Below are 106,141 nucleotides of genomic sequence, written 5' to 3'. Positions count from 1 at the left end.
CCGATGCCCCCCGTCAGCACATCGTCGCCGGCCCCGCCCGACAGGGTGTTGGCAGTCTCGTCGCCGGTCAGCACGTCGTTATGGGCCGACCCGGCGAGGCTCTCGATCCCGGCCAGGGTGTCGCCCTGGGCGTCGCCGCCCACGCCGACGCCGCCGGCCAGGCTGATCGTCACCCCGGCCGCCGAGCTGGCGTAGCTGGCGGTGTCAATCCCCGCGCCGCCGGTCAGGGCATCCGCGCCGGCCGCGCCTTCGAGCACGTCGTTGCCGTCGCCGCCATCGATCTGGTCATTGCCGGTGCCGCCATAGAGGCCGTCATTGCCGGCATCGCCGAAGATGATGTCGTTCTCGCTGCCGCCATCGACCGAGTCCGCGCCGGTGCCGCCATGGATGGTGTCGATCCCGGCGCCGCCGACGAGACGGTCGTTGCCGTCGCCGCCGTCGAGGCTGTCGCCGCCCGCCTCGCCGTTCATGGCGTCGTCGCCGCCATTCCCGACCAGGACATCGTTGCCGTTCTCGCCGCCGATCACGTTGCGGCCGTTGTCGCCGGTCAGATGGTCGTCGTTGCTGGAGCCGTAGAGGTTCTCGATGCTGGTCAGCGTGTCGCCCTGGGCGTCGCCGCCGCTGACGGTGTGGGCCTGCAGGTCGACGGTCACCGCGGTCGCGGAGCCCTGGTAATTGGCGAAATCCGACCCGTCGCCGCCATCCAGGGCGTCCGCCCCGGCCCCGCCACGCAGGGTGTCGTTCCCCGCCCCGCCGGACAGCCCATTGGCGTTGGCGTCGCCGGTGAGATGATCGGCGAAGGCCGAGCCGACCAGGTTGTCGATCTGGAACAGCGTGTCGCCCTCGGCATCGCCGCCATGGCCGGTGCCGGAAATGAGATCGACCGTGACCCCGGCGGCCGAGGCGGAGTAATCCGCCGTGTCGATGCCGGTGTCACCGGAGCCTCCGGGAAAATCGCCGTAGAGGCGGTCGGCGCCGGCGCCGCCGGCCAGCACGTCATTGCCGTTGTCCGCCGAAAGATCGCTGTCGCCGATGAGGGTGTCGTCGCCGGCGCCGCCGACCAGCCCGTCATCGCCCATTTCGCCTGCAAGCAGGTTCGCGCCGCCGTCGCCGATCAGGCTGTCGTCGAAGGCGGAGCCGTCCAACCCTTCGATGCCGGAGAGCGTGTCGCCCTCGGCATCGCCGCCATGGCCGGTGCCAAGCGACAGGTCGACCGTCACCGCGGCTGTGGAGTCGCTGTAGGAGGCGACATCGAGAAGGCCGTCGCCGCCGACCAGATGATCGGCGCCGCCACCCCCGAACAGGCCGTCATTGCCCGCGCCGCCGATGAGGGTGTTGTCGACGGCGTTGCCGGTCAGCTTGTCGTCGAAGGCGGAGCCGACGATGCCCTCGATGCTGGTGTAGATGTCACCCTGGGCATCACCCTGGTTGACGCCGGTCTGCAGGTTGGCGACCACCCCGGTGGCGGCGTTGTCGTAGCGGGCGAGGTCGAAGCCGGCGCCGCCGTCGAGCTGGTCGGCGCCGGCCCCGCCATAGAGGTTGTCGCCGCCACCCCCGCCGGTGAGCACGTCGTTCCCGGCCGAGAAGGAGATCAGGTCCACCGAGGTGCTTACGCCCAGCCCGCCGGCATTGAGCGTCACGATGCTGCCGGTGCCCTGGACCGTGAGCTTCCCCGCGGCGGCGGCGTTGGCGTCGTAGAAATCCTGGCCGATGGTCAGGTCGACGCTGCCGGTGGCCTGGGCGTTGACGATGGCGAAGCCGGTGATCCCGGCATAGCCGGTCAGCGCCAGGACCAGGTTGCCGCCGATGCCGAAGCCGAGGGTGGCGTTCGCCGCCCCGGTCACGGTGTCGGTGGTGTCGAAGAAGGCGAGGTCGTTGACGACGGCGAATTCGCCGGGACCGACCGAGCCGGTCTCGGGCCCGTCGACGGTGAAGGTGTAGTTGGCCATGACGTGTCTCCCTGCAATCGCTTGGAAAATGCTTTCCGCCCGGCGGTGGCGGGGCCTCTCGTCTGCCACACGACCGTCACCCCCACCGCGGAGGTGGAGTAGCTGGTGGTGTCGATGCCGGCGCCGCCGTCCAGCAGCTCGGCATTGATGCCGCCGCCATCCCGGACCGTGCCCTCGAACTCGTCGATCCTGATGCCCCGGTCGAAGCCGGAATATCCGGGTAGGATACGGGGGCGGGGCGCGCAACCCCGTCACCGATGCATCACGGATTGCCGGTGCGACGAATTTTAACGATCATCCGGCACCACGAAATTGCGGGGATCGGGAAGGGCCGGACATGCAGGCATTGGGCCGGCGGGACGACATCGGCGCCGCGGACCGGGGCCGCGCGCCCGCGGCCGAGGGCCTGGTCGTCCGCACCCGGCTGCTCGACCTGCTGGACCAGGCCCCGCCGCAATCCCTGCTATGGATCGTAGCCCCCCCCGCGGCGGGCAAGACCGCCCTGGCCGCCAGCTGGGCCCGCACCCCCTGGGGCCAGGCCGGCGCCCAGGTTCTGTGGTACGACGTGGACGAGGTCGATGCCGACCCGCTGCGCTTCTTCGCCACGCTGGGCGGCTTCCTCGGGCTGCCGCACGGCTTCGGCGCCGACATCCCGCCCGACCCGACGCCGCAGGCCTTCGCCGAGATCGGCGCCCAGGCGCGGCGCTGGCTGGACGCGGCGCCGGCAAGCCGCCGGGCCGGCCCGCGCCTGATCGTGTTCGACGACGTCCACCATGCGCCGGCCGAGGCGGTGACCATCGCGCTGCTGCCGGTGCTGGCCGCGGCGCTGGGGCCGGAGGACCGGATCCTGTGCCTGTCGCGCCTGGACCCGCCCGCATCCTTCGCCTCCCCACCGGTGACCATCACCGACCTGCGCGTCACCGCGGCGGAGCATGCGGATTTCGCGCGCGACCTGCCGGGCGGTGCGGCGCTGTCGCACGACCTGTTCCTGGCCTGCCTGCGCCGGTCCGGCGGCTGGATCGCCGGCATCCTGGCGGCGGCCTGGCCGCATCTGCTGGGCGCCGGCGCGGCCGGGCGCGATGCGGCGGCGGACCGGCAGGCGCTGCTGGACACCGCCTTCCTGCAGCAGGGCGCCCCCGCCGACTGGGCCGAGATCGGCGGCGCCGAGGCCGCCGCGGCGCTCGACCGGCTGGCCGGCGCCGGCGGCCTGGTCTCGCGCCTGGCGGACAACGTCCTGCGCAAGCATGACGCCTTCCAGGCGACGCTGGTGCGCGAGGCCGAGGCCGGGCTGCCGCCGGCGGCGCTGGGCGAGGCCCGGATCAGGGCCGCCCGGGTGCTGGGCCGCCAGATGCAGGTGCTGCCGGCGGCGCGCCTGCTGCTGGCCTGCGGCGCCGAGGACGAGGCGCTGCGGCTGGTGCTGGGCCATGCGCCGGCGCTGTCGCTGGCCGGGCGCAACCAGGAGCTGCGGGAGGCGATCGAGCTGTTCCCGCCCGCCGTCGCGGCCGGGACGCTGCCAAGCATCTGGCTGGCCTATGCCCTGATGCCCTATGAGCCGCGCCAGGCGCAGCAGCGCCTGAGCAAGATCCGCAGGACGCTGACGCCGGAGGCGGAGCCGGCCGCCTACGCCTGGGCGCTGAGCGGCGAGACCCGGGCGGTGCTGTCGGATTTCTTCGATTTCCAGGAGCTGCCGCGGCTGGTCGGCGAGATCGACGACGTCCTGCCCCGGCTGGGCGCCCTGCCGGAGGCGATGCGACAGACCCTGGCGATGACCCGCTGCATGGCGATCCTGATCGGCTGGCCGAGCCACCCCGAGGTGGCGCAGGCGCAGCGCCATATCGAGACGGCGCTGCCGTTCCTGCCGCAGACCACGCAGCTGCTGCTGGGCAGCGTGCTGGTCAACTACCTGATCTGGTGGCGCGGCGACCTGGGCGCGGCGCGGCCGTTCCTGAACAGTCTGGAGGCCCTGGCGCGCCAGCCGGAGATGGCGCCGCTGGCGGTGATGACCTGGTACTACGGCGCCCTGGCCCAGGCCTATCGCGACGGCGACGACGAGGCGCTGCGCCGGCTGGCGGACGAGGCGGTGGCCTATGCCGGCGACCGCGGCGTGTCGCACCGCCTGACCAATGCCTTCTGGGTCATCGTCCAGGCCGTCGCCACGGCCGGCGACCGCCCCGCCGCCGAGGCCATGCTGCAGCGCTACGCCGCCTGCGCCCAACAGCGCTGGCGGCGGACCGACTTCATCGGGCAGCACCATCTGCGCGCCTTCGTGGCGTTGTGCGCCGGCGACACCGCGGCCGCGGTCGCCGAGGCGGGCCAAGCGCTGGACTATGCCCGGCGCTATGGCGGCCCGCATCAGGTGGCCAACCAGAGCCTGCTGCTGGCGACCGCCTTCGCCATGGAAGGGGACGAGGCGGCGCGGCCGCATGTCGAGACCCTGCGGCAGGTCGCGGCGCAGACCGGCAACGCCGTGTTCCTGCTGCATGCCGATTTGGCCGAGGCCTTCCTGGCCCTGGCCGCCGGCGGCGACGTCGCCGGCCCCTGGAACCGCGTCGCCGAGGCGATCGGCCGCCTGGGCCTGCGCCGCATCGCCGGGATGAACCGGCCGCTGCTGGCCCGCCTGGCCGACCACGCTTTGGCACATGGCGCCGAGGTTGAGGCGACGCGCCGGGTAATCGCGCTGTGGCGGCTGCCGCCGCCGGAAGGCGGCGGCCATGAGCTGTGGCCCTTCGCGGTTGAGATCCGCGCGCTGGGCGGCTTCACCGTGCAGGTCGACGGCGCCCGCATCGCCATGGGCACCACCAAGGCGCAGCGCAAGCCGATGGAGCTGCTGTGGTGCCTGATCGCCGGGCCGGACGAAGGCTGGGCCCAGGGCGAGCTGGCCGACGCGCTGTGGCCCGAGCTGGACGGCGACCGCGCCATCCCGGCGCTGCGGTCGGCGATCTACCGACTGCGCAAGCTGATCGGGACGCCGTCCATCCGCCATGAGGACGACCGCGTCGCCCTGGCCCGCGACCAGGTGCGGACCGATGTGGCGCGGCTGCGGGCCGCCCTGGCGACGGTGCAGGACGGCGCGGCCGAGGCCGCCGGCCGGCTGGCGGCGCTGGACCTGGCCCTGGGCCTGACGCGCGGGCCGCTGCTCCCGGGCATCCCGCTGCCGCCGATCGCCGAGGGCCGGGCCACGCTGCGGACGCTGCTGGCGGCGGCGGCGGCCGAGCTGCTGCTGGCGCAGGATCCGGCCGATCCCGCCACGGCGCTGCGCGCCGGCCGCCTGCGCGCGGTGACGCCGGGCCTGCGGCTGCCGCCGCCGCTGGACGCGCTGCTGCCGGGCTGACCGCCGGCCGGGCTGCACGCGCCCGGTGAGAGACATGACCCGCTATTCACCTGTAGGATGCCGGCCGCCGCCTTTCCCCCTGCGGCCCGGGCCAGTCCCGGCAGGATGGCGCCCGATGAGCCCGGAATGGCGATAGCGACCGAGTCCCGACCCGCCGGCACCGAGCGGCCAAGGCTCCTTCTGGTCCTGACCGGGCTGTACTTAGCCCAGGCGATCCCGACCTCGCTGTTCCTGGTCGCGATGCCGCCTATCCTGCGGCAGGAGGGGGTGACGCGCACCACCCTCGGTTCTCTCGGCCTGCTGGCGATCCCGGGGGTGCTGAAGTTCCTGTGGGCGCCGCTGGTCGACCGCATCCGCCCCTTCGCCCGGGCGCACCGGGCCGGCTGGATCGCCCTGACCCAGGTCGGCGTCGTGCTCACGGTCCTGTCGCTGCTGCTGATCCGCCCCGGCGACATCGCCGGCTTCATCCCGATCGCCTTCGTCATCGCCATGCTGATCGCGACCCAGGACATCGCCGCCGACGGCTTCGCCACGCTGGCGCTGCGGCCCGGGCAGCGGCCGATGGGCAATGCGGTGCAGAGCGGCGCGGCCGCGGCCGGCGTGGTGCTGGGCGGCAGCGTCGGCCTGCTGCTGTACCACCAGTTCGGCTGGGCCGGCATGGTGCTGGGCATCGCCGGATTGTGCCTGCTGCCGCTGGCGGCGGTGCCGGCGATGCGGGAGGACAGCGACATCGCGGAGGGGTCCGCACTGCGCCCCCGCCCCCGGGTCATGGCGTTCCTGCAGCGGCCGGAAGCCCGGCGCATCCTGTGGGTCGCCCTGATCTTCCGGGCCAGCGAGGGGCTGGTGAAGCCGATGGAGGCGCCGTACCTGATCGACGCCCAGGTCGGCCTCGACACCATTGCCTACCTCTCCGGCGCGGCGGCGACCGTCGCCGGCCTGGCCGGCACGGTGCTGCTGGCCTGGTTGCTGCAGCGGCGCGGCGCCACCGCCACGCTGGGCCTGATCGGGATCTTGCGGGTGCTGGCCTGCCTGGTCTTCGCGCTGCATGCCGCCGGGCTGGTGCCGGGGCTGCCGCTGCTGTTCGGCGCCGCGGCGCTGCAGACCCTGATTCGCTACACCGAGCTGGTGGCGCTGTTCAGCCTGTTCATGACCGTGGCCACGCCCAGCCAGCCGGGCACCGACTTCACCATCCTGGCCTGCGCCCAGTATGCGGCCTACCTGCTGGGGTCGGTGCTGTCGGGCATGATCGCGGACCGGTTCGGCTATGCCCTGCTGTTCGGGGCGGCCACGCTGCTGTCGGTGGCCGTGCTGCTCGGCACCCTCCGCCTGCTCGCCGGGGCTACCGGCCCGGCAGCGGCGTCAGGCTCTTGAGGTAGGTGGCGATCGCCTGGCGGTCACCGTCGGTCAGCTTGCTGGTGTCGTTCTTGATCACCTCGACCATGGCACCGCCGGCGAAGTCGCCGTCGGGCATGCCCCCGGTCTCCAGGTAATAGGCGATGTCCTTGTCGCTCCACTCGCCGATGCCGTGCTTCGGGTCCGGGGTGATGTTGGGGATCTTGCCGTCGCCGTCCGGCGCCTGCGGGTTGCCGGAGAACGGGCTGTACCAGTTCAGGCCGCCCAGCAGGTCGCGCGGGGTGTGGCATTCGCCGCAATGGCCGAGCACGCGGACGAGATAGGCGCCGCGGTACCATTCGCTGGACTGGCCGACCGCCACCAGCGGCGGCCCTTCGGTGAAGTTGAGCAGGCGCCAGCCTGGCAGCAGAGAGCGCCAGGAGAAGGGCCAGCCCAGCTCATGCGGCTGGTTGGCCTGATGCACCGGTTGGACGCTGCGCAGATAGGCCCAGAGGTCGTCGAGGTCGCGGTCGGTGATGCCGGTGAAGGAGGTGTAGGGGAAGGCGGGGTAGTAGTCGTCGCCCTGCGGCGACACGCCCTGCCGCATGGCGCGGCGGAAATCATCCTCGCTCCACTTGCCGATGCCGGTATCGGGATCCGGGGTGATGTTCGGGGTGTGGAAGGTGCCGAAGGGCGTCTTCAGCGCCCGGCCGCCGGCCAGCGGCTTGGCATCGGCGCCCGGCGCGGTGTGGCAGGCGGCGCAGCCGCCGGCGGCGAAGACATAGGCGCCCCGCACCACCGGGTCGGCCGAGGCCGGATCCGCCGGCACCGGATCGGCCGCGCGGGCCGGCCCTGCCAGGCCGAGGGCAAGCATCAGGCCCAAGGCCGTCAGGACGGGGAGCTGGCGCATGCTGGCCTCCGGATCGAAGCGGTTGGTTCTTATAACCCGATCTGCCGCCGCGCCTGCTTATTCCGCAGCGATGCGACAAGTCGTGCCAGGGAGCGCCCGGAGCACGCTCGAGAAGGCGCCAGCGGCCCTCAGGCCACCCGTTCACCCTCGCGCCACACGGAGCGGACGACGGGCACGCCATCGACCAGCCGCACGCGCAACAGGTCGGCGCGCAGCCCCGGTTCGATCCGGCCACGGTCGCCGAGAGACGCAGCGCGGGCGGGGTTGACCGATACCGTCGCCAGCGCCGCCGGCAGGCCGATGCCGGAGTCCGCCCCACCCTTCCCTGCCAGGGTGAAGGCGCCGTGCAGCAGGCTGACCGGGACATAGTCGGAGGACAGGATGTCGACCAGCCCCTCGGCCGCCAGCTCGCCGGCCGAGACGTTGCCGGAGTGGGATCCGCCGCGGACCAGGTTCGGCGCGCCCATCAGGATCTGCAGCCCATGCTGGCGCGCCGCCCGGGCCGCGGCGAGGGTGGTGGGGAATTCCGACACCACCATGCCCAGCGCCGCCGCCTCGGCGACATGGGCCGGGGTCTCGTCGTCATGGCTGGCGATCGGCAGGCCGCGCTCGCGCCCGATCGCGGTCAGGGCGTCGCGGTTGGTCACGCCATAGGTGCGCGACGCCGCGATCCGCGACGCCGTCTGCGCGTCCAGCTGCTCGTCGGTCATGCCGAGCATGCCCTTGTAGATCTCGCGGTACTTGGCCAGGTCGGCGAACTGGCGGTGGCCGGGCGCGTGGTCCATCACCGACATGAAATGCACCAGCGGGTCGTCGCGAAAGGGCTCGAACAGCTCCAGCACATGGGCCTCGGTGACCTCGCAGCGCAGATGCAGGAAATGCTCGGCCCGCAGCATGCCGCCGGCCTGGGCCTGGCGGATGCCGTCGACCATCGGGCGCAGCGTCTCCAGCCGGTCCTCGCCGCTGCGGCCGCCGACCAGCGCCAGGGCGTCGAACACGGTGGTGATGCCGGCCGCCGCCACCTGGGCGTCATGCGCCATCACCGCGGTCACCGCCGGCCAGCGCACGCCGGGCCGCGGCGTGTAGTGCCGCTCGAGATGGTCGGTGTGCAGCTCGACCAGCCCGGGCAGCAGGTAGTCGCCCTCGAAATCGACGGCGCCGGCCGCCCGGGTCGCGCCCTCGTCCAGGCGGGTGATGCGGCCGCCGGCGGCGGCGAGGCTGCCGGTCAGCTCGGCCTCCGCGGTCACGATCCGCGCATTGGCGACGATCAGGTCACCCGCCATGGGTCCGGTCCTTCTTGTTCTTCCGCTTCGGTCTGCCGCGCGCCCGCACGCACTGGCCGGCAACGCCGCCCTGATATGGGCGGCCCCGGCCATGCCGCAAAGGCTGGTGTGCGACTCCGCTTTCGCGGCGCTCTTATGCCCTGACCTTTGCGACGAATTGATGACTGTCGCCCGGCCGCGTCGATTTTGCCTCGGGCCAGACCACCCGTTCGACCCCGGCGAAACGCTGGATGCGCTCGACCTGGCGTTCCAGCCGGGCCTGCCGCGCCTTGCTCGACCGCACCTTCGGCTCCCACCAGAGTCCGGCCACGGCCAGGTCGCCGCTGTCGCGCTTGGCCCGCATGTCGATGCGGCCGACGAAGCGGTCGCCCTCCAGGATCGGGAAGACGTAGTAGCCCCAGCGGCGCTTGGCCTCGGGCACGAAGGCCTCGAAGCGGTAGTCGAAGCCGAACAGCCGCTCCAGCCGCTGGCGGTTGCGGATCACCGGGTCGAAGGGCGACAGCACCCGCAGCACGTCCGGCGCCGGCGCGGCCGCGGCCAGCCGCGCCTCGATGTCGGCGAAGGCGAAGGCCGCGGTGGTCTTGCCGTCCGCGCCCTGGACGTGGACGACGCACAGATCGCCGCGCCGGGCCGCCTGGTCGCACCACTGCTCCGCCTCGCGGATGCTGATCAGGTCCCAGAAGCCGGCGATCTCGCCCGGCCGGGCCGCGCCCAGCCGCTCCAGCGCCGACCGGCAGGCCCAGTCGACCACCTCCTCCGGATCGGGTGCGGCGGCGCGATGGGTCTCGGGGATCACCCGCTCGGTCAGGTCGTAGACCTTCTGGAAGCTCTCGCGCCGCGCCACCGCCAGCACGCCGGTGCGCCACAGGAACTCCAGCGCCATCTTCGACGGCGTCCAGTCCCACCAGCCGCCGGACGGGCGCACCCGCTCCTCCCCGAAGTCGCGGGTCAACAGCGGGCCTTCGGCCGCCACCCGGTCGCGCACCTGGTCCATCACCTTCGGGAAGTCAGGCCCGGCCTCGGCCCACCAGCGGCTGGAGACGAAGCGCTTGTGCTCGTCCGCGAATTTCCGCCCCCAGTAGGGGAAGAAGCGGGTCGGGATCAGCGACGCGTCGTGGGTCCAGTTCTCGAACAGGCCGCGGGTCTTCTCGACCAGCCGCGGCAGCTGGGTCTGGGCATAGCCGTGGCGCCGGGCGAACATGATCATGTGATGCGCCCGCTCGACCGTGTTGATGCTGTCGATCTGGACGAAGCCGATGCGGTCGACCAGCGCCTGGGCGCCGTCCGCCGTCAGCCGGCCCAGCGGCGGGTCGGACAGGGCGTGGAGGTCGAGGAACAGCCGTCGCGCGTCGGCATTGGCGATGGTGAGGGGCGTGGGCTCGGACATGAACGATACGAGAACATGCAAGCCGGGATCGGGCAAGAGGAAAGCCGGAATGCCCCTGTTCCGGGCTGGATGGTTGGCTATAGTCGGGCGACATCGACCAGGATTCTGCCAGTGACCACCGCCATCTCCCTCGAATCGCCGCGGCAGGACGCCGTGCTCGACCTGATCCGCCAGTCGGACGCCTATGCCGCCAGCCTGTACCCCGCCGAAAGCAACCACATGCTGGACCTCGGCGCGCTGGATCGGCCGGCGGTGCGCTTCTTCGTGGCGCGGCGGGACGGGCGGGTGGTCGGCTGCGGCGCGCTGGTGGTGGGCGGCGACGGGCAGGCCGAGCTGAAGCGGATGTTCGTCGACCCGGCCACCCGCGGGCTGAAGGTCGGGCGCGACCTGCTGGCCCGGATCGAGGGCGAGGCCCGAAGCCTCGGCGTGACGCTGATCCAGCTCGAGACCGGCATCCGCCAGCCCGAGGCGATCGGGCTGTACCGCCGCTTCGGCTATCGCGACCGCGGCCCGTTCGGCGATTACGGCCCCGATCCGCTGAGCGTGTTCATGGAGAAGGCCCTGGACTGAAAAAGCCCGGCGGTTGGCGCCGCCGGGCTTTGCAGGTCCGGTTCCGAGAGACGGGCCTATTCCTTGGCCGATTCCTCGGTGAAGAAGCGGCCGATCAGGCCGCCGATGACGCCGCCGACGATCGGCGCGACCCAGAACAGCCAGAGCTGCTGCAGCGACAGCCCCTGGGCGATCAGCGCGACGCCGGTGCTGCGCGCCGGGTTGACCGAGGTGTTGGTGACCGGGATCGAGATCAGGTGGATCAGGGTCAGGGCCAGGCCGATCGCGATCGGCGCGAAGGGCGCCGTCGTCGAATTGCTGACGACGCCGACGATGACGACCAGGAAGACCGCCGTCAGCACCACCTCGGACACCAGGGCGGCGGTCAGGCCGTAGCCGTCGGGCGAACCCGCGCCGTAGCCGTTCAGGGCAAAGCCCTTGGTGATGTCGAAGCCGGCGGTGCCGGAAGCGATGACATAGAGGACGGCGGCGGCGATGACCGCACCGATCACCTGGGCCACGACATAGGGCACGACATCGGTCGCGCTGGTCTTGCCTGCCGCCCACAGGCCGACCGTGACGGCCGGGTTGAAGTGACCACCGGAAATCCGGCCGAGCGCGAAGGCGCCGGTCAGCACCGTCAGGCCGAAGGCCGCGGCGACGCCGCCGAACCCGACGTGCGACCCGGCCAGGACAGCCGTGCCGCAGCCGCCGAGGACGAGCCAGAACGTCCCCAACGCCTCGGCAAGGACTCGCTTGAGCATGGAGTTTCCCCTCCGTTCGATCTCCTACTGCCGCTAGTGGCATGGATGATCGACGGGACAATATATAGTTTTATGTAATTGCACGCAATAAAATGACTTTTAGACAATATGGAGCATTCCTCTCAAGGCCGATTGCAATAGCGGCCGCGACGATGGGCTCGATCCCGGCCATCGCCCCGTGTGCCCTTGGAGAAGTCGGGCGGCAGGACATTGTCGAACGGCGGCCACGCATCGATGTTGTTTCTTGTCCGTTCCGAAGGTCGGAGACCGCATCCTTGTGCGACGGATCCTCTCGGACCTGGACGGTTTCGCGGTGCTGGAACCTCCGGCCGGGTCGGTTGTTGATGCCCACGCGCGACATGGTACCCTATGGCGAAATCCGACCGCCGCCCTGCCCTCCCGCAAGAAGGATGATTCGCGATGACAGGTTCGGGTCTATCGATCGACCGCAACGGACGGGTCGTGACCGGCGCGGACAGCAAGACGACGCAGGCCTCGCCGCTGTCGGCGGAATGGGCGAACGCCATCCAGCAGGCCGCAAAGGCCAAGGGCGTCAGCGTCGACGACCTCGACAAGGACTACTATTTCGTCGCGGTGCAGCCGGGCGGTTCGATCTATGGCATCGGTGAGGAAAGCGGCCTCACGGATCCGGTGATCGCGGCGCAGGTGCTGCCGGCCAATGAGCATCTGGTGCGCCCGGGCCACGGCCAGGATCTGGTCTTCGGCGACCAGGACCCGGCCGGACAGCAGGATGTCGTGCTGCTGCCGAAGACGGCGTTCCAGCAGGATCCCAAGACGCCGGACACTCCGTCGCCCCAGGCCTTCGGCGCGACGCTTCCAGGCATGCCCGAGAAGGACCGCGCGCCCGCGGTCCGGCAGTACATCTCCACGGTGCCGGCCGGCCAGCAGGAGGCGGCGCTGACCACCCTGATCGGGCTGGATTACGGCCAGGGCAACGACGCGATCCGGCGGTCGATCTTCGAAGGATATGTGGATCTCGGGTCGGAGTGGGGCACCAGCAACGACGACAACAAGCCGCAGACGGTGAAGGGGATCGTCGATCCGTTGCTGCGCCACAGCTGGGGCAACGACAAGACCGACGTCGCCATCGACACCATCCTCGCCAAGCTGGCCAAGGAGAAGTACGGCGTCGACGTCGACAAGACCGCCTGGAACCAGAAGGAAGGCAAGGACCCGGACGGCACGCCGTAGGCATCCGGGCAGCCCATCTGACATCACGCGTTTCCACGGCCGGGCCATCGCCGGGACCCGGCCGAAGCGTTGGAAAGGACAAGGATGCCGGAGCCGATCCGCGGCCCGCAGCGGCTTCAGCCCTACCGGCCCCTGACCGGGACCTCGGCGCGCACGGCCGACTTCCAGTCCGCCGTGGCCAAGGCCCGGACCGGACAGCCGGTGCTGCCGCCCGCCGCCACGCCGCTCCCCGCCGCGGCCCCTGCCGCCACGCCGGCGGCCGACACGGCCCCGGTGGTGCCGGTCGTCAGCGACGACCGCCGGCGCAGCATCGACGACTGGGTCGAGCATCATTCCGACGCCAATGGCGGCTTCCTCGGCTTCGGCCAGACCCCGTCGCACGAGCATGTCCGCGAGGCGCTGAAGGGCCATTCGACCGAGCTACGGGGCCTGACCCCGGACGAGCAGCGCTACCTCGTCGACCGCATGCTGGACCGCTGGTCGGACGGCAAGGGCGGCGGGCTGGGCGAGGCCGGCCATCTCGCGGACTCCCTGGGTGACAGCCCGCAATTGCGCGGCGTGGTCGGCGAACGCTTCGCGCTGCGCGCCGCCGCGCTGATGCAGCAGCCCGCCGGCAACGGCTCCGGCGACGATCCGCACAGCAAGGCCCTGGCGCTGGCCCTGGGCACGCTGCAGGCGACCTCCGGCGACCTCAACGAGACGACCTCGACCCTTGCGGCGCTGCGGCAGACCGTCGTCTCGCTGGGCCCGGAGAACGCCGCCCGCTTCATGCAGGCGCTGCAGTCCCGCGGCGGGGCCGACGGCATCCAGGCGATGGCCCGGCAGCGGGTCCTGACCGCGATGAATGACGGCCCGCCAAGCCCGGCCGTCAGCGCCACGGTCCAGGCCGCCTTCGCCGAGGCCACGCCGTTCGACATCGACAAGCGCGACGGCCTGCGGCAGGAGATGGCGCAGGCCCTGGCGCGCGAATGGTTCCCGGACGATCCGGCCCAGCGGGATGCGGAGACCCGGCGGCTCGACGGCATCCTCGGCACCCATCAGGGCCAGGTCCTGCTGTTCGGCAACGGCAATGACGGCAAGATCGGGCTCGACGGCCGGGTCGGCGCCCTGGCCACGATCCGCGCCGACCGCAGCATCACCGCCGACACGCTGAAGCGGACCGAGGATCCCTGGACCAACCCGGCGATCGTCGGCCTGCAGGCGCAGGACAACGCCAAGCAGTACCTCACCGGCCGGGGCGACGCGGCGCAGACGCTGCAGGGCACCGATCTCGACAACACCGTCGGCTACGCCATGGGCTTCCCGCCGGCGGTGCCGAAGGGCATGTCGCCGGAGGAGGCCCAGGCCAAGGTGGCGCAGGGGCAGCTCTCCTACTACGCCGACGGGCCGGGCAAGGACCCGGTCGGCACGGTGGCCAACCAGATCCGCACCATCGGCGGCGCCAACGCCCAGGTCACGGTGCTGCCGATCCAGTATTCCAGCAACGCCTCGGGCCCGGTGCAGCTGCCGCTGTTCCGGGTGCAGACCGCGTCCGGCGACAAGTTCGTCGACAACACCGGGCGCAGCTACCAGGATTTCGAGGACTGGAAGGCCCACAACGAACTACCGCCCGGCGACGTCACCTATCCGACCGACGGCCATCTGACCCTGAAGCCGGACGGCACGGTGGACCTGTCGCACGGCAACACGCCGAAGACGATCGACACCACCTGGGAGGAGGTGAAGAGCGTCTTCGACGGCGCCGCCCTGGTCGGCGGCATCATCGCCGGCGGCATCCTGATCGTCGGCAGCGGCGGCACCGCGACCCCGGTCCTGGTCGGGATCGGCGTCGCGGCCGGGGGCTGGGGCGTGTACCAGACCGGCAGCGAGCTGATCGACCGGTCGCAGCACGGCCAGTCGATCAACCCCTTCACCGATGGCGACGCCCGGATGCTGTGGCTGGGCCTGGCCGCCAACGGCACCGGCATCGCCGCCTTCGCCAGCGCCGGCGCGCTGACCCGCCTGGCCGGCGCCGGGGCGCGGCTGAGCCCGGCGGCGGCCCGGGTGATCGGCACCACCCAGGCGGTGGCCAACACCGCCAATGCCGGCGCCTTCGTCGACATGGGCATCCATCTCGCGGTGAATTGGGGGTCGATGACGCCGGAGCAGCGGGCCCAGGGCCTGCTGACCATGGGCTTCTGGGGCGCCACCATCGGCGTCGGCGCCCGCGCCACCGGATCGCCCGGCGAGATGTTCAACCCGGCGGCGCTGACCCGCCGGCTGACCGCCGCCTATGAGCCGCCGGTGGCGCGGACCAGCGAGCTGGAGGGCGATCGGGTCAGCATCGTGCAGGACCCGAAGACCGGCGCGATCACCATCAAGGCCGGGCAGCAGGCGACCGACGCCGACATCGCCCTGCATCGCGACGTCGCCCGCATGATGGCCCAGGACCGGGGGCTGCAGGGCCTGATCCGGGGCTGGATGGATGAGCCCAAGCCGGGGACCCTGGCCTATTCGGTCAAATACGAGGGCATCAAGCTCGACCGCAAGATCGCCGACCTGCAGCGCCGGCTCGACGACCCCAATCTGACGGCGCAGCAGAAGGACGCGCTGCGCGGCGACATCCAGACCACCCGGGCCTATCTCGACCAGCAGAACGAGGCGCTGGGGCGGATGGTCACCGACCCCACCCAGGCCGACATCGAGGCGCCCAGCACCGGCCAGGCGCGGGCCGAGGAGGTCCAGCCGGGGCTTGGCGACGCGATCGACAACAGCCCCTATGCCGGCCAGGGCTATTACTTCCGGACCACCGGGCCGGAGACCGTGCCCGAGATCGTGCGGACGGATGCCTATGACAGCAGCCATCCGCGGCTGGGCCTGGTGAAGGGCGACGACGGCGTCTACCGCATCCAGGAGGTGACCGAGGGGCACCTGCCGACCTACGCCCCGGCCATCGCCGGCGGCGCCGCACCGAAGATCAGCCTGCCGACGGGGCTGACCCCGGAACAGCAGACGCAGCTCACCTCCGCCCTCGCCGCCCGCGACACCGCGGTCTCGGAGCGCGACGCGGCCACCGACACATCGGTCAAGAACGCCAAGGGCCAGGAGGTGGTGGCGCAGAGCGCCGAGATCGGCGAGCTGGGGGGCATGGCCTATGTGGCGCAGCAATACCCCGGCGCCCGGCTGGAATATGGCGGGCCCGGATCCGGCTCGCGGCCCGGCGACTTCGATCAGGTCTACCGGCAGACGCTTCCGGACGGCAAGATCCGCTTCATCGTGGTCGAGGCCAAGGGCGGCGGCTCGCCGCTCGGCACCAAGCTGGTGAACGGGCAGGTGGAGACGCAGGGCACCGCCGAGTACTTCGCCGCCATCGCCGACAACATGCGCACCAACCTGACCGGCCAGGCGAAGACCACCGGAAAAGAGCTGTTGAACACCTACCGTTACGGCAAGACGCCGGATGGCAAGCCGGCGGAGGTCGTCTATCTCACCGTCCGGACGCCGATCGGCCACGACCCCGTCTCGGGCGCCGCGACGGCGCCGACGGCGACGGCGAAGCAATTCGATCTGGGGACGCGGTGATGGCCGACGGCAGGACCATGGACGGGGACAGCGCCGGCTTCGTGGCCCGGCACCGGCCCGGCCGCGACCGCGGCGCGCTGGCGGAACAGGCGGAGGACCGGGCCGACGAGATCCCGATGCTGCAGGGCAGCCTGGCCGAGCGCCCCGGCAACCTGGTGCCGCTGGCCGACGAAGCCCTGGCCCTGGCCGGGCTGCGCCAGCTGCTCGGGCCAGAGGACGAGGTGCCCTCGCGACTGCGGCTCGGCGCGCGGGCGGCCATGGCCGCGGGCGTGACGGTGACGCCGGCGGGACCGCCGCTCCGGGTCGATCTCGGCCCGCCGGGCCCACCGGGCGCGGTCGAGCTGCCGTGTGGGCGGGAGCGGCCGACGGGGCTGACCCCGCGCCGGCTGGTCCAGGCCTGCCACGCCGCCCTGGCCACCCGCGACCGGATCGCGCTGGACCTGTTCGCGCAGGTGCCGGTCGACCGCATCGCGCGGCAGGCCCCCGCGGCGGAGGAACGGATCTACGGCCTGGCGCACGCCCAGGGACTGCAGGCCCTGCTGCGCGGCGATGCCGCCGGCAACCAGCTGCTGCTGCAGGCGATCCAGGGCTGCAATGATTCCGGACTGGCCCCGGCCGCCCGCGACTATGCCCAATTCCTGGTGTCGCCGGAGATCGAGCTGACCCTGCTGCACCGCGACCCCGATGCGGCGAAGTTCGACACGGCGCTGCGCAACGCCCTGGTGCTGCACCGCCGCTACTGGTCGGAGATGCAGGCCAATCCGGGCGAGCCGCAGGACAGCGACCCCAACGGCTTCATCGCCCTGGGCCCGCTGGCCTGGGCGGCGCTGCGCCGCGATCTGGGCCTGCCGGTCGGGATCCGGTCCGACTACCTGCCGCAGGGCGTGGTCGACGGCACCGCATAGCCCGCATGGAGGCGGCCCGGCCGATCGCTCGGCCGGGCCTTGGGGGTCATCTGAACAAGAGGGTCTGCCGGGAAAGCGGGCCGGACGGTGCGCCCGCGCCGCCCGGCCCGGTCGCGGATCAGGAGCCCTACCGGGCGCCCTCATGCGCGATGGTGTAGCGCTGATGCGCGTTGCTGGTGGTCGCGGCGGCGAGCTGGCGCCAGGTGTGCAGGGCGTCGTCGTAGTTGTCGAACGGCCCCTGCAGGCTGGTGGTGCCGTCGATCGGCCGGTCGAAGCGGGTGTCGGCGTATTCGCCGCCGATGATCCAGAATTTGTTCGGGCGGGTCATGGCATTCCTCCTTCGGGCGCGAATGATCAGTGGAACTGGGCGGCTTCGGTCGAGTCGCCGAGGGCGGTGGTCGAGGCCTTGCCGCCGGAGATGGCGAGGCTGACGGCGTCGAAATAGCCGGTGCCGACCTCGCGCTGGTGCTTGGTGGCGGTGTAGCCATGCGCCTCGGCCGCGAACTCGGCCTGCTGCAGCTCGGAATAGGCCGCCATCTGCCGGTCCTTGTAGCCGCGCGCCAGCTCGAAGGTGGCGAAGTTCAGGCTGTGGAAGCCGGCCAGGGTGATGAACTGGAACTTGTAGCCCATGGCCCCCAGCTCACGCTGGAACTTGGCGATGGTGGCGTCGTCGAGATTGGCCTTCCAGTTGAAGCTGGGCGAGCAGTTGTAGGCCAGGCGCTTGTTCGGGAACTGCTTGTGGATGCCCTCGGCGAAGCGCTTGGCCTGGCCGAGATCGGGCTTCGACGTCTCCATCCACAGCAGGTCGGCATAGGGCGCGAAGGCCAGGCCGCGGGCGATGCAGTATTCCATCCGATTCTCGGGCTTGATCGGATGGAAGCCTTCCTCGGTGCGGGTGCCGCGGTCGATGAAGGGGTGGTCGCGCTCATCGACATCGGTGGTGATCAGCTTGGCGCTTTCGGCGTCGGTGCGGGCCAGCACCAGGGTCGGCACCCCCATCACGTCGGCGGCCAGCCGGGCGGCGTTGAGGGTGCGGATGAAGCTGCGGATCGGCACCAGCACCTTGCCGCCGAGATGGCCGCACTTCTTCTCCGACGCCAGCTGGTCCTCGAAATGCACTCCGGCAGCGCCGGCCTCGATCATCGCCTTCATCAGCTCGAAGGCGTTGAGCGGGCCGCCGAAGCCGGCCTCGGCATCGGCCATGATCGGCGCGAACCAGTGCCGCTTGGCACCGCCCTCGGCATGCTCGATCTGGTCGGCGCGCTGCAGCGTGCGGTTGATCCGGCGCACTGCCTCCGGCACCGAATCCGCCGGGTACAGGCTCTGGTCCGGATACATCTGGCCGGCGGTGTTGGCGTCGGCCGCGACCTGCCAGCCGGAGAGGTAGATCGCTTCCAGCCCGGCGCGGACCTGCTGCATCGCCTGGGTGCCGTTGGTGGCGCCCAGCGCATTGACGAAGTCGCGCTTGTCCAAGAGCTCCCACAACCGCTCGGCGCCGAGCCGGGCCAGCGTGTGCTCGATCCGGACCGATCCGCGCAGCCGCTCGACATCGGCGGGGCTGTAGTCCCGGACGATGCCGTCGAACCGGCCGCTGGCGGTGCGGGTCTCGGTCTGGTTCGGGGAGTCGAGGGGAGCCATCCTGTAAATCCTTTTCATTCTCGTTCGGGGCGGCGCGTCATGGTGCGCTGCGAAGATGAGAATGATGGTGTGTCTGGCCTTGCCTGGGGTCAACGCATCCTTGAGCGTGAAAGGGAAAGGTTGTAAATTTTGTTGACGAATATTTTGTAAATCGGAGAATCCCGATGGCCGCGCGCAAGGCGATGCTGGGGCACAAGATCCGGCGGCTGCGGCGCGACCGCGAGGTCAACCAGGCGCAGCTGGCCGAGCGGCTGGGCATCTCCGCCTCCTACCTCAACCTGATCGAGAGCAACCAGCGGCCGGTCACGGTCGAGATCCTGCTGAAGCTGGGCCAGATCTTCGACCTCGACCTCGCGACCTTCGCCGAGGATGAGGGCGAGCGGCTGGTGGGCGGCCTGAGCGAAGTGTTCGGCGACCCGTTGTTCGCCACGCCGCGGCCGGGCACCGCCGGGCTGAAGCGGCAGGACATCATCGACCTGGCCGCCCAGGCGCCGGCGGCGGCCGAGGCGGTTCTGGCGCTGTACCAGGCCTATCGCGAGGGCCGCGAGACGCTGCGCCTCCTGGCCGAGAAGCAGTCGGCGCCCGACAGCGCCTTCGCCGACACGACCTCCCCGCTGGACGAGGTGCGCGACTGGGTGCAGGCCCATGGCCACCATTTCCCCGAGCTGGAGACGGCGGCGGAGGAGATCTGGCAGGCCGGGGCGATCGAGCCCGGCGCCCTGTTCCCCGGGCTGATCCGCTATCTCGACGAGGAGCTGACGCTGCGGGTCAAGGTGATGCCGGTCGAGGTGATGGGGCCGGTGCGCCGCCGCTACGACCGGCACGGCCGCCGCATCCTGCTGTCCGAGATGCTGCCGCTGCCCAGCCGCAGCTTCCAGCTGGCGGTGCAGATCGCGCTGATCAAGTATCGCGGGCTGCTGGACGAGATGGTGGCGCCGGTCGGCTTCTCCGGCCCCGCGGCGTCGCGGCTGGGCCGCATCATCCTGGCCAACTACCTCGCCGGGGCGGTGATGATGCCGTATGACCGGTTCTGGCGGGCCGCGACCGCGCTGCGCCACGACATCGAGGTGCTGCAGAGCCGGTTCGAGGCCAGCTTCGAGCAGGTCTGCGTCCGCCTGACCACGCTGCAGCGCCAGGGCGCCAAGGGCGTGCCGTTCTTCCTGATCCGCAGCGACAAGGCCGGCAACGTCTCCAAGCGGCTCGGCGCCACCAACTCCGCCTTCGCCCGCATGGGCGGCGCCTGCCCCTTGTGGATCCTGCCCGACGCCTTCCGCTCGCCCGGCCAGGTCCAGACCCAGGTGGCGGAGCTGCCCGACGGCAGCCGCTGGTTCAGCATCGCCCGCACCGTGTCCAAGCCCGGCGCCGGCTTCCGCATGCCGGGGCAGAGCTTCGCCCTGGCGCTGGGCTGCGACATCGCCCAGGCGGCGCAGCTGGTCTATGCCGACGGCATCGACCTGGCTTCCGACGAGGCGGCGGCGCCGATCGGGCTGCATTGCCGGCTGTGCGAACGGCCGGATTGCGACCAGCGCGCCTTCCCGCCGCTCAACCATGTGCTGTCGGTCGACGAGAATCTGCGCGGCGCCACCCCCTATCAATTCACCCCGGCGGGATGAGGCGAAGACGATCCCGGGTCAGGCGGCCCGAAGTTGCTTGCGATTGTTGGGTTTCTCAGATCAAACTCGACACCTGGACTTGATGATCGGAGGGAGCGACCCATGGCGCACAAATTCGAGATCTACAAGGACAAGGCCGGCGAATTCCGGGTCCGGTTCAAATACAATTCGGAAGTGATCTTCTCGACCGAGGGCTATTCCAGCAAGGCCTCGGCCAAGAACGCCATCGAATCGATCAAGAAGAACGGCCCCGACGCGCCGACCGACGACACCACCTCGGCCTGATCCTGGACGACGGGCTCGGCTGCGCCCTGCCGCATGGCTGAGCCCGTATTCCAGACCGTCCTCGGGCCGGACTGGCCGAGGTTGGGCACTTCCATGCGCCTAACGATCACCCATCCCCTGTTCGGCGACCTGTTCCGATATAGCGGGCGCTTTTCCCTGCCACCGGACTCAGGGCGGCACCCGGCCCCAGCATCATTGACCGAACGATCGGTCAAGGATTGGCGGCGCGCCGGTCCCGGCTAGGAAGCGCTGCCTGCTTCGCCCTAGACTGGCCGAACCCGACCGCGCCGCAGGAGCCCCGCATGACCGACCGTCTCAGCCGCCGCACCACCCTGAAGGCCGGCGTCGCCGTCGCCGCGGCCGGGCTGGTCCCCGCCCCGCTGCGCGCCGTGACCACGCCCAAAATCAAGCTGCGGATCCTGGAGACGACGGACCTGCATGTCGCGGTCTTCCCGTACGACTACTACCGCGACAAGGGCGACGACACGATGGGCCTGGCCCGCACCGCCGCGGTGCTGGCCGCCGCCCGGGCCGAGGCCACCAACGCCCTGCTGTTCGACAATGGCGACGTCATCCAGGGCAACCCGATGGGCGACTACATGGCCTATCAGCGCGGGCTGGACGGCGGCGAGGTCCACCCCATCGTCAAGGCGATGAACCTGCTGAGCTACGACTGCGGAACCATGGGCAACCACGAGTTCAACTACGGGCTCGACTATCTCGGCAAGGCGATGATGCAGGGAGCCAACTTCCCGCTGGTCTGCGCCAACCTGCTGAAGCCGGACGGCAGCACCTACCTGCCGCCCTACAAGGTGCTGGAGCGCACGCTGCAGGACGAGGCCGGCGGGCCGCAGCCGGTCAGGATCGGCGTGATCGGCTTCGTGCCGCCGCAGATCATGCAGTGGGACCAGGGCCATCTCGCCGGCCATGTCACCACCACCGACATCGTCGACGCCGCCCGCAAATTCGTGCCCCAGCTGCGCAAGGAGGGCGCCGAGATCGTGGTGGCGCTGTGCCATTCCGGCATCGCCGGCGGCACCCGCGCCGGCGGCGAGGAGAATGCGGCCCTGTTCCTGGCCGAGGTGCCCGGCATCGACGTGATCCTGACCGGCCACCAGCATTTGGTGTTCCCCGGGCCGGATTTCGCCGGCATCGACGGCGTCGACGCCGAGCGCGGCACGCTGCACGGCATCCCGGCGGTAATGGCCGGGTTCTGGGGCAGCCATCTCGGCGTCATCGACCTCGACCTCGAGCATGACGGCACCGCCTGGAGGGTCGCCGGCTTCAAGTCCGAGGCGCGGCCGATCTACGACCGCAAGGACCGCAAGGTGACGCCGCGGGTCGACTCCCGGCCGGACATCCTCGCGGCGGCACAGCCGGAGCACGACGCCACCCTGGCCTATGTCCGCCAGCCGGTGGGCGAGATCACCGCGCCGATCACCAGCTTCTTCTCGCTGGTGGCCGACGACCCGTCGGTGCAGATCGTCTCCCGAGCCCAGCTCTGGTACATCGGCCCGCTGCTGGCCGGCACCGCCGCGGCCGGGCTGCCCTTGCTCTCCGCCGCCGCGCCGTTCAAGGCCGGCGGCCGCGGCGGGCCCGACTACTACACCAGCGTCCCGGCCGGGCCGATCGCGATCAAGAACGTCGCCGACCTCTACCTCTATCCCAACACGGTGCGGGCGGTGCGCGTCTCCGGCGCCATCGTGCGCGAGTGGCTGGAGCGGTCGGCCGGCATCTTCAACCGGATCGACCCGGCGAAGACGGAGGAGCAGCCGCTGATCGACACCAGCTTCCCCTCCTACAATTTCGACGTGATCGACGGCGTCACCTACCGCATCGACCTGTCCCAGGCCTCGCGCTACGACGGCGACGGCAAGCTGGTGGCGCCGGACGCGCACCGCATCACCGACCTGCAGTTCCAGGGCAAGCCGATCGACGAGAAACAGGAGTTCGTGGTCGCCACCAACAACTACCGCGCCGGGGGCGGCGGCAGCTTCCCCGGGCTGGACGGCAAGAACATCGTGATCACGGCGCCGGACACCAACCGCGACGTGCTGGTGCGCTACATCCACGAGCAGGGCCGGATCAACCCGACCGCGGACGGCAACTGGTCCTTCGCGCCGCTGCCGAAGACCGTGGTGGTGACCTTCCCCAGCGCCCCCGCCGCCGCCCAGGCAGTGCCGGCCGGGCTGACCATCGAACCGGCCGGCGACGCCGGCGACGGCTTCGCCAAGTACCGGCTGGTGTTCGGGGGGTAGGCAGCATGCTTGACAACAAGCGCTCCGAATAAAGGCGGCTCCACCGTTGTCATTGGCGGGCTTGACCGGCAATCCAGGGGCTGTCGACAGCCTCTGGATGCCCGGGCGAAGTCCACCGGTCTCAACTTTTAATGTCATTGCCCGGCTTGACCGGGCAATCCAGGGGCCACCAAGAACTGCTCTGGCCGCCCCTGGATGCCACGGTCAAGCCGTGGCATGACAAGTTTGGGTTCAGTCATTGTTCAAAGTGACGAAGGCGTGCGCCTCAAGGCCCGAAGCGTTCGAGTCGCCGCCTCACCTTCGTCGAGATCCACGAACAGCCCCGCCCGGCGCTGATCGATCAGCGACCGGAGGGCCGAGAGTTCCCCGTCACGCATCTCGCTGTCACGCCGCAGCATGTCGAGCCCGCGCTGGAGCAGCGCGCTGAGGCTCGGATACTCCCCGCTGGCGACGAGGCCGCGGGCATAGGCTTCCTGGTCGTCGGTCAGCGAGATCTTGACGGTCATGATCGCCTCCTGCCGTTCAATACTATCAAGCGGCACCGCCCGAAGGCTTGCGGTTTACGGATGGCGTTCCCTGGGTAGGGGCCGCATCCGGTATGATTCACTGGTCAAACTCGGAAGGGAGGCCGCGATGCAGGTCGTTCTGGCCGCGAGGGAGAACCGGCTCGCCGACGCCTGGGAGAAGACCTTCATCGATGTCGCCGAGGTCACCGTCCATCGCGGCTCGATCTTCGATGTCGCCTGCGATGCCGTGGTCAGCCCGGCGAACAGCTATGGCTTCATGGATGGCGGCATCGACGCGCTGTATGTCGACCGCTTCGGCATCGAGGTCCAGACCCGGCTGCGCCGCCTGATCCTGGACCGTCACCATGGCGAGCTGCTGGTGGGGAGCGCCGAGGTGGTCGAGACCGGCAACCTGGCGCAGCCATTCCTGATCGCCGCGCCGACCATGCGGGTGCCGATGGTGCTGGGGCCGGAGACGATCAATCCCTATCTGGCGACCCGCGCCGTGCTGCTGCTGGCGCGGCACGGCGCCTTTCCGACCGGCGAGCCGCTGTCGGACCGGCTGCGCACCATCGCCTTCCCGGGAATGGGCACCGGCGTCGGGCGGGTTCCGGCGGACATCTCTGCCCGGCAGATGCGGATAGCGATCGACGAGGTCCTGCTGGGCCGGCACCAGATGCCGACGAGCTGGGCCGAGGCGAGCGAGCGCCACCAGCTCCTGTACACCGACCGCCCGACGCGGCTGCAGTACTAGGGAGCTGGCCCGACCTCAGTCCATGTGCACCGACACCGCGGGGCCGGCGGCGACCTTGGGCTTGCGCAGCAGGATCAGCATCGGCATCGCCACGATCGCCAGCACCATCAGCAGCTTGAAATCGTCGATATAGGCGATCAGCGAGGCCTGCTGGTTGACCATCTGGTCGAGCATGGCCCGGCCGGTGGTGGTGGCCGGAGACATCATCTGCGGCAGCTGCTGCACCGCCGGGCTGTAGGCGTTGACATGCTCGCCCAGCAGCTGGTGGTTGATCTGGGTGTTGCGGGTCAGCAGCGCGGTGACGATCGAGATGCCGATCGAGCTACCGAGGTTGCGCGACACGCTGTAGATGCCGGCGCCTTCGTCGAGATAAAGCCGCGGCAGGGTCGAGAACGCCATGGTCGAGAGCGGCACGAACACCAGGCCCAGCCCGGCGCCCTGCACCAGCCCGTCGATCATGAAGCCGGTGGTCGAGACGCCCAGGCTGTAGCCGCTCATCCGCCACAGCGACCCGATGATCATGCCGAGGCCCAGCAGCAGCAGGATGCGGGTGTCGACCTTTCCGATCAGGCGGCCGACCACCAGCATCGCCGCCATGGTGCCGATGCCGCGCGGCCCCATCACCAGCCCGGCGGTCACCACTGGATAGCCCAGCATGGTCTGCAGGAACGGCGTCGCCAGGGCCATGATCGAGTAGTAGAGCGACCCGACGATGGCCATCACCACCATCGCCACCACGAAGTTGCGGTCGGCGAACAGCCGCGGCCGGACGAAGGGCGCCTCCGCCGTCAGCAGGTGCACCACGAACATGTAGAAGCCGAGCGCCGCCAGCACGGTCTCGATGATGATCTCGAGCGAGTTGAACCAGTCCTGGTCCTGGCCGCGGTCGAGCATCATCTGCAGCGCGCCGACGCCGAGGCTGAGCAGGCCGAAGCCGAGCCAGTCGAACCGCTTCGAGTCCTGGCGGCCGCTGTCGGGCATGAAGAACAGCATGCCGGACAGCGCCAGGGCGCCGATCGGCACGTTGATGTAGAACACCCAGCGCCAGGAATAATGGTCGGTCAGCCAGCCGCCCAGGACGGGGCCCAGGATCGGCCCGACCATGACGCCGACGCCCCAGATCGCCATGGCTTGGCCGCGCCGTTCCGGCGGGTTGATGTCGATCACCGTGGCCTGGGACAGCGGCACCAGCGGCGCGCCGAACACGCCCTGCAGCAGGCGGAAGCCGACGATCTCGGTCACGTTCTGGGCCAGGCCGCACAGCACCGAGGCGGCGACGAAGCCGACCACCGCGACGATGAACAGGTTCTTGCGGCCGATCCGGCTGACCAGAGCGCCGGTGACCGGCGTCATGATCGCCGCGGCGACGATGTAGGAGGTCAGGACCCAGTTGATCTGGTCCTGGTTGGCGCCGAGGTTGCCCTGCATGTAGGGCAGGGCGATGTTGGCGATGGTGGTGTCCAGCGCCTGCATGATGGTGGCCAGCATCACGCAGGCCGTGATCATCCCGCGATGCGGGACGGATGCACCGGATTCTGGGCTGCTCATCACTGCGCCCCGAAGAGCGAGCCCCCGATGAAGGGCAGGCCGCGCGCATGGCCGGTGTCGATCGAGACCTCGGCGCTCATGCCCGCGCGCAGCTGCGGCTTGTCGGCGGTGTCGACCACGACGCGGACCGGGATGCGCTGGGTGACCTTGACCCAGTTGCCGCTGGAGTTCTGCGGCGGCAGCAGTGAGAACTCGGCGCCGCTGGCGGGGCTGAGGCTTTCGACCTTGCCGGTCCAGGTGACGCCCGGATAGGTGTCGACCGTGACCGTGACCGGCTGCCCGACCGTGACATGGGTCAGGTCGGTCTCGTTCATGTTGGCGTCGATCCACAGCTTGTCGGACCGCACCACGGCCAGCACCGGCGTCCCGGCAGCGACCATGGCACCGGGCAGCACGGCGTCGGCCTTGGCGGCGATGCCGGAGAACGGCGCCTTGACCTGGGTGTGGTCGAGGTCGAGCTGGGCCTGGTCGCGGTCCGACACGGCCTGGGCGTAGGGCGGGTACTTCTCCAGCGGCAGGTTCTCGTCGGCGCCCAGCTTGGCCAGGGTGACGTCGATCTGGGTCTGCGCCACCTGGACGAAGATCGAGGCGGTGGTGAGCAGGATGCGGGAGAGGTCGAGCGCCGACTGGGAGGCGTTGTCGTTCTTGGCCAGGGACGAGGTGCGGTCGTATTCGCGCTGCTCATAGGCCGCGCCGGCCGCGGACACCTGCTGCAGCGCCCGCGCCTGGGACAGGCTGGCCTTGATGCCCTGGTAGTCGAAGTTGGCGCTGCGCATCGCGGCCTCGGCGCGCTGCAGCGCATAGCGCGGCGCCCGGTCGTCGATCCGGAACAGCACCTGCCCGGCCTGGACCGGCTGGTTGGTGGCGACGTCGATGCTGACCAGGCGGCCCGAGATCTCCGGCGCCACCGACACGGTGTCGGCATGGACATAGGCGTTGTCGGTGCCGGCGTAGCGGCCGCCCATGCCATAGAGCACCAGCCCGACCGCCGCGATCACCAGCGGCACGCCAACCAGCAGCACCAGGCGCAGGCCGCGGCGGCGCGGCTTCGCCGGCGGTGGCGCCAGTGTCGGCTGGGGTGTCGGCGCCGGGGCGGAAGCCTGCTGCGGCCGGTCCGAGGTCGGGGTGTTGGTTCCGTCCGGCATGGTCAGTCCTGCCCGGCGGGCTTCGCCGCCGGCTCCTCCGCATCCGTAGCCAGCCTGGCCTTCAGGATCTCGAGATCATGGATCAGCCGGGCCACCACCTCGGGCGGCAGCCGGGCGTTATAATCGTCCTGCCACTGCGCGATCATGACCTCGAGCTGGTCGACGATCGGCCGTGCGGCGGGGCGCAGATGCAGCGAATAGGCGCGGCGGTCGTTCGGGTCGCGCCGGCGCTCGACCCAGCCGCGCGTCTCCATCCGGTCCAGCAGGCCGGTCACGGTCATCTTCTCGACGTCCAGATACTCCGCCAGCCGCGCTTGGGTGATGCCGGGGTGGCGGTCGAGGAAGATCAGCACGCGGTACTGAGGCCGGCTGAGGTCCAGCCCCGCCGCGCGCACCCGCTCCTCGAAGCGGCGGCGCATCAGCTGATCGACGTCCTTGATCACGGTGTAGAGGCTGACGAGCGGCTTGATCTCGCTCATGTGCAAAGCGACCTGACTGTAAGGTACCTTACTGTATGGCGGCTGATCGATTCATGCAAACGGCCCAGCCATGGGCACGACGCAGGGCTGAGCCTCGAAAGTTGCGGGAAAAAAACCGCCTAGCGCAGCCACACCCGCGCGGTGGCGGTGGCGCCGGTGGCGTCGATCACGGTGATCTGCGCCGCGCCGGGGCCCGGCGGCGTCCAGTCCGCGTCGCGCTTCATCGGCGAGGACGGGATCGGCCGGCCGTCGACCATCCACAGGAACGGCCGCCGCCCGCCCGCCGCGACCAGCGAGAGCGAGCCGAAGCGATCGCCGTCGCGCGGCCGTTCGACCGTGACGCCATCGACCGGGAAGGCGATGGCCAGCGGCTCGACCCCGGCCAGCGAGGGCAAGGGCGCCACCACCGCCGCATCGGGCGACAGCCGCTGCAGCCGCGGCGGCAGGTCCTCGACCCGCAGCACCGGCGTGCCCGAGGGCGCCGGGCCGACCACGTCGCGGGCCGGCGGCGGCAGCAGGGCGAAGGCGCGGAACAGCAGCGGCGCCGCGGTGTTGCGGCCGAAGCGGTCGGGGCTGGGCGACCCGTCGGGCCGGCCGACCCAGACGCCGATGGTGTGTTCGGCGTCGAACCCGATCGCCCAGGCGTCGCGGAAACCATAGGAGGTGCCGGTCTTGAAGGCGATGCGGCGACCGTCGCGCATCAGCCCGGGATCGGCCATCGCCACCGGCGGCGGCGCCGAGGCCAGGATGTCGGTGACGTACCAGGCGGCGGAGGCGTCGAGGATGCGCGGGCCGTCCGTGCCCGAGGGCGGCGCGTCGGCGCGCCACACCAGATCAGGCAGGATGCCGCCGCGGGCGATGCCGGCATAGAGCCGCACGAGGTCAAGCAGGGTGGTGCCGCCGCCGCCCAGGGCGATCGGCAGGCTGGGCAGCACCGTGGGGTCGTCGAAGCGCAGCGGGGCGCCCACATTGCGCAGCCGGGCGGCGAAGCGGGCCGGCCCGACATGGTCGAGCATCTGCACCGCCGGGATGTTGAGCGATCGCTGCAGCGCCTCGCGCACCGAGACTTCGCCGGAAAAGCCGGGGTCGAAATTGTTCGGGGCGTAGTCGCCGAACCGCATCGGCAGGTCCAGCACCACCGTCTCGGGCAGGATGATGCGGTCCTCGAACCCCATGCCGTAGATGAAGGGCTTCAGCGCCGACCCCGGCGAGCGCACGGCCCGGGCCAGGTCGATCTGGCCGTCGCGCCGCTCCTCGAAGAAGGTGCCGGAGCCGAGATAGCCGACCACGCGGCCGGTGGCGTTCTCGATCACCACCGCGGCCAGGTTGCTGGTGGCGTCGAGGCCGCGCAGCGACCGGTCCGCCAGCTCCTCCAGCCCGCCCTGCAGACGGCCGTCGATGGTGCTGCGATGGACCTCGCGGCCGCGATCCTCGGCCACCAGCCGCTCGGCCAGATGCGGCGCCCGGAACGGCAGCAGGCGGCGAACGGTCGGCGTCGGCTGCTCGGTCGCCTCCTGCGCCGCCTGGGGGTCGAGCGCGCCGGCCCCGGCGACCCGCAGCAGCACCCGGTCGCGGGCGGCGCGGGCGGCCTTGGGGAAGCGGTCGGGGCGCAGTTTGGTCGGCGACTGCGGCAGCGCCACCAGCAGCGCCGCCTCGCCCGGGGTCAGCAGCGTCGGCTCCTTGCCGAAATAGGCCAGCGAGGCCGCGCGCACGCCTTCGAGATTGCCGCCGAACGGGGCCAGGGTCAGGTAGATGCCGAGGATCTCATCCTTGGAATAATGCGCCTCGAGCTGCAGCGCCCGCGCCATCTCGATCAGCTTCGACCCCAGGGTGCGCGGCCGCGGTTCCAGCAGGCGCACGGTCTGCATGGTCAGGGTCGAGGCGCCGGAGACCACGCCGCCATGCCGGACCATCTGGCCGAAGGCGCGCGCCGTCGCCAGCGGGTCGACGCCGAGATGCCGGCGGAAGCGCCGGTCCTCATAGGCCTGCAGCATGGCGAGGTAGAGCGGCGACACGTCCGCGACCGTGGCCTTGAGGCGCCAGGTGCCGTCATGGGCGGTGAAGGCGCGCAGCAGCTGGCCGTCCTTGTCGAGGACGATGGCCGAGCGGTCGAGATAGCGGTCGAGCACCGGGGGATAGCGGGCATCGAGCCAGAAGGCGGCGCCCACCGCCAGCGCGGCGAGGACCATGCCCGCCGCCGCCCCGATCGCGATCCGTCGCCAGAGTGTCCGTGCCCAGAGTGTCCGCACTGCGCCCATCACCATCCCTCCGCGGCCATTCTAGCGCGGGGCGTGGCGGATTGATGGCTGCCCGTGGGGCAAGTCGACGAAGTTGTAAGTTTGTTTCCAGGCGGGACCCGGCGATGGCGGCCCTGCTGGTCTCGAACCTCGCGATCGTGGCGGGCAACGGGTGCGGCGCCCTGCTTCTGCTGCGGACGCGGCCCGGCTCGCCAGTGGCCTGCCCGGGCTGCGCCTGGACCCGCCTAGGCGGCGGCCGTCACTGCGGCTCGGGGATGGTCAGCGGGCCGCAATCGTCGTCGGCCACGAACACCGCCAGCAGCTCCGCCGAATCCGTCGCGCTGGCGTTCTCGGCGAACATGTGCAGCGCCCCCGGCGGCTCGAACCAGGTGGTGCCGGGGCCGAAGGTGTCGACCGGGCCGCCGGACAGCTGCGACCGGATGGTGCCTTTGACCACGAAGGCGGTGACCGAGCCGGGGTGGCGGTGCGCCGGGGTGTAGCCCCCGGGCGGGAAGGTGACCAGCGCCGTGGTGACCGACTTGCCAGGCACGTTCGGCAGCCTTTCGCAGGATAGCGGCCTGACCGTCGTGGTGGGCCGGGCGGCGGACCCGGATGCGGCGCCTGCGGCCTCCGCCTGCATGTGCATGTGGTCAGCCATCGGCGTTTCGACCGCAAGGCCCGCCGGGCGGATCGACAGGGCGGCCGCCAGCGCCACCACGCCGGCGCCCACGGCCAGCAGCATCACCATGCGCAGGGGCAGCGGGTCGGGTCGCAGGGCGATCATGCCTCGCACTCCGTCACGGCGGCTCATGCCAGGCCCGGCAGCCGGAACCCGGCATCCCAGCCGAGGTCGCGCACCGCCTTGTCCGTCAGCACCGGGCCGCCGGCCTCGGCGATGTTGAAGATGCCCGGCCCCCCCCGGTCGATCGCCAGCCGCGCCGCCCGGGCCGCGGCGTCGACATGCACCGCCCCCGGGCCCTTCGGCGCGTCGACTCCGGTGCCTGGGCCATAGAACTGGCCGTAGCGCAGCACGATGCCCTGCAGCGGCGGCGTGTGCAGCACCTGCACCTCCAGCGCGGCCACGCCCTCGACGCTGATCCGCCGCGGCCCCTCGGCCTGCCGGTCGAGCGGCTGGTCCTCGGCATAGGGCGGCGTGCCCGGGGCATAGGCCCAGGCGATGCTCTGGGCGATCAGCCGCCACGCGCCCGCCTCGCGCGCCGCGGCGACCAGGTTGCGGGTGCCCTCGCTGCGGATCCGCGCATTGCCGGTGACGGCCTCGGCCATGCGGGCGGGGTCGAGGGCGGGCGGCAGGTCGGTGAGCTGGTGGATCACGATCTCCGGCCGCACCGCGGCCATTGCCTGCAGCAGCGCCGGCGCGTCGAAGACGTCGACCACCACCGGGACCGCGCCGGCGGCGCGCAGATCGTCGGCCTTCGCGGCCGAGCGGGTGGTGCCGTGGACCTGGTATCCGGCCTTGAGCAGCAGCGGCAGCAGCCGCCGGCCGATGGCGCCCGTGGCGCCGGCGAGGAAGATCTTGGTCGGCATGGGTGTCATTCCCGGGGAGAGAGCGGCTGGGCGAAGCGCAGCGCCGTCGCGAGCAGCCCGTTGCGGTAGTAGAAGCGGTGGCCGAGGACATTGGTCAGCGGCGTGTCGAGCACCAGCCTGCTGCAGCCCAGCGCCCGCCCCTCCTCGACCAGCCGGGCCATCAGCCGGGCGCCATGGCCGCCGCTGCGCTCGGCCTCGTCGGTGACGAGGTCGTCGACATAGAGATGGACCCCGTGCACCAGGTTGTCCTGGACCCGGAAGCCGGCCAGCGCCACCGGCCGGCCGTCCCGCCACAAGGCAAGCAGGCGATAGCCGGACGCCGCCTGGCGCCGCCACCGCGACACCAGCTCCGCCGCCGTGGCCAGATGCGGCCGCAGCTGCCGCATCAGCGGCCAGCAGGCGGCGACCGCGGCCTCATCCTCCACCAGGCGCAGATCGGCGGTGGGCGGAGGGGCTTCGGAGATGGAGAGCGACATCGCGATAGCCCTTCGGCGGGAACCGGGATAGTATCAGAGCACGAATAATATATAAGAGCTCTTATACCATGGTCAAGAAGACTCCGGGGCCGGCGGTGCCACGCCCGGGCGAGGGCAAGCGCGGCGAGGACGGATACATCGGCTATCTCCTCCGCCAGGCCGGCGGCGCCTATCGGCTGCGGACGGAACGCGCCCTGGCGGACCTGGCGGTGACGCCGCCGCAATTCGCGGTGCTGACCATGCTGGTGGCCTATCCCGGCCTGTCCGGCGCCGACCTGGCACGGCTGGCGGTGCTGACGCCGCAGACGGTCAGCGTCATCGTCGCCAACCTGGAGAAGGCTGGGTCGGTGGTGCGGCAACCGCATCCGGTGCATGGCCGGATCCAGACCCTGGAGGTCACCGAGGGCGGCAAGGCACTGCTGGCTCAGTCCCGCGAGCGCGTCCAGCGGCTGGAGGCGCAGCTTGTCGCCGGGCTGACCGCGGAGGAACAGCGGACCATCCGCCGCTGGCTGGCCGCGGTGGCGGTCGAGGGCGGCGGGGCGGAGCCGTGAGGTAGAGACCCGTTTAGACCGGGATCGTCTGGCGGTGATCGCAAATTTTCTGGTGTGCGGGAATAACGCGGTCTGTCCACCGATCTCATTGACAGCCGGACCAACGCTTCAGCACGGCATCGCGCATCACCGAGCGCTTCCCGCTCATCTGAGAGTTCAAGTTCATCGGCACCGGGACCTCCACCCACCCTGCAGGCGTGCTCCGCTTCGCCTTCACCAGCGCGACGCGCACCACCGCAACCGACGACCTCGTCGGCGATGGCGTGTCGGACTTCCACATCGCGCTTAGCCGCCGCGTCACCTTCGGGACCGGCGTCTTCGTGCTGCAGCGGCGCACTGTCCCGTTCCGTCCACCATCCCGCAAGCGGATCGATCATGACGACCATCAACGGCACCATCAACGACGACATGCTCACGGGCACCGACCAGGCCGACGTCATCCACGGCAATGGCGGCATCGACCAGCTCACCGGGGGTGGCGGTAACGACGCGCTCTTCGGCGGCGACGGCGGCGACCTGATCGTCGGCGATCTCGGCAACGACACCATCTCCGGCGACGCCGGGGACGACACCCTCGTCGGCGGCGACGGGGCGGACGTGCTGAACGGCGGCGCCGGCATCGACACGGCCGCCTACATCTTCAGCACGGTCGGGGTGGTCGCGACGATCGGCGGCACCGGTGTCGGCGGCGAAGCCCAAGGTGACAGGATCGGTGCCGACATCGAGAACCTCGCTGGCTCCGCATTCGCCGATACGCTGGTCGGCTCGGCCGGCGCCAACACCCTCGATGGCTTCGACGGCAACGATCATTTGCAGGGGCTGGACGGCAATGACGTCCTCGCAGGGGAGAACGGGGATGACCTGCTCGACGGGGGCAACGGCGACGACACGCTCGTCGGCGGCGCCGGGGGGGACGTGCTGAGCGGCGGCGCCGGCAACGACACGGTCGACTACTCCAACAGCGCCATCGGGGTGGATGTTGCGATCGGCGCCGCCGGTTTCCAGGGCGATGCCCAAGGCGACACGGTCGGCGGCGACATCGAGAACTTCATCGGCTCGCAGAGCGGCGACATATTGGTCGGGTCGGCCGTCGACAACATCCTGACGGGGGCCGGGGGCGACGACCGTCTGCTGGGGCGGAACGGCGACGACACCCTTGTCGGGGGTGATGGAAACGATCAGCTCGAAGGGGACGACGGCAACGACAATCTCATTGGGGGCAACGGGGACGATCAGATCACCGGGGGCAACGGCGACGATGCCATCGTGATCAATATGGGGGCAGCGGTGGTCGACGGCGGCGACGGTTTCGACACTCTTGTCGTCAACCGGGTCGCTTCGACGGTCGGGGGCATCTTCTCCGTCAACGACAGGGACGCCCCCGATGGCCTGCATGCGATCGGCATCGAGAGCCTGACCTACAACGCCGGATCCGGCATCGACATCGTCATCGGCAGCAGCGGCGCCGATGCCCTCTTCGGCAACGGCGGCGACGACGCACTCAGCGGACGGGGCGGCAACGACACGCTCTCGGGCGGCGACGGCAGCGACGACCTTGCCGGAGAGGACGGGAATGACCGGCTCGACGGGGGCAACGGCGATGACGTCCTGACCGGTGCCGGCGGCGCCGATGCGCTGAACGGCGGCGCCGGCAGCGACCTAGCCGAGTATTCCAACGGCCTGCTCGGCGTGACGGTGAACCTCGCCACCGGAATCGGCAGCGGCGGCGAGGCCCAGGGCGACACCCTGACGGCGATCGAAAATCTCGACGGCAGCCAGGGCAACGACACATTCGACGGCAACAGTGCCGACAACATCCTGCTCGGCAACAACGGCAACGACGTGCTCCGCGGCGGTGCCGGGGCGGATCGGCTCGACGGCGGCGACGGGGTCGACCTGGCCAGCTACTCCACCAGCACCACGGGCGTCTCGGTCAGCCTCATTTCCGGGATCACCAGTGGCGGCGATGCGCAGGGCGATGTCCTGATCAATATCGAGAATCTCGACGGCAGCCAGGGCAACGACACGCTCGAAGGCGATGCCGGGGCGAACACCCTGTCGGGCCTCGGTGGCAATGATGTGCTGCGTGGCGGCGTGGGGGCGGATCATCTCGACGGCGGCGCCGGGATCGACACCGCCGATTACGGGCACGGCATGGCCGGTGTGACGGTGAGCCTGGCCACCGGTACCGGCTCCGGCGGTGAGGCCCAGGGCGATAGCCTGACCGCGATCGAAAGCCTGATCGGCAGTCAGGGCAACGACACCCTTGAGGGCAGCAGCGTCAGCAACGCCCTGTCCGGCGGGAATGGCAATGATGTGCTCCGCGGCGGCGCCGGGGCGGACCATCTCGACGGCGGCGCCGGCATCGATTCCGCGATCTACTCGGAGAACACGACCGGCGTGGCGATCAATCTCGGCACCGGCACGGGCGCCGGCGGCACCGCCCAGGGCGACACGCTGACTGGTATCGAGAATGTCTATGGCGGCAGCGGCAACGATGCGCTGATCGGATCCAACGCCAATGACGGGCTGGTCGGCGGTGCCGGCAACGACGTCCTGGTCGGGATGGGGGGCAAGGACACCCTGATCGGCGGGGCCGGGGCCGACCGCTTCACCTATGGCAGCATCGGCCAGAGTCCGGTCGGCGCCGGGGCCGACCTGATCACCGATTTCAGCCATGTCCAGGGCGATCGCATCGACCTCGCGGCCGTCGACGCCAACACGGCGGCGGCCGGCGACCAGGCGTTCAGCTTCATCGGCTCGGGCGCCTTCACCCACCATGCCGGCGAGCTGCGCGAGGCGGTGGCCGGCGGCGTCGCCACGGTCAGCGGCGACGTCAATGGCGACGGCGTCGCCGACTTCAGCATCACCCTGACCGGCGGTATCACCCTCGGGACCGGCGATTTCGTGCTCTAGCGGGGTAGGCCACCCCGCCCCGAGGTGCCCGACAAGCCGCTGACGTCTGGGTACTCAAATGCCGAAGCTGCATCGAGATTGGATCAGCAGCTACAGATTGTCGCCCTCGGCAAAATATCATCGCCTGGCAAGAGATGTGCGTGGAGCTAGCTTTTCCGCGAATATTTCCAAAATGTAGAGGCCAGAAGCAAAACAATACCCCAACCACAACGAGGTAGAAAATGAATATCACCGGAGACGACGGCAGCAATTCCATCACCGGCACCGACGATCCTGACTTCATTGTTGGTCAGGGCGGCGACGATTCGCTGTTCGGCGCCGGCGGGGACGACCTTCTGGATGGCGGCGAAGGCAACGATCTGATGATCGGCGGAGCCGGTGCCGATTGGATGGCCGGCGGCAATGGCGATGACAGGTTGGACGGCGGCGATGGCAACGACCTCCTGGCCGGTGGAGACGGGGCCGATCAGTTGACCGGTGGCAATGGCATCGACACCGTCACCTACGCCGTCAGCACGGAAGGCGTGTCGATCGATCTCGCCTTCAACGTGTATGGGGGCGGGGCCGCGGGAGACCAGCTGTCCCTCATCGAGAACGTGATCGGAACCAAGTTCAACGACACGATCACGGCCTCCAACTTCGGGTCCGATGCCGGCAACCAGTTCGACGGCGGCGCCGGCGACGATACGTTGAGCGGCGGCGCCGGGATGGACGGCCTCAACGGCCAGGACGGCAATGACATCCTGCTGGGCGGTGTCGATGCGGATGCGCTGAACGGCGGTGCCGGGCAGGACCGCCTCGAAGGCCAGGACGGCAATGATAGCCTGCTGGGCGGCGACGGTGCAGACACGCTGCGCGGTGGCGCCGGGGCGGACCATCTCGACGGCGGTGCCGGCACCGATTCCGCGCTCTACTCCGAGAACACGGCCGGTGTGGCGATCAACCTGGGCACCGGCACAGGCGCCGGCGGCACCGCCCAGGGCGATACGCTGACCGGGATCGAGAATGTCTATGGCGGCAGCGGCAACGACTCGCTGATCGGGTCCAGCGGCAATGACGGGCTGGTCGGCGGCGCCGGCAATGACGTGCTGACGGGCCTGGCGGGCAAGGACACGCTGATCGGTGGCGCCGGGGCCGACCGCTTCACCTATGGCAGCATCGGCCAGAGCCCGGTCGGCGCCGGGGCCGACCTGATCACCGATTTCAGCCACGCCCAGGGCGACCGCATCGACCTGGCGGGCATCGACGCCGTCACCACGGTGGCCGGCGACCAGGCCTTCCACTTCATCGGCAGCGCCGCCTTCACCCACCATGCCGGCGAGTTGCACGAAAGCGTGGCCGGCGGGGTCACCACGGTCAGCGGCGACGTCAATGGCGACGGCGTCGCGGATTTCAGCATCAACCTGACCGGGTCGATCACCCTCGCCGCCGGCGACTTCGTGCTATAGCGGGGCGGGGCGGGCCTCGCCGCCCCAGCCAGCATGCCCGTGCGCCACAGCGACCTAGTTCGTTGGCGCCTCAGCGCTGTGGGGCCGATCTCTCGGCCATGCCCGAGCGGGCTCCGACCCCAGGTCAGGCCGACTGGTGGGTCAGCCGGGCGCGGAGGTAGCCGACCGCCATCACCAGCAGCAGGATGCCGCCCCAGATGGCGAGCGTCAGATGGGTGCTGAAGCCGAGCAGGTTGAAGCCGCTGGAGATGGCCTGGAGGATGACCAGCGCCAGCACCAGCCCGCCGACCTTGCCGAAGCCGCCGAACGGGTCGGTGCCGCCCAGCACCGCCGCCAGGATGGTGACCAGCAGGTAGCTTTCGCCGTAGCTGGCATTGGCCGAGTTGAACCGTGCCATCAGCACCAGCCCGGCGACGCCGCACAGCAGGCCGGACAGGGTGTAGGTCCACAGCAGCATCCGCCGGGTGTCGACGCCGGAGAACCGGGTCGCCTGCTCGTTCGACCCGATCAGGTACAGGTTCACGCCGAAGGGCGTGCGGTTCAGCAGCAGCGCCACCGGCAGGGCGCACAGGATGAAGACGAACAGCGGCATCGGCACCGGCCCGACCATGCCGTTGCCGAGGAACAGGATTCCGTCCGGGAACCCGCCGATGACGTTGCCGCGGGTGAAGCCGATGGCCAGGCCCTTGAACAGGATCATGGTGCCCAGAGTCGCCAGGATCGGCGACACGCCGCAATAGGCGATGATCACGCCGTTGATGGCGCCGCAGATCGAGGCCACCACCAGCCCGGCCAGGATGGCGAGCAGGATCACCCCAAGCCCGGCATCGATGCCGCCATATTGGGTCATGATCCAGCCCATCACCAGGGCCGCGCAGTTGGCGGTGGAGATGACGGACAGGTTCAGCCCGCCGCAGACCAGGGTGATCATCATTGCCAGCGCCAGCACGCCGAGCTCCGGCAGCTGGAAGGCGATCGACTGCAGGTTGGCGGCGGACAGGAAGCGGTCGCCGACCATCAGCGAGAACACCAGGACCACGGCGACCAGCAGGACCGACAGCCCGGTGAGAACCGGGTCGATGCGCAGCTTCGGGCGGACGCTGGTCTCAGACGACGCCACGGCTCTTCCTCCTGGTCTTCATGCGGTCGCTCAGCGCGGTGATGCAGACGCTCACCAGGATCACCAGGCCGGTGCAGACCTGGGTCCAGTAGGAGGACACGCCGATCATGATCAGCCCGTTCTGCAGGATGGCGAGCAGCGCGATGCCGAGCACGGTGCCCAGCACGGTGCCGACCCCACCCAGCAGGCTGGCGCCGCCCAGCACCACGGCGGCGAGCACGTCGAGCTCGCGCCCCACCAGCACGTTCGGCGCCACCTGCTGCTGCAGCTGGGCGTGGATGATGGCGGCGACCCCGGCCATCACGCCGAGATAGCCGAACACGAAGAGATGCAGCCGGAACACGCCGAAGCCGAGCCGCTTCGCCGCCTCCGGATTGCCGCCCAGGGCGTAGATCTGGCGGCCGATCGCGGTCTGGTTCAGCAGCGCCCAGGTCGCCAGCAGCGACAGCACCAGCGCCAGCATCTGGATGGTGAAGCGGAACGACCCGCCATCCGGCAGCGGCAGCTGGAACAGGATGCCTTTGAAGAAGTACGGCGGCAGGTTGAAGATCTGCTTGCCGCGGGAGAAGAACATCAGCAGCCCGAAGAACAGGTTCATCGTCGCGATGGTGACGATGATCGACGACGCCCTGAACTTCGAGACGATGACGGCGTTGACCAGGCCGAGCCCCAGCCCGACCGCCATGGCCACGGCGAAGACGATCGCCCAGTCCAGCACCGGCACGCCGAGCCCCGGCTTGCCCACGACGTAGAGCGCGAACAGCGCCGCCAGGTACTGCGCCACCATGGTGGTGGCGGCGAAGGAGATGTCGATGTTGCCGGAGATCAGCACCACCAGCAGCCCCGCCGCCAGCACGCCGGTGACAGCGTAGGAGTTGGCGAGGTTGGAGAAGTTCGACAGCGTCAGGAAGTTCGGCGTGGCCACGCCCAGCCCGACCACCGCCGCCAGGATCACCACCACGAGATAGAATTCGGTGCGCCGCAGCAGGCGTCCGAGCAGCGGGCTGCGGCCTTCAGACAAGGTCACGGCGCTATCCATTGACGCTCTGCCTCAGCTCGGCCTCCGTGGTCTGGTGCGGCCGGAACTCGCCGGCGATCCGCCCCTGCCGCATCACCAGGATGCGATGGCAGTGGTACAGCACCTCGGGGATCTCGTCGGAGATCATGATCACGGCCATGCCCTCGGCCGCCAGCCGCTTCACCACCTCGTAGATCCCGTCCTTGTTGGCGATGTCGACGCCGACCGTCGGGCTGTCGAGGATCAGCACCTTGGGCTGGGTCGCGATCCATTTCGCCAGCACCACGCGCTGCTGGTTGCCGCCCGACAGGGTACGCACCGCGTTCTCCGGGTCCGACACCTTGATGTTGAGCGACCGGATGGCACCCTGGACCTGGTCGTTCGCCGCCCGGCGCCGGATCAGCCCGAAGGCCGAGGTCAGCCGGTCGAGGATGGTGACGGTGGCGTTGCGCGCGATCGACTGCGGCAGCACCAGGCCCAGCGTCAGCCGGTCCTCGGAGACATAGGCGATGCCCTGGCGGATCGCCTGCTTCGGCGACCCGGTGCGCACCGGCCGGCCTTCGATCCTGACCTCGCCGGCATCGGCCGGGTTCATGCCGAACAGCGACAGCGCCATCTCGGTGCGGCCGGAGCCGAGCAGCCCGGTGATGCCCAGGATCTCGCCGCGATGCACGGTGAAGCCGATATCGGCGAATTCCCCCGCCTTGCCGAGGCCGGCCACTTCGAGCACCGGCTCGGCCCGGGTCGCGCCCGGGTCCAGCACGTCGTAGTGGAATTCCTTGCCGGTCATCAGGAACGCCATGCGCCCGGCATCGATCTCCGCCGCCGGCCAGGTGCCGACCTTGCGGCCGTCGCGCATCACCGTGACCCGGTCGGCGATTTCCATCACCTCGTCCAGGCGGTGGCTGACGAACAGGGTCGAGATGCCATGCGCCTTGAGGTCGAGCACCAGGCGCAGCAGGGCGTCGACCTCGGTCCGGGTCAGCGACGCCGTCGGCTCGTCCATGATCACCAGCTTCGCGTCGGCGGCCAGTGCCCGGCAGATCGCGACCAGTTGGCGGCTGGCGATGTTGAGGGTGCCGACCAGGGCGTCGGGGTCGAGCCGCACGCCGATCCGCGCCATCGCGCCACGCGCCGAGTCGCGGATCGCGGCCCAGCGCGCCGGGCCGAAGGAACGGCCGACATGGTGGCCGATGCCGATGTTCTCGGCCACGGTCAGGTTCGGGAACAGCGACAGGTCCTGATAGATCACCTGGATGCCGCGGCGGACCGATTCGACCGGGTTCAGATGCGTGGTCGCCTCGCCGCCGATGGCGATGCGGCCGCCCGGCTCGGGCGCCAGCACCCCGGCGATGACCTTGATCAGGGTGCTCTTGCCGCAGCCGTTCTCGCCGACCAGGCAATGCACCTCGCCGGCGGCGAGATCGAAATCGACCTCGCGCAGGGCATGCACGCCGCCGAAGCGCTTGCCGATGCCCTGGAGGTCGAGGAACAGATCCGTCATGCGGGGCGGGGCCCCCTCTATGGCCTCCCCCTCCCCTCGCGGGAGGGGGTAGGGGGAGGGGGTTGTTTCCGGAGCAGCGGCGCCGGCCTTTGGTCGCCGCCTTGATCAGCCTGTTCGACGGATCGGAGATCGGGCTTCAACGGCCCGAACCCCCTCCCCCTACCCCCTCCCGCAAGGGGAGGGGGAGTGACGGAGCCAGGGCCGGGGCCGATTCGGCCTCACAGCCCGGCGTCGACCAGCTTGTCCACCGAGTCCTTGTTGATGTGCAGGATCAGGTTGGCGCGGATGTTGTGCGTCGCCGCATCCACCGCGACCTTGCCGACGCCCGGAATCTCCATGCCGTCGGTGATCGGCTTCTTGTCGAGTACCAGCTTGGCCACCGCCATCATGGCGTAACCGGCGTCGATCGGGTTCCACAGGAAGCATTCCTGCACCACCCCATCGGTGATCAGCGCCCGGCCCGGGCTGGGCAGGCAGGTGCCGGTGACGAACACCTTGCCCTGCATGCCACGCTCGCGCACCGCGTTGCCGGCGCCGATCGGGCCGTTCGAGCCGAAGCCGATGATGCCCTTCAGGTTCGGATAGGCGGTGATGGCGTCCATCGCCACCTTGTAGGAGCTGTCGACCTCGTCGGCGCCCGGGAAGCGCTCGGTGGCCAGCTTCATCTTCGGGTACTTCGCCTTCTGATAGGCGATCGCCGAATCGGCCCACAGGTTGTGCAGCGGCGTGGTCAGGGTGCCGACCATGACGATGTATTCGCCCTCGCCGCCCATCGACTGGGCCAGCCGCTCCATCTGGACCTCGCCGAACTCCTTCGAATCGATCAGCTCGATGTTCCAGGTCTTGGTCTTCTGCTCCGGCGCCTCATGGGTGATGATCGGGATGCCGGCCGCGGCGGCGCGCTGCAGCACCGGCTCCATCACGTTGATGTCCAGCGGGATCAGGCCGATGGCATCGACCTTGCGGGCGATCAAATCCTCGACCAGTTTGACCTGCTGCGCCGGGTCGACGGTGTTGGGGCCGACCATCGAGGCGTTCAGGCCGAACTCCTCACCGCCCTTCTGGATGCCCTGCTCGACCGCGTTGAACCAGGGGATGCCGGCGATCTTCACCACCGTCACCACCTCGGGCTTGTCGGCGGCGAAGGCGGCGCCGGCCAGCAGCATCGCGGCCGCCGGCAGGGCGTATTTCAGGAAATTCCGGGTCATGTCTTGGCCTCCCTCTGTTGCGTTCTTGTTGCCGCCGCTGGGTCTTGCGCCCGGTGGCGATGCATCGCGTGGCAAACGTTTGCGTCAAACCCTCGGAATGGTCAAGGCCGCCTTCCGGCGGTTTTGATCCGACAAATGTTCGAGGCGAAGAACGTTTGAAGTCAAGGGGCTGCGCGCAGCGACGGGTGCAGCTCGGGCCGATAGCCGGCGGCGAGCACGGCGACGCTGGGCAGCGGCGTCAGCAGCCCGACCCGGCCGGAGGCGGGGCGGGGCCGGGCGGCGCCATAGCCCGCCATGTCCCAGCGCCGCAGCGTGCCACCGAGCACCAGCCAGGCACCGCCGGGGTCGTCGGGCAGCGCCACTATCGCCGCATCCGGCAGGGTCGCGATCGGGTGCGACACGGTGCGCTGGCGGCGGGTGGCGGGATCGATCCGGGCGGGATGCATCACCCGGTCCATCGCCTCGGCCGAGGGCAGAGCCGCCAGGCCTTCGGCCCGGGCCCAGGCGGCGCGCCAGGCGTTGTAGGCCTCGCGCCGGCATTCGGCGCAGGGGCGGTGGCCGGCGGCGATCGCCACCGCCTCGTCCAGGAAGAACAGATGGGTCCAGCGATTCGGCGTCATCACCTGGCGCCAGCGCCCCTTGAACTGCAGCCGGCAGCAGATCCAGCGCGTGGTCGACCACGGCCGGCGGATGCGCCCGTCGGCATCGTGCAGCACGCCGCGGTTGCCCAGCATGGCGCCGCGAGCGGGGTCGGCGACGATCTCGCCGAAGGGCGTGACGCGGTTGCAGCGAGTCATGCCTGGATCATGGCATGGCGGCCATGCCGCACCAGAGATTGTCACTATACCGACCAGTCGGTATAGTGATCGCCATGAGCAAGCCCGACACCAAGACCCGGATCCTGAGCGCCGCCGAGCTGGTGGTGCTGGAGCGCGGCGTCTCGGCCCTCACGCTGGACGCGGTGGCCGAGGCCGCGGGGCTGAGCAAGGGCGGGCTGATCTACCATTTCGACAGCAAGGAAGCGCTGATCCGCGCCATGATCGCCCGGATCGGCACCTGCATGCAGGAGCGGATGGACCGCCTCTGCGCCAATGACGGCCGGCCGGGCACCTGGACCCGCGCCTATCTCGACGCCGCCTTCCCGCCGCCGGGAACCGAGGACGACAAGGACGCGGCGCGCGAGGCGGCGCTGATCGCGGCGCTGGGCAACGACCCCGCCCTGCTGGCGCCCTACGCCACGCAATACGCCGGCTGGGTCGAGCAGCAGAAGGCGGACGGCATCGACCCGGTGCTGTCCGCCATCATCCGGCTGGCCGCGGACGGGCTGTGGCTGAACGAGGTCTTCGGCATCCGCGCCGTCGGCGAATCCGACCGCGCGGCGCTGCTGCAGCGGTTGCGGGCGATGACACGGCCCGGCGACGCCTGATCTTTCATATCGAGGAGCGACACATCATGGCTTGGGTGATCCTGATCATCGCCGGCCTGTTCGAAGTGGGCTGGGCCATCGGCCTGAAATACACCGAGGGCTTCAGCCGGCTGTGGCCCAGCCTGGGCACCGCCGCGGCCATGATCGTCAGCCTGGTGCTGCTGGGCGTGGCGCTGAAGACCCTGCCGCTGGGCACCGCCTATGCCATCTGGACCGGCGTCGGCGCGGTCGGCACCGCGATCCTGGGCATCTACCTGTTCGGCGAATCCGGCGACCCCGCCCGCCTCGCCTGCATCGGCCTGATCGTCGCCGGCATCGTCGGCCTGAAGCTTGTCACGCCCCACTAACCCCCAATCCGTCGCCGCGAGTCCACTGCCATGACCTGGGTTCTCCTGCTCGCCGCGATCGGCTTCGAGGTCGCCGGCACCGTCTGCATGAAGCTGTCGGACGGGTTCCGCAATCCGCTGCCGTCGGTGCTGATCTTCGTGTTCTACGCCGCCGCCTTCGGCCTGCTGACCCTGACCCTCAAGCGGATGGAGCTGAGCATCGCCTACGCGGTCTGGGCCGGCATCGGCACCGGCCTGACCGTGGTCATCGGCGTGCTGTGGTTCGAGGAGGCGCTGACCATGCTGAAGCTGGTCTCGGTCGCCCTGGTCATCGCCGGCATCGTCGGGCTGAACCTGGGCGGCGCCCATTGAGGACCCCAGAGGAAGGGGCTGGATTTGTTCCGCCGCCTGGGCTCAACTGGCGCCGTTTCAGGCCCGTGTTAGCGCTCGAGGATTCCGAAGGATGCAGGAGATTTCCATTGCCGGCCGCAAGATCGGCCCCGACCATCCGCCCTACGTCATCTGCGAGCTGTCCGGCAACCACAATGGCGAGCTGGCCCGGGCGCTGAAGATGCTGGAGGCGGCGAAGGCGACCGGCGCCGACGCGGTGAAGCTGCAGACCTACACCGCCGACACCATCACCCTGAACCATGACAGCGACCAGTTCCGGATCAAGGGCGGGCTGTGGGACGGGCGGCTGCTGTACGATCTGTACCAGGAGGCCTCGACCCCCTGGGAATGGCATGACGCGCTGTTCGCCAAGGCGCGCGAGCTGGGCATCACCATCTTCTCCACCCCCTTCGACAAGACCGCCGTCGACCTGCTGGAGGGGCTGGGCGCCCCGGCCTACAAGGTCGCGTCCTTCGAAGTGGTCGACCTGCCCCTGGTCGAGTACATCGCCAGCAAGGGCAAGCCGATGATCATCTCCACCGGCCTGGCCAACCTGGCCGAGATCCATGAGGTGATCGCGGCGGCCCGCCGCGGCGGCGCCAACCAGCTGGTGGTGCTGCACTGCATCAGCTCGTACCCCGCGCCGATGGAGGACGCCAACCTCCGCACCATGCCGAACCTGTCGCAGACCTTCGACGTGATCAGCGGCCTGTCCGACCACACCATGGGCACCGCCGCCTCGGTCACCGCGATCGCGCTGGGCGGGTCGGTGATCGAGAAGCACTTCACCCTGGCGCGCGCCGATGGCGGCCCGGATTCGGCCTTCTCGCTGGAGCCCGAGGAGTTCACCCGGCTGGTCGAGGACTGCAAATCCGCCTGGGCGGCGCTGGGCCGGGTGCGCTACGACCTCAAGGGGTCGGAGGCCGGCAACATCGTCTTCCGCCGCTCGCTCTACGTCACCCGCGACGTCAAGGCCGGCGAGACGCTGACCGAGGACAATGTCCGGTCGATCCGCCCGGGCTACGGCCTGGCGCCGAAGCACCAGCCCGAGGTGCTGGGCCGCCGCGCCAGCCGCGACCTCGCCCGCGGCGAGCCGCTGGCCTGGGAGATGGTGAGGTAACGTCCGACCTATTCTTCACCGCCTGATTGCGCAACACTTCCGTGTCATTCCCGCGACAGCGGGAATCCCCCGCTGATTGTCGAGAGATCCCCGCTGTCGCGGGGGTGACGAAAGAATCGCAAACAGGCAGGAAGCGCATGTCGGTCGTCGCGGTCCTCGATGTCGGCAAGACCAATCTGAAGCTGCTGGCGGTGACGCCGGAGGGCGCGGTGCTGGAGGCGATCCGCGCCCGCAACCTGTCGCTGCCCGGCCCGCCCTATCTGCGGGTCGACCTGGCGGCGATCGAGGCCTGGCTGCTGCGGGCGCTGGGCGAGCTGGCCCGCCGCCACCGGCTTTCGGCCTTCGTCGCCACCGGCTACGGCTCGAGCGGCGTGCTGGTCGACGAGACCGGCCCGGCCCTGCCGATGCTGGATTACGAGACCGAGGCGCCGGACTGGCTGCACGACGCCTATGCCGCCGAGGCGCCCGGCTTTGCCGAGACCGGCTGCGCCATCGGCGCCGGGGCGCAGCGCCTGGCCAAGCAGCTGCTGTGGCTGGAGCGCGACTGGCCCGAAGGCTTCGCCCGCGCCCGCCACCTGCTGGCCCTGCCGCAATACTTCGCCTGGCGCCTGGGCGGGGTGGCGGCCAGCGAGATCACCACCCTGGCGGCCCAGACCCATCTGTGGAACCCGCAGGCCGGCGACGTCACCGCCATCGTCGACCGGCGCAGCTGGCGCCGGCTGATCCCGCCGCGCCGCAACGCCTGGGACGTGCTGGGCACCATCCGGCCCGACCTGGCCGCCGCCCATGGCCTGCCCACCGACCTGGCCCTGCTGTGCGGCGTGCATGACAGCAACGCCAACTACCATCGCTTCCTGGCCGCAGGCCTGGGCGACGTGCCGCTGCTGTCGACCGGCACCTGGATCATCGGCTTCCGGCCGGGGCTGGCGCTGGACCGGCTGGACGGCCGCCGCGGCATGGTCGCGAATGTCGATGTCGATGGCCGGCCGATCGGCTGCACCCTGCATATGGGCGGCCGCGAGTGGGAGCGGATCGCCGGTGAAGGCCCGGCCGACGCGTCCACGGCCGATGTCGCCGCGCTGGTCGCGGCCGGAACCCTGGCGCTGCCCGGTTTCGCCGACAGCGACGGGCTGTTTCCGGGGCGGGGCGGCCGTGGCGAGATCCTGGGTCCCCCACCGCAGGGGTCGGCGGCCCGTTCGGCCCTGGCCACGCTGTATACCGCCCTTTGCTGCGCCACGGCGCTGGACCTGCTGGACGCCCGGGACCGGGTGATCGTCGATGGCGGCTTCGCCGCCAACCCGCTGTTCGCCCCGCTGCTGGCGGCGCTGCGGCCCGGCCATCGGGTCGAGGTTTCCGCCGCACCGGACGGCAGCGCGGTCGGCGCGGCGCTGCTGTGGGCCCGCCACCAGGGCGCACCGCCGGCCACCGTGGCGCTGCTGCCGGCGCCGCCGCTCGCCGTGCCCGGCCTCGCCGCCTATGCCGAGCGCTGGAGGTCCCTGACTGGCGCGCCGGGCCGTCCGGCGCTATAGATCGGACGTATCAGCGCCGCCCGTCCAACGACAAGCCCCGAGGAAACCGATGCCCGCCCCCAGCCACCTCGCCCTGCGCCAGGGCATCATCGACATCTGCCGCGAGATGAATTCGAGCGGGCTGAACCAGGGCACCTCGGGCAATGTATCGCACCGCATCGACGGCGGCATGCTGATCACCCCGACCAGCCTGCCCTACGACCAGATGCAGCCGGAGGACATCGTCGAGATGTCGTTCGACGCCAGCTATGAGGGCCGGCGGATGCCGTCCTCGGAATGGCGCTTCCACCGCGACATCCTGAAGAACCGGGACGACGCCAATGTGGTGCTGCACACCCATTCGGTGTTCTCGACCACGCTGGCGGTGCATGAGAAGGGCATCCCCTGCTTCCACTACATGGTGGCGGTGGCCGGCGGCATCGACATCCGCTGCGCCCCCTATGCCTGCTTCGGCACCCAGGAGCTGTCGGACTATGCCCTGGAGGCGCTGGAGGGCCGCACCGCCTGCCTGCTGGGCCATCACGGGCTGATCGTGCTGGCCGAGAACTTCGCCCGTGCGATGTGGCGGGCGATCGAGGTCGAGGTGCTGGCCAAGATGTATGTCCACGCCCTGGCGATCGGCGAGCCGCCCCGGCTGACCGAGGCCGAGATGACCCGGGTGATGGAGCAGATGCGGCGCATGAGCTACGGCCAGGCGCCTGACATCGACGGCGTCGACGACACGCCGCGACCGCGCAACGTCGCCTGAGGCCCCGCTTCCGCATCCGCCCCGCATCATGAGACGCGCTTTTGCCGTGATCGCCGGATGGCTGGTCGCGTTCGGCCCGGCCGCCGCCGCGGCGGCGGACGCGCCGGCGCCGTCGATCGACGTCCAGGTGATCGCCGCGACCACCAGCGCGCGGAACGACGTCAGCCTGGTGCTGATGGTGACCGGTGACGGGCTGGATCCCGGCGCCCTGCCGGCCGATTCGGACCAGTGCGACGGCACTGGCTACACCCGTGGGGAAGATCCGCCCGAGGTCGCCTGCTACAAGATCGTCGCCACCGAGAACGGCCAGCCCGTCTCCGCCCTGTCGTACCAGCAGCTGTTCAACCACGGCACGGTCGGCTACCTGCAGCTGCGCTACCACACGCCGGTCGAGCCACGCTATGCCCGCACCCTGCGCATCGACCTGTCCTTCACGCTGGGGAACGACGTGGTCCGCAATCACAATCCCGAGGCGGGGATCGACATGGCCGGCTTCTCCAGCGACGCCTTCCCCGACCCGGACAACCCCTGGGCTCCGCTCTACGCCTTCCAGGACCGGCGGCTGAATGCGCTCTATGCCGGGCTGACCGGCAGCCCGCAGGTGACCGGCGACCCGGCGCTGCGGTCGCTGCTGATCAAGGCCGAGCGCGACTGGGTGGCGTCCAAGGAGGCCGATTGCACGGCCCCGCTGATGCCGACGCCGCTGGAGGCCGATTGGTGCCGGACGCTGCGCACCACCGACCGCATCGACCACCTGACGGTCCTGCGCCGCAGCATGGCCGGGGCGACGCCATGATCCGCGCCGGGCTGGCCGGGCTGCTGCTGGCGATCGGCCTCCTCGGCTCCGCCCTGCCGGCCTGGGCGGAGCAAGTGCTGACCGTGGAGGTCCTGGCGGTGAAGGCCGGGCCGGCCGAGGTCAACATGCTGCTGCGCCTGACTGACGAGAGCGGCATCGACGTGCTGCGCCCCGAAGGCGACTGCGACAGCACCCTGCCCGGGATCGGCCAGACCACGACCGAGTGCTATGCCCTGGCCATCGTCGAGAACAGCGTGCCGGTCGGGCGCTATGCCTACCGCATCCTGGAGACCCGCAGCACCGACAGCTTCCTGCTGGTCACCTATCCCTCCACCGCCACCGGCGACCGCGGGGTCAGCCTGCGCATCGACTACAACGGCTTCTATAACCACGATCCCGAAACGGTGCTGATGCTGTCGGACTACGACAACGGCACCCTGGACCCGAAGGACCCGTTCGAGAGCCTGCACCGCCTGTATGCCGGCAAGCTGAAGGCCTTCGCCGCCGAGCTGGCGGAGAACCTGCCGTCCGAGGTCAACGACGCCGCGGCCAAGAGCTGGCGCGACGCCTTCATGGCGGCGCAGCGCAAATGGGCGCAGTTCGTCGAAAGCGACTGCGTGCTGGCCGCGCGGCTGGCCGGCGAGGCCCAGCGGAGCCGCTGCCTGGCCGACCGCACCATGGAGCGGATCGACCAGCTGGACACCAGCTTCAGCCCCGATTGATCCCCGCACGGCCCGGCGCCGCACCGATTTCACGGAACTTCCGCGCCGATTGCCCCTTTCTCGTGACGCGTTCGCGATTCCGCGCTTCTGGAGAAAAGACCATGCGTTCCATTCGCCTGCCCCTGGCCGCCCTTACCACCATCGCCCTCCTGGCCGGACCGGCATTCGCGCAGAGCGACGTCCAGAACCTGCTGGATCAGGCCGGCAATGCGCTCGACAAGGCCGGCCGCACCGTGCAGCAGGGCTACCAGGACACCGCCAAGGCGATCGACGAGGCCATCGCCAACCCGCAGGATCCGTCCTACGGCTCGTTGGCCAGCCGCCTGGTGAAGTCCGACGTGCTGGATTCGGCCCACCGGCCGATCGCCGAGATCGCCGATTTCGTGATCGCGCCGAACGGCCAGGTGCTGCTGGCCATCATCCGCATCGGCGGCACGCTGGGCGTCGGCGGCCGGCTGGTGGCGGCCGACTACAGCCAGCTGACCCCGGTGCTGCAGAAGGGCCATCCGGCCTTCGTCTACAAGGGCGACCTCGGCGCCCTGCCGGACTACAGGGTCGCCACCGGCGGCTGAGGGGGCGGGCGGCCGGAGCACACCCGGCCGCCCACACCGCCGAAGGCCCGGCCAGGACCGCCCGGCCGAAGATCACAAGACCGTAAGTTGAATCCATGGCCCCACCCCGCCGATAGTCCTGGCGGGTATGGATTCACATGCCCGCGCGGCCGGCAGATCCGGTCCCGCGGCACCGGATAGCAGAAGACGGATAGTCATCGCACGGGCTCACCCGGCCCGATTCCGGTCAAGCACAGCGACGGTCGGAATCATGCGGGTGAAACCCCTTGCCAGCCCGGCGCAGAGTGCCGGTGTGACTGGCACCGCCAGTCCGGCTCCTTGGCTGGACGGCGGCGCGGAGGATCGCTCGTGATCCCGCGCCTCGTCATGTCGCTGCTGCTGCTCCTGCCGCTGCTCGGCTGCCTTTACATCCTGGCCGGCGCGGTGGCGGTCGGGCGCTATGCCCGGCGCCCGCCCCATCCGGCCGCGGCCTTCCCCTCGATCACGCTGTTGAAGCCGCTGCACGGCGCCGAGCCCGGCCTGTACGAGAACCTGGCCTCGTTCTGCGCCCAGGACTATCCCGGCCCGGTCCAGCTGGTGTTCGGCGTCACCGATGTGCGCGACCCCGCCGTCCTGGTGGTCGAGCGGCTGCGCCACGCCTTCCCCCTGAAGGAGCTGACCCTGGTGATCGACCCGCGCCGGCACGGGTCGAACCCCAAGATGTCGAATCTGGCCAACATGGCGGAGGTCATCCGCCACGACACCGTCATCCTGTCGGACAGCGACATGCGGGTGGGGCCCGACTATCTCCGCCGGGTGGTGGGCGAGCTGCAGCGGCCCGGCACCGGCGGCGTGACCTGCCTGTACCATGGCGTCGCCGCCGCCGGGGTGTGGTCACGGCTGTCGGCCCTGGCGATCGACACCCATTTCCTGCCTGGCGTGGTCAACGGCCTGGGATTGGGCATGGCCCAGCCCTGCTTCGGGTCGACCATCGCGCTGGGCCGCGACACCTTCGACGCCATCGGCGGGGCCGAGGCCTTCGCCGACCAGCTCGCCGACGACCACGCCATGGGGGCCGCGGTGCGCGCCCGAGGGCTCGGTATCGCCGTGCCGTCCTTCACCATCGGCCATCTCTGCAGCGAGGCCTCGCTCGGCGCGCTGTGGGCGCATGAGCTGCGCTGGGCCCGGACGATCAAGAGCATCGATCCGGCGGGCCATGCCGGATCAGTCGTCACCCATGCCTTTCCGCTCGCGCTGGTCGCCGCGGCGCTGGGCGGCGGCCTGCCGGCCCTGGCCCTGGCCGGGCTGGCCGTGGTCGGTCGTGTCGCATTGTGCCTGCGGCTGGAACGCGCCTACGGTCTGCCACGCCATCCCTATTGGCTGATTCCGGCCCGCGACCTGTTGTCCTTCGCGGTGTTCGTGACCAGCTATCTGGGCCATGGCGTGAACTGGCGGGGACATCTCTACCGGCTGGTTCCCGACGGCACCCTGATGACGGATCGGCGGCCCCCTTCGCGATGACGCACCCTTGGTTCCTGCAGATCCTGCCGACCGGCGGCCGCGATGCCCGGTCCGGGCCGCTTCTGGCGCCCGGCCGGCTGCCGTGAAATTTAGCGATTCCCTAAAGTGAGCCGACTGCGTAGCCTGCCGCCAATGATTCCGGGTGCGGGCAGCCTGTGCCGGACCCGGCATGGACGACCGGAGTGCCCGTCGGGCCCGGCCCCTCGCGCCGGCGGATCGGTGCGGACGGCACAGGGGAAACGCGCAGGAACCGGACGATGACGACGCTCGAATCCCTGCCGGCGATTCTGCTCATGGTCATGGCCCTGGCCGGCTGCCTGTATCTCGGGCTCGGCGTCGTGATGATCGGCCGCCACATGCGCCGCCGCGCCGCCGATCCCGGCAGCTTCCCGTCGGTGACGGTGATCAAGCCACTGCACGGCACCGAACCCGGCCTGTTCGAGAACCTGTCCTCCTTCTGCATCCAGGACTATCCCGGCCCGATCCAGCTGCTGCTCGGCGTCGCCGATGCGCGCGACCCGGCCATCGCCGTGGTCGAACGGCTGCGCCACGCCTTCCCCAGGGTGGCGCTGGAGCTGGTGGTCGACCCGCGCCGCTATGGCTCGAACCGCAAGGTCTCGAACCTGATCAACATGTCGGAGGCGATCCGCCACGACGTGGTGGTGTTCTCCGACAGCGACGTGCGGGTGCGGCGCGACCATCTGCGCCAGGTGGTGGCGGAGTTGCAGGCCCCCGGCGTCGGCTGCGTCACCTGCCTGTATCACGGCCTGCCGACCGGCGGCCTGTGGTCGAAGCTGATCGCGCTGGGCATGGACGCGCATTTCACCCCCAGCGTGATCGTCGGCCTGGGCCTGAACATGGCCGAGCCCTGCCTCGGCACCACCATCGTGATGGAGCGGACCATGCTGGCCGAGATCGGCGGCATGGAAGCCTTCGCCGACCTGCTGGCGGAGGATCACGCGATCGGCGTGGCGATCCGCGCCCGCGGCCGCACCGTCGCCATCCCGGCCCAGCCGATCAGCCATCTCTGCAGCGAGGATTCGCTGCGGGCGCTATGGGCGCATGAGCTGCGCTGGGCGCGGACGATCAAGAGCATCGACCCCCTCGGCTATGCCGGGTCGATCATCACCCATCCCCTGCCGCTGGCCCTGCTGGCCTGGGCGCTGGGCGGCGGGCTGCCGGCCCTCGTCCTTGCAGGGCTGGCCCTCATCGGCCGGATCGCACTGTGCATCCGGCTGGAACGCGCCTACCATCAGCCGCGCCATCCCTATTGGCTGATACCCGCGCGCGACATCCTGTCCTTCGCGGTTTTCGTCGTGAGCTATCTCGGCCACGGCGTGAACTGGCGAGGGCATCTCTACCAACTCGTCCCTGACGGCACATTGATGACGGATCGGAGGCCCCCCTCCCCATGACCATGAAAACACTCTTCCTGCAGGCCCCATCCTTCGACGGTTTCGACGGCGGTGCCGGGTCGCGCTACCAGGCGAAGCGCGAGATCAAGTCCTTCTGGTACCCGACCTGGCTGGCCCAGCCGGCCGCGCTGGTCGAGGGATCGAAGCTGATCGACGGCCCGCCGTCGCGCATCACCCCGGCCGAAGTCGCCGCCCAGGCCAAGGATTACGACCTCGTCGTCCTGCACACCTCGGCCCCCTCCTTCGGCTCCGACCTGAAGATGGTCGAGGCGCTCAAGGCGGTGAACCCGTCGATCAAGGCCGGCTTCGTCGGCGCCAAGGTCGCGGTCGATCCCGATGGCGGGCTGGAGGGGTCGCCGCTGGTCGACTTCGTCGCGCGCAACGAGTTCGACTTCACCATCAAGGAAGTGGCCGACGGCCGCGACTGGTCCGGGATCGACGGCCTGTCCTATCGCAACGCCGAGGGGGTGATCGTCCACAACCCCGAGCGGGCGATCCTCGAGAACATGGACAAGCTGCCCTTCGTCACCCCGGTCTACCATCGCGACCTGAGGATCGAAGACTACTTCATCGGCTACCTCAAGCACCCCTACGTCTCGATGTACACGGGCCGCGGCTGCAAATCGCGCTGCACCTTCTGCCTGTGGCCGCAGACCGTGGGCGGGCACCGCTACCGCACCCGCAGCGTCGGCCATGTCATGGACGAGATCCGCTGGACCAAGCAGGCGATGCCGCAGGTCCGCGAGTTCTTCTTCGACGACGACACCTTCACCGACGACCTGCCGCGGGCCGAGGCGATCGCCCGCGAGATGGGCAAGCTCGGCATCACCTGGTCGTGCAACGCCAAGGCCAATGTGCCGCGCGAGACGCTGAAGGTGATGCGCGACAACGGCCTCAGGCTGCTGCTGGTCGGCTATGAATCCGGCAACCAGCAGATCCTGTTCAACATCAAGAAGGGCATGCGGATCGAGGTCGCCAAGAAGTTCACCAAGGATTGCCACGAGCTCGGCATCCAGATCCACGGCACCTTCATCCTCGGCCTGCCGGGTGAGAACAAGGACACGATCCAGGAGACGATCCGCTTCGCCACCGAGATCAACCCGCACACCATCCAGGTGTCGCTGGCCGCGCCCTATCCGGGCACGCACCTGTACAAGGAAGCGCTGGAGAACGGCTGGCTCGACGCCGCCAACGCCGAGCTGGTCGACGACAAGGGCGTTCAGATCGCGCCGCTGCACTACCCGCATCTGAGCCACCAGGAGATCTTCCATTCGGTCGAGGATTTCTACCGGCGCTTCTACTTCCGCGCGCCGAAGATCGCCTCGATCGTCGGCGAGATGGTGCGCAGCCCGGAGATGATGAAGCGCCGGCTGCGCGAGGGCGTGGAGTTCTTCCGCTTCCTGCGTGAGCGCAAGGCAGCCTCGCTCTGAGGCTGCTGGCGGTCACGGCCGACGACTTCGGCATCGCGCCCGAGGTCAATGAGGCCGTGGAGCTGGCCCATCGCGACGGCATCCTCAGTGCCGCCAGCCTGATGGTGGCCGGGCCGGCGGCGGCGGACGCCGTCGCCCGCGCCCGCCGGTTGCCCAACCTGAGGGTCGGGCTGCACCTCGTGCTGATCGAGGCGTGGCCGATGCTGCCGCCGGAGCAGGTGCCGGACCTGGTCGACAGCAACGGCCGCTTCCGCATCGACATGGCACGGCTGGGGCTGGAGATTGCCCTGCGTCCGGCCGTGCGGCGGCAGCTGCAGGCCGAGATCGCGGCCCAGTTCGCGGCCTATGCCGCGACCGGGCTGCCGCTGGAGCATGTCGACGCCCACAAGCACTACCACCTGCATCCGGTCATCGCCGAGGCGGTGATCGCCGTCGGCAAACGCCATGGCATGCGCAACCTGCGGGTGCCGGTCGAGCCGGCGTCGGTGCTGGCGGCGGTCGAGCCGGGGTCGCGGCGCCCCCTGGCCACGGCGGCCGGCCCCTGGGCCCGGCTGCTGCGCCGCCGCGCGCGCCGCGCCGGGCTGACCACGCCCGATGCGGTGTTCGGCCTGGCCTGGTCCGGCGCGATGACCGCGGAGCGGGTCGCCGGCCTGCTGCACCGCCTGCCCGAGGGCCGGATCGAGATCTACACCCACCCCGCGACCTCGGGCGGCTTCGACGGCGCCGCGCCGGGCTACCGCTATGCCGACGAGCTGGCGGCGCTGCTGGCGCCGGAATGCATCGCCGCCGCCCGCCGGCCGGATGTCCGCCTGGGCGGCTATGGCGACCCGCAGCCCCTGTCCGGCCTTCCCGCCGCCTGACGAAAACCATCTTCCCGGGGCATCAATGCGGTGCCCGGCGGAGTTCCGGCGATGATCGCGAACCGGTCCGGGCCGAGGGAGGGGCATCCAATGCGTGCGACCCGTTTCGTCATCAGCCTGCTGGCCTTGCTCGCGCCCGGCAGCGCGCTGGCCATGACCACCTATGTCTACTGCATCAACGACCGGATCGAGGTCGACCCGCGCGACCCGCAGGAGATGCGCTCCGACCGCGGGGATTCGGAGATCTGCATCATCGGGCCGAGCTTCGATTTCGGGCCGGATGCCACGCGCTGGGTCGAGGCCAATCTCAAGGCCGGCGTCGGCGGGGCCTGCAGCTGCAAGTGATCCATTAGCCGGCCAGGAGACACGCCGCCTGTTGCCCGTCGCCGAGATCGACCGGCGGCGGATCCTCCTGCGCGCAGCGGTCGAAGGCCAGCGGGCAGCGGGTGCGGAAGCGGCAGCCGGACGGCGGGTGGCGCGGGCTGGGCGGGTCCCCCTCCAGCAGCATCCGCTCGGCCCCCGGCCGCGGGTGCAGCCGCGGCACGGCCGAGAGCAGCGCCTTGGTGTAGGGATGCCCCGGCCGGGTCCAGACCCGCGCGGTCGGCCCGGTCTCGACGATGCGGCCGAGATGCATCACCGCCACCCGGTCGGCGACATGGCGCACCACCGCCAGGTCGTGGCTGATGAAGAGATAGGCGAGGCCGAATTCGGCGCGCAGCTCGGCCAGCAGCTCGAGCACCTGGGCCCGGATCGAGACGTCGAGCGCCGAGACCGGCTCGTCGCACACCACCAGCTTCGGCCGCAGCGCCAGGGCCCGGGCGATGGCGACGCGCTGGCGCTGGCCGCCGGACAGCTCATGCGGGTAGCGGTCGGCGAAGCCGCCACCCAGACCCACCCGGTCCAGCAGCCAGGCGACCCGGTCGCGGCGCTCGGCCCTGGAAAGGCCGGAGACGCGCAGCGGGTCGTCGACCGCACGGCCGACCGTGTCGCGCGGGTTGAGCGAGGCGTAGGGGTCCTGGAACACCAGCTGGATCTGCGCCCGCAGCGGGCCGAGGGCGCGGCCCTGGCGGCGGGTGACGTCCTGGCCGTCGAAGCGGATGGCGCCGGCGTCGGGGTCGGCCAGCCGCGCCACCAGCCGGCCGAGGGTCGACTTGCCGCTGCCGGATTCGCCGACCAGCCCGACCACCTCGCCCGGCGCGATCGCCAGCGACACGCCGTCGACCGCCTGCACCGCATCCGGCGCCCGGCCGAAGCGCTTCACCACCCCGTCCAGCTGCAGCAGCGGCGCGGTCATGCGGCGGCCCCGCCATCCAGCGACAGCGTCGCCGCCAGCAGCTGCCTTGTGTAGCCGTGCTGCGGCGCGTCGAGCACCTGACGCGCCGGGCCGGTCTCGACCACCCGTCCCGCCTGCATCACCGCCACCCGGTCGGCCAGCTCGGCCACCACGCCGAGGTCGTGGGTGACCAGCAGCAGCGCCATGCCGCGCCGGTCGCGCAGACGGCGGAACAGGTCGAGGATCTGGGCCTGGACGGTGACATCGAGCGCCGTGGTCGGCTCGTCCGCGATCAGGATCGCGGGGTCGGCCGCCAGCGCCATGGCGATCATCGCCCGCTGCCGCATGCCGCCCGACAGCTCATGGGCATAGGCGCCGGCGCGCGACGCCGGATCGGCGATGCCGACCTCGGCCAGCAGCTCCACCACCCGGGCCAGCGCCGCCCGGCCGCGGCCGAGCCCATGCGCCTCCAGCACCTCGCGCACCTGCTCGCCGATGGTCAGCACCGGGTTCAGGCTGGTCATCGGCTCCTGGAACACCAGCCCGATGCGGCGGCCGCGGAGGACGCGCAGCGCCGGCTCCCCCAGCCCCACCAGCTCCTGCCCCGCCAGCCGGATCGAGCCGGCGACCCGGGCCGAGGCCGGCAGCAGGCCGGGCACCGCCAGCGCCAGGGTCGACTTGCCCGAGCCGGATTCGCCGACCACCGCCAGGGTCTCGCCGGGGTCGAGGTCGAGATCGACGCCGTCGACCGCGCGCACCGCCCCGCCCTCGCCGAAGAAGTCGACCGCCAGGCCGCGGATCGCGAGCATCGCCGGCTCGCCGCTCATCGCCGCCCCCGCCTCGGGTCGGCGGCCCGCCGCGGGTCGAGCGCCACGGTCAGCGCCTCGCCCAGCAGGCTGATCGACAGCACGGCCACGGCGATGGCGAGGCCGGGGATGGCGGAGAGAGTCCAGGCGGTGCGCAGCACGGCGCGGCCATCGGCGATCATGCTGCCCCAGCTGACCCGGTTGGGGTCGCTGAGGCCCAGGAAGGCCAGCGCCGATTCGATCAGGATCGCCGCCGCCGCGGTCACCGTCGCCAGCACCAGCACCGGCGCCAGCGCGTTGGGCAGCAGCTTGGCGAAGGCGATCTCGCCCCACCCCATGCCCATGCAGCGATAGGCGTCGACATAGTCGCGGCGCGACAGGGCCATGATCTCGGCCCGCACCACCCGGGCCGGGCCAGGCCAGGCGCCGACCCCGATGGCGACCACCACGCTGGCCAGCGACGGCCCCAGCACCAGGATCAGCGCCAGGGCCAGCACGAAGCTGGGCACGGTCTGGAACGCCTCGGTCAGCCGCATCAGCGCCTCGTCGGCCCAGCCGCCGAGGAAGCCGGCGACGGTGCCGACCAGGGTGCCGATGCCGATCGCCATCGCCGCCGCCGCCGCCCCGACGCTGAGCGAGACCCGGGCGCCGTGGAACAGCTGGGCCAGCACGTCGCGGCCCAGCCGGTCGGTGCCCAGCCAATGGGCGGGGTCCTGGAACGGCGGCAGCTGCGCCGGGCCGGTGATGGCCAGCGGGTCGCCCGGGAACACCCAGCCGGCGGACAGCGCCATCAGCACCACCAGCCCGACCCCGGCGAGGCCGAGCCAGCCGTTGCGGTCGCGCAGCAGGCGGCGGAGCACGCGCATCAGCGGCGCCTCAGGCGCGGATCGAGCCGGCTGTACAGCAGGTCCACCGCCAGGTTGACCAGGATCACCATCACCGCGCTGGCCAGGATGATGCCGAGCAGCAAGGTGAGGTCGCGCCGGGTCACCGCCTCATAGGCCAGCCGGCCGAGGCCGGGGATGGCGAAGACGCTCTCGATCACCACGCTGCCGCCCAGCGCCGAGCCGAAATGCACGCCGAACAGGGTGACCATCGGCAGCAGCGCGTTGCGCACCACATGGCGCCAGGTGATGCGGCGCGGCGACAGCCCCTTGGCCCGGGCGGTGCGGACATAGTCGCTGCCCGCCACCTCCAGCATGCCGGCGCGCATCAGGCGCAGGTAGATCGCGACATACATCAGCGCCAGCGCCACCGCCGGCAGCACCAGGTGCCGGGCGGTGTCGGCGACGGCGGCCCAGCCGGTGGCGAAGTCGGGCACCTCGGCCAGGCCGGCCAGCGGCAGCCAGCGCAGCTTGACCGCGAAGGCGACGATCAGCATCAGCCCGATCCAGAAGCCCGGCATGGCGTAGAGCAGCAGGCCGAAGCCGGTGATCAGCGTGTCGGCCCAGCGGCCGGCGCGCCCCTTTGCGCTTTGCCGGGCCGCGGCGACGCCGAGCAGCGTGCCGCAGGACAGCGCCAAGGCGAGGGCGGCGGCCATCAGCAGCGCGGTGTTGCCCGCCCGCTCCAGCACCAGGCCGAGCACCGGGCGGGAGAAGCCGACCGACCAGCCGAGGTCGAGCCGCACGACATGGGAGAGGTAGAGGCCGAGCTGCACCGGCCAGGGCTGGTCGAGCCCGTAATCGGCGCGCAGCTGCGCCACCAGGCCGGCGTCGCTGCCGCCCAGCTCGACCGCCAGCGCGTCGACCGCATCCCCCGGCGCGAGGTGCAGCAGGAGGAAGTCCAGGCAGATGACGATCAGCAGCACCGGCACCGCCTGGACCAGGCGCCGGACGAGGAGCGACTTCATGCGATGATGGCCCCGGCGATCCGCGACGCCGCCAGCTTACCCCGCGGAGTCCCCGACGCCACAGGCTTGTGCGCGGCCCCGCGCCCCCACCCCCCCATCGTCATTGCGAGCGCAGCGAAGCAATCCATCGGGCCGCTCGTGCGGGCCTATGGATTGCTTCGTCGGCTTTGCCTCCTCGCAATGACGAAGAAGGGTGCGGGCCGAGGCCACGCCCCCACCCCTCAACTGCTGTCCGGCTTCCGCGGCCGGGCCGGAGGCCGGCCGCCCGCAGGGCGGTCCGGCCGCGACGGCGGGCCGTCCCCGGCCCCGGGATCGCCGGCATCCTCGACGCCCTCGTCGGCCGGCTCGTCCAGCACCTCGGGCGCCTCTTCGTCTCCGCCGGCATCGTCCCACGCCCAGGGCAGCAGGGCCGGGTCGGGCGAGCGGCCGAGGCGGCGGCAGATGCGCTGCACGATCTCGTCGACCGGCAGGGTGTCGAGCTCGACATCGGGCGTCTCGGCCTCGGTCAGGCTCTCCCGCAGCTTCGCCTGCAGGCCCGCATCGGCGGACGGGCCGCCCCCGACCGCCGCGACCACGGCGCGGGCGACCTGCGCCCGCCGCCGCTGCCGGCGCTCGCGCAATTCCGCCGCGGCCTTTTCCGCCTCATCCTTGCGGGCGCGGTAGGCCTCGCGGATGCGCTCGGTCATGGCGATCGACAGGCGCACGGCGCGGGCGACACGCGCCTGCATCAGCGCGAAATCGGGCGGCGGCGGCGAAATCGGCGTCGCCATCTGCTGCATCTCGATCCGGTGGGCGGTGCGCATGCCGATATCGACCAGCTCGCGCAGCGTGCCCAGCGCCCACCCCGTCCACTCCCGGTCGGGATCGGCGGGCTGGGTCTCGGTGGCTTCGGAGTCGTATGGCGCCTTGTCCATGGAACATATCATGAACAAATGCATCAGCTAACGCAACTGCGATTATGGAGTGGCCGGCGAGTCGGATCGATGCCCGTGCGCTCATAGGCGATGATGACCGCAGTCGATCCGAAGGCGACCACCCCGATCCGGGCCCTGTAGATTTGCAACGCGATGAGGCATTGACAAAGAACGAATCCTCGGACGGTACTGGCACATCTGACGTCAAGAGACCTGATGCCGATACCGCCTTTCACAATCGACGGGGTGTTGCCGCCCTATGTCGGTCCGGATGGTCCTGGCGGGGCAGCCGAGGATATGTCGCCCTATGTGGCGACTGCGCTTGAAGTGGCATTGACATTTGCACTTACCGGCTCTCGGAAGTCCATCCTTCGGGGCTGGCTTCGACACAGAGATGCCCTCCGAGCAATTGGGTTCAACCGTGGATTTCAATGGCTCGATGGCAGCTTCGTCGAAAACAAAGACCCAAGGGACTTGGACGTGGTAAGCTTTCTTTATCGCCCAGAAGGTATTAGTACCCCTGCTCAGCTTGAAATGATCATGCACGCTAACCTGAATTTGTTTAGCCGTCCCCTGGTCAAGGCTGAATTCAGCCTTGACGCTTTCCTGATCGACCTCGACGGGTCGCCGGAAGCACTTGTAAACTCGACGCGGTACTTCCTGGGCCTTTTTTCCCACCGCCGTGGGGATGATCTCTGGAAGGGGATGCTGCAGGTAAGACTCGATGATGTCGCGGACGATCACGCCGCACTTACCGCGCTCGGCCCCGAGCCAGTTACCGCCGCGTCGACACAAGGAGCAAATCCATGAGCAGCCTTCGGAAGCTAGAGCGCGACTTCGCTCACGCCGATATCGCCGCCGTGACGAGCCTCCTCGCGCAACTCAGTGACGAAGATGTGATGACCCGTTTCGGTCTGGAATCGCGGCTTGAGGAGTTGCGGCGCACGGTGGCAGAACTTGACCAGACTCGGGATGAACCTACAGCGTCCGCTGCACTCTTCTTCGGCGGGCGACCAGTCATTGGAGCGCGCGGCATTGAGAGCGAATTTGGCGGCGCGGCAGTTAGCATGTTCCAGGATTTGGTTGCCAAGGTGCTAGCACATGAGGCGGGCAGCCTCGGCCAGCGTGGAATCGTGCCCAACAAAGGCGCATCGACACTGCACATCACCAACATCGTTCGGGGTTCGTTCGGTTTCCTCTTGGAGGAAGTTCAATCACAACAGCAGATTATCGAGACGCCGCTAAAGGCGGCAGTCGAGGAAACGACGCGCTTGCTCGACGCGTTCGGCGAGCCCGACGAAGAGCAATTCCAGACTGCTGTTGAGACGATCGATCAACGGGTGCTGGGGACCGCGCGAGAGTTCTTTGACCTGATGCGGCAGGGCGGCGCCACTCTACGACTCGTTGCCGGTGAGCGGGACAAAAGTTTCGGTCCCGACGCGGTCGCCCGCGCTGCGGAACGCGCAACTTCCACCACCGTCGAGGATTCCGAGGAGATAATCCCTGGCCAGCTTTCCGGCGTCCTCCCGGACGCGCACCAATTTGAATTCCGAACCGGGAGCGATCGAGGGACCATCCGGGGCAAGGTCGATCGCACTCTATCGGCAGACCAGCTCCTCCGCTTTAACCGCGACCTTGTGAACGTTGATGCGTCAGCGCGGACGCATGTGAAGCGAGTCCTCCGCAACGGTGCAATCGTGCGGGAGAGCTTCACTCTGCTGGCGTTAGAGTCAGTCGATCCAAGCTAATCGAACAGCTCCAAGTCGGTCGCATCATTCGATTACGGTGACGGCGCACTTTTGTGACTTTCTCATCTTCGCCAGAGCTACATCAAATTCATGCACTGTCACCGTATTTCTGCGAACGCGACAATATTTCGGCATAGCTGGTATTAAACGCGTGAGAGCTCCCAATCTGGGAGCCCTCACGCGGCGCTTAGTAAAAGATTGTTCAATCAATATTTTCGTCGAGGGAACTCTAAAACATTTCCGCTCTCTAGATCGACAGCTTTCAGGCTGCGATCCCGCTTCAATACCGCAAGTTCGACTATGCTGGACTCATTAAGGTAGCCTTCGGGCAAACCCGCTATTTGCTCGATTTCTCGCTGAGGCAAACCGAGCGCGGATTTCATTGCGGACCGACTGAGCACATTTCCATCCAGAATTGCTTCCACGCCACGGCGCAGCATTCTCGGCCGCTCCACCGGCATTTCTGACGGATCGTCGAAGGGTTCGCGCAGTGGCCCGCGCCAACGCCTTCGGGTCATATTCTGATAGAGAACAGTCTTCTCGTAGTCATCAATTAGATCCAAATCGCGCGCACGAAAGATCATGGCAGCGATCGAAATACCCCATCTCTTCTTAAGCGCGCTAAAATAGTCCAAAGATGGCATTCCAACCTCGGCCAGGAAGGAATTTCTAGGAAAAAGCAATGCTCCAGCAAATCGATGCGCTTGCTGCTCAATCAACTTATGGAGAGCGGCGTCCCTAGCTTGCTGAGGCGTGACTCTACGATGCAATAGGATGTGCCCAAGCTCATGGCAAGCATCGAAGCGCGCTCGGCAAGCGCTCACATTGTAAATGTTAATTCCGACAAAGCTTCTCTTCAGTCGACTTGAAAAGAAGCAAAAGCCATCCTGTTTATCAGACTCGATTGTCAAATTGACAACAGGAATGCCAGAATTCTCCAGTGCAAGCGCGATGTCGGGTATCGGCTGATTGCGAAAGCCCCAATATCTGCGGACTTCTTCCGCAACTCTTTCGATCACTTCAGGAGTGATTAAGCGAAAATCTTCCGGAACCTCAATGTCAGGAAGGTCCATTTTGGGAAAATCAACATCGCCCTCCAAGAATGCAAAAAGCTCGCAAAGCCACTTCATCCTCTGCTCGGTCATTTCACGCGCGCTCTTCGTCTCCGAAGAGCGGCTGCGCCAAAAAACCAAGTCCAAAGCCTCCGGCCACTCGGCGTTCAGGAAGAACTCAGGAGGGAAATTGAGCTTGTGGGCAAGCGCCGACAGTTTCTCTCTTTGAGGCTTGTCGATCCCGTCCTCGTACCGCGTGATCGCAGTGCCAGAGATACCAATCATGTCAGCAAGCGACTTTTTGGTCAAACCACGAGCCAGTCGGGCCTCCTTGAGCCGCTCGCCGCTGAATGTCTGTACGCCGACAGTCATTCGCCCGTTCCTCTTTTCCGGCTCTTCCTCTTAAGTGTGACGTTCACCTTATCGACCTGACGCTGTGAAGCCGTTCCGTCAGGGCGACTGCGCTGCCCACCATGAGTGTCGCGGCCAGCACCGAAGTGCGCGATCTGCATCAGGTCAACACGTACTTCCCAATGCGCGTAGGCAGCATCCGGGATACCTAACATCAACCCACCGAGAGCCTTGTGCTCGCGCTCAAATCTCGGGCCCACAACTCCATGCAAAAGAACGGCCAAAACGGACCCAGACCAGTCATGAATCCTAAGCGGCTGATCGCCTAGATCGAGCTCAAGCTGCCTAATTAAGCCATAGTAATCCGAAAGTTCGCATTTATAGTCGGAATTTCTCGGACTATCCAAAATATCAATCATCGGCTCCTGTATGATTACGAGGCGCCCCATCTTAACCAAGATCTTATTCTGGCCGTTACAGTCCAGACGTCGGAAATTATACGGGACACCGTGCTTGGCGCAGGCGTACGTCAGAGCCTTGAGCGCGGCCATCGCGCGCCGCCGTCCGAACTCCTCGTTCCGAACGTCATCGGATAAACCAGGATGCTCCGCCAGCTCTTCGTAGAGGCGGCAGTACTCCCATGGCATCGCGATGGCCAGGGTTTCAACGAATTCCGGATCGAGATCGTGCGTCACGATCTCCCGCAAGCGATCGCCCAGAAACACTGCGCCACCTCTGCCGTGCTGCCCTCCAAGCATGATGTCGAAAATGATCGAAAAAGTAAAGTGTGTTGGCATTCGCACCGCATATCCGAAGGATTGTCTGGCTGATAAAGGGGCTCTTGACGCTAGACCGCACCTCCGCTCCTGGTCCGGCGCCCCCCTACCCCTCCAACCAAGTATCCGCCCACGAAGACGTCGCCCATCGCGGATTGGTCGCCACATTGTGCAGCTTGCGGCTGGCCACGGTGATGAAGGTGAACTCCGCCGCCACGATCAGCGGCAGCTGGTCGGCCGCGCGGCCCTGGAACTGCCGGTACAGCGCGATCCGCTTCGCCGGGTCCAGCTCCACCGCCGCCTTGTCGATCAGCGCGTTCATCTCCGCGTCGTCATAGCCGTACTGGTTGGCGAAGGGCACCCCGGCCGGCAGCCCGCCGCGGTACAGGATGGTGGTCGAGATCGCCGGGTCGTTGCGGTAGACCGGCGAGCCGATCGCCAAGTCGAAATCATGGTCGGTGTACACCGCCTTGATGTGCGCCGCGTCGTCATGGCCCACCAGCGTGGCGTCGATGCCCACCGCCTGCAGCGCCTGGCGCAGATAGTCGCCCATCTGGCGGGTCTGCTCGAACCACGGCGCCGGCAGCAGGCGGATGGCGAAGCGGGCGCCGCCGCCCTGGCGGGGATAGCCGGCCTCGTCCAGCAGCGCCTCGGCCTGCTTCGGGTCGAAGGCATAGGTCGCGACATCGGCGGTGTAGAACGGCACCCCGGTCTTCGGCACCGGCCCGGTCGACGCCGCCGCGAAGCCGCGGAAGATGGTGTCGACGACATAGCCCTGGTCGATGGCATGGGCGATGGCGCGGCGGACGCGCACATCCGCCAGCTCCTTGCGGCGGTGGTTGACCTCGACCGTCAGCTGGTAGGTGATGCCCTCATAGCCCTTGCGCACCACCGCCAGGTCCGGCAGCGCCTTCAGCCGCTCCAGCTCCTCCAGCGGCACGGCGGAGAAGGCGGAGAGCTGGATCTCCCCCGCCTCATGCGCCGCGGCGATGGCGCCGCGGTCCGGCAGCACCCGGTAGACGATGCGGTCGAGATAGGGCTCGTTCTCGCCCCAGTAATGGGGGTTCCGCTCCAGCAGGTAGTATTCGCCCGGCTTGTGCTCCTTGTACAGGAACGGGCCGGTGCCGATCAGCTGCTCGTTGTGCGGGTTCTTGTCGATATCGGTGCCGTCGAACAGATGCTTGGGCAGCACCGCGGTCACCGCCGGCAGCGCGTTCTCGATCAGCTGCAGCGGGGTCGGCTGTTTGAAGCGGAAGATGGCGGTGCGGTCGTCCGGCGTGTCGACCGAATCGAGGTCCTTGAACAGCACGCGGCCGAGATTCTGCTTCTTGCTCCAGACCTCGGTGGCGGACCAGGCGACGTCGGCCGCGGTGAAGGGCTTGCCGTCGTGCCAGGTGACGCCGTCGCGCAGGGTGAAGGTGATGGAGCGGCCGTCGGGGCTGCCGGTCCAGCCGGTGGCCAGCAGCGGGGTCAGCTTTCCGTCATAGGCCATCTCGGCCAGCGGCTCGACCACCTTGCTGGCGACGTAGAACACGCCATTGGAGGCGACGATCGCCGGGTTGAGGTTGCGCGGCTCGGTGTCGGCCGCGACGGTCAGGGTGCCGCCCTTCACCGGGTCCGCCGCCCGGCCGGGGACCGGGCGCAGCACCGCCAGCGCCGCGGCGGCGCTGACGCCGGACAGGAGGGCACGACGGGACAGCGGGAACCGGGCGGACATGGCGACACCTCGTCAACGGATGCCGCAGTCTATCGGAGTGGCGGCGGCGGGCAAGGTGGCCAGGCCACCCCCCAAGAGGGCCTGAAGAGGCCGCGCGAGCGTTGCGCCGGTCGCCGCCCCCGTGGCAATACTCGGTGCAGAGGGCCGGCGGTCGAGGCGGCGCGCGCTTCCCGCCCGGGGCCCGGGTGCAGCAGGGATGACGATCATGGCCCATGACGAGATGGCGGCGCAGATCCACGGGAAGGCCGGCTTCATCGCCGCGCTGGACCAGAGCGGCGGGTCCACCCCGGGCGCCCTGCGCCTCTACGGCATCCCCGATACCGCCTACAGCGGCGACGCCGAGATGTTCCGGCTGATGCACGAGATGCGGGTGCGGATCATGACCGCCCCGGCCTTCACCGGCGACAAGGTGATCGCCGCCATCCTGTTCGAGGCCACCATGGACGGCCAGGCCGGGGGCAAGGCGGTGCCGGACTTCCTGTGGCAGGACCGCGGCGTGGTGCCGTTCCTCAAGGTCGACAAGGGGCTGCAGCCCGAGGCCGACGGCGTCAGCCTGCTGAAGCCGATCCCGGGGCTCGACGCGCTCTTGGACCGCGCGAAGAAACTCGGCGTCTACGGCACCAAGGCGCGCTCGGTCGCCAACCTGCCGTCGCCGGCCGGCATCGCAGCCCTGGTGGCGCAGCAGTTCGAGCTGGGGGCGCAGATCGCCGCCCACGGACTGATGCCGATCCTCGAGCCCGAGGTGCTGATCAAGAGCCCGGACAAGAAGGGTGCGGAGACCATCCTGCGGGCGGAGATCCTGAAGCAGCTCGACGCGCTGCCGGCGGGCCGGCAGGTGATGCTGAAGCTGACCATCCCGGAGGAGCCGGATTTCTACGCGCCCCTGATCACCCATGACCGGGTGCTGCGGGTGGTGGCGCTGTCGGGCGGCTACACCCGCGCCGACGCCTGCCGCCGGCTGGTCGCCAACCACGGCATGATCGCCAGCTTCTCCCGCGCCCTGATCGGCGACCTGCGCCAGTCGATGACCGAGGCCGAGTTCAACGCCGCCCTGGCCGAGGCGATCGGCGAGATCTACCAGGCCTCGACCAAGAAGGTGTGAGGCTGCGTCGCCTCTCCAATGCCCGATCGTCATTCCCGCGAAAGCGGGAATCTCTTGCCGGCATGGCCGTGACGAGATCCCCGCTTCCGCGGGGATGACGCGAACAGGAGCGGCGGAAGAGGCGATGCCAAGGCGATTCGAAGCAGACCAGAACAATTCGTGACCAACGGGCATCGTCGGGGCTGGTTCCGGCGCCGCGGGTCCCTATAGTGCGCGCATGATCGCGCCCCCCGCCTTGTCCCTGATGCTGCCGGATGCCGAGCCGTTGGTGCTGGCGCCCGAGGGCGGCGTGCTGCTGACCGCCGACGGCGAGCTGGCCGTCCTGACCCCGGCGGAGCTGCGCCGCCGGGTCGACGGGCCGCCGCTGCTGCTGTGCCACGCCCGCGCCATCGGCCGGCGCTGCGGCATGGACGTGCTGGGCGCCTTCGACCTCTTGGAGCTGTTCGCCTTCGCCCGGCCCGGCCGCTTCTGCCGCCCGACGCCGCGCGGCCTGGCCGAGGCGCTGGGCCTGGCGGTGCCGACGACGCTGGAAGACCAGGCCATCGCCCTGCCCCGCATCGCCGAGACGCTGCTGCGCGGCCTCGGCGTGCCCACGCCGGACGAGCGCAGCGACCCGGCCGGGCTGGCCACCCGGATGGGCGAGGCCGGCTGGAGCTGGGCGCCCTATGTCCTGGCCGCGCTGGGGATGCGCGTGGCGGTCGACGACCACCGCAAGCGCGGCGCCTACCAGGTCTGGGCCCATCTGCCGGAATGGGAGGCCGAGCCGCCGAACCCGCCGCCGTCGCAGCACGGGGTCGACCCGCGCGAGGCCCGCGCCCGGTTGGCGCAGATGCTGGGCGAGGGCGCCGAGGCGCGGCCGCAGCAGGGCGACTACGCCAGCGCGGTCAGCGCCGCCTTCGCCCCGCGCCCGGCGCCGGACGATCCCACCGTGGTGCTGGCCCAGGCCGGCACCGGCACCGGCAAGACGCTCGGCTACCTCGCCCCCGCCACGGTCTGGGCCCAGAAGAACGGCGCCCCGGTCTGGGTCTCGACCTACACCCGCAACCTGCAGCACCAGATCGACGGCGAGATGGACCGGCTGTTCCCGGACCCCATCCTCAAGGCCCGCCAGGTGGTGCTGCGCAAGGGGCGCGAGAACTACCTCTGCCTGCTCAACTACGAGGATGCGGTGCGCGGCCTGTCGCTGAACCCGCGCGACGCGGTGCCGCTGGGGCTGATGGCGCGCTGGGCGGCGGCGACCCGCGACGGCGACCTGACCGGCGGCGATTTCCCGGGCTGGCTGGCCGACATCATCGGCCGGCCCAACAGCCTGGGCCTGGCCGACCGCCGCGGCGAATGCATCCATTCCGGCTGCGCCCACTACACCCGCTGCTTCATCGAGCGCGGCATCCGCCGGGCGCGCAAGGCGCAGATCGTGATCGCCAACCACGCGCTGGTGATGATCCAGGCGGCGCTGGGCGGCGCCGACGACCGCGACGCGCCCAGCCGCTATGTCTTCGACGAAGGCCACCACCTGTTCGAGGCGGCCGATTCGGCCTTCGCCGGCCACCTCACCGGGCTGGAGGCCACCGACCTGCGCCGCTGGCTGGTGGGGCATGAGGAGGGCGGGCGCCGCGCCAGCCGCGGCCGCGGCCTGCGCCGCCGGGTCGAGGACCTGCTGCCGGGCGAGGAGTCGCTGGTCACGCTGGACGACATCGAGCGCGCCGCCCGCGCCCTGCCCGGCCCGGGCTGGGGCCGGCGCATCCATGACGAATCGCCGCGCGGCCCGGCCGAGCAGTTCCTGGCCCTGGCCCGCGCCCAGGTCTATGCCCGCACCCAGGGCGCCGACGGGCCCTACAGCCTGGAATGCGACACCGCCGAGCCGGTCGAGGGGCTGGTCGACGCCGCCCTGGCGCTGGACGTCGCCCTGGCCGAGCTGCAGGCGCCGCTGCAGGCGCTGGCGAAGGCCTTCCGCGACCGGCTGGACGACGAGGCCGGGTCGCTCGACCCCAACCAGCGCCAGCGGCTCGACGCCTCCGCCCGGTCGCTGGAGCGGCGGGCGAAGATGGAGATCGGCGGCTGGCGCGGCATGCTGACATCCCTGAGCGAGCCGACGCCGCCCTGGCTGGTCGACTGGTTCGGGATCGAGCGGATCGAGGGCCGCGAGGTCGATTTCGGCTTCTACCGCCACCATGTCGACCCCACCCGGCCCTTCGTCGATGCGCTGGTGCGGCAGGCGCATGGCGTGGTCGTCACCTCCGCCACCCTGACCGACGGCGTCGGCGACCAGCCGGACGACTGGCGCGCGGCGGAGGACCGCACCGGCGCCGGCCACCTCGCCCGGCCGGCGATCCGCGCCCAGGTGCCCTCGCCCTTCGACTACCCCGCCCTGACCCGCGTGCTGATCGTGCGCGACGTTCGCAAGGACGATTTGGAACAGGTCGGCGCCGCCTATCGCGAGCTGTTCCTGGCGGCGGGCGGCGGCGCACTGGGGCTGTTCACCGCCGTCACCCGGCTGCGCGCGGTGCACCACGCCCTGGCCCCGGCGCTGCAGGCGGCGGGCCTGCCGCTCTACGCCCAGCACCTCGACGGCATGGATGTCGGCACGCTGGTCGACATCTTCCGCGGCGAGACCGACGCCTGCCTGCTGGGCACCGATGCGGTGCGCGACGGCGTCGACGTGCCCGGCCGCGCCCTGCGGCTGATGGTGTTCGACCGGGTGCCCTGGCCGCGGCCCGACATCCTGTCCCGTGCCCGCGGCGTGCATTTCGGCAAGCAGCGCTGGAGCGACATGCAGACCCGGTTCCGGCTGAAGCAGGCCTTCGGCCGTCTGGTGCGCCGGGCCGACGACCGCGGCGTCTTCGTGCTCTTGGACCCGATGATGCCGACCCGCCTGTGCAGCGCCTTCCCGCCCGGCGTCGAAGTCCAGCGCATCGGCCTGGCCGAGGCGGTGGCGATCACCCGGGAGTTCCTGGCGGTTGCACCAGTGGCCAGCATCTCTCATCTCGACGGGAGCCGCGGATGAACTGGCAATTGCAGGATGCCAAGAATCGATTCATCGAGGTTGTGGAGAAAGCGCTGACGGAAGGCCCGCAACATATCACCCGGTGTGGCCGACCCGCCGTGGTCGTGATCGCCGAGGCCGAGTACCAGAAGCTGCGCAAGCCAAGCCTGACCTTCGTCGACCACCTGTTGGCGATGCCCAAGGTCGATATCGAGTTTGAACGAATGAATCCGCCGCCCCGCGTCGCTGACCTGTGAAACCAAGGCTCATACGGTTGCCGATTGGTTTCAGCCCGGGATGATGACTCGCTGAATGAGCGAGGTGTCATTCGACTGCTTCACGAAATGAACATCACTGAACACCAGATTGATCAGGAAGCGATCTGTCTCGATCAGGAAGGGATGCATCGGGCGATGCAGGCGACGGGACCACTCTTCTGCTTCTTCGGACGTAGTCGGCAGGGAGATTCCCGGATAGGCGAGAGACCATTCGGTACCCCAGATATAGCCATCGGGCTCTCCCGCCGAGCGCCAGACTTCATAGTTCAAAAATTCGTCCGACCATGATTGAAGCCATACCGCATCTCTCACGCGTGTTTCGTAACGGAAATGAACCACGTGAGTAAGAGTGAGTTCGTGCGAACCCAATCCATCTTGGATCAAGAAGACGTAGTCTCTGCCGTGCGGAGCAAAGCCGTGCCGCAACACAGCGAAGTCCAATGCGGAGAGCGTAGCTCGCAAAAGACTGGCGACCGGGTTCTCCACAACCAACCTCCATGCTGATGTTGTTTCATAGCATGCGAAGGACGATGCCATCATTGCCGCAACGGCTGCGGCCCTCGACCTAATATAGCTCCACCACCTGCTCCACCGCCTGCCCCAGCAGCGCCAGGTCCTGCGGCCGGGACAGGCGGTGGTCGCCGTCCTTGACCAGGGTCAGGCGCACATCGGCGCCGGCCAGCGCCTCGGTCAGGCGCAGGCTCTGGCGCCAGGGCACGTCGGGGTCGGCCAGGCCGTGCAGCAGCCGCGTCGGACCGGCGAAGGCCACCGGGCCGCGCAGCAGCAGGTGGGACCGCGCCTCCTGGATCAGCCGCCAGGTGATGCGGTAGGGGCCGTCACCATAGGCCGAGGGCCGGTCAATGAAGCCGTCGCGGCGCATCCGCGCCAGCCCCATCTCGCCCAGCGCCGGCAGCATCAGATCCTCGGTGAAGTCGGGCGCCGCGGCGATGCCGACCAGCCCCGCGATGCGGTCCGGCCGGGCGACCGCCGCACAGGTCGCCACCCAGGCGCCCATCGACGACCCGACCAGGATCTGCGGCCCCGCCGTCAACGTGTCGACCGCCGCCAGCGCGTCGGCGATCCAGTCGCCCAGCACCAGGTCCGGGAACACGCCGCCGGAGATGCCGTGGCCGCGGTAGTCGAAGCGCAGGAAGGCCAGGCCGCGGTCGGCCGCGAAGCCGTCGAGGAAGGTCGCCTTCTCGCCCGCCATGGCCGAGCGGAAGCCGCCGCAGAACACCAGCCCGGGCCGGCCGTCCCCGGCACCCGCGCGGCGGCGCCAGGCGACCGGCGTGCCGTCGGCCGCCGCGATGGTTCCGCTCTCTTCGCTCATGCCGTGGCCAGCAGCTCGCGGTACAGCGCGACATAGTCGACCGCCGCGCGCTCCCAGCTGAAATCCTGGGCCATGGCGCGGCGCTGCAGCTGGCGCCAAAGCCCCTGGTCGCGCCACAGGCCGCAGACCCAGCTGAGCGTGCCGGCCAGGGCCACGGCGGTCGGGTCGTCGAAGCTGAAGCCGGTGGCGCGGTCCTCGAGGATGGCGTCGTGGGTGGCGTTGACCACGGTGTCGGCCAGCCCGCCGGTGCGGCGCACCAGCGGCAGCGTGCCGTAGCGCAGGGCGTAGATCTGGGTCAGGCCGCAGGGTTCGGTGCGCGACGGCACCAGCAGCACGTCGGCCCCGGCCTGCAGCAGGTGCGACAACCCCTCGTCATAGCCGATGCGGACGGCGACGTGGCCGGGATGCGCCGCGGCGGCGACCTGGAACCCGGCCTCGAGCTCGGCGTCGCCGGAGCCGAGCAGCACCAGCCGCCCGCCGGCCGCAACCAGCGCCGGCAGGGCGTCGAGCAGCAGGTCGCAGCCCTTCTGCCCGGTCAGCCGGCTGACCATGGCGAACAGCGGCGCGCCGTCATCCGCAGGCAGGCCGAATTCGGCCAGCAGCGCCGCCTTCGACGCGGCCTTGCCGTCGAGGTCGTCCGGCCCGTAGGGCTGCGGCAGGTGCAGGTCGCGCCGCGGGTCCCAGATGGCGTAGTCGGCGCCGTTGACGATGCCGACCAGATCCGCGGCGCGGCTGGCGAGCAAGCCCGCCAGGGCATAGCCGTACTCTGCCGTCTGGATCTCGCGCGCATAGGTGCGGCTGACCGTGGTGATGCGGTCGGCGTAGTAGAGGCCGGCCTTGAGGAAACCGACGCCGCCGAAATACTCCAGCCCCTGGATCGACAGGCTCTCCGGCGGCAGGCCGAGCTCCGCCGCCGCCGTCGCCGGAAACCAGCCGGGAAAGCCGATGTTGTGGATGGTGGTGACGGTGCGCGGCCGCCGGATGTCCGACTGGGCGGCGCCGGCCCAGAACGAAAGATAGGCCGGGGCGAGTCCGGCCTGCCAATCATGGCCGTGCACGATGTCGGGCCGCCAGCGCGGGTCGGCGCCGAGGCCGAGCCGGGCGGCCGCCCAGCCCAGCGCGGCGAAGCGGCGGTGATTGTCCGGCCAGTCCAGCCGGTCGGGGCCGAGATAGGGGTTGCCCGGCCGGGCGAACAGGCCGGGGCAGTCGAGCAGGTAGGTCGGCACGGCGATGCCGTCGACCCGGGCCAGCAGCAGCCGCGCCGGCCCGCCGCCGAACAGGTCGGCATCCTGCAGCACCGTCTCGGCGCCCTGTGCCGCATCCAGCATCGCCGGATAGGCCGGCACCAGCGGCCGCGCCGCGACCCCGGCCACCGCCAGCGCCGGCGGCAGCGCCGCGGCCACATCGGCGAGGCCGCCGGTCTTGACCAGCGGATAGATCTCCGACACCGCGTGCAGGACCTTCATGGGGGTCAGGCTCTCGCTTCAGGAAGGAGTGTCATCCCCGCGGAGGCGGGGCCTCCGCAGGATATCCGGCCCCGATCGTCATTGCGAGGAGGCGAAGCCGACGAAGCAATCCATGGGGCCAGTGCGAACGGCACGATGAATTGCTTCGCTGCGCTCGCAATGACGACTTTGGCGATTCCGAAAGAGCCCTGCCGTCCGCCACAGGAGCGGTTCAGGCTCCGCCCCCTCACTCCAGCGCGTCGATCATCGGCTGGGTGATCAGGACGACGCCGGTCTCGCTGCGGTGGAAGCGGCGGGCATCGGCCTCGGGGTCCTCGCCCACCACCAGCCCTTCCGGGATGCGGACGCCGTGGTCGATCACCACCCGGGTCAGCCGGGCGTGGCGGCCGATGTCGCATTCCGGCAGCACCACCGCCTCGTGCAGCTTGGCGAAGGAGTTGACCCGCACCTTCGAGAACAGCACCGACTGGCGGACGGTCGAGCCGGAGACGACGCAGCCGCCGGAGACGGTGCTGTTCACCGCCTTGCCGACCCGGGCCCCGTCCTCGAACACGAACTTCGCCGGCGGCAGCTGCTCCTGATAGGTGTGGATCGGCCAGTCCCGGTCGTAGAGGTCGAGCGCCGGGGTTACCGTGGTCAGGTCCATGTTGGCGGCCCAGTAGGCGTCGATGGTGCCGACGTCGCGCCAATAGGGTTCGGCGTAGCTGGGGTTCGGGATCGCGCTTTCCGAGAAGCGGTGCGCCCGGACATGGGCCGAATCGACCAGGAAGGGCACGATGTTCTTGCCGAAGTCGTGCTCCGAGGCCGGGTCGGCGGCGTCGCGGCGCAGCTGTTCGGCCAGGAAGCGCATGCTGAAGACATAGATGCCCATGCTGGCCAGGGCGATGTCCGGCCGGCCCGGCATCGGCGGCGGATCGGCCGGCTTCTCCAGGAAGCTGGTGACCCGCCACTGGTCGTTGACATGCATCACGCCGAAGGCCGTCGCCTCCATGCGCGGAACCTCGACGCAGCCGACCGTCACATCCGCGCCGGTGCGGACGTGGTCTTCGATCATCGCGGCGTAGTCCATCTTGTAGACATGGTCGCCGGCCAGGATCAGCACATGGTCCGGCCCCTCGGCCTCGAAGATGTCGAGGTTCTGCCAGACCGCATCGGCGGTGCCGCGGTACCACATTGCCTCGTCCACCCGCTGCTGCGCCGGCAGCAGGTCGACGAACTCATGCATCTCGGCGCGGAGATAGCCCCAGCCGCGCTGCAGGTGGCGCAGCAGGCTGTGCGACTTGTACTGGGTCAGCACGTAGATGCGGCGGATGCCGGAATTGATGCAGTTCGACAGGGCGAAGTCGATGATCCGGAACTTGCCGCCGAAATAGACCGCGGGCTTGGCCCTTCGGTCGGTCAGCTGCTTCAGCCGGCTGCCCCGCCCCCCGGCCAGGACCAGGGCGATGGTGCGCTTCGGAAGCTGGCGGATCGGACCTTCGTCGCGCATCTGGGACCTCCCGGTTCCACACTATTTCCCGGAGAGTAACATCAGGATTTGCGATCCCGCACCGTCCCGTCGCGTCAAACTTCGCTAATTATCGTGCAAGTTTTGGGGAGTGCCGTCAGCCGGGCGGGAACTGGGGCGCATAGATCGCCAGCAGCAGCGACAGGGTCAGCACCGAGACCACGGTGTTGACCAGGATCACCGCCGAGGTGCGCTCGACATAGACGCCGTAGCGCTGGGCGACGACGAAGGTCAGCGCCCCGGTCGGCAGGGCGGCGAGGATCACGGCGCTGGCGGTCCAGAACGGGTCCATCGGGAACACGGTCGCGGCCAGGCCCCAGGTGATCAGCGGCTGCCACAGCAGCTTGAGCACGGTGATCCAGCCGACCTCGCCCAGCCCGGTGCGCAGCGCCTGCCCGGCCATGAACAGGCCGATGGCGAACAGCGCGCAGGGGCTGGCGGCGCCGCCCAGCAGGGACAGCATGGTGACCGCCGGGGCCGGCACCGACAGCCCCGCCCAGGACCAGCCGACGCCGAGCACCGGCGCCACCACCAGCGGGTTCTTCAACAGCGCCACCAGCACGTCGCGCAGCGCGCGCAGGATGCCGCGGCCGCTGCTGCCGGTGAGTTCGAGCGAGACCACGGCGATGCCGACGCAGACCACGCTCATGATCACGGTGGCCAGCGAGGCCGGCGGCAGGCCGCGGGTCGGGCCGAAGGCGGCGACGAACAGCGGGATGCCCATGTAGCCGGTGTTGGAGAAGCCGGCATTCATGCCCTGCATCGTGGCCTCGCCGGCATCGGCGCGGTGCAGCAGGGCGCCGAGCACCGAGCCGATCAGCCAGACCGCCAGGACGCCGCCGAGGAAGGCGCCGACGAAGTTGAGGTTCAGGATGTGCTGCACCGGCGTCCGCGCCATCGCCAGGAACAGCAGCGCCGGCAGCGCGATCCAGTAGACGAAGGCGTTCAGCGCCGCGGACTGGCTGCGGCCGAGCAGCCGGATGCGCCCGACGAAGAAGCCGAGGAAGATGATGCCGAAGACCGGCAACGCGACATCGATGACCGCCTGCATGGCCCCGTCATGCCATGCCCGTCCCGGGCGGGGAAGCGCGGTTGTCGTCGCGCCCTCCGAAGGCGATCCGAAGGCAGGCCCGGGGCGGGTCGCCTTGACGTTCCACGGTGATCCACGGCATATCCGGGACGCGTCCTTGCCCTCGACTCGCCGCGCTTCCCGGAGACTGCCATGACGACCGACGCCCACGGCGCCCTGATCTACACCATGGTGCTCGCCTCCGTGGCCGACACGAACATGACCGACGCGGAGCTCGAGACCCTGTCGGAGATGGTCCGCTTCCTGCCGGTGTTCCGGGATTTCGACGTCGCCCGCATGCCGGACCTGACCCGCGACTGCATCGACCTGCTGCAGGAGGATGACGGCATCGACCGCGCCCTCGACATCATCTCCGAGGTCCTGCCGGAGCATCTGCACGAGACCGCCTACGCCATCGCCTGCGACGTGGTGGCGGCCGACGGCAGCGCCAGCCAGCCGGAGCTGCGGCTGCTGGAGCTGATGCGCGACCGCTTCGGGGTCGACCGGCTGGTGGCCTCGGCGATCGAGCGCAGCTCCGGCGCCCGGCACCGCACCTTGTAACCACGACGCCGGGCGTAACCACGACACCCGGGGTAACCACGACGCCCGGCGGCCGCCGCAAGCCGACCGAGGCCACACAGCACAGGGGGACGCATGTTCGGGACCATGGTCGCTCGTTCCCAGGTTGGCGGAGTTCGGGCCGGCCGCGCCGGGATCTGGCCCGCCGCAATCCTGCTGGCCGCCATCGCCGGCCCGGCCGGGGCGCAGACCGCGGCGCCTGCCACGCCGGAAACGCCCGCCGCCCCTGAGGCTCCGGCCGCGACCATCACGGTGGGGGGCCTGACCCTGACGGCGTGCCAGCCCGATTTCGGCGGCTTCTGCGGCCAGATCAGCCGGCCGCTCGACCCCGCCGGCAAGCTGCCGGGCAGCCTGACCATCGGCTTCGAGTTCTACCCGCACCGCGACGCCATCCAGCCGGCCGAGGGCCTGATCCTGACCCAGGAGGGCGGGCCCGGCTATTCCTCGACCGGCACGCGCGAGGGCTATCTGCGCCTGTTCGACGGGCTGCGCGACCGGCGCGACGTGCTGATCGTCGACAAGCGCGGCACCGGCCTGTCGGACCCGATCAACTGCGAGGCGCTGCAGCAGGCGGCGGAGTTCGTGCCGGCGGCGCTGGTCGCCTGCGCCAAGCAGCTGGGCCCGGCCGCCTGGATGTACGGCACCGCCCTGGCGGCCGACGACGTCGCCGCGGTGCTGGACGCGCTGCGGGTCGAGAAGGTCGACTATTACGGCGACAGCTACGGCACCTGGTTCGGCCAGGTCTTCGCCCAGCGCCACCCCGACCGGCTGCGCACCATCGTGCTGGACAGCGCCTATCCGACCATCGGCCTGTCGCCCTGGTACGAGACCGAATGGGCCACCGCCCGCGACGGCTTCGAACTGGTGTGCCAGCGCTCGCCGAGCTGCCGCGACCTCGGCGGCCGCTCGCTCGACCGCATCGAGCGGCTGGTGGCCGCCCTGCGCGACAAGCCGGGCAAGGCCGAGGCGAAGGACGGCGACGGCACCGCTATGACCATCACGGTCGACGCGCCGCGCCTGTTCATGGCGATGAACGGCGCCGGCGGCAGCCCGACCTTCTACCGCGAGCTGGACGCCGCGGCGCGGGCCTATCTCGACGGCCAGGACCCGGCGCCGCTGCACCGGCTGCTGGCCGAGGCCACGGCCTGGAGCACGCCCGGCACCGACCCCACCGCCTTCTCCACCGGCCTCTACGTCGCGGTGGTGTGCAGCGACTATCCCCGGCTGTACGCCCCCGGCGTGTCGCGGGCCGAGCGGCAGCGCCAGCTGCTGCGAGCCACGGAACGGCAGACGGCGGACGACGCCGCGATCTACGCCCCCTTCACCATCGCCGAGGTCAACACCTCGCCGCACAAATGGGAGCGGCGGGACCTGTGCCTGGACTGGCCGGCGCCGCCCAAGGGCATGACCGCCGCCAGCGCGGTCGACCCCAAGGTCCATTTCCCGTCGGTGCCGACCCTGGTGCTGTCCGGCGACCTCGACAGCACCACCTCGCCGATCGAGGGGCTGGAGACGGCGCGGCTGTTCCCGAACGCGACCTATGTGCCGGTGCGCAACCTGACCCACATCACCGCCATCACCGACCAGGCGATCTTCGTGCCGCCGATGGGGGGCGACGCCACCGGCTGCGTCGCGGCGATCGTGCTGAACTTCGTGCGCAGCGGCAGCGAGGCCGGCGACACCTCCTGCACCCAGCGGATCCGGCCGATCCGCACGGTGCCGGCCTTCGCGCTCAAGGCGGCGCAGGTGGCGCCGGCCAGGGCGACCGACGGCAATGCCGGCACCGAGGCCGACCTGCGGCTGGCCTCGGCGGCGGCGGAGACCGCCGGCGACGTGCTGGCGCGCTATTTCGTCAATGGCGGCGGCAGCGGCGCCGGGCTGCGCGGCGGCAGCTTCAGCTTCGAGGCCTTCGACGCCGGCTTCGCCTTCACCCTCGACCATGTGCGCTGGGCCGAGGACCTGGCCGTGTCCGGCACCATCCGCTGGAACCAGGCGACCGGCGCGGTGACCGCCGACCTGACCCTGGACGGCGCCACCACCGGCACGGTGACCCTGGCCTGGAACGACCGCGAAACCGACGCCATGGCCCAGATCACCGGCCAGATCGGGGATCGGAAGCTGGCGGCGGAGCGACTGGCACCCTGATGGGGTGGAGCTACCTCCCCCTTCCTGTCATTGCCCGGCTTGCCCTCGGATCAAGTCCAAGGGGGGCAATCCAGGGGCCACAGGCACCGCTCTCGATGGCCCCTGGATCCTCGGGTCAAGCCCCGAGGATGACAGAGTGGGGTGGATCGGGACGCCTGCCCTGACGCCTTCCGCCTGCCCTCAGAAGTACTTGGCCAGGTTCTTGCGGATGCGCTCCAGCACCGGTGTGCCGGTGTCCGGCAGCTCGAAGCGCTGGCCGGTGATGGTCTCGAAGGCGCGGACATAGACCTGGGCGGTGGCCTGGATGATTTCGGCCGGGATCTCCGGGATCGGGTCCTTGTAGGGGTCGCAGCGCGCCGCCACCCAGCTGCGCACGAAATCCTTGTCGAAGCTCTCCGGCCGCTCGCCGCGGGCGAAACGGTCGTCGTAGCTGTCCTGCAGCCAGTAGCGGCTGCTGTCCGGGGTGTGGATCTCGTCGGCCAGGACGATGCGGCCGTCTGCATCCGTGCCGAACTCGTATTTGGTGTCGACCAGGACCAGCCCATGCTGTTTGGCGATCTCCTGCCCGCGGGCGAACAGGGCGAAGGCGTAGCCGCTGAGCTGCTGCCACTGATCCGCGGTCAGCAGGCCCTGGCTGACGATCTGGTCCGGCGTCAGCGGCTCGTCATGGCCGCCGTCGAAGGCCTTGCTGGTCGGGGTGATGATCGGCTGCGGCAGCCGCTGGTTGTCGCGCAGCCCGTCGGGCAGGCGGATGCCGTACATCTCGCGCTGGCCGGCCTTGTACAGGGTCAGGACCGAGGTGCCGGTGGTGCCGGCGAGATAGTCGCGCACCACGATCTCGACCGGCAGGATGTCCAGCCGGCGGCCGATGACCACATTGGGGTCGGGGTACTCGATGACGTGGTTCGGGCAGATGTCGCGCGTCGCCTCGAACCAGAAGCGGGCGGTCTGGGTCAGCACCTGTCCCTTCAGCGGGATGGCCGCCAGGATGCGGTCGAAGGCGCTGATCCGGTCGGTGGCGATGATGATCCGGCGCCCGTCCGGCAGGTCGTAATTGTCCCGGACCTTGCCGCGATAATGGGCCGGCAGCTCCGGGATCGTCGCGTCGTCCAGCGTCGGGTAGGGGCGATCGCCCAGGGCCGTGAAATCCATCGTCCGCGTCCTTCGAGCCTGCCGGGGCGGTCCGGCTGCGGCGATCTTTAGCGCGGTATGGCCGGCTTGTCAGGCCGCAACGCCGCGCGCCGCCGGCATGGCCGACAGCCGGGTTCCGCACCGCCGGGAAATGGATCATCCTGGGTCGGTGCCGGCGACAGCGGCGCCGCGGGTGCATCTGTCGGAGGAAGCGCATGGGAACCCCCTACAGGCGGCTGCTGCTGAAGCTGAGCGGCGGCGCCATCGCCGGCGAGGACGGCTCGATCTTCGGCGCCGCCGCGATCGACCACATCGTGGCGGAGATCCTGTCGGTGCGCAGCCTCGGCATCGAGGTCGCCATCGTCATCGGCGGCGGCAACGTGTTCCGCGGCCGGGTGTCCGAGGATTGGAACATCGAGCGGGCGGAGGCCGACAACATCGGCATGCTGTGCACCGTGATCAATGCGGTGATGCTGCGCGCCGCGCTGACCGCCCGCGCCGGACAGGAGGTGCGGGTGATGAGCGCGGTGCCGATCCCGTCGATGGCCGAACCCTACATCCGGCTGCGGGCCGACCGGCACCTGGGCAAGGGCGCCATCGTCATCCTGGCCGGCGGCAACGGCCAGCCCTACGTCACCACCGACTACCCCGCGGTGCAGCGCGCCATCGAGCTGCGCTGCGACGCCGTGCTGGCGGCGAAGGACGGGGTCGACGGGGTGTTCACCGCCGATCCGCGCCTCGACCCCGCCGCCCGGAAATACGCCTCGCTGGCCTTCGCCGATGTGGTCAGGCGCGACCTCCGGGTGATGGACCAGGCGGCGATCCTGCTGGCGCGCGACCACGGCCTGCCGCTGCACATCTTCAACTTCACCCTGCCCGGCGCGATGCGGCGGATCTGCGAGGGCGAGAAGGTCGGCACGCTGGTGGCGCCCTCGGCCCGGACGGTGCTGGCGGAGTCCTGATCCCGACCGCCGGGCGACAAGCCGGGTGCTGTCAAGATCCCGTGTCTTGAGGGGTTGCCCGGCCGCCGCCCGATCCCGATTCTGATCGCAGGCCTTGCCGTGGCCAGCGGTCGGAGAATCCAAGCATGTTCGTGAAAACCATCGGAGAAGACGAGGCGAAAGGCTGGGTCGCCGAATCCTACGCCGCGGATCGGTCGCGCCTCGGCTTCGTCATGTCCGCCACCGCCTGCTGGACCGCGCGCCCCGACCTGCTGCCGGCCTGGGAGGATTTCTACACCAAGGTGAAGGCGGGCTTCTCGCTGTCGTCGCGGGACTGGCGCCTGATCACCTTCATCGCCGCCCGGCACGTGCCGTCGACCTACTGCTCGATGGTGTACGGCAAGATGCTGGTGGACGACCTCGGCTCCAAGGACAGGGTCCTGGCGGTGCAGGCCGACTTCCGCACCGCCGGGCTGTGCGAGCGCGACGTCGCCATGCTGGCCTATGCCGAGGCCATCGCCCGCAACGCCTCGCAGGTGACCGGGCTAGATGTCGACGCCCTGCGCGCCGTCGGCTTCCGCGACGTGCAGATCGCCGACATCGCCCTGTGTGCGTCGCTGCGATGCTTCATGGCGCGGTTCTTCGACGCGACCGGCGCCGAGCCCGAACCCGCCTTCATCGACCAGGACAGCGATTTCAGCGACGCGCTGACGGTCGGGCGCAAGCCGCGGCACGTGTCCTGACCTGGGCCTCACGGCGGCAGGCGGCCTGAGGCGCGGGGTCGCCGCGGTCAGTTCACGCCCTGGATCGAGCGCAGCGCGAAGTCGCCGCCGAAATTGACCAGCATCACGCCGTTCCAGCCGTCGCGGAATCCGTTGTCGCTGCCTTCGATGATGGTCTTGCCGTCCAGCGCCACCACCATCCGGCCGGCGGCGTCGCGGGTCCAGGTCAGGCGGGTGCGGTCTTCGCGGCGCAGGGCGGCCGTGTTGGTGGTCTGCGCCACCTGGGTGATGCCGGAGCGGCCGGCGCGGTACAGCGCGAAGGTCGGGCTGCTGGTCGGCAGGTAGACCAGGCGGAAGCCGGAATCCTTCGACGCGCCCTGGTAGACCCGGATCTCGAACTGGCCCTGGTTGGCGAGGTCGGCGAGGTCGAATTCGAGCCCGAAATTGTTCTTCAGCCCCTGCTGCAGCGCGATCGCGGCGACGCCGCCCTGGGTCTGGCCCTTGGGCGCGCGGGTGTCGCTGTGCAGGCCGCCGCTGTCGACGGTCCAGGTGCCCTGCAGCGAGGTCCAGGCCGGGTTGGCGGTGTAGTTGCCGTCACTGAAATCGTCGCTGAAGACCCGGGTGCCGGCCAGCGAGGCCGTGGCCGACGGCGCCGGCGCGGGGGCCGGTGCCGCGGCGGGCGCCGGGGCCGGGACGGGTGCCGCCGGCGGCACCGCCGGGACCGGCACGGTCGAGGGCGGGGCCGCGGACGCCGTCGACGAATAGCGCTGCTCCAGCCGCTTCAGGTCCGTGATGAAGTCGGGGCTGGCCGCCTTGTCGCGCTCGGCCTGGTCGATCATCCGCGACAGCTCGTCGAGCAGGGCCTTGGTCTGGTCCGACTGCGGCGGTTGCCACGGCGCGTAGCGCGGCGTGGTCTGTGCCATGGCGGTGCCGGACAGGAGGGCTGCGGCGAGGACGGGGAGAAGGGTGGCTCGGACGGGTCTCATCAAAAGGCTCCGCTTCCAGGTCGCGACGGCGTCGTCACGCCGTTCTGACGTGCCGGACGGGTGGGCTCAAGCCTTTCCGACCGTCGCCCGGGAAAAACGCCCGATGGAGGCGACGGTTCCGGACCGGCGATCGGGGATCGATTTCCGCTAGAGGCAGAGCGAGATGCCGGTGTAGGTCACCGTCACGTTCAGGCTGTCCGTGTAGCTGCCCGGGGAGATTCCGGTGCTGACCGGAATCCGACCGTAGAACGTGATGGGTTCGACCCAGGAGCTGCCGATGGCGCCGACCAGCCGGCAGCGCGTCGGCAGCGCCGTGCTGCCGGTGCCGTCGCCCCAGATCGTGGTACGGGCGGCGGTGGTGTAGCCGTTGTAGGGCAGCTTCGGTGTGCCGGCGCTCATCCGTCGCGGCGAGAAGGTGCCGGATCCGCCGAAGCTGACCGCGACCGTGTAGTTGATGCCGAGGCACAGCACCGGGCAGGTGCAGGTCACCGTCACCGTGGAGGTGGCGTCGAGCACCGTGCCGGACAGCGGCGCGAAATTGCCGAAGGCCAGCGGCGTCGCGACGACCGAGCAGTTCTCGCCCGCGGCAAAGGCCGGGCCGCCGCGGAGCAGGCACACCAGCAGCACCAGGAGGGCCGGCAGCAGGGACCGTCTCATGGCATTCCTCCGCAGATGACGGGGCCGATCTGGGGCAGTTCGCCCGCAACCGGGGCGAAGGCGAAGGCGATCCGGCACTGGCTGCCGTCGGGCAATGTCACCGTCCCGGCATTGTCCGGCTGCAGGCCGGTGGCATAGGCCATGCCGTCATAGCCGACCGGCAGCGGCCCCGCCCCCCCGTCCAGCGCCAGGGTCGCCCCCGGCGGCACGGCGCTGCCGTCGGGCCGGTGGATCAGCACCGTCGCGGCGTCGCCGATCTGGACCGGGAAATGCACCACGATGCCGCTGCGGTCGGCCGGCACCACGCTGCGGCGGGTGTCGTCGAAGGCGGCGTCGGCCGGCAGGTCGGTGACGTCGATCGCCATCTTGTTCGCCTCATAGGCCCGCAGGCCGCGCACCAGCAGCTGGCCGCCGCCGTCGGTGCGGCCGACCGGGCGATTCTCCAGCGTCACGCCGACATCCGGCACGCCGGTGTCGACCACGGCGAAGCTGTCGTCGATGCGCTGGTTGAGGAACACCCCGCCGGCGGCGGCGGTGATCGAGCCGCGGACCTCGCCGCGCACGTTGGTCGACCCGTCGATCTGGTCGGCCGAGGCGGTGAAGTCGGCCAGCCCGGTGCGGTAGTCGACCTGGCCGTAATAGCGGCGCAGGTCGCCTTCGGTCGCCTGCACATTGACCGCCAGGCCGCGGTCGGTGACGCCGGTGTCCTGGACGTAGCTGCCGCGCTGGGTCAGCCAGCGCCGGCCGTTCTGGGAGGTGGCATCGGCGCCGACGCTGGCGGTGGTGCCGAGCGGCACCGACAGCGACAGGGTGACCCCGGCATTCGAGCGGTCGTTGAGGTCGAGGAAGGCCGACCCCATCAGCTGCACATTGTCGAACACGGTCACCGTGTAGCTGCCGGACGCGATCTGCAGCCGGCCGAAATCCGACTGGTCGGTGTCGATGTAGGCGACGCCGAACGCGCCCCAGCGGTCGAGGTTGAGGCTGAGGTTCACGCGGGTGGTGCCGCGCAGCAGGTTGCGGTCCTCGACCGCGGCCAGGTCCCGGTAGGTGCCGATGGTGCCGGTGCGCTGCACGCCGGCGCTCCAGCGCGGATCGAGGTGCTCGAAGCCGACCGAGTATTGCAGCCCGCTGTCGCCCCCGGCGCGGCTGGCGGCCAGCGAGGCGTTGACGGTGCCGAGGGTGCCGACGCCGTAGACCGCGCCGACGCCGCCGAGCAGCAGGTCGCCGCTGCCCTCGAAATGCCCCTCCAGGGTCAGGTCGTCATCGAGGCCGTAGCGCAGCGAGGCCACGCCGGCGAAGCCGGAATAGTCGGCGCTGTCCTCGCCATAGTGCCGCCGCACCGAGCCGGCCTCGAAGGAATAGTCGGCGAAGCCTTCGCGCAGCAGGTCGCGGCTGGCGTAGAAGGGCAGCGTCTGCACCGTCTCGCGGCCCAGCGCGTCGCGCACCACCACTTGGGCGTTGCCGCCGCCGGTCAGCACCGGCAGGTCGTTGATCTCGAACGGCCCGGGCCGCACCTGGGTCGAGAACTGCTTCACGTTGTCGACATAGACGTCGACCGTGGACGGCACCGCCGCGTCGCCGCCGAATCGCGGGACCGGGAAGGTGACGAGGTCGGGCCGCAGCGCATAGTCGCGGTCGATCTGGGCGCCGATCATGCGCACCGGCCGGGTCCAGGCCAGGCCGCCGCTGATGAAGTCGCCAAGCCGGTAGCGCCGCAGCACGTCCGGGTCGGAATAGGTCCAGGTGGTGTCCAGCCGGATCAGCCGGTTGCCGTCGCTGAAGCCGTCGTTGCGGCCGTTGTCGCCGGAGCCGATGTCGCCGATGAAGCTGCCGTCGAGCACGCCGAGCGGACCGAAGACACGGCCCTCGACCAGGCCGGAGCCGGAGGTGGTGCCGCCGCTGCGGGTGCCGAGCAGGTCGTAGTTCAGCAGCACGCCGTAGTCGCTGTCGGCCTGGGTCACGCGCGTGTCCCGCGCGCCGATCGCGACCGGCTGGCGCCCGGCCTCCGGCAGCGTGATCCGCAGCGCCTGGCCGGGTTCATCATAGTCGTAGTGCAGCCCGAGAACGTCGGACAGCCGGACCAGGCCGTCCGCGGTCGGGCCGGAGCTGTCGGGGGGCCGGACGCCCACCGCCTGCAGCTCCTGCGGCGTCGCATAGAGGGTGCCGTCCCGCTCCACGAAGCCTCCGATCAGCTCCTGCTTCTGGCCGTTGATGGTGACGTCCAGATACAGCTCGCGGTCCTGCGCCAGGGCCGGGGCCGCGGCCACGCCAGCGACCGCGATCGTCATCACGATCGCACCGGCGCTGCGCCTAAGGCTGTCCGTCCAGGGCGAGCGTGACATTGACGTCGCCCTGATCGCCCGCGCCCTTGAGCGCCACCTGGCCGGCGCGGTCGAGCCCACGCGCCGCGATCCTCCACCGCTTCTCCTGGCCGGGCAGGACGTAGCCGCCGAAGGCCGCGCTGGCCGCGCCACCGCGGGTGGTCACGCTCAGCCCGTCGAACCGGGCGTGCCGGGTGCCGCTGTTGCGCGCCACCAGCTCGATCGCGCCGCCGCCGGCTGGCCGGGCCGACCAGGCGACCTGGGCGCGGACAGCCGCCCCGCTGGACACGAAGATCGGCAGCGACAGGTGAAGCGCCACGTTGAGCCGGCCCGGCACCAGCACCGGGATCTCGTCGACCGTCAGGCGATATGCCTGCTCCACGGTGCCGGAGGCCGGGCGCCGCAGCAGCACGCGAATCACCTGCTCCCGCCCCGGAGGGATGGTGACGATCGGCGGGCTGGCGACCACGGCGTCGGTCGGCGCCAGCCGTTCGACACCGCCGGGCTGCGACCATGCGAAGGTCCGCAACTGCACCGTCGCCGGCGCATCGGCCCGGTTGGTCACGGTGATGATCTGGGCCATCTGGCCCGCGTTGAAATCGACCCCGATCGGGGCGACCTCCAGCCCGCCGGCCCGGGCTTCCCCGATGCCGAACCACAGGCCGGCGCAGGCCGCCGCGATCAGGATCAGGCGCAGCCGGATCGCCGTCATCGGCCGCCCCCGATCAATAGGTGACGGTGACGTTGATGAGGTCGGTGTAGGCGTCGGGGGCCGAGAATTGGCCGGCCGGGACGCGGCCGTAGACCGTGGAGATGATGGGCACCGCGCCGGCCGTGAGACTCACCGTGTCGGTGCCGACGGTGTTGCCCCAGTTCACGGTGCGGCCCGTGTCGCTGTACAGGAAGTAGTTCAGCCGGGCGGCGGTGACGACCGTGCCGCTCATCTGGCGCGTGGTCACGGTGGCGCCCGCCGTCGCGCCGGCGTCGAGGCCGATGTCGTAGGTGGTGCCCGCCGTGCAGGTCACCGTGATGGTGGACGTGCTGATGGCTGCGGTGGAGCTGGTGTAGTTGCCGAACACCATCGGCGTCGCCAGCACGGTGCAGAACTTCAACACGGTCGCGGTTACCGCGAAGGTTGTGGTCGCCGTCGCGGCCAGAACAATGCTGCTGGGTGCGAGAAAGGCGATTGTCACGCCGATCAAGAAACAAAACGGGACCCGCATAACAAACTCCTGAAATATCGATTCTCATATTCGCGCTTCGAAGAAACGCCATTCCTATAATGGCCACAGAGTGTAGAATTAATCAAGCAAAACGCTACGCCTCGGCGACTGCGAGTCGCTCACAAAAATAATCGTCCGATCTAATCGAGATAGAAGAGCAGTCCTGATCTGCATACTATGATATGCAGCGACTTGCCTGGGCTGCGCATCGAAACGAAGCGGTAACTGTCGCCCTTACTGCCCCGCGCGAAGAAAAGCCGCGGCGCTGGGCCGCGGCTGGTCGATCCGATGCTGCGAGCCGCTCAGGCGGCGCGGGTGCCGCCCACGGTCAGGCCGTCGATCCTGAGGGTCGGCTGGCCGACGCCGACCGGCACGCCCTGGCCTTCCTTGCCGCAGGTGCCGATGCCGGGGTCGAGCGCCATGTCGTTGCCGACCATCGAGACCTTGGTCAGCGAATCCGGCCCGTTGCCGATCAGGGTCGCGCCCTTCACCGCGGGGCCGATCTTGCCGTCCTCGATCAGATAGGCCTCGGAGGCGGAGAACACGAACTTTCCGTTGGTGATGTCGACCTGGCCGCCGGCGAAGTTGACCGCGTAGAGGCCGCGCTTGACCGAGGCCAGGATCTCCTCCGGCGCCTTGTCGCCGCCGAGCATGACGGTGTTGGTCATCCGCGGCATCGGATGGTGGGCATAGCTCTGCCGCCGGCCGTTGCCGGTCGGCGCCATGCCCATCAGCCGGGCGTTCATCCGGTCCTGCATGTAGCCGACCAGGATGCCGTCCTCGATCAGGGTGGTGCTGCGGGTCGGCGTGCCCTCGTCGTCGACCGTCAGGCTGCCGCGGCGGTCCGGCATGGTGCCGTCGTCGACCACGGTGACGCCGGGCGACGCCACGCGCTGGCCCATCAGGCCGGAGAAGGCCGAGGTCTTCTTGCGGTTGAAGTCGCCCTCCAGCCCGTGGCCGATCGCCTCGTGCAGCAGGATGCCGGGCCAGCCGGGCCCCAGCACCACGGTCATCTCGCCGGCCGGCGCCTCCTCCGCGTCCAGCCGGACCAGGGCCTGGCGCAGCGCTTCGTCGGCCGCCGCCTGCCACTGCGCCGGCTCGAGGTAGAAATCATAGCCGGTGCGGCCGCCGGCGCCATGGCTGCCGCTTTCCATCCGGTCGCCCTCGCCGACCACGACCGAGACGTTGACCCGGACCAGCGGCCGGATGTCGGCGGCGTGGCGGCCGTCGCCGCGGATGATCCGCACCGCCTGCCAGCTGCCGCTGATCGAGGCGCTGACCTGGCGCACCCGCGAATCCTTCGACCGGGCATAGGCGTCGATCGCGGCCAGCAGGTTGACCTTGGTCTCGAACGGCACCGCCGAGAGCGGGTTGGTGTCGGTGTAGAGCTGTCGGTTGGTGCCCTGCGGCGGTTCGGCCAGGCTGCCGCCATGGCCGGCCTGCACCGCCCGCACCGTCTCGCCGGCCCGCTTCACCGCGTCCTCGGTCAGGATCGAGGCATGGCTGTAGCCGGTGGTCTCGCCGGCCACCGCGCGCAGGCCGAAGCCCTGTGATGTGTCGAAGCTGGCGCTCTTCAGCTTGCCGTCGTCCCAGCTCAACCCCTCGGACTGGGTGTATTCCAGATACAGTTCGCCATCGTCGGCGCCGTGCAGGCTGTCGCCGACGAGTCGCTCGAGCCGGGCGCGGTCGAGCCCCGCCTGGGTGAAGAACAGATCGTCGGTCTGATCGATGGCGCTCATGATCGGGCTTCCCGGACAACGGATCGGAACCCTTGAGATAATGCCGCCGGAGCCGCCGGAACAGCCCCGATCGACGGATCGCCGCGACTCGGCGATTCAAGAGGATGCGACCATTTGTTCTTGGGTTCCCGGAGCAGGGTGGTTGTTGCCCGGGAAACCGCGATGTACTTTCGGCGCGGTCGCGATCGTACCGACTTCGTGCGCCATGGATTCCGTGGGGGCTTCAACCCCGTCCGATCCATCGGTATAAGGCCGGACGAGTTCCGATAACGGCGAACGCCGGATGGGCCATGGGAACGGCAGTGACAACGAAAGAGCGGCACGGCATGCGATCGGGCAGACTGGGTGGATTACTGGCTGGCGCGACGGCGCTGCTTCTCCTCGGCACGGGCGCGGCCCTGGCCGACGGACCCCCGCGCAACTGGGAAATGGGGTTCCAGGGCGCGGCGACGGCGGTGCGGGAGCAGATGGACAGCTTCCACGACCTCCTTCTGATCATCATCACCGTCCTGACCGTCTTCGTGCTGGGGCTGCTGGTCTATGTGATGTGGCGCTTCAGCGCCAAGCGCAATCCGGTGCCCTCGAAGACCGCACACAACACCGTGATCGAGGTGATCTGGACCATCGCGCCGGTCCTGATCCTGCTGATCATCGTGGTGCCGTCCTTCCGGCTGCTCTATTTCGGCGACCGCACGCCGAACCCGGAGATGACCCTGATCGCTCATGGCTACCAGTGGTACTGGGGCTATGAGTATCCCGACCAGAAGGTCGCGGAGTACACCAGCTACGGCGTGAAGGACGAAGACCTGAAGCCGGGCCAGGTGCGCATGCTGTCGGTCGACAACCCGGTGGTCCTGCCGGTTGACACCGACATCCAGATCCTGACCACCGCCGGCGACGTGATCCATTCCTGGGCCATTCCCGCCTTCGGCGTGAAGAAGGACGCGGTGCCGGGCCGGACCAACGAGACCTGGGTCCGGATCGACAAGCCGGGCGTCTATTTCGGCCAGTGCTCGCAGCTGTGCGGCACCGACCACGCCTACATGCCGATCGAGGTCCATGCGGTGAGCCGCGCGGAGTTCGACAAGTGGGTGGTCGAGAAGGTGGGACCCAACCCCGCCGAGAAGCCCAAGCTTCTGACCATGACCTGGGACCAGGCCCAGGCGCGCACCAAGCTGGCCCAGGCCGGCCAGTGATCCCAATCGGGGAGTGATCCCACTCGGGGCCGGCGGCGGCCCCGACAGGCAAGGCCCCGGACGGGGGAGAGGTTGACACGATGGCTCACGCCGACGCGCACGCACATGGTCACGACGACCACCACGGCCACAAGCCGGGTTTCTTCACCCGCTGGCTGTTTTCCACCAACCACAAGGACATCGGCACGCTGTACCTGATCTTCGCGATCTGCGCGGGTCTGATCGGCGGCGTGTTCTCGCTGATCATGCGGCTCGAGCTGCAGAACCCGGGGCTGCAGTTCCTCAGCGGCGGCCAGGAATGGAACGTCATCGTCACGGCCCATGGCCTGATCATGATCTTCTTCACCGTCATGCCCGCCATGATCGGCGGCTTCGGCAACTGGTTCGTGCCGCTGATGATCGGCGCGCCCGACATGGCCTTCCCGCGGCTGAACAACATCTCGTTCTGGCTGCTGGTCCCGGCCTTCTGCCTGCTGGTCGGCTCGGCCTTCGTCGGCCAGGGCGCCGGCACCGGCTGGACCATCTACCCGCCGCTGTCCGAGGCCGGGCAGCCCGGGCCGTCGGTCGACATGGCGATCTTCGCCCTGCATCTGGCCGGCGCGTCGTCGATCTTGGGCGCGGTGAACTTCATCACCACCATCTTCAACATGCGCGCCCCGGGCATGACGCTGCACAAGATGCCGCTGTTCGTCTGGGCGATGCTGGTGACCGCGTTCCTGCTGCTGCTGGCCGTGCCGGTGCTCGGCGGCGCCATCACCATGCTGATCACCGACCGCAACTTCGGCACCAGCTTCTTCAAGCCGGAAGGCGGCGGCGACCCGATCCTGTTCCAGCACCTGTTCTGGTTCTTCGGGCACCCCGAGGTCTACATCATGATCCTGCCGGGCTTCGGCATGATCAGCCACATCGTGTCGACCTTCTCGAAGAAGCCGGTGTTCGGCTATCTCGGCATGGCCTACGCCATGGTCGCGATCGGCGTCGTCGGCTTCGTCGTGTGGGCGCACCACATGTTCACCACCGGCATCGACGTCGACACCCGTGCCTATTTCACCGCCGCCACCCTGATCATCGCGGTGCCGACCGGCATCAAGATCTTCTCGTGGATCGCGACGATGTGGGGCGGGTCGATCGAGTTCAAGACGCCGATGCTGTGGGCCGTCGGCTTCATCTTCCTGTTCACGGTTGGCGGCGTCACCGGCGTCGTGCTGGCCAATGCCGGCATCGACACCGCCCTGCACGACACCTACTACGTCATCGCGCACTTCCATTACGTGCTGTCGCTGGGCGCGGTGTTCTCGATCTTCGGCGGCTTCTACTACTGGATCGGCAAGATGTCGGGCCGGCAGTACCCGGAGACCTGGGGCAAGATCCACTTCTGGATGACGTTCATCGGCGTCAACCTGACCTTCTTCCCCCAGCATTTCCTCGGCCTGGCCGGCATGCCGCGGCGCCAGCCGGACTATCCGGACGCGTTCCACGGCTGGAACATGGTGTCGTCCTTCGGCGCCTACATCTCGGTCGCGGCCGCCTTCCTGTTCGTCGGCATCGCCATCTACACCCTGAAGTACGGCCGCAGGGTCGAGGCCAACTACTGGGGCGAAGGCGCCACGACGCTGGAATGGACCCTGCCGTCGCCGCCGCCCTTCCACCAGTTCGAGATGCTGCCCCGGGTCAAGTAGACCCAGGCAGGTTGTGAAAACGGGCCGGGCCGCGCGGATACCCCGTGCGGCCCGGTCCGCTTGAGGTTTAAGATGGTTGACGTGACCCTGGACCGGATAGCCAAGCCTGCCGCGGCAGATGCCGCCGCCGGCGCCACCTGGCAGGACTACTTCGCACTGCTGAAGCCGCGGGTGATGACGCTTGTCGTGTTCACCGGCATCGCCGGGCTGGTGGTCGCGCCCGGCCACATCCACCCGGTCCTGGCTGCGACCGCGATCCTGTGCATCGCCGTCGGCGCCGGCGCGGCCGGCGCGATCAACATGTGGTACGACCGCGACATCGACGCGATCATGAGCCGGACCTGCGGCCGCCCGATCGTGCGCGGCCGCATCGCCCCCAGCGAGGCCTTGGGCTTCGGCGTCTTCCTGTCGGTGGCCGCGGTGCTGCTGATGGGCCTGGCGGTCAACTGGACCGCCGCCGGCGTGCTGGCGCTGGCCTCGGCCTTCTACGTCTTCGTCTACACGATGTGGCTGAAGCGGCGGACGCCGCAGAACATCGTGATCGGCGGCGCCGCCGGCGCCTTCCCCCCGATGATCGGCTGGGCCGCCGTGACCGGCGACGTCACCCTGCCCTCGATCCTGCTGTTCGCGCTGATCTTCATGTGGACCCCGCCCCATTTCTGGGCGCTGGCGCTGTTCCGCAGCGGCGAATACGCCAAGGCCGGGGTGCCGATGCTGCCCGTGGTGTCCGGTGCGCGCGAGACCAAGCGCCAGATGCTGGCCTACACCCTGCTGCTGTTCCCGATCGGCATCGGCCCCTGGCTGGTCGGTATCGCCGGCCTGACCTACGCCGTCGGCGCGGCGCTGCTGGGCCTGCTGTTCATCCTGTGCGCCGTGCGGGTGATGCGCGAGGACGGCGAGGAGACCCGCCACCGCGCCGCCAAGCAGATGTTCGGCTATTCGATCTTCTATCTGTTCGCGATCTTCGGCCTGCTGATCGTCGACCACACCGCGGTGCATTTCTGAGATGGCCGCCCGCCCCACTGCCAAGCCGGCCCCGCGCCCGGCGCCGGCCGCCGACGCCCGGCAGCGCCTGCGCGGCCGCAACATCGCCGTGGCCCTGGGCCTGCTGGCCTGGGTCGTCCTGATCTTCGTGATCACCATCGTGAAGCTGAAGGGCGGCTGAGATGGATCCGAAGGTCCAGCGCCGCAACCGCATCATCATGACGTCGCTGTGCGGCGTCGCCTTCACCATGGGCCTGCTGGCCTTCGCCTCGGTGCCGCTGTACCGCATGTTCTGCCAGGTCACCGGCTATGGCGGCACCACCCAGGTCGCCGATTCGGTGACCGGCCAGGTGCTGGACCGCAAGGTGCGGGTGCGCTTCGTCGCCAACACCGATGCCGGCCTGCCCTGGACCTTCAAGGCCGAGCAGTCCGAGGTCGAGGTCCGGCTGGGCGAGCCGGCGCTGATCTACTTCCAGGCCACCAGCACCGCCAAGGAGCCGACCGCCGGCCAGGCGGTCTACAACGTCACGCCGGACAAGGTCGGGCTGTACTTCTCGAAGGTCGAATGCTTCTGCTTCACCGAGCAGATCATCCAGCCCGGCGAGACGGTGGAGTTCCCGGTCTACTTCTATGTCGACGCGGCGATGGATGCGCAGCCGAACCTCAACGACGTGCAGACCATCACCCTGTCCTACACCTTCTACGGCCAGCGCTCGAAGGCGCTGGAGAATGCGGTCGCCGCCTATTATCGTGCGGCGGCCGAGCGCAACGGCTGAGCACGGGCCGGACCACCAGAATGAACATCGGACGCGAGACCGAGAGGGCACCAGGATGAGCACCACCAACGTCCATGCCGACGGGCACGAGACGCATTACGAACTGAACGCGGTCCCGCACCCGTACCACCTGGTCGAACCCAGCCCGTGGCCGCTGCTCGGCTCGCTCGCCGCGGGCTGCATGGCGATCGGCGGCGTCGTGTACATGCATGAGAATTGGCCGTGGCTGCTGATCGCCGGCTTCCTCGGCGTGCTGGCGGTGATGTTCGGCTGGTTCCGCGACATCATCAAGGAAGCGACCTTCCGCAAGCTGCACTCCCCGGTGGTGAAGATCGGCCTGCGCTACGGCATGATGCTGTTCATCGCCTCGGAGGTGATGTTCTTCGTCGCCTTCTTCTGGGCGTTCTTCGACTCCAGCCTGTTCGTCGGCGAGGCCGCGCAATACGCCCGGGTCGCCGCCACCGGCGGCGTCTGGCCGCCGAAGGGCATCACCCCGGTCGACCCGTTCCACTTCCCGTTCCTGATGACCATGGTGCTGCTGCTGTCGGGCTGCACCGTCACCTGGGCCCATCACGAGATGGTCGAGGGGAACATGAAGGAGGCGGCCAAGGCGCTCGGGATCACCGTGCTGCTGGGCGCCATCTTCACCTGCATCCAGCTGTGGGAATACACCCACTCCGAGTTCGGCTTCACCGACGGCGTCTTCGCCTCGACCTTCTACATGGCGACCGGGTTCCACGGCTTCCACGTGCTGGTCGGCACCATTTTCCTGGCGGTGTGCTGGTTCCGCACCAGCCGGGGCGACTTCACCAAGGACAGCCATTTCGGCTTCGAGGCGGCTGCCTGGTACTGGCACTTCGTCGACGCGGTCTGGCTGTTCCTGTTCGTCGCCATCTACTGGTGGGGCGGCCATGGCGGCGCCGCCGCGGTGCACTGAGCCATAGCTAACCGGTAGTGCCATTTCCTCCGGTCTCACCCCTCGCCGCGGCGCTGGGCTGCAAATGCCCGCGCTGCGGCAAGGGGCCCTTGTTCAAGGGCCTCCTGACCGTCGCCGACCGCTGCACCGTCTGCGACCTCGACCTCTCCGCCATTGATTCGGGCGATGGCCCGGCGGTCTTCCTGATCTTCATCCTCGGCTTCACGGCGGTGCCGCTGACCCTTTGGCTCAGCTTCGCCACCAGCCTGCCGGATGGCGTCCCGATCCTGATCGGCGCCGCCTACATCATCGGCCTCGCCGCCCTGCTGCTGCGGCCGGCCAAGGCTTATATCGTGGCGTTGCAATACCGGCACCGCAGCATCGGCAATTGAGGCGCGGATGACAGCGCGGATGACGTCCCGGTTGCGGCCGGAGTTCTGGCCGACCGTCTTCCTGATCCCCGCCCTCGCCCTGCTGATCGGCCTCGGCATCTGGCAGCTCGAGCGCCGGGTGTGGAAGACCGACCTGATCGAGCGGATCGAGCACGGCCTGGCGGCAACCCCGGCACCGCTGCCGGCCGAGATCTACGACCCCGCCTTCGACTACCGCCACGTCACCGTGACCGGCCGCTTCGACCCGGCGCATGAATTCCGGCTGCTGGCCCGGGTGCATGACGGCAGTGCCGGCATCCAGGTGGTCAGCCCCCTGATCCGCGACGACGGCGGCCCGGCGGTGATGGTCAACCGTGGCTGGGTGCCGCTGGGCGCCGACGGCAAGCCCGCTGCCTATGACCCGCCGCCCCCAGGCCCGGTGACGGTCGAGGGCGTCGCCCGCCGGCCGCTGCCGCAGGGCTGGATGCAGCCCGCCAACAACGCCGCGACCAATGAGTGGTTCTGGGTCGACCTGCCGGCCATGGCCGCCGCGGCCGGGCTGGCCGGGGCGGCGCCGGTGGTGGTGGAGCTGACGCCCGGACCCGACCAGACCCGCCCGCCGATCGGCGGGCAGACCATCGTCGAGCTGCCGAACGACCACCTGCAATACGCGATCACCTGGTTCAGCTTCGCCGCCATCCTGATCGCGATCTACCTGCTGCATCATCTGCGGCGCGGCCGCGCCGCCCGGAAGGAGTCCTAGGGATGACCGCCTATTCCGACATCTCCGCCCATTTCGGCCGCATCGCGGCCCTGTCCAACGCCATCGGCATCCTGGACTGGGACAACGCCACGATGATGCCCAAGGGCGCCGCCGGCACCCGGGCCGAGAGCCTGGCGCTGCTGCAGGTGCTGCGCCACGGCATGATGACCGACCCGCGGCTGGGCGACTGGCTGCCCGAGGCCGAGGCCGACAACGCGCTGGGCGACTGGGAGCGCGCCAACCTGCGCGAGATCCGGCGGCTATGGACGGTGCAGACGGTGCTGCCGGCCGACCTGGTCGAGGCCTCGAGCAAGGCGACCTCGGCCTGCGAGATGGCCTGGCGCCAGGCCCGCGCCGATTCGGATTTCGCCGCCCTGCTGCCGCAGCTGCAGGAGGTGCTGGCCCTGCAGCGCGAGATCGGCCGGGCCAAGGGCGAGGCGCTGGGCCTGTCGCCCTATGACGCGCTGCTGAACGATTACGAGCCCGGCGGCCGGTCGGAGCGGATCGACGGGCTGTTCGACGACCTCGCCGCCTTCCTGCCCGGCTTCACCGAGGAGGTGCTGGCGGCCCAGGCACGGCGCCCGGCGGTGGCGCGGCCGGCAGGCCCCTTCCCGGTCGAGTCGCAGCGGGCGCTGGGCGTCGAGATGATGGGCGTGCTGGGCTACGACTTCGAGCGCGGCCGGCTGGACGTCTCGACCCACCCGTTCTGCGGCGGCGCCGACAACGACGTGCGCATCACCACCCGCTACGACGAGGCGGACTTCACCCGCGCCCTGATGGGCGTGCTGCACGAGACCGGCCATGCGCTGTACGAGCAGGGCCGGCCGCAGGCCTGGATGACCCAGCCGGTCGGCCAGGCCCGCGGCATGAGCCTGCATGAGAGCCAGTCCCTGCTGATGGAGATGCAGGCCTGCCGCAGCCGCGAGTTCATCACCTTCGCCGCGCCGCGGATGCGGTCGGCCTTCGGCGGGACCGGCCCGGCCTGGGAGGCCGAGTCGCTGTGGCGCCACTACACAAGGGTCGAGCGCGGCTTCATCCGCGTCGATGCCGACGAGGTGACCTATCCCGCCCATGTCATCCTGCGCTACCGGCTGGAGAAGGCGATGATCGCCGGCGACCTGGCCCTGGCCGACCTGCCCGGGGCCTGGAACGAGCAGATGCGCGCGCTGCTCGGGGTGGCGCCGCCGGACGACCGGCTGGGCTGCCTGCAGGACATTCACTGGCCGAGCGGCGGCTGGGGCTATTTCCCGACCTACACGCTGGGCGCCATGACCGCGGCGCAGGTGTTCGACGCCGCCTGCCGGGCCGAGCCGGAGATCCTGCCGTCGATCGGCCGCGGCGACTTCGCCCCGCTGGTCGGCTGGCTGCGGGCCAACATCCACGGCCAGGGGTCGCTGTGGCAGACCGACGAGCTGCTGACCCGCGCCACCGGCCGGCCGCTCGACGCCGCGGTGTTCAAGGCCCATCTGCGCCGGCGCTACGGCGGCGAGGGGTAGAGAGAGGGCCAAGGCCCCCTCTTGTTCTGTCATTGCCCGGCTTGACCGGGCAATCCAGGGGCGGCCAGGAGCCGCTCTCGGTGGCCCCTGGATCCTCGGGTCAAGCCCGAGGATGACAGTGAAGGAAGGCGGAGGGGCATCCGACCAAGCCCCGGCCACAGCCCGGGAGCCTGACGCCTGAAACTTGCATGCCTCCAATGTGAAATCGGCGCGCAGGATTCAGGCTCACCGGACGAGTCAGAACCGGAACCTCCGCTGCCAGGGGGGCCGCGCCGCTGCGGCCGCAGACATTGACGACCCGCCTTCCGCGCCAGGTGCTGATCCCGCTGATCATCGCCTGCGCGCTGTTCATGGAAAATCTCGACTCGACCGTGATCGGGACGTCGCTGCCGGATATCGCCAAGTCCTTCGGCACCGATCCGCTGCATCTCAGCCTCGCCATCACCTCCTATCTGCTCAGCCTCGCCGTGTTCATCCCGGCCAGCGGCTGGGTCGCCGACCGCTTCGGCGCCAAGAACGTGTTCCGCGCCGCGATCGTGGTGTTCACCCTGGGCTCGATCCTGTGCGGCCTGTCGAATTCGACGGTCGAGCTGGTCGGCGCCCGCGTCATCCAGGGCCTCGGCGGCGCCATGATGGTGCCGGTCGGCCGGCTGGTGCTGCTGCGCAGCGTGTCGAAGTCCGAACTGGTGCGGGCGATGGCCTACCTGACCACCCCGGCCTTGCTGGGCCCGGTGCTGGGCCCGCCGCTGGGCGGCTTCATCACCACCTACAGCTCCTGGCGCCTGATCTTCTTCATCAACGTGCCGATCGGCATCATCGGCGTGATCCTGGTGACGCTGTTCATCGACGACGTCCGCGAGACCGAGCGGACGCCGTTCGACGGCCGCGGCCTGCTGATGACCGGCGTCGCCCTGGCCTGCATGGTCTTCGCCTTCGAGTCGCTGGGCCGATCGATCCTGCCGCTGCCGGTCACCGCCGGGCTGTTCGCCGTCGGCATCGCCTCGCTGGTCCTCTATGTCAGGCACGCCCACCGGGCGCCGGCGCCGATCCTGGACCTGACGCTGCTGCACATCCGCACCTTCCGCATCTCGGTGGTCGGCGGCACCATCTTCCGAGTCGGCATCGGCGCCATCCCGTTCCTGCTGCCGCTGATGCTGCAGCTGGGCTTCGGCATGACCCCATTCGAATCGGGCATGCTGACCTTCATCAGCGCCGCCGGCGCCCTGCTGATGAAGATGACCGCGACCCGGATCATCCGCCATTTCGGCTTCCGCCCGGTGCTGGTGTGGAACGCGGTGATCAGTTCGCTCTTCCTGATGAGCTATGCGCTGTTCCGGCAGGACACGCCGCATCTGCTGATCCTGGGGCTGCTGCTGGTCGGCGGCTATTTCAGGTCGCTGCAGTTCACCAGCCTGAACACCCTGGCCTTCGCCGACATCGCGCCGCAGCGCATGAGCCGGGCGTCGAGCTTCAGCAGCACGGCGCAGCAGCTGTCGGCCAGCCTGGGCGTGGCCGGTGGTGCAGTGCTGCTGAACCTGACCCTGATGCTGCGCGGCGGCGGAACTCTGGTGGCGGCGGACTTCACCTGGGCCTTCGCCGTGGTCGGCCTGCTGTCGCTGTCCTCGGTGCTGATGTTCATGCGCCTGGCCCCGGATGCCGGCGCCGAGGTTTCCGGCCACGCCATCGCCCCGGTCCCGCCGCCCGCAAGCCAGGGTTCGGCCCGAGTCCAGCCCGGGGAGTGAGGGCGGAGGGAGCGGCTCAGGCCCCTCAATCCCCCAGCAGCCGGTCCCGCGCGGCGTTGAGTTTGGCGGCCATCTCCGCCGTACCGCCATGGTCGGGATGGTGCCGCTTCATCAGCCGGCGATGGGCCGCCTTGACCGCCGCGGGCGTGGCCCCGGCGGCGAGGCCCAGCAGGGCATGGGCCTCGGCCTCCGACATCCGGCCGCCGCGGCCCGCGGCCGGGTCCTGCTTCGCCCAGTCCTGGCCGAAGCGGCGGTCGAGATAGGTTTCCAGCACCCGCGCCGAATCGGCGTCGTCGGCGCGGCATTCCGCCAGCAGGCGCAGCAGCGCCGGCAGCGGCAGCGACGCCAGGCTGCGGCCCTGCAGCGCGCCCGGGCGCAGGACATAGCCGTCCATCGCGCCGGTGGCGTGGTCGAGCTGCATGTCCAGACTGCGCGTCTTCAGCCCCGAGGCGCCGCCCGGCGCCGGGCCGGTGGCGCCGCGGCGCGACTGATGCCAGCGCACCGCCCAGGGTGCCATCCGGATCAGGACCGGCGACAGCCGCATCAGCCACAGCAGGACCGCGCCGAGCACGGCGAAGACGCCGGCCAGCCGGCCGGTCAGCACCAGGAACAGCCCCAGCGCCGCCAGCAGCAGCACGCCGCCCCAGCGGGCGCCGCGCAGCACCTGGCGCGGTTCGGTGCTGGCGAACCAGCGCAGCACCAGCGGCACGCCCAGGCCGAGCGCCAGGACCAGGATGAGGAGTTGGAGCACGGCCGCCGCTCAGCCTCCGCCCATCCGGCCGATCAGCGCCGTCACCCCGGCACCGCGGCGCCGGCCGAGATCCTCCAGCGCCGCGCGGCCGCCGGCGGCGTAGACCGCGACCGCCGCCAGCAGGTCGCGCAGCTGGCCGGGGCTGGACGCGTCGAACGGGCAATAGGCGCCGCGGGTCAGCCGCGCGATCTCGCGGAAGGCGCGCGCCGCCAGCGGGTCGTGCCCCTCATGGAACAGGAAGGCCGGCACGCCGCGCAGGGCAAGCTTGCCGGCCAGGGCGCAGATCCGGTCGAGCGATTCCTCGAAGGCGTCGCCGACGAAGACCAGGGCGTCGACCTTGCCGCGCCCCGCCTCCGCCTCGGCATGGATCAGCACCCGGCCGAGTTGGGTCTCGCCGGCGCGGCAGCGCACCTTGCCCATCAGCCGCGCCAGCTCCGCCGTGTCCGAGACCCAGCCGGTGGATTTGCACTCGCTGAAGCCGCGGTAGAAGACGAGCTGGAGGTCGAGCCCGCCCAGGGCGGCGGTCTCGACGAACATCTCGCCCTGCAGCCGGCAGGCGCGGTCCCAGGCGGCCTCGCGGCTCTGCGTCGCGTCGAGCGCGAAGATCAGCCGGCCGCGGCGTTCGCCCTCGCGTCGCGCCGGGGTCGCCGCGACCTTGCGCAGGAAGGCGTCGATCTCCGCCCGGCCCTGGCCGGCCGGCAGCTTCTGGTCGGGCCCTGTCATGTGTTCGATCCCATCCCCGATATGATGGGGACCGGCGGAGTGAAATCCAATCGGGAACGGTCACGATCCGGCCGGTGCGGGTGGGATTCGGCGTCGGCGTGGCGGCGCCGCGCCGGGGAACGGATCTTGGATCACGCCGTTCCGGACGTGGCTTCTGGCGCAAAGTGCGGCCGACCGCTAGCCTCGGACCCGTCGCCACTGTCCCGGACCGATGATGCCCCTTCCGCGCGCCACCCTTTCGCCCGGCCTGGCCGCCGCCCTCCTCCTGCTCGGCCTGGCCGCCGGCCCGGGCGCGCAGGCCCAGACCGCGGCGCCCGCCGCCCCGGTCGCGCCGGAGGTCATCGTCGCCACCGCGCCGATCAACTCGCCGCTGGGCCGCTGGGGCACCGCCTTCGTGGAGCGGCTGAAGGCCGAGGCCGGCACGGCGGCGGCCCAGGCCGCCACCGGCGGGGCGCTGCCGAACAGCGCGCTGCTGCAGAGCGGCCGGGTCGCCATCGGCCTGGTCTCGCTCGACGTCGGCACCGCCGCCTGGGCGGGCAGGAGCCCGATGGCGCCGGGCCTGAAGTTCGACCATCTCCGCGCCCTGGCGCCGGTGGCCCCGGCCGCGGTGCTGCGCTTCGTGGCCCCGGCCGCCCGCGGCATCGCCGACGCCGCCGGCCTGGCCGGCAAGCGTGTGGCGCTGGCGACCGACGACGCCATGACCGAGCCGATGCTGACGGCGCTGGGCATCACCGCCAAGCTGCGGCGCATGCCGCTGTCCGAGACCGCCAAGCAGCTGGCCGCCGACAAGATCGACGCCGTCGCCGTCACCGGGCTCGACCCCTTCGTGCTGCCGCCGGAGCTGGCGGCGGTGACGATCGGCCTGAGCGCGCCGGACGTTGCGAAGCTGGCCGAAGCCATCCCCGGCGTCGCCGCGGCGCCGGTGCCGCTGCCGCCGCCCGCGCCGGTCGCACCGGTCGCACCGGTCGAGGCCCCGGCCGTGGATCCGGCGGCTGCCGATCCGGCCGCCCCGGCGCCGGCCCCCGTGGCCGCCGCGCCGCAGGCCCTGCCGCCCAGCGCCGGCATGTGGACCTGGCTGGTCGCGACCGATGCCCTGCCCGAGGACGTCGCCCGCCGCGCCACCGAGATCGCGATCGGCGAGGCCGGGCCGCTGGCCGAGGCCGCCGGCTTCGATCCGGTCCCGGCGCTCGACCCGCTGACCAACCGTGCCCTGCCGTTCCATCGCGGCGCAGCCGCCGCCTGGGCCGCGCATGGCGTCACCCTGCCGGCGGACCGGGTGCAGTGATGCCGCAGCGCCCGGGCGGGAGACCGCTCGCCGCCGTCCTCGCCGCGCTGCTCGCCTGCGCCGGACCGGCGGCGGCGCAGCCGGCGACGCCCGGCTCGATCTACGCCAACGGCGCCCGCACCTATTACGAGGCGATCGACCTCGGCACGGCCGAGGCCGCGGCGCAGGCCTTCCTGGCGGCCTGGGCGCGGCGCGACTACGCCACCGCCAATGTGGTGCTGTCACCGATGGCGCAGCAGGGCTGGCTGAACCAGATCGCCCGGACCTTCAGCTTCAGGACGCTGCTGCCGAAGCAGGCCGATGCGGTGATGAAGGTGTCGGCCTACGGCCCGAACGGCGCGGACTGGGCGGAGCTGATGAACGACCCCAACCTGGTGTTCGACAACATCATGCGCTCGGCGGAGGGATTCGACGCCCTGCCCTTCAGCATCGGCCTGGTGGCGAAGGCCGGCAAATCGGCGGGCTCGGGCGACGCCGTCACCGTAACCGCCGAAACCGGCGGCACCCCGGCGACGCTCGAGCTGCAGCTGGTGCGGCTGCCGAGCGGGCATTGGAAGGTCGACCGGATCGTGCTGCCAAACGCCGACCCGGCGCTGAAGCCCTGGGGCTTCAAGCCGAAACAATAGCGCGCGTAGGTTGGGTTCGCGCCTGGCGAACCCGACCTACGCCCGTCAGCCCGCCTTCAGCTGGTCCTCGACCAGGGTCGCCAGCAGCGAGGCGCCGAGGGGCAGGACCTCGTCGTTGAAGTCGTAATGCGGGTTGTGGACCATCGTGTCCCCCGCCACGCGCGCCTGGCCCAGGAACAGATAGGCGCCCGGCCGGGCGTTCAGGAGATAGGCGAAGTCCTCGCCGCCCAGCGACGGTTCGACGTCGCGCTGGACATTGCCGGCGCCGACCACCTTCTCCGCCACCTGCGCCATGGTCTCGGCCTGCTCGGCATGGTTCACCGTCGCCGGATAGCCGTACTGGTAGTCGACCTCGATCGACACGCCGAAGGCGGCGGCGATGCCGTCGGCGATCCGCCGGATGCCGGCGACCATCATCTCCTGCACCTCGGGCCGGAAGGTCCGCACCGTGCCGTTCAGATAGGCCTCGTCCGGGATCACGTTGTGGGTGGTGCCGGTGTGGATCTGGGTGATCGACAGCACCGCCGAATCCATCGGGTTGACGTTGCGGCTGAGCAGGGTCTGCAGCGCGCCGACCAGCTGGGCCGCGATCACCACCGGGTCCTTGGCGGTCTGCGGGATCGCGGCATGGCCGCCGACACCGCGGATCCTGATGTCGAACATGTCGGCCGCCGCCATCATCGGGCCGGGCCGCACCCCCACCGTGCCGGTCGGCAGCAGCGGCCAGTTGTGCAGGCCGTAGACCTCGTCGCAGGGGAAGCGGTCGAACAGGCCTTCCTTGACCATCACCTCGCCGCCGCCGCCGCCCTCCTCGGCCGGCTGGAAGATGAAGTGCACGGTGCCGTCGAAGTTCCGCGTCTCCGCCAGGTACTGGGCGGCGCCGAGCAGCATGGTGGTGTGGCCGTCATGGCCGCAGGCATGCATCTTGCCGGGCACGGTCGATTTGTGGGCGAAGTCGTTGAGCTCGTCCATCGGCAGGCAGTCCATGTCGGCGCGCAGGCCGATGGTGCGGCCGCCGTCGGTGCGGCCCTTGAGCACGCCGACCACGCCGGTCTTGGCCAGGCCGCGATACACCTCGATGCCCCAGGAGGCGAGCTTTTCCGCCACCAGGTTCGAGGTCCGCACCTCCTCGAAGCCGAGCTCCGGATGGGCGTGGATGTCGCGGCGCCAGGCGGTCATCTCCTCCTTGCGGGCGGCGATCGAATTGATGACGGGCATAGGTCGAACTCTTCTTGCGCTGGCTGGAAGGGAAACCCCGATACTGGGCCGTCCGCGGCGCCGGGGCAACCCGGCGTGGGCAAAGTACGGATGATCGGGGCCGGCCTCACTCGACCTCGGCGACGCAGGCGATGTGCCCGCCCTCGCGGATCAGCCGGATCGGCACGCCATAGGTCTCGGACAGGCGCTCCGCGGTCAGCACCGCCCGGGTCTCGCCCAGGAGCGGCGGGTGGCGCGGCGACAGCACCAGGGTGCGGTCGGCCAGGGCATAGGCGTGGTCGGGCGCATGGGTGGTGAAGATGATGCCGAGCCCCTGCCTGGCCAGCCGCCGCACCAGGGCCAGGAAGCGGGCCTGGTTGGCGAAGTCGAGATGGGCGGTGGGTTCGTCCAGGATCATCAGCCGCGGCGCCTGCGCCAGCACCCGGGCGATCTGCACCAGCTGCTGCTCGCCGCCGCTGATCTCGGTGTAGGGCGCATCGGCGAGATGGGCGATGCCCAGCGTTCGCAGCGCCTCGACCGCGCGCTCGGCATCCTCCGGCCCCGGGCTGCCGAACCAGCCGAGATGCGGCGCCCGCCCCATCTCGACCACGGTGCGGACCGGGAAGGCGAACACCGTCTGGTGGCTCTGCGGCACCAGCGCCAGCTGCCGGGCGATCTCGGCCCGCCCGAGTTCGGCGATCGGCCGCCCGGCGACGTGGACGATCCCGGCCGAGGGCGGCGCCAGCCCGGCCAGGCAGCGCAGCAAAGTCGATTTGCCGATGCCGTTGGGCCCGAGGACGCACAGGATCTCGCCATCCGAGATGTCGAGCCCGACATCGCCGAACACCGGACGCGGACGCCCGGGATAGGCGAAGCCGAGGCCCTCGGCCGCCAGGATCACGCCCATCCGAACGACCCGCGCCGCAGCAGCAGCATGAACACCGGCGCCCCGACCAGGGCGGTGAGGATGCCCAAGGGCACCTCGGCGCTGGTCATCACCCGGGCGAGGTCGTCGATCACCAGGAGGTAGCAGGCGCCGAGCGACAGGGTGGCTGGCAGCAGGCGGCGGAAATCCGGCCCGACCACCATGCGGGCGAGATGCGGGATCACCAGCCCGACCCAGCCGATGATGCCGCTGATCGAGACGGTCGAGGCGGCGATCAGGGTGGCGAACAGCACCACCACCAGCCGCAGGCGCCCGGCCTCGACCCCGAGGATGCGGGCCTGTTCGTCGCCCATCGCCAGAATGCTGATGCGCCAGCGCAGCAGCAGCAGCACGGCGGCGGACGGCACGGTGACGGCGAGGACGACGACGACATCCGCCATCGACACCGAGGACAGCGACCCGAGCAGCCAGAATTCGATCACCGGCAGCTTGGAATTGGGGTCGGCGACGTATTTCAGCAGCGACAGCAGCGCGGTGAACAGCGACCCGACGATGACGCCGGCCAGCACCAGGATCAGGGTCGACCCCAGCCGGTACAGCCGGCTCATGAAGAAGCACAGGCCAACGGCGGCGAGGCCGAACACGAAGGCCGAGAGCTGCACCGCATAGCGCTGCTGGAACAGCAGGATGGCGACCGCCGCGCCGAAGCCGGCGCCGGAGGAGACGCCGAGGGTGAAGGGCGACACCAGCGGGTTGCGGAACACCCCCTGGTAGCAGACGCCCGACATCGCCAGCCCGCCGCCGACCACCATGGCGGCGATGACCCGCGGCAGCCGGACGTCGAGCACCACCGACCCGACCACGGCCGGCCAGTCCTGGGCGATCGGCAGGATCTGGGCGGCGATCACCCTGATCACCGTCAGCGGCGGCACCGGATAGCGGCCGAGCAGGAAGGACAGCAGGAAGAGGGCGACAGGTAGTGCTATCAGCGCGACCGTCATCAGCCCGGCCAGTGGCCGCGATCGAGGCACCTCAGAGGCCACGGCCTAGTTCGGGCCGGTGTAGGGTTGGCCGTAGAAGCGCTGGTAATAGGCGGTCGCCTCGGCCTGCATGTCGATGTCGGCGAAGCGGTCGGGGTACAGCGTCTTGGCCATCCACAGCTCGCCCAGCGCCAGCGCCTCGGGCAACGGATAGCCCCAGGGCTTCACATATTCCGGGGTGATGTAGATGCGGCCGGCCTTGACCGCGTCGACATGCTGCCAGGCGCTGCCCTGACGGATCTGGTCGGCCACCGGGGCGTAGCGGTCCTGGACGAAGATCACCTGCGGGTCCCAGGCCAGGATGTCCTCCATCGACACCTTGGTGGCGCCGCGGACGCCGGCGGCGACGTTGACGCCGCCCGACCGCGCCATGATCACGCCGGTGTACTTGCCCGAGCCATAGGTGCTGAGGTCCGGGTTGGCCATGTAGAGGCGGACGCGGTCGCCCGGCGGCAGCTCGGCGACGCGATCCTGCACCAGCTTGCGCTTGGTGAAGGCATAGTCCAGCAACTGGTCGGCGCGCTCGGACTTGCCGACGATGGCGCCGATCAGCTTGACCCCGGCCTTCAGGCCCTCGGCATAGGCCACGTCGTCATCGGCGAAGGTCGGGTTCAGCTTCGGCGCCTCGACCCCCTCGCCCTGGGACAGCGAGATGGCGACGACCGGGACGCCGGCCCGGGCGATCTGGTCGATCATCGCCGCCGGGGCGTAGTTGGTGACGAACACCACGTCGGGCTTCAGCCGCAGCAGCTCCTCGACATTGGCGGTCGACAGGTCGCCCGGCGTCGGCAGCCCGACCAGCTGCGGCGCGTATCTGTCCAGGCCCGGGATCAGGCTGGGCCAACTGCGCAGCACGCCGACGATTCTGTCGGCGGCGCCGAGTTCGACCAGGATGTCGAGGGTCTGGTGCTGCAGCACGACGATGCGCTGGATGTCGGCCGGGACGGTGACGGTCCGGTTCAGCTGGTCGGTGACCGTGCGGGTCTCCGCCGCCGTCGCGGCCGGCGCCGCCGCCAGCAGCCAGCCGGCGCACAGCAGCGCCAGCGCGCCGATCAGGCCACGATGCAAAGATGTCGGCATGCCCTCGAACCCTTTTCGATCACGGTCGGCGGTTGGGGGGATTCGCGATATATGTGACCGTATATAGCGATCGCGGCAGGCCGGCAACGGGGCCCGCCACCCTCGGGACCGTTCAGCGACTTTCGGACAGGGCGACGGGCCGGAAGCCGGATTGCCGCAGCAGCGCCTGCCCGTCCAGCGACAGCAGGAACAGCGCGAAGCGGGCGGCTGCCGGGCGGCCATCGTTCAGCAGGGCCAGGCCGTATTCGGGGCCGACGGCCAGCCCGGCCGGCAGCTCGACCAGGTCGAGATCGGCATGGCCGGCGGCGAGCGATCCCAGGCCGCTGGCATAGCCCAGGAACAGATCGACCGTGCCGTCCTCCAGCGCCTGGGCCACCGGGCTGTAGGGCGCGGAAACAGCGGCGCCTGGCGGCGGTTCGGCCCCGCCGACCAGTTGCTTCGCCTTGACGTCGAGCCGGGCGAAGGCCCCGGGCCGCAGCGCCTCCGCCCGGCGGAAGATCGCCCAGGCATAATCGCCGGACGGGTCCTTCAGCGGCGTCGAGGTGCCGATGCCGATCGCCGGATCGAGCATGCGCTCCAGCAGATTGGCGGTGGTCGCGCCGGCCCGGCAATGGGCCACGGCCACCATGGCGTTGCGGGCGAACAGCACGGCCGGCCCGGACAGCCCCGCTGCCGCGAGGCGGGCGGGGTGGCCGAGATCGGCCGACAGGAACAGGTCCGGCCGGTCGCCGGCCTCGATCCGCTCGCGCAGCAGCCCGGCCGGGCCGTGCCGCACCGCGACCGCGGTCCCGGTCGCTGCGGTGAAGGCGGCGGTCAGGGCCGGCAGAGCGACCCGCAGGCTGCCGGCGGCATAGACGCTGATGCGGTCCGGGGCGGCGGGGCTGGTCATCGGGCGAAGGCTCCTGCGGGTGCGCCGCTCAGCCGATCGGCGTGTTCGGCCCCAGCCGCGGGAGCGCGGCGTCGATGGCGGCGGCGGTCGGCATGCTTTCCTGGGCGCCGAGGGCGAGGCAGGCCAGCGCCGCACCGACGCTGGCCCGGCGCATCGCCTGGTCGAGCGGCAGCCCGGCATCGAGGCCGGCGGCCAGCACCCCGGTGAAGGTGTCGCCGGCGCCGGTGGTGTCGACCGGCTGGATCGGCAGGGCCGGCACCGCGAAGTCGGCCTCGCGCCCCACTGCGATCGCCCCGGCGCCGCCGAGGGTGACGACGCAGGTCAGGTCCAGCGTGTGGCTGAGCGCGGCGGCGGCGGCCTGCGGCGTCGAAATGTCGAGGCCGAGCGTGCCGGCGATCGACAGCGCCTCATGCTCGTTCACCACCAGCAGGTCGAGGTCGCGCAGCGCCGATTCCGGCACCGGCGCGGCCGGGGCGACGTTGAGGATGGCGCGGCAGCCCCGCACCCGGGCGCGCTTCAGCAGCGCCCAGTTCTCCTCCGGCGGCAGCTCCATCTGCAGCACCAGCAGGGTGTCCGGAGTCAACCGGTCGTCCGGCACCTGGTCGGCGCGGACCGCGAGGTTGGCGCCGCTGCCGACGGCGATGAAGTTCTCGGCCGCGGCGTCGACGCAGATATAGGCGACACCGGTGGGGCGCTCGCTGGTCGCGATCAGGGAGGTGTCGATGCCGTCCTTCGCCAGGGTGGCGCGCATCACCTGGCCGAAGCCGTCGTCGCCGACCGCGCCGGCCATGGCGACCCGGGCCCCGG

General features: G+C 70.0%; 95 protein-coding genes and 1 pseudogene (1 of these 96 only partly in view). 48 read left to right on the top strand and 48 right to left on the bottom strand.

Annotated features, from left to right (window positions below; translation table 11 throughout):
- Positions 1–1,949, bottom strand: a pseudogene (locus AB4112_RS11865) (hypothetical protein); the annotation flags it as partial.
- A 337-nt stretch (positions 1,950–2,286) separates the two neighbouring features.
- On the opposite strand from AB4112_RS11865, the gene AB4112_RS11860 reads away from it, so the two are divergent.
- Together AB4112_RS11860 and AB4112_RS11855 are read left to right on the top strand one after the other, a co-directional pair.
- Complete coding sequence (locus AB4112_RS11860; protein WP_441719788.1) at positions 2,287–5,280, top strand: hypothetical protein; 2,994 nt, start codon at positions 2,287–2,289, stop codon at positions 5,278–5,280.
- A gap of 126 nt (positions 5,281–5,406) precedes the next feature.
- Positions 5,407–6,651, top strand: coding sequence for an MFS transporter (locus AB4112_RS11855; protein WP_441719785.1), 1,245 nt, complete (start codon positions 5,407–5,409; stop codon positions 6,649–6,651).
- Here the strand turns inward: AB4112_RS11855 and AB4112_RS11850 are convergent.
- From AB4112_RS11850 to AB4112_RS11840, 3 genes are all read right to left on the bottom strand, one after another.
- Positions 6,620–7,522: a c-type cytochrome gene (locus tag AB4112_RS11850; RefSeq protein WP_441719782.1), complete on the bottom strand. Its 903-nt coding sequence runs from the start codon at positions 7,520–7,522 to the stop codon at positions 6,620–6,622. The two genes, AB4112_RS11855 and AB4112_RS11850, sit on opposite strands and share 32 nt — an antisense overlap.
- A gap of 128 nt (positions 7,523–7,650) precedes the next feature.
- Positions 7,651–8,805, bottom strand: coding sequence for an alpha-D-ribose 1-methylphosphonate 5-triphosphate diphosphatase (locus AB4112_RS11845; RefSeq protein ID WP_441719779.1), 1,155 nt, complete (start codon positions 8,803–8,805; stop codon positions 7,651–7,653).
- Between the two features lie 133 nt (positions 8,806–8,938).
- Positions 8,939–10,192: a winged helix-turn-helix domain-containing protein gene (locus AB4112_RS11840; protein WP_309797795.1), complete on the bottom strand. Its 1,254-nt coding sequence runs from the start codon at positions 10,190–10,192 to the stop codon at positions 8,939–8,941.
- Positions 10,193–10,303: 111 nt separating this feature from the next.
- Here AB4112_RS11840 and AB4112_RS11835 point away from each other — a divergent pair, with 111 nt between their 5' ends.
- Positions 10,304–10,762 carry a GNAT family N-acetyltransferase gene (locus AB4112_RS11835; protein ID WP_309797797.1) on the top strand — a complete coding sequence of 153 codons (459 nt, stop codon included), beginning with the start codon at positions 10,304–10,306 and terminating at the stop codon, positions 10,760–10,762.
- A 56-nt stretch (positions 10,763–10,818) separates the two neighbouring features.
- Here the strand turns inward: AB4112_RS11835 and aqpZ are convergent, their stop codons facing one another.
- Complete coding sequence (aqpZ, locus tag AB4112_RS11830) at positions 10,819–11,505, bottom strand: aquaporin Z (RefSeq protein WP_309797799.1); 687 nt, start codon at positions 11,503–11,505, stop codon at positions 10,819–10,821.
- Between the two features lie 420 nt (positions 11,506–11,925).
- On the opposite strand from aqpZ, the gene AB4112_RS11825 reads away from it, so the two are divergent.
- The 3 genes from AB4112_RS11825 (at position 11,926) to AB4112_RS11815 (ending at position 17,183) form a co-directional block, all read left to right on the top strand.
- On the top strand, positions 11,926–12,717 hold the full coding sequence (locus AB4112_RS11825) for a hypothetical protein (RefSeq protein ID WP_441719775.1): 792 nt from the start codon (positions 11,926–11,928) through the stop codon (positions 12,715–12,717).
- 84 nt (positions 12,718–12,801) lie between these two features.
- Complete coding sequence (locus tag AB4112_RS11820; RefSeq protein WP_441719772.1) at positions 12,802–16,278, top strand: DUF4781 domain-containing protein; 3,477 nt, start codon at positions 12,802–12,804, stop codon at positions 16,276–16,278.
- On the top strand, positions 16,278–17,183 hold the full coding sequence (locus AB4112_RS11815) for an immunity 49 family protein (protein ID WP_441719769.1): 906 nt from the start codon (positions 16,278–16,280) through the stop codon (positions 17,181–17,183). Before AB4112_RS11820 ends, AB4112_RS11815 begins: the two co-directional genes overlap by 1 nt.
- Positions 17,184–17,310: 127 nt before the next feature.
- On the opposite strand, the gene AB4112_RS11810 is transcribed toward AB4112_RS11815, so the two are convergent.
- Both AB4112_RS11810 and aceA read right to left on the bottom strand, forming a co-directional pair.
- On the bottom strand, positions 17,311–17,511 hold the full coding sequence (locus AB4112_RS11810) for a DUF4170 domain-containing protein (RefSeq protein ID WP_309797808.1): 201 nt from the start codon (positions 17,509–17,511) through the stop codon (positions 17,311–17,313).
- Positions 17,512–17,537: 26 nt separating this feature from the next.
- On the bottom strand, positions 17,538–18,821 hold the full coding sequence (gene aceA, locus AB4112_RS11805; protein ID WP_441719766.1) for an isocitrate lyase: 1,284 nt from the start codon (positions 18,819–18,821) through the stop codon (positions 17,538–17,540).
- 164 nt (positions 18,822–18,985) lie between these two features.
- Here aceA and AB4112_RS11800 point away from each other — a divergent pair, with 164 nt between their 5' ends.
- From AB4112_RS11800 to AB4112_RS11790, 3 genes are all read left to right on the top strand, one after another.
- Entirely contained in the window at positions 18,986–20,434 is a 1,449-nt protein-coding gene (locus AB4112_RS11800; protein ID WP_441719763.1) for a helix-turn-helix domain-containing protein, read from the top strand.
- A gap of 102 nt (positions 20,435–20,536) precedes the next feature.
- Positions 20,537–20,719, top strand: a complete 183-nt coding sequence (locus tag AB4112_RS11795; protein ID WP_309797814.1) for a YegP family protein — start codon at positions 20,537–20,539, stop codon at positions 20,717–20,719.
- Positions 20,720–21,021: 302 nt separating this feature from the next.
- Positions 21,022–22,977, top strand: coding sequence for a bifunctional 2',3'-cyclic-nucleotide 2'-phosphodiesterase/3'-nucleotidase (locus AB4112_RS11790; protein WP_441719759.1), 1,956 nt, complete (start codon positions 21,022–21,024; stop codon positions 22,975–22,977).
- 242 nt (positions 22,978–23,219) lie between these two features.
- On the opposite strand, the gene AB4112_RS11785 is transcribed toward AB4112_RS11790, so the two are convergent.
- Positions 23,220–23,483 (bottom strand): ribbon-helix-helix domain-containing protein, encoded by a 264-nt coding sequence (locus AB4112_RS11785; RefSeq protein ID WP_441719756.1) that lies wholly within the window; start codon positions 23,481–23,483, stop codon positions 23,220–23,222.
- A 127-nt stretch (positions 23,484–23,610) separates the two neighbouring features.
- On the opposite strand from AB4112_RS11785, the gene AB4112_RS11780 reads away from it, so the two are divergent.
- A complete protein-coding gene (locus AB4112_RS11780) occupies positions 23,611–24,237 on the top strand; it encodes a macro domain-containing protein (protein ID WP_441719753.1) in 627 nt (208 codons plus the stop codon).
- A 15-nt stretch (positions 24,238–24,252) separates the two neighbouring features.
- On the opposite strand, the gene AB4112_RS11775 is transcribed toward AB4112_RS11780, so the two are convergent.
- The 7 genes from AB4112_RS11775 to AB4112_RS11745 all read right to left on the bottom strand — a co-directional run bounded on the left by AB4112_RS11775 (position 24,253) and on the right by AB4112_RS11745 (position 31,667).
- Positions 24,253–25,743 carry a DHA2 family efflux MFS transporter permease subunit gene (locus tag AB4112_RS11775; RefSeq protein ID WP_309797822.1) on the bottom strand — a complete coding sequence of 497 codons (1,491 nt, stop codon included), beginning with the start codon at positions 25,741–25,743 and terminating at the stop codon, positions 24,253–24,255.
- Positions 25,744–25,784: 41 nt separating this feature from the next.
- The gene (locus AB4112_RS11770) at positions 25,785–26,930 is read right to left on the bottom strand and encodes an HlyD family secretion protein (RefSeq protein ID WP_309797824.1); all 1,146 of its coding nucleotides are present in this window, start codon (positions 26,928–26,930) and stop codon (positions 25,785–25,787) included.
- Between the two features lie 2 nt (positions 26,931–26,932).
- Positions 26,933–27,409 (bottom strand): MarR family winged helix-turn-helix transcriptional regulator, encoded by a 477-nt coding sequence (locus AB4112_RS11765; protein ID WP_309797826.1) that lies wholly within the window; start codon positions 27,407–27,409, stop codon positions 26,933–26,935.
- Positions 27,410–27,528: 119 nt separating this feature from the next.
- Positions 27,529–29,598: a penicillin-binding protein 1C gene (pbpC, locus tag AB4112_RS11760; RefSeq protein WP_441719749.1), complete on the bottom strand. Its 2,070-nt coding sequence runs from the start codon at positions 29,596–29,598 to the stop codon at positions 27,529–27,531.
- A gap of 307 nt (positions 29,599–29,905) precedes the next feature.
- On the bottom strand, positions 29,906–30,430 hold the full coding sequence (locus tag AB4112_RS11755; RefSeq protein WP_441719746.1) for a cupin domain-containing protein: 525 nt from the start codon (positions 30,428–30,430) through the stop codon (positions 29,906–29,908).
- Positions 30,431–30,453: 23 nt separating this feature from the next.
- Positions 30,454–31,191, bottom strand: a complete 738-nt coding sequence (locus AB4112_RS11750; protein ID WP_441719743.1) for an NAD-dependent epimerase/dehydratase family protein — start codon at positions 31,189–31,191, stop codon at positions 30,454–30,456.
- 5 nt (positions 31,192–31,196) lie between these two features.
- Positions 31,197–31,667, bottom strand: coding sequence for a GNAT family N-acetyltransferase (locus AB4112_RS11745; protein ID WP_441719741.1), 471 nt, complete (start codon positions 31,665–31,667; stop codon positions 31,197–31,199).
- A gap of 68 nt (positions 31,668–31,735) precedes the next feature.
- On the opposite strand from AB4112_RS11745, the gene AB4112_RS11740 reads away from it, so the two are divergent.
- The 3 genes from AB4112_RS11740 to AB4112_RS11730 all read left to right on the top strand — a co-directional run bounded on the left by AB4112_RS11740 (position 31,736) and on the right by AB4112_RS11730 (position 36,582).
- Positions 31,736–32,218: a MarR family winged helix-turn-helix transcriptional regulator gene (locus tag AB4112_RS11740; RefSeq protein ID WP_309797837.1), complete on the top strand. Its 483-nt coding sequence runs from the start codon at positions 31,736–31,738 to the stop codon at positions 32,216–32,218.
- A 375-nt stretch (positions 32,219–32,593) separates the two neighbouring features.
- Positions 32,594–35,134: a beta strand repeat-containing protein gene (locus AB4112_RS11735; RefSeq protein WP_441719737.1), complete on the top strand. Its 2,541-nt coding sequence runs from the start codon at positions 32,594–32,596 to the stop codon at positions 35,132–35,134.
- 221 nt (positions 35,135–35,355) lie between these two features.
- Positions 35,356–36,582, top strand: a complete 1,227-nt coding sequence (locus AB4112_RS11730) for a calcium-binding protein (protein ID WP_441719734.1) — start codon at positions 35,356–35,358, stop codon at positions 36,580–36,582.
- A gap of 124 nt (positions 36,583–36,706) precedes the next feature.
- Here the strand turns inward: AB4112_RS11730 and AB4112_RS11725 are convergent, their stop codons facing one another.
- The 5 genes from AB4112_RS11725 to AB4112_RS11705 all read right to left on the bottom strand — a co-directional run bounded on the left by AB4112_RS11725 (position 36,707) and on the right by AB4112_RS11705 (position 42,229).
- The gene (locus AB4112_RS11725; RefSeq protein WP_441719732.1) at positions 36,707–37,702 is read right to left on the bottom strand and encodes an ABC transporter permease; all 996 of its coding nucleotides are present in this window, start codon (positions 37,700–37,702) and stop codon (positions 36,707–36,709) included.
- Positions 37,689–38,729, bottom strand: coding sequence for an ABC transporter permease (locus tag AB4112_RS11720; RefSeq protein WP_309797844.1), 1,041 nt, complete (start codon positions 38,727–38,729; stop codon positions 37,689–37,691). Before AB4112_RS11720 ends, AB4112_RS11725 begins: the two co-directional genes overlap by 14 nt.
- Positions 38,730–38,733: 4 nt before the next feature.
- Complete coding sequence (locus AB4112_RS11715; protein WP_309797846.1) at positions 38,734–40,224, bottom strand: sugar ABC transporter ATP-binding protein; 1,491 nt, start codon at positions 40,222–40,224, stop codon at positions 38,734–38,736.
- A 218-nt stretch (positions 40,225–40,442) separates the two neighbouring features.
- Positions 40,443–41,432, bottom strand: a complete 990-nt coding sequence (locus AB4112_RS11710) for a substrate-binding domain-containing protein (RefSeq protein ID WP_309797848.1) — start codon at positions 41,430–41,432, stop codon at positions 40,443–40,445.
- A 161-nt stretch (positions 41,433–41,593) separates the two neighbouring features.
- Positions 41,594–42,229, bottom strand: coding sequence for a hypothetical protein (locus tag AB4112_RS11705; RefSeq protein ID WP_309797850.1), 636 nt, complete (start codon positions 42,227–42,229; stop codon positions 41,594–41,596).
- Positions 42,230–42,303: 74 nt separating this feature from the next.
- On the opposite strand from AB4112_RS11705, the gene AB4112_RS11700 reads away from it, so the two are divergent.
- From AB4112_RS11700 to AB4112_RS11635, 14 genes are all read left to right on the top strand, one after another.
- A complete protein-coding gene (locus tag AB4112_RS11700; protein ID WP_309797851.1) occupies positions 42,304–42,858 on the top strand; it encodes a TetR/AcrR family transcriptional regulator in 555 nt (184 codons plus the stop codon).
- Positions 42,859–42,884: 26 nt separating this feature from the next.
- Positions 42,885–43,205 carry a quaternary ammonium compound efflux SMR transporter SugE gene (gene sugE / locus AB4112_RS11695; protein ID WP_309797853.1) on the top strand — a complete coding sequence of 107 codons (321 nt, stop codon included), beginning with the start codon at positions 42,885–42,887 and terminating at the stop codon, positions 43,203–43,205.
- A 30-nt stretch (positions 43,206–43,235) separates the two neighbouring features.
- Complete coding sequence (locus tag AB4112_RS11690) at positions 43,236–43,556, top strand: DMT family transporter (protein WP_309797855.1); 321 nt, start codon at positions 43,236–43,238, stop codon at positions 43,554–43,556.
- A gap of 91 nt (positions 43,557–43,647) precedes the next feature.
- Positions 43,648–44,694 carry a pseudaminic acid synthase gene (gene pseI / locus AB4112_RS11685; protein WP_441719726.1) on the top strand — a complete coding sequence of 349 codons (1,047 nt, stop codon included), beginning with the start codon at positions 43,648–43,650 and terminating at the stop codon, positions 44,692–44,694.
- A gap of 137 nt (positions 44,695–44,831) precedes the next feature.
- Positions 44,832–46,223: an FGGY-family carbohydrate kinase gene (locus AB4112_RS11680; protein ID WP_309797859.1), complete on the top strand. Its 1,392-nt coding sequence runs from the start codon at positions 44,832–44,834 to the stop codon at positions 46,221–46,223.
- Between the two features lie 49 nt (positions 46,224–46,272).
- Positions 46,273–46,971 (top strand): class II aldolase/adducin family protein, encoded by a 699-nt coding sequence (locus AB4112_RS11675; RefSeq protein ID WP_441719723.1) that lies wholly within the window; start codon positions 46,273–46,275, stop codon positions 46,969–46,971.
- Positions 46,972–46,999: 28 nt separating this feature from the next.
- Positions 47,000–47,767, top strand: a complete 768-nt coding sequence (locus AB4112_RS11670) for a lysozyme inhibitor LprI family protein (RefSeq protein WP_441719721.1) — start codon at positions 47,000–47,002, stop codon at positions 47,765–47,767.
- Complete coding sequence (locus AB4112_RS11665) at positions 47,764–48,489, top strand: lysozyme inhibitor LprI family protein (RefSeq protein WP_441719718.1); 726 nt, start codon at positions 47,764–47,766, stop codon at positions 48,487–48,489. The genes AB4112_RS11670 and AB4112_RS11665 overlap by 4 nt, the downstream gene beginning before the upstream one ends.
- A 101-nt stretch (positions 48,490–48,590) precedes the next feature.
- Complete coding sequence (locus AB4112_RS11660; RefSeq protein ID WP_309797865.1) at positions 48,591–49,061, top strand: hypothetical protein; 471 nt, start codon at positions 48,591–48,593, stop codon at positions 49,059–49,061.
- Between the two features lie 348 nt (positions 49,062–49,409).
- On the top strand, positions 49,410–50,561 hold the full coding sequence (gene hpnI / locus AB4112_RS11655) for a bacteriohopanetetrol glucosamine biosynthesis glycosyltransferase HpnI (RefSeq protein ID WP_441719716.1): 1,152 nt from the start codon (positions 49,410–49,412) through the stop codon (positions 50,559–50,561).
- A 257-nt stretch (positions 50,562–50,818) separates the two neighbouring features.
- Positions 50,819–51,976 carry a bacteriohopanetetrol glucosamine biosynthesis glycosyltransferase HpnI gene (gene hpnI / locus AB4112_RS11650; RefSeq protein ID WP_441719714.1) on the top strand — a complete coding sequence of 386 codons (1,158 nt, stop codon included), beginning with the start codon at positions 50,819–50,821 and terminating at the stop codon, positions 51,974–51,976.
- On the top strand, positions 51,973–53,406 hold the full coding sequence (hpnJ, locus tag AB4112_RS11645) for a hopanoid biosynthesis associated radical SAM protein HpnJ (RefSeq protein ID WP_441719712.1): 1,434 nt from the start codon (positions 51,973–51,975) through the stop codon (positions 53,404–53,406). The genes hpnI (AB4112_RS11650) and hpnJ overlap by 4 nt, the downstream gene beginning before the upstream one ends.
- On the top strand, positions 53,403–54,266 hold the full coding sequence (hpnK, locus tag AB4112_RS11640; protein ID WP_441719794.1) for a hopanoid biosynthesis-associated protein HpnK: 864 nt from the start codon (positions 53,403–53,405) through the stop codon (positions 54,264–54,266). Before hpnJ ends, hpnK begins: the two co-directional genes overlap by 4 nt.
- A 90-nt stretch (positions 54,267–54,356) precedes the next feature.
- On the top strand, positions 54,357–54,611 hold the full coding sequence (locus AB4112_RS11635) for a hypothetical protein (RefSeq protein WP_309797872.1): 255 nt from the start codon (positions 54,357–54,359) through the stop codon (positions 54,609–54,611).
- Between the two features lie 4 nt (positions 54,612–54,615).
- Here the strand turns inward: AB4112_RS11635 and AB4112_RS11630 are convergent, their stop codons facing one another.
- The 5 genes from AB4112_RS11630 to AB4112_RS11610 all read right to left on the bottom strand — a co-directional run bounded on the left by AB4112_RS11630 (position 54,616) and on the right by AB4112_RS11610 (position 59,108).
- Positions 54,616–55,560, bottom strand: a complete 945-nt coding sequence (locus AB4112_RS11630) for an ABC transporter ATP-binding protein (RefSeq protein WP_441719705.1) — start codon at positions 55,558–55,560, stop codon at positions 54,616–54,618.
- Positions 55,557–56,366: an ABC transporter ATP-binding protein gene (locus AB4112_RS11625; RefSeq protein WP_441719702.1), complete on the bottom strand. Its 810-nt coding sequence runs from the start codon at positions 56,364–56,366 to the stop codon at positions 55,557–55,559. Before AB4112_RS11625 ends, AB4112_RS11630 begins: the two co-directional genes overlap by 4 nt.
- Positions 56,363–57,211 carry an ABC transporter permease gene (locus AB4112_RS11620; RefSeq protein ID WP_441719699.1) on the bottom strand — a complete coding sequence of 283 codons (849 nt, stop codon included), beginning with the start codon at positions 57,209–57,211 and terminating at the stop codon, positions 56,363–56,365. Before AB4112_RS11620 ends, AB4112_RS11625 begins: the two co-directional genes overlap by 4 nt.
- On the bottom strand, positions 57,211–58,194 hold the full coding sequence (locus AB4112_RS11615; protein ID WP_441719696.1) for an ABC transporter permease: 984 nt from the start codon (positions 58,192–58,194) through the stop codon (positions 57,211–57,213). The genes AB4112_RS11620 and AB4112_RS11615 overlap by 1 nt, the downstream gene beginning before the upstream one ends.
- 221 nt (positions 58,195–58,415) lie before the next feature.
- The gene (locus AB4112_RS11610) at positions 58,416–59,108 is read right to left on the bottom strand and encodes a hypothetical protein (protein WP_441719693.1); all 693 of its coding nucleotides are present in this window, start codon (positions 59,106–59,108) and stop codon (positions 58,416–58,418) included.
- Between the two features lie 216 nt (positions 59,109–59,324).
- Between AB4112_RS11610 and AB4112_RS11605 the strand changes: the two genes are divergently transcribed.
- On the top strand, positions 59,325–59,918 hold the full coding sequence (locus AB4112_RS11605; RefSeq protein ID WP_441719691.1) for a DUF6932 family protein: 594 nt from the start codon (positions 59,325–59,327) through the stop codon (positions 59,916–59,918).
- Entirely contained in the window at positions 59,915–60,856 is a 942-nt protein-coding gene (locus AB4112_RS11600; protein WP_441719688.1) for a hypothetical protein, read from the top strand. The genes AB4112_RS11605 and AB4112_RS11600 overlap by 4 nt, the downstream gene beginning before the upstream one ends.
- A gap of 206 nt (positions 60,857–61,062) precedes the next feature.
- Here AB4112_RS11600 and AB4112_RS11595 read toward each other — a convergent pair whose 3' ends face one another.
- The 3 genes from AB4112_RS11595 to AB4112_RS11585 form a co-directional block, all read right to left on the bottom strand.
- Positions 61,063–62,280 (bottom strand): helix-turn-helix domain-containing protein, encoded by a 1,218-nt coding sequence (locus AB4112_RS11595; protein ID WP_441719685.1) that lies wholly within the window; start codon positions 62,278–62,280, stop codon positions 61,063–61,065.
- Positions 62,277–63,056, bottom strand: coding sequence for a hypothetical protein (locus AB4112_RS11590; RefSeq protein WP_441719682.1), 780 nt, complete (start codon positions 63,054–63,056; stop codon positions 62,277–62,279). Before AB4112_RS11590 ends, AB4112_RS11595 begins: the two co-directional genes overlap by 4 nt.
- Positions 63,057–63,141: 85 nt before the next feature.
- Positions 63,142–64,752, bottom strand: coding sequence for an ABC transporter substrate-binding protein (locus AB4112_RS11585; protein WP_441719679.1), 1,611 nt, complete (start codon positions 64,750–64,752; stop codon positions 63,142–63,144).
- 205 nt (positions 64,753–64,957) lie between these two features.
- Between AB4112_RS11585 and AB4112_RS11580 the strand changes: the two genes are divergently transcribed.
- The 3 genes from AB4112_RS11580 to AB4112_RS11570 all read left to right on the top strand — a co-directional run bounded on the left by AB4112_RS11580 (position 64,958) and on the right by AB4112_RS11570 (position 69,094).
- Positions 64,958–65,854 carry a fructose bisphosphate aldolase gene (locus tag AB4112_RS11580; protein WP_441719676.1) on the top strand — a complete coding sequence of 299 codons (897 nt, stop codon included), beginning with the start codon at positions 64,958–64,960 and terminating at the stop codon, positions 65,852–65,854.
- Between the two features lie 217 nt (positions 65,855–66,071).
- Positions 66,072–68,858, top strand: coding sequence for an ATP-dependent DNA helicase (locus AB4112_RS11575; protein WP_441719673.1), 2,787 nt, complete (start codon positions 66,072–66,074; stop codon positions 68,856–68,858).
- A complete protein-coding gene (locus AB4112_RS11570) occupies positions 68,855–69,094 on the top strand; it encodes a type II toxin-antitoxin system Phd/YefM family antitoxin (protein WP_441719670.1) in 240 nt (79 codons plus the stop codon). Before AB4112_RS11575 ends, AB4112_RS11570 begins: the two co-directional genes overlap by 4 nt.
- A gap of 30 nt (positions 69,095–69,124) precedes the next feature.
- On the opposite strand, the gene AB4112_RS11565 is transcribed toward AB4112_RS11570, so the two are convergent.
- From AB4112_RS11565 to AB4112_RS11545, 5 genes are all read right to left on the bottom strand, one after another.
- Positions 69,125–69,601, bottom strand: coding sequence for a YxiG-like protein (locus AB4112_RS11565; RefSeq protein ID WP_441719667.1), 477 nt, complete (start codon positions 69,599–69,601; stop codon positions 69,125–69,127).
- Positions 69,602–69,680: 79 nt separating this feature from the next.
- Positions 69,681–70,445 carry an alpha/beta hydrolase family protein gene (locus AB4112_RS11560; protein ID WP_441719664.1) on the bottom strand — a complete coding sequence of 255 codons (765 nt, stop codon included), beginning with the start codon at positions 70,443–70,445 and terminating at the stop codon, positions 69,681–69,683.
- Positions 70,442–71,911, bottom strand: a complete 1,470-nt coding sequence (gene glgA, locus AB4112_RS11555) for a glycogen synthase GlgA (RefSeq protein ID WP_441719661.1) — start codon at positions 71,909–71,911, stop codon at positions 70,442–70,444. Before glgA ends, AB4112_RS11560 begins: the two co-directional genes overlap by 4 nt.
- A gap of 226 nt (positions 71,912–72,137) precedes the next feature.
- Complete coding sequence (gene glgC, locus AB4112_RS11550; RefSeq protein ID WP_441719658.1) at positions 72,138–73,400, bottom strand: glucose-1-phosphate adenylyltransferase; 1,263 nt, start codon at positions 73,398–73,400, stop codon at positions 72,138–72,140.
- Between the two features lie 115 nt (positions 73,401–73,515).
- Positions 73,516–74,469, bottom strand: a complete 954-nt coding sequence (locus AB4112_RS11545; RefSeq protein ID WP_441719656.1) for an AEC family transporter — start codon at positions 74,467–74,469, stop codon at positions 73,516–73,518.
- 171 nt (positions 74,470–74,640) lie between these two features.
- On the opposite strand from AB4112_RS11545, the gene AB4112_RS11540 reads away from it, so the two are divergent.
- Positions 74,641–75,048 (top strand): tellurite resistance TerB family protein, encoded by a 408-nt coding sequence (locus AB4112_RS11540; protein ID WP_309797911.1) that lies wholly within the window; start codon positions 74,641–74,643, stop codon positions 75,046–75,048.
- A 105-nt stretch (positions 75,049–75,153) separates the two neighbouring features.
- Positions 75,154–77,211: an alpha/beta fold hydrolase gene (locus AB4112_RS11535; protein WP_441719652.1), complete on the top strand. Its 2,058-nt coding sequence runs from the start codon at positions 75,154–75,156 to the stop codon at positions 77,209–77,211.
- Between the two features lie 180 nt (positions 77,212–77,391).
- Here AB4112_RS11535 and AB4112_RS11530 read toward each other — a convergent pair whose 3' ends face one another.
- Positions 77,392–78,363, bottom strand: coding sequence for a phosphoribosylaminoimidazolesuccinocarboxamide synthase (locus AB4112_RS11530; RefSeq protein ID WP_309798268.1), 972 nt, complete (start codon positions 78,361–78,363; stop codon positions 77,392–77,394).
- 194 nt (positions 78,364–78,557) lie between these two features.
- Here AB4112_RS11530 and pyrH point away from each other — a divergent pair, with 194 nt between their 5' ends.
- Positions 78,558–79,304, top strand: coding sequence for a UMP kinase (gene pyrH, locus AB4112_RS11525; protein WP_441719649.1), 747 nt, complete (start codon positions 78,558–78,560; stop codon positions 79,302–79,304).
- 125 nt (positions 79,305–79,429) lie between these two features.
- Positions 79,430–80,026, top strand: coding sequence for a carboxymuconolactone decarboxylase family protein (locus tag AB4112_RS11520; protein ID WP_441719646.1), 597 nt, complete (start codon positions 79,430–79,432; stop codon positions 80,024–80,026).
- 47 nt (positions 80,027–80,073) lie between these two features.
- On the opposite strand, the gene AB4112_RS11515 is transcribed toward AB4112_RS11520, so the two are convergent.
- From AB4112_RS11515 to tldD, 6 genes are all read right to left on the bottom strand, one after another.
- Complete coding sequence (locus AB4112_RS11515; RefSeq protein WP_441719643.1) at positions 80,074–80,991, bottom strand: hypothetical protein; 918 nt, start codon at positions 80,989–80,991, stop codon at positions 80,074–80,076.
- 147 nt (positions 80,992–81,138) lie between these two features.
- Positions 81,139–81,648 carry a Csu type fimbrial protein gene (locus tag AB4112_RS11510; protein WP_441719640.1) on the bottom strand — a complete coding sequence of 170 codons (510 nt, stop codon included), beginning with the start codon at positions 81,646–81,648 and terminating at the stop codon, positions 81,139–81,141.
- The gene (locus AB4112_RS11505) at positions 81,645–83,939 is read right to left on the bottom strand and encodes a fimbria/pilus outer membrane usher protein (protein WP_441719637.1); all 2,295 of its coding nucleotides are present in this window, start codon (positions 83,937–83,939) and stop codon (positions 81,645–81,647) included. Before AB4112_RS11505 ends, AB4112_RS11510 begins: the two co-directional genes overlap by 4 nt.
- A gap of 22 nt (positions 83,940–83,961) precedes the next feature.
- Positions 83,962–84,684: a fimbrial biogenesis chaperone gene (locus AB4112_RS11500; protein WP_441719634.1), complete on the bottom strand. Its 723-nt coding sequence runs from the start codon at positions 84,682–84,684 to the stop codon at positions 83,962–83,964.
- A 13-nt stretch (positions 84,685–84,697) separates the two neighbouring features.
- Entirely contained in the window at positions 84,698–85,195 is a 498-nt protein-coding gene (locus tag AB4112_RS11495) for a Csu type fimbrial protein (RefSeq protein ID WP_309797925.1), read from the bottom strand.
- A gap of 302 nt (positions 85,196–85,497) precedes the next feature.
- Positions 85,498–86,934, bottom strand: coding sequence for a metalloprotease TldD (gene tldD, locus AB4112_RS11490; protein ID WP_441719630.1), 1,437 nt, complete (start codon positions 86,932–86,934; stop codon positions 85,498–85,500).
- Positions 86,935–87,260: 326 nt separating this feature from the next.
- On the opposite strand from tldD, the gene coxB reads away from it, so the two are divergent.
- The 10 genes from coxB to AB4112_RS11440 all read left to right on the top strand — a co-directional run bounded on the left by coxB (position 87,261) and on the right by AB4112_RS11440 (position 96,857).
- Entirely contained in the window at positions 87,261–88,130 is an 870-nt protein-coding gene (gene coxB / locus AB4112_RS11485) for a cytochrome c oxidase subunit II (RefSeq protein WP_309797929.1), read from the top strand.
- Between the two features lie 80 nt (positions 88,131–88,210).
- Positions 88,211–89,809, top strand: a complete 1,599-nt coding sequence (ctaD, locus tag AB4112_RS11480; RefSeq protein ID WP_309797930.1) for a cytochrome c oxidase subunit I — start codon at positions 88,211–88,213, stop codon at positions 89,807–89,809.
- Between the two features lie 72 nt (positions 89,810–89,881).
- The gene (gene cyoE, locus AB4112_RS11475) at positions 89,882–90,814 is read left to right on the top strand and encodes a heme o synthase (protein WP_309797932.1); all 933 of its coding nucleotides are present in this window, start codon (positions 89,882–89,884) and stop codon (positions 90,812–90,814) included.
- Position 90,815: 1 nt separating this feature from the next.
- Complete coding sequence (locus AB4112_RS11470; RefSeq protein ID WP_309797934.1) at positions 90,816–90,974, top strand: hypothetical protein; 159 nt, start codon at positions 90,816–90,818, stop codon at positions 90,972–90,974.
- Position 90,975: 1 nt separating this feature from the next.
- Positions 90,976–91,569, top strand: coding sequence for a cytochrome c oxidase assembly protein (locus AB4112_RS11465; RefSeq protein ID WP_309797936.1), 594 nt, complete (start codon positions 90,976–90,978; stop codon positions 91,567–91,569).
- A 55-nt stretch (positions 91,570–91,624) separates the two neighbouring features.
- On the top strand, positions 91,625–92,506 hold the full coding sequence (locus AB4112_RS11460) for a cytochrome c oxidase subunit 3 (protein WP_309797937.1): 882 nt from the start codon (positions 91,625–91,627) through the stop codon (positions 92,504–92,506).
- A gap of 89 nt (positions 92,507–92,595) precedes the next feature.
- Complete coding sequence (locus AB4112_RS11455; protein ID WP_309797940.1) at positions 92,596–92,877, top strand: DUF983 domain-containing protein; 282 nt, start codon at positions 92,596–92,598, stop codon at positions 92,875–92,877.
- Between the two features lie 19 nt (positions 92,878–92,896).
- A complete protein-coding gene (locus tag AB4112_RS11450) occupies positions 92,897–93,619 on the top strand; it encodes an SURF1 family protein (RefSeq protein ID WP_309797941.1) in 723 nt (240 codons plus the stop codon).
- Positions 93,620–93,621: 2 nt separating this feature from the next.
- Positions 93,622–95,115 carry a carboxypeptidase M32 gene (locus AB4112_RS11445; RefSeq protein ID WP_309797944.1) on the top strand — a complete coding sequence of 498 codons (1,494 nt, stop codon included), beginning with the start codon at positions 93,622–93,624 and terminating at the stop codon, positions 95,113–95,115.
- Positions 95,116–95,405: 290 nt separating this feature from the next.
- Positions 95,406–96,857: a DHA2 family efflux MFS transporter permease subunit gene (locus tag AB4112_RS11440; RefSeq protein ID WP_309797946.1), complete on the top strand. Its 1,452-nt coding sequence runs from the start codon at positions 95,406–95,408 to the stop codon at positions 96,855–96,857.
- Between the two features lie 25 nt (positions 96,858–96,882).
- Here AB4112_RS11440 and AB4112_RS11435 read toward each other — a convergent pair whose 3' ends face one another.
- Positions 96,883–97,608: a hypothetical protein gene (locus AB4112_RS11435; RefSeq protein ID WP_309797948.1), complete on the bottom strand. Its 726-nt coding sequence runs from the start codon at positions 97,606–97,608 to the stop codon at positions 96,883–96,885.
- Positions 97,609–97,617: 9 nt separating this feature from the next.
- Positions 97,618–98,331, bottom strand: a complete 714-nt coding sequence (locus AB4112_RS11430) for a VWA domain-containing protein (protein ID WP_309797951.1) — start codon at positions 98,329–98,331, stop codon at positions 97,618–97,620.
- Between the two features lie 214 nt (positions 98,332–98,545).
- Between AB4112_RS11430 and AB4112_RS11425 the strand changes: the two genes are divergently transcribed.
- Positions 98,546–99,616, top strand: coding sequence for a TAXI family TRAP transporter solute-binding subunit (locus AB4112_RS11425; protein ID WP_441719619.1), 1,071 nt, complete (start codon positions 98,546–98,548; stop codon positions 99,614–99,616).
- Positions 99,616–100,242 (top strand): hypothetical protein, encoded by a 627-nt coding sequence (locus AB4112_RS11420; RefSeq protein ID WP_309797955.1) that lies wholly within the window; start codon positions 99,616–99,618, stop codon positions 100,240–100,242. Before AB4112_RS11425 ends, AB4112_RS11420 begins: the two co-directional genes overlap by 1 nt.
- Before the next feature lie 45 nt (positions 100,243–100,287).
- Here AB4112_RS11420 and AB4112_RS11415 read toward each other — a convergent pair whose 3' ends face one another.
- The 6 genes from AB4112_RS11415 to AB4112_RS11390 form a co-directional block, all read right to left on the bottom strand.
- The gene (locus AB4112_RS11415) at positions 100,288–101,460 is read right to left on the bottom strand and encodes a M20 aminoacylase family protein (protein WP_441719609.1); all 1,173 of its coding nucleotides are present in this window, start codon (positions 101,458–101,460) and stop codon (positions 100,288–100,290) included.
- A gap of 106 nt (positions 101,461–101,566) precedes the next feature.
- Positions 101,567–102,346: an ABC transporter ATP-binding protein gene (locus AB4112_RS11410; protein ID WP_309797959.1), complete on the bottom strand. Its 780-nt coding sequence runs from the start codon at positions 102,344–102,346 to the stop codon at positions 101,567–101,569.
- Positions 102,337–103,326: a FecCD family ABC transporter permease gene (locus AB4112_RS11405; protein WP_441719606.1), complete on the bottom strand. Its 990-nt coding sequence runs from the start codon at positions 103,324–103,326 to the stop codon at positions 102,337–102,339. The genes AB4112_RS11410 and AB4112_RS11405 overlap by 10 nt, the downstream gene beginning before the upstream one ends.
- A 45-nt stretch (positions 103,327–103,371) precedes the next feature.
- Entirely contained in the window at positions 103,372–104,445 is a 1,074-nt protein-coding gene (locus AB4112_RS11400; RefSeq protein ID WP_441719603.1) for an ABC transporter substrate-binding protein, read from the bottom strand.
- 112 nt (positions 104,446–104,557) lie between these two features.
- On the bottom strand, positions 104,558–105,334 hold the full coding sequence (locus AB4112_RS11395; protein WP_441719600.1) for a substrate-binding domain-containing protein: 777 nt from the start codon (positions 105,332–105,334) through the stop codon (positions 104,558–104,560).
- 28 nt (positions 105,335–105,362) lie between these two features.
- A protein-coding gene (locus AB4112_RS11390) for a ribokinase (RefSeq protein ID WP_441719598.1) crosses the window boundary here: on the bottom strand, positions 105,363–106,141 show its 3' portion. The gene runs 145 nt beyond the window's last position; only the last 779 of its 924 coding nucleotides appear in the window; the start codon falls outside the window, past its right edge; its stop codon occupies positions 105,363–105,365.

This window comes from Inquilinus sp. 2KB_23 (assembly GCF_052115705.1).
Classification (GTDB): Bacteria; Pseudomonadota; Alphaproteobacteria; order DSM-16000; family Inquilinaceae; genus Inquilinus; species Inquilinus ginsengisoli_A.
This window is presented reverse-complemented; position numbering and strand designations above follow the sequence as displayed.

Coding starts and splice junctions, on each gene's coding strand:
- AB4112_RS11735 (WP_441719737.1), top strand. CDS start 32,594: ATGACGACCATCAACGGCACCATCAACGACGACATGCTCACGGGCACC.
- AB4112_RS11610 (WP_441719693.1), bottom strand. CDS start 59,108: ATGGACAAGGCGCCATACGACTCCGAAGCCACCGAGACCCAGCCCGCC.
- AB4112_RS11415 (WP_441719609.1), bottom strand. CDS start 101,460: ATGCCCGTCATCAATTCGATCGCCGCCCGCAAGGAGGAGATGACCGCC.
- aceA (WP_441719766.1), bottom strand. CDS start 18,821: ATGGCTCCCCTCGACTCCCCGAACCAGACCGAGACCCGCACCGCCAGC.
- AB4112_RS11745 (WP_441719741.1), bottom strand. CDS start 31,667: ATGTCGCTCTCCATCTCCGAAGCCCCTCCGCCCACCGCCGATCTGCGC.
- AB4112_RS11800 (WP_441719763.1), top strand. CDS start 18,986: ATGGCCGCGCGCAAGGCGATGCTGGGGCACAAGATCCGGCGGCTGCGG.
- AB4112_RS11850 (WP_441719782.1), bottom strand. CDS start 7,522: ATGCGCCAGCTCCCCGTCCTGACGGCCTTGGGCCTGATGCTTGCCCTC.
- pbpC (WP_441719749.1), bottom strand. CDS start 29,598: ATGGTCCTCGCCGCGCTGGCGGTGGGCGCCGCCTTCTGGCTCGATGCC.
- AB4112_RS11420 (WP_309797955.1), top strand. CDS start 99,616: ATGCCGCAGCGCCCGGGCGGGAGACCGCTCGCCGCCGTCCTCGCCGCG.
- AB4112_RS11590 (WP_441719682.1), bottom strand. CDS start 63,056: ATGCCAACACACTTTACTTTTTCGATCATTTTCGACATCATGCTTGGA.
- glgC (WP_441719658.1), bottom strand. CDS start 73,400: ATGCGCGACGAAGGTCCGATCCGCCAGCTTCCGAAGCGCACCATCGCC.
- AB4112_RS11465 (WP_309797936.1), top strand. CDS start 90,976: ATGGATCCGAAGGTCCAGCGCCGCAACCGCATCATCATGACGTCGCTG.
- AB4112_RS11470 (WP_309797934.1), top strand. CDS start 90,816: ATGGCCGCCCGCCCCACTGCCAAGCCGGCCCCGCGCCCGGCGCCGGCC.
- AB4112_RS11570 (WP_441719670.1), top strand. CDS start 68,855: ATGAACTGGCAATTGCAGGATGCCAAGAATCGATTCATCGAGGTTGTG.
- cyoE (WP_309797932.1), top strand. CDS start 89,882: ATGGTTGACGTGACCCTGGACCGGATAGCCAAGCCTGCCGCGGCAGAT.
- AB4112_RS11400 (WP_441719603.1), bottom strand. CDS start 104,445: ATGCCGACATCTTTGCATCGTGGCCTGATCGGCGCGCTGGCGCTGCTG.
- AB4112_RS11840 (WP_309797795.1), bottom strand. CDS start 10,192: ATGTCCGAGCCCACGCCCCTCACCATCGCCAATGCCGACGCGCGACGG.
- AB4112_RS11580 (WP_441719676.1), top strand. CDS start 64,958: ATGGCCCATGACGAGATGGCGGCGCAGATCCACGGGAAGGCCGGCTTC.
- AB4112_RS11750 (WP_441719743.1), bottom strand. CDS start 31,191: ATGCCGACCAAGATCTTCCTCGCCGGCGCCACGGGCGCCATCGGCCGG.
- glgA (WP_441719661.1), bottom strand. CDS start 71,911: ATGAAGGTCCTGCACGCGGTGTCGGAGATCTATCCGCTGGTCAAGACC.
- AB4112_RS11845 (WP_441719779.1), bottom strand. CDS start 8,805: ATGGCGGGTGACCTGATCGTCGCCAATGCGCGGATCGTGACCGCGGAG.
- AB4112_RS11615 (WP_441719696.1), bottom strand. CDS start 58,194: ATGAAGTCGCTCCTCGTCCGGCGCCTGGTCCAGGCGGTGCCGGTGCTG.
- AB4112_RS11460 (WP_309797937.1), top strand. CDS start 91,625: ATGAGCACCACCAACGTCCATGCCGACGGGCACGAGACGCATTACGAA.
- AB4112_RS11820 (WP_441719772.1), top strand. CDS start 12,802: ATGCCGGAGCCGATCCGCGGCCCGCAGCGGCTTCAGCCCTACCGGCCC.
- AB4112_RS11765 (WP_309797826.1), bottom strand. CDS start 27,409: ATGAGCGAGATCAAGCCGCTCGTCAGCCTCTACACCGTGATCAAGGAC.
- AB4112_RS11510 (WP_441719640.1), bottom strand. CDS start 81,648: ATGAGACGGTCCCTGCTGCCGGCCCTCCTGGTGCTGCTGGTGTGCCTG.
- AB4112_RS11730 (WP_441719734.1), top strand. CDS start 35,356: ATGAATATCACCGGAGACGACGGCAGCAATTCCATCACCGGCACCGAC.
- AB4112_RS11780 (WP_441719753.1), top strand. CDS start 23,611: ATGCAGGTCGTTCTGGCCGCGAGGGAGAACCGGCTCGCCGACGCCTGG.
- AB4112_RS11530 (WP_309798268.1), bottom strand. CDS start 78,363: ATGGATTTCACGGCCCTGGGCGATCGCCCCTACCCGACGCTGGACGAC.
- AB4112_RS11575 (WP_441719673.1), top strand. CDS start 66,072: ATGATCGCGCCCCCCGCCTTGTCCCTGATGCTGCCGGATGCCGAGCCG.
- AB4112_RS11635 (WP_309797872.1), top strand. CDS start 54,357: ATGCGTGCGACCCGTTTCGTCATCAGCCTGCTGGCCTTGCTCGCGCCC.
- AB4112_RS11395 (WP_441719600.1), bottom strand. CDS start 105,334: ATGACCAGCCCCGCCGCCCCGGACCGCATCAGCGTCTATGCCGCCGGC.
- aqpZ (WP_309797799.1), bottom strand. CDS start 11,505: ATGCTCAAGCGAGTCCTTGCCGAGGCGTTGGGGACGTTCTGGCTCGTC.
- coxB (WP_309797929.1), top strand. CDS start 87,261: ATGCGATCGGGCAGACTGGGTGGATTACTGGCTGGCGCGACGGCGCTG.
- AB4112_RS11690 (WP_309797855.1), top strand. CDS start 43,236: ATGACCTGGGTTCTCCTGCTCGCCGCGATCGGCTTCGAGGTCGCCGGC.
- AB4112_RS11795 (WP_309797814.1), top strand. CDS start 20,537: ATGGCGCACAAATTCGAGATCTACAAGGACAAGGCCGGCGAATTCCGG.
- AB4112_RS11625 (WP_441719702.1), bottom strand. CDS start 56,366: ATGAGCGGCGAGCCGGCGATGCTCGCGATCCGCGGCCTGGCGGTCGAC.
- AB4112_RS11715 (WP_309797846.1), bottom strand. CDS start 40,224: ATGACGGATCTGTTCCTCGACCTCCAGGGCATCGGCAAGCGCTTCGGC.
- AB4112_RS11665 (WP_441719718.1), top strand. CDS start 47,764: ATGATCCGCGCCGGGCTGGCCGGGCTGCTGCTGGCGATCGGCCTCCTC.
- pseI (WP_441719726.1), top strand. CDS start 43,648: ATGCAGGAGATTTCCATTGCCGGCCGCAAGATCGGCCCCGACCATCCG.
- AB4112_RS11560 (WP_441719664.1), bottom strand. CDS start 70,445: ATGAGCGAAGAGAGCGGAACCATCGCGGCGGCCGACGGCACGCCGGTC.
- AB4112_RS11790 (WP_441719759.1), top strand. CDS start 21,022: ATGACCGACCGTCTCAGCCGCCGCACCACCCTGAAGGCCGGCGTCGCC.
- AB4112_RS11520 (WP_441719646.1), top strand. CDS start 79,430: ATGTTCGTGAAAACCATCGGAGAAGACGAGGCGAAAGGCTGGGTCGCC.
- AB4112_RS11405 (WP_441719606.1), bottom strand. CDS start 103,326: ATGACGGTCGCGCTGATAGCACTACCTGTCGCCCTCTTCCTGCTGTCC.
- AB4112_RS11535 (WP_441719652.1), top strand. CDS start 75,154: ATGGTCGCTCGTTCCCAGGTTGGCGGAGTTCGGGCCGGCCGCGCCGGG.
- AB4112_RS11540 (WP_309797911.1), top strand. CDS start 74,641: ATGACGACCGACGCCCACGGCGCCCTGATCTACACCATGGTGCTCGCC.
- AB4112_RS11775 (WP_309797822.1), bottom strand. CDS start 25,743: ATGATCACGGCCTGCGTGATGCTGGCCACCATCATGCAGGCGCTGGAC.
- hpnI (WP_441719714.1), top strand. CDS start 50,819: ATGACGACGCTCGAATCCCTGCCGGCGATTCTGCTCATGGTCATGGCC.
- AB4112_RS11630 (WP_441719705.1), bottom strand. CDS start 55,560: ATGACCGCGCCGCTGCTGCAGCTGGACGGGGTGGTGAAGCGCTTCGGC.
- AB4112_RS11445 (WP_309797944.1), top strand. CDS start 93,622: ATGACCGCCTATTCCGACATCTCCGCCCATTTCGGCCGCATCGCGGCC.
- AB4112_RS11500 (WP_441719634.1), bottom strand. CDS start 84,684: ATGACGGCGATCCGGCTGCGCCTGATCCTGATCGCGGCGGCCTGCGCC.
- AB4112_RS11705 (WP_309797850.1), bottom strand. CDS start 42,229: ATGACTCGCTGCAACCGCGTCACGCCCTTCGGCGAGATCGTCGCCGAC.
- AB4112_RS11855 (WP_441719785.1), top strand. CDS start 5,407: ATGGCGATAGCGACCGAGTCCCGACCCGCCGGCACCGAGCGGCCAAGG.
- AB4112_RS11545 (WP_441719656.1), bottom strand. CDS start 74,469: ATGCAGGCGGTCATCGATGTCGCGTTGCCGGTCTTCGGCATCATCTTC.
- AB4112_RS11825 (WP_441719775.1), top strand. CDS start 11,926: ATGACAGGTTCGGGTCTATCGATCGACCGCAACGGACGGGTCGTGACC.
- AB4112_RS11505 (WP_441719637.1), bottom strand. CDS start 83,939: ATGACGATCGCGGTCGCTGGCGTGGCCGCGGCCCCGGCCCTGGCGCAG.
- AB4112_RS11605 (WP_441719691.1), top strand. CDS start 59,325: ATGCCGATACCGCCTTTCACAATCGACGGGGTGTTGCCGCCCTATGTC.
- AB4112_RS11425 (WP_441719619.1), top strand. CDS start 98,546: ATGCCCCTTCCGCGCGCCACCCTTTCGCCCGGCCTGGCCGCCGCCCTC.
- hpnJ (WP_441719712.1), top strand. CDS start 51,973: ATGACCATGAAAACACTCTTCCTGCAGGCCCCATCCTTCGACGGTTTC.
- tldD (WP_441719630.1), bottom strand. CDS start 86,934: ATGAGCGCCATCGATCAGACCGACGATCTGTTCTTCACCCAGGCGGGG.
- AB4112_RS11430 (WP_309797951.1), bottom strand. CDS start 98,331: ATGACAGGGCCCGACCAGAAGCTGCCGGCCGGCCAGGGCCGGGCGGAG.
- AB4112_RS11660 (WP_309797865.1), top strand. CDS start 48,591: ATGCGTTCCATTCGCCTGCCCCTGGCCGCCCTTACCACCATCGCCCTC.
- AB4112_RS11710 (WP_309797848.1), bottom strand. CDS start 41,432: ATGACCCGGAATTTCCTGAAATACGCCCTGCCGGCGGCCGCGATGCTG.
- AB4112_RS11670 (WP_441719721.1), top strand. CDS start 47,000: ATGAGACGCGCTTTTGCCGTGATCGCCGGATGGCTGGTCGCGTTCGGC.
- AB4112_RS11810 (WP_309797808.1), bottom strand. CDS start 17,511: ATGACCCGCCCGAACAAATTCTGGATCATCGGCGGCGAATACGCCGAC.
- AB4112_RS11755 (WP_441719746.1), bottom strand. CDS start 30,430: ATGATCGCCCTGCGACCCGACCCGCTGCCCCTGCGCATGGTGATGCTG.
- AB4112_RS11595 (WP_441719685.1), bottom strand. CDS start 62,280: ATGACTGTCGGCGTACAGACATTCAGCGGCGAGCGGCTCAAGGAGGCC.
- AB4112_RS11770 (WP_309797824.1), bottom strand. CDS start 26,930: ATGCCGGACGGAACCAACACCCCGACCTCGGACCGGCCGCAGCAGGCT.
- AB4112_RS11815 (WP_441719769.1), top strand. CDS start 16,278: ATGGCCGACGGCAGGACCATGGACGGGGACAGCGCCGGCTTCGTGGCC.
- AB4112_RS11515 (WP_441719643.1), bottom strand. CDS start 80,991: ATGAGACCCGTCCGAGCCACCCTTCTCCCCGTCCTCGCCGCAGCCCTC.
- AB4112_RS11450 (WP_309797941.1), top strand. CDS start 92,897: ATGACGTCCCGGTTGCGGCCGGAGTTCTGGCCGACCGTCTTCCTGATC.
- AB4112_RS11740 (WP_309797837.1), top strand. CDS start 31,736: ATGGTCAAGAAGACTCCGGGGCCGGCGGTGCCACGCCCGGGCGAGGGC.
- AB4112_RS11600 (WP_441719688.1), top strand. CDS start 59,915: ATGAGCAGCCTTCGGAAGCTAGAGCGCGACTTCGCTCACGCCGATATC.
- AB4112_RS11700 (WP_309797851.1), top strand. CDS start 42,304: ATGAGCAAGCCCGACACCAAGACCCGGATCCTGAGCGCCGCCGAGCTG.
- AB4112_RS11585 (WP_441719679.1), bottom strand. CDS start 64,752: ATGTCCGCCCGGTTCCCGCTGTCCCGTCGTGCCCTCCTGTCCGGCGTC.
- AB4112_RS11680 (WP_309797859.1), top strand. CDS start 44,832: ATGTCGGTCGTCGCGGTCCTCGATGTCGGCAAGACCAATCTGAAGCTG.
- sugE (WP_309797853.1), top strand. CDS start 42,885: ATGGCTTGGGTGATCCTGATCATCGCCGGCCTGTTCGAAGTGGGCTGG.
- pyrH (WP_441719649.1), top strand. CDS start 78,558: ATGGGAACCCCCTACAGGCGGCTGCTGCTGAAGCTGAGCGGCGGCGCC.
- AB4112_RS11495 (WP_309797925.1), bottom strand. CDS start 85,195: ATGCGGGTCCCGTTTTGTTTCTTGATCGGCGTGACAATCGCCTTTCTC.
- AB4112_RS11410 (WP_309797959.1), bottom strand. CDS start 102,346: ATGGGCGTGATCCTGGCGGCCGAGGGCCTCGGCTTCGCCTATCCCGGG.
- AB4112_RS11860 (WP_441719788.1), top strand. CDS start 2,287: ATGCAGGCATTGGGCCGGCGGGACGACATCGGCGCCGCGGACCGGGGC.
- AB4112_RS11620 (WP_441719699.1), bottom strand. CDS start 57,211: ATGCGCGTGCTCCGCCGCCTGCTGCGCGACCGCAACGGCTGGCTCGGC.
- ctaD (WP_309797930.1), top strand. CDS start 88,211: ATGGCTCACGCCGACGCGCACGCACATGGTCACGACGACCACCACGGC.
- AB4112_RS11675 (WP_441719723.1), top strand. CDS start 46,273: ATGCCCGCCCCCAGCCACCTCGCCCTGCGCCAGGGCATCATCGACATC.
- AB4112_RS11785 (WP_441719756.1), bottom strand. CDS start 23,483: ATGACCGTCAAGATCTCGCTGACCGACGACCAGGAAGCCTATGCCCGC.